The organism is Bradyrhizobium huanghuaihaiense, assembly GCF_007830635.1.
GTDB lineage: Bacteria > Pseudomonadota > Alphaproteobacteria > Rhizobiales > Xanthobacteraceae > Bradyrhizobium > Bradyrhizobium huanghuaihaiense.
The window spans coordinates 161,102-275,071 of record NZ_VLLA01000006.1 but is presented as its reverse complement, the minus strand read 5'-3'; the positions used below and the strand labels follow the sequence as shown (position 1 = coordinate 275,071).

104 protein-coding genes and 1 pseudogene (1 of these 105 running past the window's edge) are annotated in these 113,970 nt (G+C 64.7%); 51 read left to right on the top strand and 54 right to left on the bottom strand.

Going from position 1 to position 113,970, the window contains the following annotated elements; genetic code table 11:
- From IQ16_RS15840 to IQ16_RS15805, 8 genes are all read left to right on the top strand, one after another.
- Positions 1–377, top strand: the 3' portion of a protein-coding gene (locus tag IQ16_RS15840) for an ABC transporter ATP-binding protein (protein ID WP_018641169.1). Its footprint begins 730 nt before the window's first position; only the last 377 of its 1,107 coding nucleotides appear in the window; its start codon lies beyond the left edge, outside the window; the stop codon is at positions 375–377.
- Between the two features lie 19 nt (positions 378–396).
- Complete coding sequence (locus IQ16_RS15835) at positions 397–885, top strand: (2Fe-2S)-binding protein (protein ID WP_018641168.1); 489 nt, start codon at positions 397–399, stop codon at positions 883–885.
- Positions 886–887: 2 nt separating this feature from the next.
- The gene (locus IQ16_RS15830; RefSeq protein ID WP_026311722.1) at positions 888–3,275 is read left to right on the top strand and encodes a xanthine dehydrogenase family protein molybdopterin-binding subunit; all 2,388 of its coding nucleotides are present in this window, start codon (positions 888–890) and stop codon (positions 3,273–3,275) included.
- Between the two features lie 11 nt (positions 3,276–3,286).
- Positions 3,287–4,084, top strand: coding sequence for an FAD binding domain-containing protein (locus tag IQ16_RS15825; protein ID WP_018641166.1), 798 nt, complete (start codon positions 3,287–3,289; stop codon positions 4,082–4,084).
- 16 nt (positions 4,085–4,100) lie between these two features.
- Entirely contained in the window at positions 4,101–5,591 is a 1,491-nt protein-coding gene (locus IQ16_RS15820) for an amidase (RefSeq protein ID WP_026311721.1), read from the top strand.
- Positions 5,592–5,807: 216 nt separating this feature from the next.
- Positions 5,808–6,269, top strand: coding sequence for an Hsp20 family protein (locus IQ16_RS15815; protein WP_018641164.1), 462 nt, complete (start codon positions 5,808–5,810; stop codon positions 6,267–6,269).
- 76 nt (positions 6,270–6,345) lie between these two features.
- Complete coding sequence (locus tag IQ16_RS15810) at positions 6,346–6,837, top strand: Hsp20/alpha crystallin family protein (RefSeq protein WP_026311720.1); 492 nt, start codon at positions 6,346–6,348, stop codon at positions 6,835–6,837.
- An 85-nt stretch (positions 6,838–6,922) separates the two neighbouring features.
- On the top strand, positions 6,923–7,258 hold the full coding sequence (locus IQ16_RS15805) for a hypothetical protein (protein ID WP_018641162.1): 336 nt from the start codon (positions 6,923–6,925) through the stop codon (positions 7,256–7,258).
- 28 nt (positions 7,259–7,286) lie between these two features.
- On the opposite strand, the gene IQ16_RS47295 is transcribed toward IQ16_RS15805, so the two are convergent.
- From IQ16_RS47295 to IQ16_RS15790, 4 genes are all read right to left on the bottom strand, one after another.
- Positions 7,287–7,421 (bottom strand): hypothetical protein, encoded by a 135-nt coding sequence (locus IQ16_RS47295; protein ID WP_018641161.1) that lies wholly within the window; start codon positions 7,419–7,421, stop codon positions 7,287–7,289.
- 34 nt (positions 7,422–7,455) lie between these two features.
- Entirely contained in the window at positions 7,456–7,671 is a 216-nt protein-coding gene (locus IQ16_RS15800) for a DUF4349 domain-containing protein (protein WP_018641160.1), read from the bottom strand.
- A 217-nt stretch (positions 7,672–7,888) separates the two neighbouring features.
- Positions 7,889–8,221 (bottom strand): hypothetical protein, encoded by a 333-nt coding sequence (locus tag IQ16_RS15795; protein WP_018641159.1) that lies wholly within the window; start codon positions 8,219–8,221, stop codon positions 7,889–7,891.
- 153 nt (positions 8,222–8,374) lie between these two features.
- Positions 8,375–9,274 carry a LysR substrate-binding domain-containing protein gene (locus tag IQ16_RS15790; RefSeq protein WP_018641158.1) on the bottom strand — a complete coding sequence of 300 codons (900 nt, stop codon included), beginning with the start codon at positions 9,272–9,274 and terminating at the stop codon, positions 8,375–8,377.
- Between the two features lie 188 nt (positions 9,275–9,462).
- On the opposite strand from IQ16_RS15790, the gene IQ16_RS15785 reads away from it, so the two are divergent.
- Entirely contained in the window at positions 9,463–10,254 is a 792-nt protein-coding gene (locus IQ16_RS15785) for a fumarylacetoacetate hydrolase family protein (RefSeq protein ID WP_018641157.1), read from the top strand.
- A 337-nt stretch (positions 10,255–10,591) separates the two neighbouring features.
- Positions 10,592–11,029: a hypothetical protein gene (locus IQ16_RS15780; protein WP_018641156.1), complete on the top strand. Its 438-nt coding sequence runs from the start codon at positions 10,592–10,594 to the stop codon at positions 11,027–11,029.
- A 10-nt stretch (positions 11,030–11,039) separates the two neighbouring features.
- Here IQ16_RS15780 and IQ16_RS15775 read toward each other — a convergent pair whose 3' ends face one another.
- The 4 genes and pseudogenes from IQ16_RS15775 to IQ16_RS15760 form a co-directional block, all read right to left on the bottom strand.
- Entirely contained in the window at positions 11,040–11,783 is a 744-nt protein-coding gene (locus tag IQ16_RS15775) for an IclR family transcriptional regulator (protein WP_018641155.1), read from the bottom strand.
- Positions 11,784–11,803: 20 nt separating this feature from the next.
- Positions 11,804–12,655, bottom strand: a complete 852-nt coding sequence (locus IQ16_RS15770) for an HpcH/HpaI aldolase/citrate lyase family protein (RefSeq protein ID WP_026311718.1) — start codon at positions 12,653–12,655, stop codon at positions 11,804–11,806.
- Positions 12,655–13,122: pseudogene (locus IQ16_RS15765) on the bottom strand (MaoC family dehydratase); the annotation flags it as partial. The gene IQ16_RS15770 and the pseudogene IQ16_RS15765, both read right to left, overlap by 1 nt.
- 28 nt (positions 13,123–13,150) lie before the next feature.
- Entirely contained in the window at positions 13,151–14,353 is a 1,203-nt protein-coding gene (locus IQ16_RS15760; protein ID WP_018641152.1) for a CaiB/BaiF CoA transferase family protein, read from the bottom strand.
- A gap of 228 nt (positions 14,354–14,581) precedes the next feature.
- Here IQ16_RS15760 and IQ16_RS15755 point away from each other — a divergent pair, with 228 nt between their 5' ends.
- The 6 genes from IQ16_RS15755 to IQ16_RS15730 are packed head-to-tail and all read left to right on the top strand — an operon-like array spanning position 14,582 to position 21,536.
- A complete protein-coding gene (locus IQ16_RS15755) occupies positions 14,582–15,607 on the top strand; it encodes a TRAP transporter substrate-binding protein (RefSeq protein ID WP_018641151.1) in 1,026 nt (341 codons plus the stop codon).
- Positions 15,608–15,646: 39 nt separating this feature from the next.
- The gene (locus IQ16_RS15750) at positions 15,647–16,201 is read left to right on the top strand and encodes a TRAP transporter small permease (protein ID WP_018641150.1); all 555 of its coding nucleotides are present in this window, start codon (positions 15,647–15,649) and stop codon (positions 16,199–16,201) included.
- Between the two features lie 12 nt (positions 16,202–16,213).
- On the top strand, positions 16,214–17,503 hold the full coding sequence (locus IQ16_RS15745; protein ID WP_018641149.1) for a TRAP transporter large permease: 1,290 nt from the start codon (positions 16,214–16,216) through the stop codon (positions 17,501–17,503).
- Between the two features lie 36 nt (positions 17,504–17,539).
- Positions 17,540–18,706 carry an acyl-CoA dehydrogenase family protein gene (locus IQ16_RS15740; RefSeq protein ID WP_018641148.1) on the top strand — a complete coding sequence of 389 codons (1,167 nt, stop codon included), beginning with the start codon at positions 17,540–17,542 and terminating at the stop codon, positions 18,704–18,706.
- Positions 18,707–18,730: 24 nt separating this feature from the next.
- Positions 18,731–20,284, top strand: coding sequence for an AMP-binding protein (locus IQ16_RS15735; protein ID WP_018641147.1), 1,554 nt, complete (start codon positions 18,731–18,733; stop codon positions 20,282–20,284).
- Between the two features lie 7 nt (positions 20,285–20,291).
- Complete coding sequence (locus IQ16_RS15730; protein ID WP_018641146.1) at positions 20,292–21,536, top strand: acetyl-CoA hydrolase/transferase family protein; 1,245 nt, start codon at positions 20,292–20,294, stop codon at positions 21,534–21,536.
- A 1-nt stretch (position 21,537) separates the two neighbouring features.
- Here IQ16_RS15730 and IQ16_RS15725 read toward each other — a convergent pair whose 3' ends face one another.
- Genes IQ16_RS15725 through IQ16_RS15715 form a run of 3 tightly spaced genes read right to left on the bottom strand, consistent with a single transcriptional unit; the run spans position 21,538 to position 25,882 of the window.
- Entirely contained in the window at positions 21,538–22,074 is a 537-nt protein-coding gene (locus tag IQ16_RS15725; RefSeq protein ID WP_018641145.1) for a hypothetical protein, read from the bottom strand.
- A 13-nt stretch (positions 22,075–22,087) separates the two neighbouring features.
- Positions 22,088–23,407, bottom strand: a complete 1,320-nt coding sequence (locus IQ16_RS15720; protein ID WP_018641144.1) for a hypothetical protein — start codon at positions 23,405–23,407, stop codon at positions 22,088–22,090.
- A 60-nt stretch (positions 23,408–23,467) separates the two neighbouring features.
- On the bottom strand, positions 23,468–25,882 hold the full coding sequence (locus tag IQ16_RS15715) for a hypothetical protein (protein ID WP_145831587.1): 2,415 nt from the start codon (positions 25,880–25,882) through the stop codon (positions 23,468–23,470).
- 512 nt (positions 25,883–26,394) lie between these two features.
- Between IQ16_RS15715 and IQ16_RS15705 the strand changes: the two genes are divergently transcribed.
- From IQ16_RS15705 to IQ16_RS15655, 11 genes are all read left to right on the top strand, one after another.
- Positions 26,395–27,093, top strand: a complete 699-nt coding sequence (locus tag IQ16_RS15705; RefSeq protein WP_018641142.1) for an RNA polymerase sigma factor — start codon at positions 26,395–26,397, stop codon at positions 27,091–27,093.
- 143 nt (positions 27,094–27,236) lie between these two features.
- Positions 27,237–28,061 (top strand): flagellin, encoded by an 825-nt coding sequence (locus IQ16_RS15700; protein ID WP_018641141.1) that lies wholly within the window; start codon positions 27,237–27,239, stop codon positions 28,059–28,061.
- Between the two features lie 62 nt (positions 28,062–28,123).
- Positions 28,124–29,806: a flagellar filament capping protein FliD gene (gene fliD, locus IQ16_RS15695; RefSeq protein ID WP_018641140.1), complete on the top strand. Its 1,683-nt coding sequence runs from the start codon at positions 28,124–28,126 to the stop codon at positions 29,804–29,806.
- Entirely contained in the window at positions 29,806–30,234 is a 429-nt protein-coding gene (locus IQ16_RS15690) for a flagellar export chaperone FliS (RefSeq protein ID WP_026311717.1), read from the top strand. The genes fliD and IQ16_RS15690 overlap by 1 nt, the downstream gene beginning before the upstream one ends.
- Before the next feature lie 169 nt (positions 30,235–30,403).
- The gene (locus IQ16_RS15685; protein WP_018641138.1) at positions 30,404–30,676 is read left to right on the top strand and encodes a hypothetical protein; all 273 of its coding nucleotides are present in this window, start codon (positions 30,404–30,406) and stop codon (positions 30,674–30,676) included.
- Between the two features lie 458 nt (positions 30,677–31,134).
- Complete coding sequence (locus IQ16_RS15680) at positions 31,135–31,803, top strand: flagellar hook assembly protein FlgD (protein ID WP_018641137.1); 669 nt, start codon at positions 31,135–31,137, stop codon at positions 31,801–31,803.
- A gap of 31 nt (positions 31,804–31,834) precedes the next feature.
- Positions 31,835–33,100, top strand: a complete 1,266-nt coding sequence (flgE, locus tag IQ16_RS15675) for a flagellar hook protein FlgE (protein WP_018641136.1) — start codon at positions 31,835–31,837, stop codon at positions 33,098–33,100.
- Between the two features lie 3 nt (positions 33,101–33,103).
- The gene (locus tag IQ16_RS15670) at positions 33,104–33,364 is read left to right on the top strand and encodes a hypothetical protein (RefSeq protein WP_018641135.1); all 261 of its coding nucleotides are present in this window, start codon (positions 33,104–33,106) and stop codon (positions 33,362–33,364) included.
- Positions 33,365–33,376: 12 nt separating this feature from the next.
- Positions 33,377–33,835 carry a hypothetical protein gene (locus IQ16_RS15665; RefSeq protein ID WP_035665909.1) on the top strand — a complete coding sequence of 153 codons (459 nt, stop codon included), beginning with the start codon at positions 33,377–33,379 and terminating at the stop codon, positions 33,833–33,835.
- Between the two features lie 18 nt (positions 33,836–33,853).
- On the top strand, positions 33,854–35,629 hold the full coding sequence (flgK, locus tag IQ16_RS15660; protein WP_018641133.1) for a flagellar hook-associated protein FlgK: 1,776 nt from the start codon (positions 33,854–33,856) through the stop codon (positions 35,627–35,629).
- A gap of 12 nt (positions 35,630–35,641) precedes the next feature.
- Positions 35,642–36,553 carry a flagellin gene (locus IQ16_RS15655; protein ID WP_018641132.1) on the top strand — a complete coding sequence of 304 codons (912 nt, stop codon included), beginning with the start codon at positions 35,642–35,644 and terminating at the stop codon, positions 36,551–36,553.
- Between the two features lie 148 nt (positions 36,554–36,701).
- Here IQ16_RS15655 and IQ16_RS15650 read toward each other — a convergent pair whose 3' ends face one another.
- The 3 genes from IQ16_RS15650 to IQ16_RS15640 form a co-directional block, all read right to left on the bottom strand.
- On the bottom strand, positions 36,702–38,276 hold the full coding sequence (locus IQ16_RS15650) for an AMP-binding protein (RefSeq protein ID WP_018641131.1): 1,575 nt from the start codon (positions 38,274–38,276) through the stop codon (positions 36,702–36,704).
- 33 nt (positions 38,277–38,309) lie between these two features.
- Positions 38,310–38,945, bottom strand: coding sequence for a uracil phosphoribosyltransferase (gene upp, locus IQ16_RS15645; protein WP_018641130.1), 636 nt, complete (start codon positions 38,943–38,945; stop codon positions 38,310–38,312).
- Between the two features lie 84 nt (positions 38,946–39,029).
- Positions 39,030–39,770 carry a crotonase/enoyl-CoA hydratase family protein gene (locus IQ16_RS15640; protein WP_018641129.1) on the bottom strand — a complete coding sequence of 247 codons (741 nt, stop codon included), beginning with the start codon at positions 39,768–39,770 and terminating at the stop codon, positions 39,030–39,032.
- An 86-nt stretch (positions 39,771–39,856) separates the two neighbouring features.
- On the opposite strand from IQ16_RS15640, the gene IQ16_RS15635 reads away from it, so the two are divergent.
- Complete coding sequence (locus IQ16_RS15635) at positions 39,857–40,438, top strand: TetR/AcrR family transcriptional regulator (protein WP_018641128.1); 582 nt, start codon at positions 39,857–39,859, stop codon at positions 40,436–40,438.
- Here IQ16_RS15635 and IQ16_RS47290 read toward each other — a convergent pair.
- From IQ16_RS47290 to IQ16_RS15600, 8 genes are all read right to left on the bottom strand, one after another.
- Positions 40,435–40,563 (bottom strand): hypothetical protein, encoded by a 129-nt coding sequence (locus IQ16_RS47290; protein WP_018641127.1) that lies wholly within the window; start codon positions 40,561–40,563, stop codon positions 40,435–40,437. The genes IQ16_RS15635 and IQ16_RS47290 overlap by 4 nt on opposite strands.
- 90 nt (positions 40,564–40,653) lie before the next feature.
- Positions 40,654–41,040 carry a hypothetical protein gene (locus IQ16_RS15630; RefSeq protein WP_018641125.1) on the bottom strand — a complete coding sequence of 129 codons (387 nt, stop codon included), beginning with the start codon at positions 41,038–41,040 and terminating at the stop codon, positions 40,654–40,656.
- A gap of 17 nt (positions 41,041–41,057) precedes the next feature.
- The gene (locus tag IQ16_RS45640) at positions 41,058–41,246 is read right to left on the bottom strand and encodes a hypothetical protein (RefSeq protein ID WP_018641124.1); all 189 of its coding nucleotides are present in this window, start codon (positions 41,244–41,246) and stop codon (positions 41,058–41,060) included.
- Between the two features lie 110 nt (positions 41,247–41,356).
- Complete coding sequence (locus IQ16_RS15620; RefSeq protein ID WP_018641123.1) at positions 41,357–41,752, bottom strand: hypothetical protein; 396 nt, start codon at positions 41,750–41,752, stop codon at positions 41,357–41,359.
- Between the two features lie 27 nt (positions 41,753–41,779).
- Complete coding sequence (gene dapA, locus IQ16_RS15615; protein ID WP_018641122.1) at positions 41,780–42,697, bottom strand: 4-hydroxy-tetrahydrodipicolinate synthase; 918 nt, start codon at positions 42,695–42,697, stop codon at positions 41,780–41,782.
- Between the two features lie 24 nt (positions 42,698–42,721).
- Positions 42,722–42,976: a hypothetical protein gene (locus IQ16_RS15610; protein WP_018641121.1), complete on the bottom strand. Its 255-nt coding sequence runs from the start codon at positions 42,974–42,976 to the stop codon at positions 42,722–42,724.
- Positions 42,977–43,108: 132 nt separating this feature from the next.
- Entirely contained in the window at positions 43,109–43,387 is a 279-nt protein-coding gene (locus IQ16_RS15605) for a hypothetical protein (protein ID WP_018641120.1), read from the bottom strand.
- 22 nt (positions 43,388–43,409) lie between these two features.
- Positions 43,410–43,874 (bottom strand): hypothetical protein, encoded by a 465-nt coding sequence (locus tag IQ16_RS15600; RefSeq protein ID WP_018641119.1) that lies wholly within the window; start codon positions 43,872–43,874, stop codon positions 43,410–43,412.
- A 612-nt stretch (positions 43,875–44,486) separates the two neighbouring features.
- Here IQ16_RS15600 and IQ16_RS15590 point away from each other — a divergent pair.
- From IQ16_RS15590 to IQ16_RS15565, 6 genes are all read left to right on the top strand, one after another.
- Positions 44,487–44,576 (top strand): K(+)-transporting ATPase subunit F, encoded by a 90-nt coding sequence (locus IQ16_RS15590; protein WP_018641117.1) that lies wholly within the window; start codon positions 44,487–44,489, stop codon positions 44,574–44,576.
- 112 nt (positions 44,577–44,688) lie between these two features.
- Positions 44,689–46,392, top strand: a complete 1,704-nt coding sequence (kdpA, locus tag IQ16_RS15585; RefSeq protein ID WP_018641115.1) for a potassium-transporting ATPase subunit KdpA — start codon at positions 44,689–44,691, stop codon at positions 46,390–46,392.
- Positions 46,393–46,417: 25 nt separating this feature from the next.
- Positions 46,418–48,532, top strand: coding sequence for a potassium-transporting ATPase subunit KdpB (gene kdpB, locus IQ16_RS15580; RefSeq protein WP_026311716.1), 2,115 nt, complete (start codon positions 46,418–46,420; stop codon positions 48,530–48,532).
- A 107-nt stretch (positions 48,533–48,639) separates the two neighbouring features.
- Positions 48,640–49,245, top strand: coding sequence for a K(+)-transporting ATPase subunit C (locus IQ16_RS15575; protein WP_018641113.1), 606 nt, complete (start codon positions 48,640–48,642; stop codon positions 49,243–49,245).
- 40 nt (positions 49,246–49,285) lie between these two features.
- The gene (locus IQ16_RS15570) at positions 49,286–52,009 is read left to right on the top strand and encodes a sensor histidine kinase (protein ID WP_018641112.1); all 2,724 of its coding nucleotides are present in this window, start codon (positions 49,286–49,288) and stop codon (positions 52,007–52,009) included.
- Positions 52,006–52,695 carry a response regulator gene (locus IQ16_RS15565; protein ID WP_018641111.1) on the top strand — a complete coding sequence of 230 codons (690 nt, stop codon included), beginning with the start codon at positions 52,006–52,008 and terminating at the stop codon, positions 52,693–52,695. Before IQ16_RS15570 ends, IQ16_RS15565 begins: the two co-directional genes overlap by 4 nt.
- Before the next feature lie 234 nt (positions 52,696–52,929).
- Here IQ16_RS15565 and ku read toward each other — a convergent pair whose 3' ends face one another.
- On the bottom strand, positions 52,930–53,814 hold the full coding sequence (gene ku / locus IQ16_RS15560) for a non-homologous end joining protein Ku (RefSeq protein ID WP_018641110.1): 885 nt from the start codon (positions 53,812–53,814) through the stop codon (positions 52,930–52,932).
- Positions 53,815–53,931: 117 nt separating this feature from the next.
- Here ku and ligD point away from each other — a divergent pair, with 117 nt between their 5' ends.
- Positions 53,932–56,601 (top strand): DNA ligase D, encoded by a 2,670-nt coding sequence (ligD, locus tag IQ16_RS15555; RefSeq protein ID WP_018641109.1) that lies wholly within the window; start codon positions 53,932–53,934, stop codon positions 56,599–56,601.
- A gap of 132 nt (positions 56,602–56,733) precedes the next feature.
- Here ligD and IQ16_RS15550 read toward each other — a convergent pair whose 3' ends face one another.
- The gene (locus tag IQ16_RS15550; RefSeq protein ID WP_018318514.1) at positions 56,734–56,898 is read right to left on the bottom strand and encodes a DUF3309 family protein; all 165 of its coding nucleotides are present in this window, start codon (positions 56,896–56,898) and stop codon (positions 56,734–56,736) included.
- 179 nt (positions 56,899–57,077) lie between these two features.
- Between IQ16_RS15550 and IQ16_RS15545 the strand changes: the two genes are divergently transcribed.
- Entirely contained in the window at positions 57,078–57,395 is a 318-nt protein-coding gene (locus tag IQ16_RS15545; RefSeq protein ID WP_018641108.1) for a polyhydroxyalkanoic acid system family protein, read from the top strand.
- 3 nt (positions 57,396–57,398) lie between these two features.
- Here IQ16_RS15545 and treY read toward each other — a convergent pair whose 3' ends face one another.
- Genes treY through IQ16_RS15515 form a run of 6 tightly spaced genes read right to left on the bottom strand, consistent with a single transcriptional unit; the run spans position 57,399 to position 71,408 of the window.
- Positions 57,399–60,185, bottom strand: coding sequence for a malto-oligosyltrehalose synthase (treY, locus tag IQ16_RS15540; RefSeq protein ID WP_145831585.1), 2,787 nt, complete (start codon positions 60,183–60,185; stop codon positions 57,399–57,401).
- Between the two features lies 1 nt (position 60,186).
- The gene (gene treZ, locus IQ16_RS15535) at positions 60,187–61,938 is read right to left on the bottom strand and encodes a malto-oligosyltrehalose trehalohydrolase (protein ID WP_145831584.1); all 1,752 of its coding nucleotides are present in this window, start codon (positions 61,936–61,938) and stop codon (positions 60,187–60,189) included.
- Complete coding sequence (gene glgX / locus IQ16_RS15530) at positions 61,935–64,013, bottom strand: glycogen debranching protein GlgX (RefSeq protein ID WP_018641105.1); 2,079 nt, start codon at positions 64,011–64,013, stop codon at positions 61,935–61,937. Before glgX ends, treZ begins: the two co-directional genes overlap by 4 nt.
- Positions 64,014–64,016: 3 nt before the next feature.
- Positions 64,017–66,164 (bottom strand): 1,4-alpha-glucan branching protein GlgB, encoded by a 2,148-nt coding sequence (gene glgB, locus IQ16_RS15525; RefSeq protein WP_026311715.1) that lies wholly within the window; start codon positions 66,162–66,164, stop codon positions 64,017–64,019.
- Complete coding sequence (treS, locus tag IQ16_RS15520) at positions 66,157–69,450, bottom strand: maltose alpha-D-glucosyltransferase (RefSeq protein ID WP_018641103.1); 3,294 nt, start codon at positions 69,448–69,450, stop codon at positions 66,157–66,159. The genes glgB and treS overlap by 8 nt, the downstream gene beginning before the upstream one ends.
- Before the next feature lie 11 nt (positions 69,451–69,461).
- Positions 69,462–71,408, bottom strand: a complete 1,947-nt coding sequence (locus IQ16_RS15515) for a maltotransferase domain-containing protein (protein WP_018641102.1) — start codon at positions 71,406–71,408, stop codon at positions 69,462–69,464.
- Positions 71,409–71,612: 204 nt separating this feature from the next.
- Between IQ16_RS15515 and malQ the strand changes: the two genes are divergently transcribed.
- Positions 71,613–73,574 carry a 4-alpha-glucanotransferase gene (malQ, locus tag IQ16_RS15510; RefSeq protein ID WP_018641101.1) on the top strand — a complete coding sequence of 654 codons (1,962 nt, stop codon included), beginning with the start codon at positions 71,613–71,615 and terminating at the stop codon, positions 73,572–73,574.
- 30 nt (positions 73,575–73,604) lie between these two features.
- Entirely contained in the window at positions 73,605–75,404 is a 1,800-nt protein-coding gene (locus tag IQ16_RS15505; protein ID WP_018641100.1) for a glycoside hydrolase family 15 protein, read from the top strand.
- A gap of 182 nt (positions 75,405–75,586) precedes the next feature.
- On the opposite strand, the gene IQ16_RS15495 is transcribed toward IQ16_RS15505, so the two are convergent.
- The 6 genes from IQ16_RS15495 to IQ16_RS15470 are packed head-to-tail and all read right to left on the bottom strand — an operon-like array spanning position 75,587 to position 83,072.
- On the bottom strand, positions 75,587–76,399 hold the full coding sequence (locus tag IQ16_RS15495; RefSeq protein ID WP_018641099.1) for a Cof-type HAD-IIB family hydrolase: 813 nt from the start codon (positions 76,397–76,399) through the stop codon (positions 75,587–75,589).
- Positions 76,396–76,938, bottom strand: a complete 543-nt coding sequence (locus IQ16_RS15490; RefSeq protein WP_026311714.1) for a gluconokinase — start codon at positions 76,936–76,938, stop codon at positions 76,396–76,398. Before IQ16_RS15490 ends, IQ16_RS15495 begins: the two co-directional genes overlap by 4 nt.
- Positions 76,925–77,674 (bottom strand): 6-phosphogluconolactonase, encoded by a 750-nt coding sequence (gene pgl, locus IQ16_RS15485; RefSeq protein ID WP_026311713.1) that lies wholly within the window; start codon positions 77,672–77,674, stop codon positions 76,925–76,927. Before pgl ends, IQ16_RS15490 begins: the two co-directional genes overlap by 14 nt.
- Positions 77,671–79,182: a glucose-6-phosphate dehydrogenase gene (zwf, locus tag IQ16_RS15480; RefSeq protein WP_018641098.1), complete on the bottom strand. Its 1,512-nt coding sequence runs from the start codon at positions 79,180–79,182 to the stop codon at positions 77,671–77,673. The genes pgl and zwf overlap by 4 nt, the downstream gene beginning before the upstream one ends.
- Positions 79,183–79,210: 28 nt before the next feature.
- Positions 79,211–80,209, bottom strand: coding sequence for a phosphogluconate dehydrogenase (NAD(+)-dependent, decarboxylating) (gene gnd, locus IQ16_RS15475; protein WP_018641097.1), 999 nt, complete (start codon positions 80,207–80,209; stop codon positions 79,211–79,213).
- 13 nt (positions 80,210–80,222) lie between these two features.
- Positions 80,223–83,072, bottom strand: coding sequence for a bifunctional transaldolase/phosoglucose isomerase (locus tag IQ16_RS15470; protein WP_018641096.1), 2,850 nt, complete (start codon positions 83,070–83,072; stop codon positions 80,223–80,225).
- 290 nt (positions 83,073–83,362) lie between these two features.
- Between IQ16_RS15470 and IQ16_RS15465 the strand changes: the two genes are divergently transcribed.
- The 4 genes from IQ16_RS15465 to IQ16_RS15450 all read left to right on the top strand — a co-directional run bounded on the left by IQ16_RS15465 (position 83,363) and on the right by IQ16_RS15450 (position 89,129).
- Positions 83,363–84,055 (top strand): STM3941 family protein, encoded by a 693-nt coding sequence (locus tag IQ16_RS15465; RefSeq protein ID WP_018641095.1) that lies wholly within the window; start codon positions 83,363–83,365, stop codon positions 84,053–84,055.
- A 298-nt stretch (positions 84,056–84,353) separates the two neighbouring features.
- Entirely contained in the window at positions 84,354–86,297 is a 1,944-nt protein-coding gene (locus IQ16_RS15460) for a PrkA family serine protein kinase (protein ID WP_018641094.1), read from the top strand.
- A 19-nt stretch (positions 86,298–86,316) separates the two neighbouring features.
- The gene (locus tag IQ16_RS15455; RefSeq protein ID WP_026311712.1) at positions 86,317–87,594 is read left to right on the top strand and encodes a YeaH/YhbH family protein; all 1,278 of its coding nucleotides are present in this window, start codon (positions 86,317–86,319) and stop codon (positions 87,592–87,594) included.
- Complete coding sequence (locus tag IQ16_RS15450) at positions 87,591–89,129, top strand: SpoVR family protein (protein WP_018641092.1); 1,539 nt, start codon at positions 87,591–87,593, stop codon at positions 89,127–89,129. The genes IQ16_RS15455 and IQ16_RS15450 overlap by 4 nt, the downstream gene beginning before the upstream one ends.
- A 250-nt stretch (positions 89,130–89,379) precedes the next feature.
- Here IQ16_RS15450 and IQ16_RS15445 read toward each other — a convergent pair whose 3' ends face one another.
- The 6 genes from IQ16_RS15445 to IQ16_RS15420 all read right to left on the bottom strand — a co-directional run bounded on the left by IQ16_RS15445 (position 89,380) and on the right by IQ16_RS15420 (position 92,116).
- Positions 89,380–89,820: a DUF1801 domain-containing protein gene (locus IQ16_RS15445; RefSeq protein WP_026311711.1), complete on the bottom strand. Its 441-nt coding sequence runs from the start codon at positions 89,818–89,820 to the stop codon at positions 89,380–89,382.
- 2 nt (positions 89,821–89,822) lie between these two features.
- Complete coding sequence (locus IQ16_RS15440) at positions 89,823–90,041, bottom strand: hypothetical protein (RefSeq protein WP_018641090.1); 219 nt, start codon at positions 90,039–90,041, stop codon at positions 89,823–89,825.
- A gap of 42 nt (positions 90,042–90,083) precedes the next feature.
- A complete protein-coding gene (locus tag IQ16_RS15435) occupies positions 90,084–90,503 on the bottom strand; it encodes an SRPBCC family protein (RefSeq protein ID WP_018641089.1) in 420 nt (139 codons plus the stop codon).
- Positions 90,500–90,823 carry an ArsR/SmtB family transcription factor gene (locus IQ16_RS15430; protein ID WP_018641088.1) on the bottom strand — a complete coding sequence of 108 codons (324 nt, stop codon included), beginning with the start codon at positions 90,821–90,823 and terminating at the stop codon, positions 90,500–90,502. Before IQ16_RS15430 ends, IQ16_RS15435 begins: the two co-directional genes overlap by 4 nt.
- Before the next feature lie 185 nt (positions 90,824–91,008).
- Positions 91,009–91,458, bottom strand: coding sequence for a DsrE family protein (locus IQ16_RS15425; RefSeq protein ID WP_018641087.1), 450 nt, complete (start codon positions 91,456–91,458; stop codon positions 91,009–91,011).
- A gap of 37 nt (positions 91,459–91,495) precedes the next feature.
- Positions 91,496–92,116, bottom strand: a complete 621-nt coding sequence (locus tag IQ16_RS15420; RefSeq protein WP_018641086.1) for a hypothetical protein — start codon at positions 92,114–92,116, stop codon at positions 91,496–91,498.
- Between the two features lie 210 nt (positions 92,117–92,326).
- On the opposite strand from IQ16_RS15420, the gene IQ16_RS15415 reads away from it, so the two are divergent.
- From IQ16_RS15415 to IQ16_RS15405, 3 genes are all read left to right on the top strand, one after another.
- Positions 92,327–92,896 (top strand): STM3941 family protein, encoded by a 570-nt coding sequence (locus tag IQ16_RS15415; protein ID WP_018641085.1) that lies wholly within the window; start codon positions 92,327–92,329, stop codon positions 92,894–92,896.
- A 307-nt stretch (positions 92,897–93,203) separates the two neighbouring features.
- Positions 93,204–94,769 carry an SUMF1/EgtB/PvdO family nonheme iron enzyme gene (locus IQ16_RS15410; protein WP_018641084.1) on the top strand — a complete coding sequence of 522 codons (1,566 nt, stop codon included), beginning with the start codon at positions 93,204–93,206 and terminating at the stop codon, positions 94,767–94,769.
- 17 nt (positions 94,770–94,786) lie between these two features.
- On the top strand, positions 94,787–95,230 hold the full coding sequence (locus IQ16_RS15405; RefSeq protein ID WP_018641083.1) for a DUF4399 domain-containing protein: 444 nt from the start codon (positions 94,787–94,789) through the stop codon (positions 95,228–95,230).
- Here IQ16_RS15405 and IQ16_RS15400 read toward each other — a convergent pair whose 3' ends face one another.
- From IQ16_RS15400 to pqqA, 10 genes are all read right to left on the bottom strand, one after another.
- Complete coding sequence (locus tag IQ16_RS15400; protein WP_018641082.1) at positions 95,231–96,286, bottom strand: 2-oxoacid:ferredoxin oxidoreductase subunit beta; 1,056 nt, start codon at positions 96,284–96,286, stop codon at positions 95,231–95,233.
- Between the two features lie 172 nt (positions 96,287–96,458).
- On the bottom strand, positions 96,459–98,306 hold the full coding sequence (locus IQ16_RS15395) for a 2-oxoacid:acceptor oxidoreductase subunit alpha (protein WP_167526330.1): 1,848 nt from the start codon (positions 98,304–98,306) through the stop codon (positions 96,459–96,461).
- Entirely contained in the window at positions 98,276–100,075 is a 1,800-nt protein-coding gene (locus IQ16_RS15390; RefSeq protein WP_018641080.1) for an FAD-dependent oxidoreductase, read from the bottom strand. Before IQ16_RS15390 ends, IQ16_RS15395 begins: the two co-directional genes overlap by 31 nt.
- Before the next feature lie 360 nt (positions 100,076–100,435).
- A complete protein-coding gene (locus tag IQ16_RS15385) occupies positions 100,436–101,113 on the bottom strand; it encodes a DUF4286 family protein (RefSeq protein ID WP_018641079.1) in 678 nt (225 codons plus the stop codon).
- A 25-nt stretch (positions 101,114–101,138) separates the two neighbouring features.
- Entirely contained in the window at positions 101,139–102,125 is a 987-nt protein-coding gene (gene pip, locus IQ16_RS15380) for a prolyl aminopeptidase (RefSeq protein ID WP_018641078.1), read from the bottom strand.
- On the bottom strand, positions 102,115–103,308 hold the full coding sequence (gene pqqE, locus IQ16_RS15375; protein WP_018641077.1) for a pyrroloquinoline quinone biosynthesis protein PqqE: 1,194 nt from the start codon (positions 103,306–103,308) through the stop codon (positions 102,115–102,117). Before pqqE ends, pip begins: the two co-directional genes overlap by 11 nt.
- Complete coding sequence (pqqD, locus tag IQ16_RS15370; RefSeq protein WP_018641076.1) at positions 103,305–103,616, bottom strand: pyrroloquinoline quinone biosynthesis peptide chaperone PqqD; 312 nt, start codon at positions 103,614–103,616, stop codon at positions 103,305–103,307. The genes pqqE and pqqD overlap by 4 nt, the downstream gene beginning before the upstream one ends.
- Positions 103,617–103,627: 11 nt before the next feature.
- Positions 103,628–104,407, bottom strand: coding sequence for a pyrroloquinoline-quinone synthase PqqC (pqqC, locus tag IQ16_RS15365; RefSeq protein ID WP_018641075.1), 780 nt, complete (start codon positions 104,405–104,407; stop codon positions 103,628–103,630).
- The gene (gene pqqB, locus IQ16_RS15360) at positions 104,404–105,333 is read right to left on the bottom strand and encodes a pyrroloquinoline quinone biosynthesis protein PqqB (protein WP_018641073.1); all 930 of its coding nucleotides are present in this window, start codon (positions 105,331–105,333) and stop codon (positions 104,404–104,406) included. The genes pqqC and pqqB overlap by 4 nt, the downstream gene beginning before the upstream one ends.
- 130 nt (positions 105,334–105,463) lie before the next feature.
- Positions 105,464–105,544: a pyrroloquinoline quinone precursor peptide PqqA gene (gene pqqA / locus IQ16_RS15355; protein WP_007595659.1), complete on the bottom strand. Its 81-nt coding sequence runs from the start codon at positions 105,542–105,544 to the stop codon at positions 105,464–105,466.
- 260 nt (positions 105,545–105,804) lie between these two features.
- Here pqqA and IQ16_RS15350 point away from each other — a divergent pair, with 260 nt between their 5' ends.
- The 5 genes from IQ16_RS15350 to tarD all read left to right on the top strand — a co-directional run bounded on the left by IQ16_RS15350 (position 105,805) and on the right by tarD (position 109,718).
- Positions 105,805–106,062, top strand: a complete 258-nt coding sequence (locus IQ16_RS15350) for a DUF6894 family protein (RefSeq protein WP_018641072.1) — start codon at positions 105,805–105,807, stop codon at positions 106,060–106,062.
- A 214-nt stretch (positions 106,063–106,276) separates the two neighbouring features.
- Positions 106,277–107,677, top strand: a complete 1,401-nt coding sequence (locus IQ16_RS15345; RefSeq protein ID WP_018641071.1) for an amidase family protein — start codon at positions 106,277–106,279, stop codon at positions 107,675–107,677.
- Positions 107,678–107,679: 2 nt separating this feature from the next.
- A complete protein-coding gene (locus IQ16_RS15340) occupies positions 107,680–108,156 on the top strand; it encodes a glutathione peroxidase (RefSeq protein WP_018641070.1) in 477 nt (158 codons plus the stop codon).
- Between the two features lie 11 nt (positions 108,157–108,167).
- Positions 108,168–108,410, top strand: a complete 243-nt coding sequence (locus IQ16_RS15335; RefSeq protein ID WP_029674077.1) for a DUF3297 family protein — start codon at positions 108,168–108,170, stop codon at positions 108,408–108,410.
- A 138-nt stretch (positions 108,411–108,548) separates the two neighbouring features.
- Entirely contained in the window at positions 108,549–109,718 is a 1,170-nt protein-coding gene (gene tarD, locus IQ16_RS15330; protein WP_018641069.1) for a D(-)-tartrate dehydratase, read from the top strand.
- 244 nt (positions 109,719–109,962) lie between these two features.
- Here tarD and IQ16_RS15325 read toward each other — a convergent pair whose 3' ends face one another.
- Together IQ16_RS15325 and IQ16_RS15320 are read right to left on the bottom strand one after the other, a co-directional pair.
- On the bottom strand, positions 109,963–111,315 hold the full coding sequence (locus IQ16_RS15325) for a malonyl-CoA decarboxylase (protein ID WP_018641068.1): 1,353 nt from the start codon (positions 111,313–111,315) through the stop codon (positions 109,963–109,965).
- A gap of 294 nt (positions 111,316–111,609) precedes the next feature.
- Complete coding sequence (locus IQ16_RS15320; RefSeq protein ID WP_018641067.1) at positions 111,610–112,434, bottom strand: AraC family transcriptional regulator; 825 nt, start codon at positions 112,432–112,434, stop codon at positions 111,610–111,612.
- A gap of 51 nt (positions 112,435–112,485) precedes the next feature.
- Between IQ16_RS15320 and IQ16_RS15315 the strand changes: the two genes are divergently transcribed.
- Positions 112,486–113,658, top strand: coding sequence for an MFS transporter (locus IQ16_RS15315; protein WP_018641066.1), 1,173 nt, complete (start codon positions 112,486–112,488; stop codon positions 113,656–113,658).
- Positions 113,659–113,970 lie beyond the last annotated feature (312 nt).

Here is a 113,970-nt window from a genome sequence, read left to right as displayed (position 1 = left end):
TGCTGTCGGGGCGGGTCGAGAAGGTGAACGGCGCGAGCTTCACCCTCGCGCAGGCCGCGCCCTCGGGCATCGAGGTGCCGCTTCAGGCCCGCCCGACCGTCAGCATCGGCGACAAGGTCGATATCGCCGTGCGCCGCGACGACGTGGCGCTGGTGAGACCCGGCAAGGAGCTGCCGCTCGGCTGCACCACATCGCTGCCGAGCCGCGTGCTCGCGATCGAATACCAGGGCTATTTCGTCAAGGTCATGCTCGACACCGTGCCGGATGACGAGTTCGTGGCCTATGTGCCGGAAAAGACCTTCTTCGCAGATCCCTTCACCGTCGGCGATGTCGTGATGGCCACATGGGCCACCGGCAGCGCGCTTCCACTCGCCTAGACCCGTCGCGCACAGGAGTATGACCGTGCAGATATCCTTCACACTCAACGGACGGCCGACCACCGTCGATGTCGAGCCGGCAACGCTCGTCGCCGAGCTCTTGCGCGAGCAGCTCAACCTCACCGGCACCCATATCGGCTGCGACACCAGCCAGTGTGGTGCCTGCGTGGTGCACCTCGACGGTCTTCCCGTGAAGAGCTGCACCTTGCTTGCGCCCGCGCTCGATGGCGCGAGCCTGCTCACCATCGAGGGTCTGCAAGGCGTGCCGGGCTCGAACCGAATGCATCCGATGCAGGAGGCGTTTCGCGAGCATCACGGCCTGCAATGCGGCTTCTGCACGCCCGGCATGCTGATGACGGCCGTGGCGCTCGCCACCGAGAAGCCGGACCTGACGGAAGCCGACGTCCGTCACGGCCTCGAAGGCAATATCTGCCGCTGCACCGGCTACCAGAACATCGTCGTCTCGGTCATGGCCGGCGCGGCCGCCATGAACGCCAAGGGAGAGTGATCATGGGCAATGTGATCGGCATCGGCGCCGCACCGAAGCGGAAGGAGGACCAGCGCTTCCTCACCGGCCGCGGCAATTATGTCTCCGACATCAAGCGTCCGGGCATGACGGCCGGTGTGTTCGTGCGCTCGCCACATGGCCACGCGGTGCTCCGTGGCATCGACAAGAGCGCGGCGCTGGCCTCGCCCGGCGTCATCGCGGTGCTGACCGGCGACGATGTCGCCGACGACGGACTGGGCTCGCTGCCCTGCGGCTGGGGCATCACCGACGCCAAGGGTGTGCCGATGAAGGAGCCGCCATTCCCGATGCTGGCGCAGGACAAGGTGCGCTTCGTCGGCGACATGGTCGCCTTCGTCATCGCAGAAACGCCGGAGCAGGCGAATGCGGGTGCCGAGCTTCTGAAGATCGACTACGAGGTGCTGTCCTCCGTGGTCGGCGTGCTCGAAGCTGTCAGGCCCGATGCGCCGCAACTGTTCGACGACGTGCCGAACAACATCTGCTGCGACTGGGAGCTCGGCGACAAGGCCGCGGTCGAAACTGCCTTCAAGAAGGCGGCGCATGTTGCGAAGCTCAGCCTCGTCAACAACCGCCTGATCGGCAACCCCATGGAGCCGCGCGCGGCGATCGCCGAATACGAGCCGGGCACGGATCGCTTCACGCTGTGGACCACCAGCCAGTTCCCGCATGTCGTGCGCTTCCTGATGGGCGCGCTGGTGCTGAACATTCCCCAGCACAAGCTGCGCGTGGTCGCGCCCGATGTCGGCGGCGGGTTCGGCGTCAAGCAGTTCCATTACGGCGAGGAGGCCGTGATCACATGGGCCGCCAAGCGGGTGATGCGGCCGGTGAAATGGGTCGCGAGCCGCTCGGAGGGCTACGTTTCCGACCGCCACGGCCGCGACCACGTCACCGAGGCCGAGCTCGCGCTCGACGAGACCGGGAAATTCCTCGCCTTCCGCGTCAACACGCTCGCCAATATGGGCGGCTATCTCTCGACCTTCGGGCCGAACATCCCGACCAATCTCTATGGTCCCTTGCTCGGCGGCGTCTACACCACGCCCGCGATCTACTGCAATGTGAAGGTGGTCTTCACCAACACCGTGCCGGTCGATGCCTATCGCGGCGCGGGCCGGCCCGAGGCGACCTTCGTGCTGGAGCGCATCGTCGACGTCGCGGCCAGCGAGATGGGGATCGACCGCGTCGAGCTCCGCCGCCGCAACATGATCCCGAAGGAAGCCTATCCGTATCAGACGCCGGTGCTGGTGCAGTACGATTCCGGCGATCCCATGGGCTGTCTCGACGGCGCGCTGGTCGCCGCCGATGTCAAGAATTTCGGTGTGCGCAAGGCGGCATCCGCGAGCAAGGGCAAATTCCGCGGGCTCGGCTACTCCACCTATGTCGAGGCCTGCGGCCTTGCGCCGTCGCGCTTTGCGGGACGGTTAGGCGCGCGCGGCGGCCTCTACGAGAGCGCCACGGTGCGCGTGCATCCGACCGGCCAGGTCACGGTCATGATCGGCACGCACAATCACGGCCAGGGCCACGAGACCACCTTCGCGCAGATCGTCTCGGACAAGCTCGGCGTCGCCTTCGAGAATGTCGACATCGTCTTTGGTGACACCGACCGCGTGCAGTTCGGCATGGGCACCTACGGCTCGCGTTCGCTGGTCGTCGGCGGCGCCGCGCTGTCGAAGGCGACCGACAAGGTGATCGTCAAGGGCAAGAAGATCGCCGCGCATCTGCTCGAAGCGTCCGAAGCCGACATCCAGTTCGAGGCCGGAAAATTTTCCGTCGCGGGCACGGACCGCATCAAGACCTTCGAGGAGATCGCGGGCGCCGCCTACGTGCCGCACGATTATCCGCTCGAAGTGCTGGAGCCGGGGCTGGAGGAGCAGGCCTATTACGACCCCGTCAACTTCACCTATCCCGGTGGCTGCCATATCGCTGAGGTCGAGGTCGATCCCGAGACCGGAACGGTGACGCTGGTCAACTACACCGCGGTCGACGACGTCGGCACGGTCATCAACCCGATGATCGTCGAGGGCCAGCTGCATGGCGGCATCGTGCAGGGCGTCGGCCAGGCGCTGTTCGAGAACGCAGTCTATGACGAAGGCTCCGGCCAGCTGCTGTCGGGCTCGCTGATGGATTACTGCATGCCGCGCGCCGACCACCTGCCGATGATGAAAGTCGCGACGCATTCGACGCTGTGCACGCACACGCCGATGGGTGTGAAGGGGTGCGGCGAGGTCGGCACCATCGGTTCGCCCGCCGCCGTCATCAACGCGGTGGTCGATGCGCTCTCGCATCTCGGCGTCACCCATGTCGACATGCCGGCGACACCGAACCGGATCTGGCGCCTGTTGCAGAATGCGTCGCTGCCGGTCGCGGCGGAATAGGGAGGACAACAATGAAACCGTTTGCCTATCATCAGCCGGGCCAGATTCCCGATGCGGCCAAGCTCCTGACCTCGATCGAGGACAGCAAGCTCGTCGCCGGCGGCATGACGCTGATCCCGACGCTGAAGCAGCGGCTGGCGAGCCCCGTCGCGCTGGTCGATCTGTCGAAGCTCGGAAGCCTCAAGGGCATCGCAGATGAGGGCGCCACCATCACCATTGGCGCGATGACGCCGCATGCAGTGGTGGCGGCCTCAAAACTGGTGCAGACGAAGATCCCCGGACTGGCCGCACTGGCCTCGATGATCGGTGATCCCGCCGTGCGCAGCCGCGGCACCATCGGCGGCTCGGTTGCCAACAATGATCCGGCGGCCGACTATCCCGCCGGCGTGCTCGGTCTCGGCGCGACCATCATCACCAGCACACGCGAGATCGCGGCCGACAAGTTCTTCCTCGGCCTGTTCGAGACCGCGCTTGAGCCGAGCGAGATCATCACTGCGATCCGCTTTCCCGTGCCGCTCAAGGCAGGCTACGCAAAGTTCAAGGCGCCGGCCTCGCGCTATGCGCTGGTCGGCGTGTTCGTCGCGAAATTCGCCGATGGGGTTCGCGTCGCCGTCACCGGCGCGGGGCCGGGCGTGTTCCGCGTGCCGCCGATGGAGGCGGCGCTGTCGGGCAATTTCGATGCCTCCGCGATCGCGGCGATCAAGATCGATACCGACGGCCTCACCTCCGATATCCATGCCGAAGCCGATTACCGTGCGCATCTCGTCACGGTGATGGCCAAGCGCGCCGTCGACGCGGCGCTCAGCTAGCTCTTTAGGGTTGATGATGACTGATGGTTCCGGCCGAGCGGCCTTCCCGCCGGCGCCGACTGGCCTTGGCGCGCTCTCTGCAACCGAGATCATGGCCGGCTACCGGCGCAAGGCGTTCACTCCGCGCGATGTCGTCGACGACACCATCGCCGCGCTTCAGGCTTCGAACGAAGCCTGCAATACGGTCGTGACGCCGATGTACGAGCAGGCGAGGGCGGAGGCGGATCGTCTCACCAGGGAGATGCGTGCGGGCGAGGCCAAGGGTCGGCTTACCGGCGTGCCTGTCACGATCAAGGATCTCGTCTTCGTCGCGGGCGTGCCCGCTTATGCCGGCTCGCCGATGAACAAGGCGTTCGTGCCCGACGTCGATGCCGCCGTGGTCTCGGCCCTGAAGGCATCAGGCGCGATCATCACCTGCAAGACCACCACCTGCGAGTCCGGCTACAAGCTGACGGCGGACAGCCCGGTCACGGGAACGACGCGGAATCCCTGGAACCCTGATCGCACCAGCGGCGGCTCGAGCGGCGGCGCGGCAGCCGGCGTTGCCGCCGGCTGCGGGCCGATCGCGATCGGCACCGATGGCGTCGGCTCGATCCGCGTGCCCTCGTCCTTCTGCGGCGTGTTCGGTCTGAAGCCGACCTTCGGCCTCGTCCCGCGCTCGCCCGGCTTCTCGCCGCCGTCCTGGGCCTCGCTCGCCCATACCGGGCCGATCACGCGTACCGTCGCAGATGCGGCGCTGACGCTGGAGATCATCGCGGGTTACGATCTGCGCGATCCCGCCAGCCTGCCGGTGGCGCCGCGACGGTTTGACGTCAACGCCGCGTCATTGAACGGCATTCGTATCGGCGCCAGCGTGGACCTCGGCTATACCGCGGTCAGTCCCGACGTGCGCGCCGCGTTCAACAAGGCGCTAGCCATTCTCGACTCCTGCGGCGCGCAGGTCACCGTGGACGGTCCGGGCCTCGATCCCGGCATCCTGGAGCATACGCTGAAGCCGATCGCTTTCACCGAGCAGGCGGCGGCGGTGGCGAGCAAGACCACGGCCGATCTCGCAAGCTCTGAAGCCGATTATCGCGACGTCGTCAGCGCCGGCCGTCACTACAGCGGCACGGACTATGTCGAAGCCGGTTATCGCCGCGGCCAGGCGCGCAATGCGTTCCTGAAGTTGTTCGAGCGCGTCGATGCGCTGGTGACCCCGACGGTCGCTGTGACCGCGTTCGAGGCCGGGCAGATCGGCGTCGGCAAGATCGACGGCCGCGAGGTCGACCCGCATCTCGGCTGGTCGCCCTTCACCTGGCCAATCAACCTCGCCGGCCTTCCGGCGGCAACGCTGCCCTGCGGTTTCGATCGCGATGGAATGCCGATCGGCCTGCAGATCGTCGCGCCCTGGCTCGACGAGCCCACGATCTTCCGCATCGCCGCGGCGTTCGAAGCAGCGCAGCCCTGGGCGAAGTTCTGGCCGTCGATGGCGCTGAGCGAGCAAGGGCGAGTGCAGGCAAAAGCGTAGTGGGCCGGAACCGGACGGCCTCGTCCCCGCGGCTCGAAAATTTTTAGAGCCGCCCCCTTGAAATCGATATCGGTTTTTCTAAGTCATTTTTCGCCGCGAGAGCGGTGTGCCGGACGCCAGATCGGGTCCGGCGCGGGCGCCGGACTGGTCGTCGGACCTGTCTGATCCCTGTCCTGCGCTCCTTCGTATCCATCTTGCTCTCAGGAGGACTTGGTTATGAGGACCAGTTTCGACTTCGCGCCCCTGTGGCGCTCCACCATCGGCTTCGATCATCTGGCTGACCTCGTCGACAGCACGTTGCGCCAGGCGACCGAGGACAACTATCCCCCCTACAATATCGAGCGTTCCGGCGAGGACCACTACCGCATCAGCCTTGCGGTGGCGGGCTTTGGCGCCAGCGACATCTCGGTGACGGCCGAGCAGAACGCGCTCACCATCGAGGGCCGGAAGCCCGAGACGGCTGCGCACGAATATCTGTACCAAGGCATCGCCGCGCGTCCGTTCCGGCGCGTGTTCAATCTCGCCGACTATGTCCAGGTGAAGCAGGCCTCGTTCCAGGACGGGCTGCTGATCATCGACCTGGTCCGCGAGGTCCCGGAAGCCATGAAGCCGCGCCGGATCGCGATCACGAACGGCGCTCCTGCGGCATCGCAGATCGAGCAGAAGAAGGCGGCCTGAGCGCTCGATCGATCCAATGGCGGAACGCGGCGCGCGAATGCGCGGGCCGCGCTCCCGATGCATGAAGGAGGCAATCATGGGTTTTCGTGATCTCATTCCCTGGTCGAGAAACCAGGATCTCGTGCCCGCGCGCGAGAATTTCGATCCGTTCCTGACGCTTCACCGCGAGATGAACCGTCTGTTCGACGACGTCTTCCGCGGCTTCGGCGGGACCAGCCTGTCGCCGCTGATGGAGGGCCGTTTTGGTTGGCCGAAGGTCGAACTCAGCGAGACCGACAAGACGCTGACCGTTTCGGCGGAGCTTCCCGGCCTGACGGAGAAGGACGTCCAGGTCGAGGTCGCCAATGGCGTCCTGACCGTCCGCGGCGAGAAGAAGGCGGAGCGCAACGGCGAAGGCAGGTACTTCACCGAGTGCTATTACGGCGCCTTCGAGCGGCAGATCCCGCTGGAGGGAGTCGAGGAGGACAAGGCCGAGGCGTCGTTCACCAACGGCGTCCTGACCGTGTCGCTGCCGAAATCCGAGAAGGCGCGCGAAGGCGTCAAGCGCATCGCGATCAACACGCATTAGCGCCGAGCGGCGGCGGCGATTGTCGCCGCCGTCCCATCGTCAACAAACCCGTCCCTTGGAAAGGAGCATGAGGGGAGGTACCACCATGAGCAATGTGAATAGCAATGCCGGCACTCTCAATCCGCTGTTTCATCCCGCGGCCCACTACGACTCGCCTGCCGACGTCCTGAATGCGACAGAACTCTCTCCACCGGAGAAGCGGATCATTCTGTCGTCCTGGGCGTCCGACATGTACGCAGTCGAGTCCTGTCCAGCCTTGCGCGAGATCCCCGGCATGAGCCACACGGTTCGGCTCGCCGATATCCTGGCCGCCCTGCGCAAGCTCGACGGCGACAATGACAATGACGACCCGCCGCGCGGTGGCGGCGTCCCGATGCGGCTGCGGCGGCCCTGGGCCGCCGCGGAGGAGCGAGACGCATGACTGATCGTCAAGCCGCGAGGAATATGGCTCAAGCAGCGCGGTAGTCCAGCTCGCCTTGCAAGTCCTTGATCAGCCGCCGCTCGCGCTCGATGCGCTGGCGGTAGAGTTCGCGCTGGTGCTCGGTCTTGGCGCTTGCAAGGAGCAGTTCGTAGTGACCGATCACCTTTTCGCTGCCTCGAATGAGCAGCTCCCACCGTTCATTGCGTCGCCCTCATCTCGGCCGGCGTATTCGCGCCGCCGAAGGAAACCGGGAAGGTCGCCGCGGTCAGGCTTTCAAGCGCGCTGCGCTCTTCTGCGAGACGTCTTTCGATGAACTGACGCTCAAGCTCCGACAGCTTGGTCTTCAGAAGACGCCGGTAGCGGTGGATGTTGTTACGGTGTGCACGAATGCGGGCCAGTTTCTCATCGAACATCGTCGCCTCTCCAGACGGTCGCGTTGAGTCCTTTGATTTTTGAGGGCGAGAAAGAGCTTTCTCGGTGCAAAAAATATGCAGCCGGAATTCCGTGTCAAGAGGATTCCGGCGCGTCGTCGAATATCTGCTGTCGCAGGAGCTGCGACAGCTCGATCGGTGTGCCGCGGGTGAAATCGCGGCGCTTGCGCAGCTAGCTCACAAGGAACCATGCGAGTATCTACGCAGCAGATTCTATATTCACCAAAACTTCTCCGGCGATGATTTCGGGATCCCCAAGATCAAGGTCATGCAAGCTTGCTTGAATGAATCCCATCACCTTGGCGTTCGCCGCATTCGCGCTTTCGCGGTCCTCAAATATCGTCACGGCGACACCAACGCCTTCGCCCCCATCCAACACATAATATGACTTGAAGCCGGGCGACTCCCTCAGGATCTGACCGACGCCGCTTTTGGCGCGGCGGGCAGCATCCGCGACCGAACGAACCTTGGTGTACTTTCGAATGAGTATGAACATCAGGCCACCCTTGCGTCTCGGTTCCTGCTCACGCATCAAAGCATACCGGGCCGGTGCTGGACTAGGGCGTACTTATGAAATGGATCAAAAACGGAGGTCAAAGCAGACGCCGAGCAACGTCCGATCAGCCGCGTGATCGGCGGACGCTGTTGGGCTTCGGGGTATTTTTGACCACCTCTGCGATACGCTTCAGGAAAGCTCAATCGGCGCACCGCGGCCGCTGAGCTCTTCGTCGAGGCGCAGATAGTGCGCGAGGTAGTCGTGCAGCGCGGTTGCCGCCTTCGAGGTCGCGCCGCTTGACTTGTAAAGCAGCAGCTCGATCTTCGGCAGCGGCGGCAGGCCCTCGTTGGGGCCGATCTCACGCATCGCCGGCACCAACGCGCTGCGGCCGAGCACGGTGACCGCCATGCCGGCGAACGCCGCGGCCTGAAGGCCGCCGACGCTTTCGCTGACGCAGGCGATACGCCAGCGCAAATTCGCGCGCTCCAATGTGTCGATGGCGTAGTCGCGATAGATGTTGCCGGGCGGCAAGAGCGCCAGCGGGATCGGGCGCTCCTGGTGCGCGGCGGATTGCTCGCCGGTCATCCACACCAGTTGCTCGCGCCGAACCACTTGGCCGCCGGTGAAATCGTTCATGCGGGTGACGAGCGCGATGTCGACGTCGCCGCGCTTGACGAGGCCGACCAACGGTGTCGACAGCGCGCAGTTGAGCTCGACCTGCACCCGCGGAAATGACTTTCGAAACACACTGAGGATCTGCGGCAGCATGAACGCCGCATAGAGGTCGGGCGTGCCAAGCACGACCTGGCCCTCGATCTCCTGTGACGCCAGTTGCGAGATCAGCTCGTCATGCAACCTCAGGATGGATTTTGCGTAGGTCAGGACCGTGGTGCCGTCGTCGGTCAGCGTCAGCCTGCGGCCGCCATGCTCGAACAATTGCTTGCCGGTCAGCTCCTCCAGCCGCTGCAATTGCAGCGTGATCGCCGGCTGGGTGCGGCCAAGCCGTCGCGCGGTCTCGGTGATGCTGCCGGTCTCGACCACCGAGATCAGCGAGCGGAGCATGCGGATGTCGAGGCTGATGAGGTTCATGTGGCATCCATGTCGCCCAGAATTTATGCAAGTTCCATGCTAGCCGATTTCATTGATCGCCGGGGAGGGGCGCCCATAAGGCGATGCTAGATCGCGCAGCCCCGGCGTTGCTGGCATACTGAATATCGGTTATCAGCCGGATCGGCGCGCAAGAACGCCGCCCAACGAAGCCATGAGGGAGCAAAAACATGAAAAGGACCACGCGCCGGGACCTGCTCGCGACTGCCGCAGCCGTGACCGCAGCTTCAATCGCCGAAGCAACACCGGCCGCCGCGCAGGCCGCCCCCAAGCCGATCTTCCCGGTGCCGATGGTCGCGATTCCCGTTGTCGGCGAGACCCAGGTGTTTCAGGTCCGCCGCATCTACTGCATCGGGCGCAACTATGCTGCGCACGCGATCGAGCGCGGTTCGGACCCGAACCGCGAACCGCCGTTCTTCTTCCAGAAGCCGACGGACGCGATCCAGAACGTTGCGATCGGCGAGGTCGCCGACCATCCCTATCCCTCGCTGACCAAGAATTATCATCACGAGGTCGAGCTGGTCGCTGCGCTGAAATCCGGTGGCACCAACATCCCGGTCGATAAGGCGCTCGACCATGTCTATGGCTACGCGCTCGGCCTCGACATGACCCGGCGCGATCTCCAGAACGGCATGGCCGCGGAGAAGAAGCCCTGGGAGATCGGCAAAAGCTTCGACCACGCCGCGGTGATCGGTCCGATCCACCCGGCCGGCAAGACCGGCCATTTCGAGAAGGGCGCCATTTCGCTCGCGATCAACGGGACGGTGAAGCAGAGCTCGGATCTCAGCAAGATGATCTGGAGCGTCGCCGAGCAGATCGCAAAGCTGTCGGAAGCGTTCGAGCTCAAGGCCGGCGACATCATCTATTCCGGCACGCCCGAGAATGTCGGGCCGGTGGTGAAGGGCGACGTGCTGCTGTGCAAGCTGGAGGGCTTGCCCGACATGTCGATCAAGATTGTGTAGCTGCTGCCGCTTTCTTTACCTCTCCCCGCTTGCGGGGAGAGGTCGGATTGCCCCCGGCGATGCGAAGCATCGTCCGGCGCGATCCGGGTGAGGGGGTACAGGTCTATCGATGATCTCGCGTGTAGAGAGAGGCCCCTCACCCCAACCCTCTCCCCGTAAGAACGGGGCGAGGGAGCGCACCGTCGCGGTCGCGCCGTAGTTGCGCTGATCGGCCCCGCTTGGGTCTTGCCCTCGAATTGCCGGAGTTCCATCGGCGATTGCCCCGTGTTGGGCAACGGACAAACGTCCTGTGGCCATATTTGAGTAAGAGTGATCTCCCCTTGAGGGAGGCGCTCCGATGAAGAAAGCTCTGATCACTGCCGTCGTTCTGTTAGCTGGCGTGCCTGCGGGCGCTGCCGCACAGGAGCGTGCTGGTGCGGCAGCAATCGGAGCCGTGTCAGGCGCCGTGGTGCTGGGGCCGATCGGTGCCGTCGCCGGCGCGGTGGTCGGTTATACCGCCGGACCTGCGATCGCCCGGTCATGGGGCGCGAGAGATTCGCGCTCGGCACGACATCGCCAGCCGCCGCGTCGCGAGGCCAATCGCGCAGCCGGCGCTCCGCCGCGCACGCGCCAGGCGATGAACGCCAACGGTCAGATCAGAGCCGCCAGCAATCCGCCAGTTCAGGCCGCGCCGGTGGCGCAGCCCGTTCAAGCCGCGCCCGCAGAGCAGCCTGTTCAAGCAGCGCCTGCTGCGCCTGTGGAGACTACGTCGCCGCCCGTTCAGGGATTCGATTAGGGCCTCGGCCTCAGGCCGCAGAGGTCTTCGGCCGCAGCCGGTCGACCGTCCGCGCGATCAGCGCGGCCACCTCCGGCACCTTCGGACCGATGCGAAACTCCGGCCCGGCCACGACGACCGACAGTCTGCGGTCGCCGATCGGCAAGGGAATCGCGGCGCCGGCGAGATCGCGGCTGTAATCGGCAAAGCTCTGGCAATAGCCACGTGCGATCGAGTTGCGCAGCTCGATCTCCACGGCCTCGATGCTGATCGGCGTCGACGGGCCATACTGCTTGAACTCGATCTTTCGATAGACCGAATCGCGCTCTTCCTGCGAATATTGCAGCAGCAGCGCGCGGCCGCTCGCGGTGGCGTGGATCGGCACGCGATGGCCGATGGTCGCGAAATAGCGGATCGCCGCCTTGGACTCGACGACGTCGATGAACACCGCCATCACGCCGGCCGGCGCCACGATGGATGCGGTTTCGCCGGTTTCCGCCGAGAGATCGGAGATCAGCTGATGCGTCCAGGGCGGCAGCGGCTCGACCTCCGAGATCATCCGCGCCATCGCCAGCCACCGCGGCGTCGGATAGAATCCGGCGCGCGGCCGCGGCTCATAGAGATAGCCCTTCTCCGACAGCGTCGCGAGGAGGTTGAAGGTCGACGAGCGCGGCCAGCCGAAATGATCGGCGATCTCGGCAAGCGTCGCCGGCTTCTTCACTTGCGCGAAGAATTCCATGATCTCCAGGACATTTGCAGCTTGGCGAACGATCATGGCGAGGCTTGCGTTCCGGTCTAGGGCTGGCCGAGGATCTTCTTCGCGGCGCGAAGATGCGGCTTGTCGATCATCTGGCCGTCGAGCCGCAGCGTGCCGGAATTCGGATTGCTGGCGAACGCCGCGATGACCTTTTCTGCCCAGGCGCGCTCGGCGTCTGTCGGCGCGAACGCCGCATTGACGACATCGACATGCTTGGGATGGATCAGCGCCTTCGCCGAAAAACCATCGCGCCGCGCCGCGCGCGTCTCCTGCTCGAGGCCCGCGAGGTTGTCGATGTCGGTATAGACGGTGTCGATCGGAGCGACCTCGGCCGCCGCCGCGGCCATCAGGCAGAGATCGCGCGCGAGGCGGTAGGGGCTGTGGAACACGCCGCCGGAGGCTTTCTCGGTGGCGCCGAGCGAGGCGGAGAGATCTTCCGCGCCCCACATCAGGCCGGCGAGGCGAGGGGAGCAGCCCTTGTAGCTGCCGAGCCCGAAGATCGAGCCGGCCGTCTCGGTCGCGACGCAGACGATGCGGGTCGTGCCCACCTTGATGCCGGATGCTGCTTCCAGCGCTTCGAGCCAGGTCGCGACCTGGCGCACATCGTCGCCGCCTTGCGATTTCGGCAGTACGATGCCGTCGGGCCTGCCCGGCATCACTGCGGCGAGATCGGCGAGCGTCATGCCGGTGTCGAGTGCGTTGACGCGGACATAGAGCTGGTGCGGGCCGGGTCGGCTCTTCAGCATCACCAGCGTCAATCCGCGTGCTTCCGACTTCTTCTCGGTGACGACGGAATCCTCGAGGTCGATGATCAGCGCGTCGGCCTTGCCTTCGCTCGCCTTCTCGAATTTGCGCGGGGAATCGCCCGGCACGAACAGCATCGAACGCATCAGACCGGCCTCTTGTGCATCATCGCCATGCGGCGGCATTTGCCGACGATCTCGTCGTTCTGGTTCAAGGCGTGGTGCTCGAACTCGACGATGCCCGCTCTCGGGCGCGATTTGGATTCCCTCAACGAAAGCACCTTCGTCGTCGCCCGCAAGGTGTCGCCATGGAAGACCGGTTTCGGAAAAGTCACGTCGGTCATGCCGAGATTGGCGACGGTTGTCCCCAAGGTCGTATCATAGACCGTCATGCCGATCATGATGCCGAGGGTGTAAAGGCTGTTGAAAATGCGCTGGCCGAACTCGGTCTTTTCGGAGAAATGCGCGTCGATGTGCAGCGGCTGCGGGTTGAGCGTCAGCAAGCTGAACATGGTGTTGTCCATTTCCGTGACGGTCCGGGTCAGCGGATGCCTGAACTCCTGGCCCACGGAAAAGTCCTCGAAATAAAGTCCGGCCATCGCGGTTTCCTCCCTGTCGTTGCGACTTGGCCAGCGCCTGCGCTTAAGGCGGCGCTGCCAGGTGAACTGCCTTTTGCTCTGCGAGCTCTCTGATCTCCTCGGCCGAGAAGCCGGCCTCGTGCAAAATGTCGCGCCCGTGCTGGCCGAGCGTCGGTGCGGGGCCGGCGGCCTCCGGCTGGGTCACGCTCCAGGTCGAGGGCACGCGCATCTGGCGAATGCGGCCTTCCACGGGGTGATCCACGGTCCTGAAGAAACCGGTGGCCTTGAGGTGCGGGTCATCCAAAATCGTCTCCAGCGTATGCATCGGCATCACGGGAATGTCGGCGCGCTCCAGCAGTTCGCGCCACTCGGCGGTGGTGCGCGTCGCGAAGATGTGGCCGATCTCCTCGTAGATCTCGTCGATATGCTTGGTGCGCGCGGCGTGGTTGGCGAAACGCGGCTGATCGAGGAAATGCGGCTGCCCGATCGCCTCGAAGAAGCTACGCCAGTGCTTGTCGTTGTAGATCAGGACGCAGAGATAGCCGTCGCTGGTCTTGTGGGGGCGGCGGTAGCGCGACAGCAGGCGGGCGTAGCCGCCATGGTCGAGCGGCGGATCGTAGGTCAGTCCGCCCAGATGATCGACCAGCACAAACTCCGCCATGGATTCGAACATCGGCACGTCGATGCGCTGGCCCTCGCCGGTGCGCTGCTGGTGCATCAGCCCGCCCATGATGGCGTTCACCATCATCAGGCCGACGATGCGGTCGGCGATGGTGACGGGGACGTAGCGCGGCGTGCCGTCGCCGGCGGCAGCTAACAGCGTGGGGATCGTCGCGGCGCCCTGGATCAGATCGTCGTAAGCGGGCTTTGCGGCATAGGGGCCGGACTGGCCGTAGCCGAACGCGCCGACATAGACCAGCGACGGATTGATCGCGGCCAGTGTCTCATAATCGAGGCCGAGCCGCGCCATCGCCTGCGGGCGCACATTGTAGACGAGCGCGTTGGCGCCCCTGGCCAGCCGCAGCAGCGTGTCGCGGCCTTCCGTCTTCTTGAGGTCGAGCACGATGCTGCGCTTGCCGCGATTGGCATTGTGGAACATCCCGCCCATGCCGGGCGTGCGGCCGGGACCGATCTGGCGAACGATGTCGCCCTCGGGGCTTTCGACCTTGATGACGTCGGCGCCCATGTCCGCCAGCACCTGGGTGCCGTAGGGGCCCATCAGCACCGAGGTCAGGTCGAGAATGGTGAAGCCGGCGAGCGGTCCCATGGGCCCTCTTGGGATGAATTCATATCCGTGGAGTTAGAGTTCATAAAAGTTCGGTGTCAATTCGACGTCGTCGGCCAGACGCGCATAGGGCCATGCATAGTTCATATACTTGACATATAAATTCACATATATGTACATTTTCCTCAAGCAAGAATTGGAGCGAGGACCGGGCGGTGCTGCAGCGTTTCGCTGCCGCCTTCCGCATGGGGACGCGTCAGGGAGAACACGATGAAGACGAAACTGGTCTGGGCCGCCGCGGCGTTCGCACTCTCGCTGCCGGTCTCGACGCTTCAGGCGCAGGCACTGGAGCTGAAGGTCGCCGACAGCTTCCCCGCCGGCCACTATCTCGTCCGCCTGCTGCTCAAGCCCTGGATGGACGACGTCACCAAGCGCACCAATGGCGCGGTGACCTTCACCTATTATCCGAACCAGCAGATCGGCAAGGCGGCCGACATGTTGCGGCTGACGCAGTCGGGCGTGGTCGACATCGGCTACATCGGGCCGTCCTATGTCTCCGACAAGATGCCGCTGTCGGAAGTCGCGCAATTGCCGGGGGCCTTTGAGACGAGCTGCCAGGGCACGATGGCCTATTGGAAGGCCGCGCGCGAAGGCGTCCTGGCCAAGCAGGAATATGCGCCCAACAAGATCAAGCTGCTGTTCGAGGTTGTGTTGCCGCCCTATCAGGTGTGGACCGCGAAAGCCAAGGTCGACACGACCAAGGACATGCAGGGCCTGAAGCTGCGCACCACGGGCGGCGCGCAGGATCTGACATTGCGTGCGCTCGGCGCGGTGCCGGTGCGCATGGCTGCACCCGATGCCTATGAATCGCTGTCGCGCGGCACGATGGACGGCCTGCTGTTTCCGATGGAGAGCGTCGTGGCCTATGGCCTGGACAAGCTGGTCAAGCACGCCACCGAAGGCGTCAGCTTCGGCAGCTTCATCGTCGCCTATTCCATCAACCAGTCGGTCTGGGACAAGCTGCCCGACGACGTGAAGAAGGCGATGAACGAGGCGTCCGAGGCGATCGAGCCGACCGCTTGCGCGCAGGTCGACAAGGAAACGGAGACCACCAAGAAAAATCTCCAGGACGGGGGCGTCAGCTTCGATCCGCTGCCGGAGGCGACCCGAACCGAGATGAAGGACAAGCTGAAGGGCGTCGGCAAGGAGTGGGCGAGCGGGCTCGACAGCCGCGGCAAGCAGGCATCCGCCGCGCTGAAGGAGTTCGAAGACCTGCTCGCCGCCGGCGGCAAGTAAAGCGTCAGGTAAAACGACAGAGAGAAGGAGGCGCCAGAGGTGATCAAGCGGGCAGGAGATGTGCTCGGCGCGCTGGAGCGCGCGCTGACGGTGATCGCGGTGGTGTTCCTGTTCGTGATCATGCTGCTTGTCGTGACCGACGTGTTCATGCGCTATGTGCTGAACAGTCCGTTCGCCTTCACCTATGATCTGATCGGCCTCTACCTCCTGGCCGGCGTGTTCTTCTTTACGCTGTCGGACGGTCTGCGCGAGCACGCGCATGTCGGTGTCGATATTCTCCTGTCGAAGTTCTCGCCGGCGGGACGGCGGCTGTCCGAGATCGTCACCGCACTCGCTGGCCTGTTCGTGTTCGTCCTGATCTGCAAGGTCGGCTTCGAGCGTGCGCTGGAGAACTACGAGCAGCACGACGTGCTGGCCGGCGCGATCGCCTGGCCGACCTGGATCTCGGCGGCGCTGGTGCCGTTCGGCTGTGGCGTGCTGGTGCTGCGGCTGGCGCTTCAGCTCGTCGGCAATGTGCTGAGCCTCGTCAGCGGCCGTGATCTCTATCCGCTGCCGCCGGTGACCGGCGTCGGCGAAGCACGAAGCTTCGAGTAACGGCAGGCCTCCATGACACCTTTCATCGTTCTCGCCCTGCTGTTCGGCCTGCTCGCGCTCGGCACGCCCGTCGGCTTCGCCATGGCCTTTTCCGGCTCGGTCGGCCTCGTCATGGTCGGCGGATGGTCCACGCTGTTCGGCATATTGCAGACCGCGCCGCTCTCGACCGTCTCGTCCTACGAGCTGATCACCATCCCGATGTTCCTGTTGATGGCGGATCTCGTGCTGCTGTCGGGCGTCGCGGATGATCTGTTCAAGACCGCCTCGGCCTGGGTCGGCCGCATTCCCGGTGGCCTCGGCATGGCGACCGCGCTCGCCGGCGCCGGCTTCGGTGCGATCTGCGGCACCTCGACCGCCTCCGCCGCGACGCTGTCCTCGACCAGCCTGCCCGCGATGATCCGCCAGGGCTACGAGCCGAAGATGGCCGCGGGTGTCGTCGCGATCTCGGGCACGCTGTCGATGCTGCTGCCCACCAGCGTCGCGCTCGTCATCTTCGGCCTGCTGGCCGAAGTGAACATCGGCAAGCTGCTCATCAGCGGCATCATCCCCGCGATCCTCGTCACCATCACCATCATGGCCACGATCTACTTCCTGGTCTGGCAGGATCCCTCGCGCGCGCCAGCCGCGAAATCGGTGCCGTGGCGCGAGAAATTCGCGCTGCTGTGGCAGGTCTCGCCGATGGTGGTGCTGTTCTCGATCGTCACAGGCACGATCTATCTCGGCGTCGCCACGCCGACGGAAGCTTCCGCCTTCGGCGCGTTCGGCGCCTTCCTGCTCGCGATCGTCAAGGGCAAGATCACGCCGTCATCGCTCTACAGGACGCTGCTGCGCGCCTGCCACGGCACCTGCATGATCATCATGATCCTCGTCGGTGCCTCGATCTTCGGCTATTTCTTCACGCTCACCCATGTGACGCAGGACCTCGTCGCCTGGATCGGCTCGCTGCCGGCCTCGCGCTGGGTGATCATCACCCTGATCCTGTGCGGCTATATCGTGCTCGGCTCCTTCATGGACCAGATCGCGATCCTGGTTCTGACCGTGCCGATCGTGCTGCCGCTGATCAAGACGCTCGGCTTCGACCCGATCTGGTTCGGCGTGATCAAGATCGTCACCGCCGAGGTCGGCATGATCACGCCGCCAGTCGGGCTGAACTGCTTCATCGTCGCCCGCTACGCCAAGCGGCCGGTGGCCGAGGTCTTCCACGGCACCTTCCCGCATTTCATCGCGCACCTGATCGCGATCGCGATCCTGGTGGCGTTTCCGTCTATCATCCTCTGGCTGCCCTCGCAGATGGGGCGCTAGGATCGGAGCCCGGCTCCCAAGAAGGAGATCAAGACCATGGATTTCGCGCTCACCGATCAGCAGGAAGCCATTCGCGACGCCATCGCCAAGATCTGCGAAGGCTTTCCCGATGCCTACTGGCTGAAGAAAGACCACGACGGCGGCTTCCCGCATGACTTCCACAAGGCGCTGGCCGACGCCGGCTGGCTCGGCATCTGCGTGCCGGAGGAATATGGCGGCTCGGGGCTCGGCATCACCGAAGCCGCGATCATGATGCGCACCATCGCGGAATCCGGCGCCGGCATGTCCGGCGCCTCCGCAGTGCACATCAACGTGTTCGGGCTCAATCCCGTCGTCGTGTTCGGCACCGAGGAGCAGCGCAACCGCATGCTGCCGCCGATGGTCGAGGGCCGCGAGAAGGCGTGCTTCGCCGTCACCGAGCCCAACACCGGCCTCAATACCACGCAACTGAAGACCCGCGCGGTCGCCAAGAACGACCGCTACATCGTCAACGGCCAGAAGGTCTGGATCTCGACCGCGCAGGTCGCGCACAAGATCCTGCTGCTGGCGCGCACCACGCCGCTGGAGGAGGTGCGCTCGCCGACCCATGGCCTCAGCCTGTTCTACACCGATTTCGACCGCAACAGGATCAAGGTCCACGAGATCGAGAAGATGGGGCGCGAGATCGTCGATTCCAACGAGCTGTTCTTCGAGGATTTTGAGATCCCGATGGAGGACCGCATCGGCGAGGAGGGCAAAGGCTTTCAGTACATCCTTGAAGGGATGAATCCGGAGCGGATTCTCATCGCGGCCGAGGCGGTCGGTTTGGGAAAACTCGCGCTGGCGCGCGCGACCGAATATGCTAAGACGCGCGTCGTCTTCAACCGCCCGATCGGCAAGAACCAGGGCATCCAGCATCCGCTCGCGGTGAACTGGGTCGAGCTCGAGGCGGCCTGGCTGATGGTGATGCAGGCGGCCTGGCAGTATGACAAGGGCTTGCCCTGCGGGGCCGGCGCGAATGCCGCGAAATATTTCGCAGGCGAAGCCGGGTATCACGCCTGCGAGCAGGCGGTTATGACCCATGGCGGCTTTGGGTACGCCAAGGAATTCCACGTCGAGCGCTATTTGCGCGAAGTGCTGATCCCACGCATCGCGCCGGTCAGCCCGCAGCTCGCGCTCAGTTTCATTGCGGAAAAGGTGCTCGGGCTCGCGAAGTCGTACTAGGCTGGGGGCTCGGGGAGGATCGCCATGAACCTCGCTCACCATCTCCTGCGTGCTGCCAGGGCTGACGCGTCCGCGCCAGCCTTGCTCAAGGGACTTACGCCGGTCGCGGACTACGGCCGGCTCGCCGCGACCGTGGCCTCGCTGGCCGCATCACTGCAGCAGCGCTTTGGCCTCGGCAAGGGCGACCGCGTCGCGCTGCTGATGAAGAACGTGCCCGACTATGTCGCCTGCCTCTATGCCTGCTGGCACGCCGGTCTCGTCGCCGTTCCCATCAACGCAAAGCTTCATCCGCGCGAGGTCGCCTTCATTCTCGACAACTCCGGCGCTGCGGTCATGTTCGTGACCGAGGACATGGCGAGCGTCGTGTCGGAAGCGCTGGCACTCGGCCCGGCCAAGCCGCGCGTGATCGAGATCGGATCGGCCGAACATCGCGGTATGGAGAAGGCCGATGGCATCGCCATCGCCGATGTCGCCATCACCGATCCCGCCTGGATCTTCTACACCAGCGGCACCACCGGCCGGCCCAAGGGCGCGGTCCTGAGCCATCGCAACTTGCTTGCGATGTCGCTGAACTATCTGGCGGAGATCAATCCCGTTGTCCCAGGCGAGGCGCTCTTGCATGCCGCGCCGATGTCGCACGGCTCGGGCCTCTACATGGTGCCGCACGTGCTCGGCATGGGTGCGCAGATTGTTCCGGAGAGCGGCCGCTTCGAGTCGGACGAAATTCTCGAGCTGACGACGAAGCGCGAGAACATCTCCTTCTTCGCCGCGCCGACCATGGTGCGGCGCCTGACGGTCGCGGCGGGAGCTGCGGGTGCGACTGCGCCCGGATTGAAGACCATTATCTATGGCGGCGGCCCGATGTACGTGGCTGATTGCAAGGCCGCGCTTGCCGTGTTCGGACCGAAGCTCGCGCAGATCTACGGTCAAGGCGAGACGCCGATGACAATCACGTATTTGCCGAAGAGCATGCATGTCGACGCCGGCCATCCGCGCTACGAAGCGCGTCTCGCCTCGGTCGGCATCGCGCAAGGCGTGGTGCAGGTGCGTACCGTGGACGAAGCGGGGCAGGACGTTGCGCCTGACGAGATCGGCGAGATCATCGTGCGCGGCGATACCGTGATGTCCGGCTACTGGCAGAATCCGGACGCGACCGCGAGCACGCTGCGCGACGGCTGGCTCTATACAGGCGACATGGGCGCCTTCGATGCCGACGGCTTCCTGACGCTGAAGGACCGCTCCAAGGACGTCATCATCTCCGGCGGCACCAACATCTATCCGCGCGAGGTCGAGGAGGTCTTGCTGCGGCACGAAGCCGTCGCCGAAGTCTCGGTGATCGGTCGGCCGCATCCGGAATGGGGCGAGGAGGTCGTGGCGGTCGTTGTTCCCGCCGCGGGCAGGGCGGTAACGCGAGATGAACTCGACCGGATGTGCAATGCCTGGATCGCGCGCTTCAAGCGGCCGAAGCATTATTACCTCACCGCCGAGTTGCCGAAGAACAGCTATGGCAAGATCGTGAAGACGGAGCTGCGCACGCTGCTCGGCGATGCCTCCGCGCGCCTCACCCCGATGGGCTGAGGCGGCAATGTCCGGGCACGCCTCGCCGATCGATTTTTCCGGTTTGATCCGAAACGGCGATCTCGTGGTGTGCGGGCAGGCGACGGCGGAGCCGGTCACCCTGACCGAGGCGCTGATGACGCAGGCTGCGCAGCTTCCGCCGTTTCGCATGATGATCGGGCCGGTGTTCTCGGAGACGTTTTCGGCGGCATGCGCGAATGTGTCGTTCCAGAGCTATGGCGTGATCGGCAATGCGCGTCGGCTTGCCAGGTCCGGACGGCTCGATGTGATCCCGAGCAACTACAGCGCCTTCTGCGCCGACTTCGCCGCGCGTCGCCACAGGGCCGATGTCGTCCTGGTGCAGCTTGCGGAGGCAAAGGGAAGGCTCAGCGCCAGCCTCTCCAACGACTATGTCATCGATGCCGCGCGCGGCGCACGCCTCGTCATCGCCGAGATCAATCCGGATGCGCCCTTCACGTTCGGTGCGGAATGGCCGGAAGATGTGCCGATCCATATGCGCGTCGCCGCCCGCCGTCCGCCGGTCGAACTGGCTTCGACGCCGCTCGACGACGTCTCTCGGCAGATCGCATCCCATGCCGCGAGCCTGATCGGCGACGGCAGCACACTCCAGTTCGGCGTCGGCCGCATCCCAGACGCGATACTTTCCTCGCTCTCGCACGCACGCAATCTCGGCATCCATTCCGGCCTGATCAACGACGCGGTCGTCGATCTGATCGAGCGCGGCGCGGTGACGAATGCGGAGAAGGGCATCGATGCCGGGATCACCGTCACCAACCAGGTGATAGGGACTCAGCGGCTCTATCGCTTCGCGCATGAGAACAAGGCGGTGGCGGTGCGGCCGACGTCATACACGCACGGCCAGGGCGTGCCGGCGCGGATCAACCGGCTGGTCGCGATCAACTCGGCGCTTCAGGTCGGGCTCGACGGCAGCGTCAATTCCGAGACGCTGAATGGCGTTCACGTCGGCGCGATCGGCGGGCAGCTCGATTTCGTGCGCGGCGCCAATGCGTCACCCGGGGGCAGGGCGATCATCGCGCTGCCGGCCACGGCGTCGGACGGGTCCAGCCGGATCGTCGCCAATGTCGAGACCGTGACGACGCCCCGCGCCGATGTCGATGCCGTCGTCACCGAATGGGGCGTTGCGGAGCTGCGCGGCTGCGGCCTTGCCGAGCGGGCGCGCCGCATGATCGCGATTGCCGCGCCGGAGCACCGCGATGCTCTGTCGGCGCAACTTCGCCGGCCCTCCGGCTAGCTCAGTTCATCATCGCAAGCGTCGGGCGCTGGTTCTCGCCGGCCCCGATGATTGCAGGAATATCCGTCGTCTCGCCGGCGATCATGCCCGACATCTGCCAGAACAGGTGCGCAAGGCGGGAGAACACCAGCCGCTCGCGCTCGGCAGGGACGGTGCCGTCAGGGATCGTCACCGTCTCCAGGCCGACGACCTTCTTGAAGTCCGGCCAGATCGTCATCGACTGCGCGATCACCGAATAGCAGCGCGGATCCTCGTCGCTGTCGTCGGGCGCCGGCGGCAAACCCGGATATTGCGTCGGCGCGGCGTAGAACTTGTAGGCGCCATAGCCGAGCCGGAGCAGGAATTTCTCGGGGACAGCGACGTCGGCGGCAAAGGACACCAGCCTCGCCTCGCTCAGCACGTCCGGATCGACGGCGCTGAGGTCAGACGCGCGCAGCGCCGAGCAGAAAGCGAGATCGCGATTGTGCTCGCGCAGCAGATTGGCCAGCGGCTGCTGCTGTTGCACGGTATCGGTGAGCAGGATGATGGTCTTGAGCATCGTCTGATATCCCTCAGGGGAAGAGATGGCGGGCGGTCATGACCGCTTGGTCGGCAGCGTGGGCGGCGAAGAAATCGTTGGCGATGCGCTGTCCCGGCGCGATCTCCAGGATGCGGTAGCGCGCGAGGGCCGCGGCTTCGCGCGCGGCGCCGACATCGTCCTGCCAGGCGCAGAGCGACAGCTCCAGCCGGCCGTAGCCGCCGCAATCGGCGGCATAGGCACCGGTCACGGCTTCCACGGTTGCAGCCACCGCGCCCGCGTCGCTGGCCGAGACGTCGCGCAGGATCACGGCGATGCCGTTGCTGGTCTCGGCTTTCGACGTCATCACGATGAAGGCATCGCGGGGGCCGGTGCGGCCGGCACGACGGGCCGTGCGCGCGATGCCGGCAAAGCCGGGATCGGGACCGAGCTCCAGTGTCGTGGTCTGCTGGTCATGCAGGATCGTGGCGCGCATCGCGCCGAGGTCACCTTTCAGTGAATGATAGGAGCGGGGGAGCCACACCGTATCGAGCGGCAGCTGTGACGAGGTCAGGCTCCAGGCCTGGTCGAGCAGATAGCCCTCCCAGATCGCAGGATAGGACGCGGCGAGCTGCTGCCAGGCGCGCAGCAGCATTTCGGCGGCCTCGGTGCGGCCAAGATAGAGCGTGCGCGCCGACATCTCCCAGCGATTCCATTTGTGGAGCGCGACGTCGCAGCCGAGGAAGGACGGCAGCAGCGGCGCCTCGCGCAACACCGCGCCGGCCTCGACGAACAGCAGCGGCTCGCGATACTTGTTCCACATCCGCATCATGAACTCCGCCTTCTCGAAGCAGAGGATGCGGTCGCCGAGCTGGGTATCGATCGGCTCGATATGGCAGGTGAGATCAAAGCGCTCGAGCGAGTGCCGGAGCGCGAAGGCCGCAGTCGCATCGCCCCCGCGCCGATGGCAGGAGACGATCCGCGGGCGGACCGGGGACGCGTTGGCTGAGGTGAGGAATTTCGACCAGCCGATGCCGCCCCACCACATCTCGTGAGGGCCGTCCGCGCCGCACGGGCCGACGGTGCCGAATTCGGTCAGCTTGGACTTGAGGAAATCGAAGCCGGGATTCTCGCTTCTGGGAATGACGACGGCGCAGCCGGGGGTGAGCGAGCGGTAGAGCAACTCGGCGGCCGCCCCGCTCAGAGGCTCCTTGAGGATGATGACGCCGTTCCGCCGGCCCTCGCTGAAACCATCGAGCGTTGGCGCACCATATTGCCCGACCAGCCAGCCCAGGCGGTCGCGCTGGATCGGGCCGAGCCTGACACCGCCGGATTGCAGCAGCCGATCAAGGTTTTCAAGCGTCCCGTCCGTCAATTCCGTGCCCCCTCGCGCCAGCCTTGGACTTCAACGTCCGGGGCGGCGCGATCAGGCGCATTATTTGGGGCCGGCGCCGAGCGGGGTGATCGCGACGGAATAGATCGCGATCTCCTGCGTCATCGGCGCCACCGGGATCAGCAGGCAGCCGTTGTCGGTTTCAGCGCGATAATGGCTGCCGGTCCGCTGCAGACCGGCGAAGATCAGGCTGTCATCGGCAAGGCCGGTGACGTCCTGGCTCTCGGCGGCGTCGCGAACGTCATCGCCCTGCTGCACGGTCACGCCATGAATGAGACCCTCAGGGGCGAATTTCGCCAGCGGCAGGGCGATCGTGGCGACCGCCATGGTCCGCGACAGGGGAATACGCAGGCGCAGCTCGCCGAGGCCATTGCGATAAACGGTGATAGGCTCCAGCGTCGCATCGCCGCCGGCACGGAACAGTCCAACCTGAACGGGGCCGCAGGGCCGTTCCTCAAAGACGTCGGCGGGCAGACGGTTGGCGCCGAACAGCACATAGAGATAGCTGTGGGAGGGTGACAGGCCGGCAAAACTGCCGGCGAGCCACATCGGCGGCGCGGCGGCGGTGCAGGCAGCCGAGAGCCCACGGGCGGTGATCTGGTCGCGCACGAATCGTTCGTCGCGCAACGGCGCGAGCGCGTGGGTGCCGAGATTGACATCGTGCTTCAATGTGCCGAGCAGCGCCAGCTCGTCATGGTCAGGCAGCAGCAGAAGCCGCGCCAGCGTCGCCGCGCACCAGCGCGCGGCGACATCGGGCGCAGCATAGGGAGCAAGGCCATAGTCGCGCGCGACGTCGTCCGCGCTCGCCGCAAAGGCGAGCGCGCCGGCCTGGATCTCCGCGGCCAACGCCAGTTGCTCCGCAGGACGTGGATTGATCTCACGCAACACTGCGCCGCCGTCGTAGTCCCGCACCGAGCCGTCGGCGGAGCAGCAGGCCTGCTCCAGCAGCGCGACGTTGCGGATCAGCATGCGCTTGACATGGGGCGTGACCACCAGGTCGGAGACGAAGCCTGCCGCGCTGTCCTGCTCGGCTATGTCGTCGAAGGTGTCGTCCAGCGACATCAGATAGGCGCCGTGGAGGCGGATATCGATGCCTTCCAGGTCGAAGACGCGGCGCAGCGCCTTCTGCACGCTGCCGGAATAGCCGACATCGGCGAGGACGAGGTCGGTACAGTCGTCGAACCCGGGGATGGCATGGCGCAGATAAGCCAGCAGCCGGGCGCGCAAGCCTGCGGCGAGCTCGACGATTTCAGCCGGGTCCATCAGTTCGGGAAGCGCCTCGGCGAGCGCGTCGCCGGAGACGATGCCGCCAGGAAAGCCGGCAAAGAAGGTCGCGACCTTTGGCGGCATGATCTTCACCATGTCGCCAAAGGTCGGCGCGTCGATCTTGAACACCTTGCTGAGGAGATCGACCAGCGGCTGCATCGTATCGGCCGAGGCGATCAGGCTGACGCGGCGACTGATCTCGACATAGGCCGCCGTCTCGCCGTGCAGGTTCTGCCAGACCCGGTGCGACAGAAAACCGTCGCGGCCGAGAAAGCCGAGGGCAACCTTCCGGCCGGCGCCGGCTGCTTCTTCGCAGCGCCGCGTCACGAAGGCGTCGAACGCGGCCATCACCGGACCGAGCACGGTCAGCCCGAGGTTGAACGCCGCAGACTTCTCGGCGCTCCGCGCGGCGACCATGCGCCGCAACGTGCGCGCGCCGTGATCGAGTCGCGATGGCGAACCCGCGCACAGCAGCCCGAACAGTGCCGTCTCGCGCTGGAACGTCGAGGCCAGCTGCGCGCTCGCCTGCGGATAGTAGCGCGGGCGAATGCCGTGGCGCTTCGCGCCCTTGATATCGGCCTTTTCATTGTCGCCGACGTGAAAGGAGGAGCCGGCATCGATGCCCTGCTCGGAGAGATATGTGGCGAACAGCGCTTCGCTCTTGCCGCTGCCATGATCGCAGGAGGCGTAGAGAAAGTCCCACACCAGGTCGGGCCGGCAGGCCCGCAGCAGCCGTGCCAGCCGCTCGGAATCCCAATAGGTATCGGAGATGAATCCGACGCGATGGCCGGCGCGTTTCATGTCCGAATATTGCCGAAGCATGTCTGGATTGACGCGACAGAGCTCGATCTCGGCCGCGAACTCCGATTCGACGAGGTCGCTCAGATCGCGGCGCGTGAGACCGAACAGATTGAACGGAAAGAACGAATAGATGTCCTCGATGTGAACTTCGACCGCGCCGCGCTTGTCCTTCGCGGCCCTGCGTGCGCGCCCTTCGGCCTGGATGCGATGCTGAACGAAACTGACGGAAATATTCGGACAAGTTCTTGAAATGCCCGAGAGCTCGTAAGTCCTTTCAAATACACCATCTGGCGTCGTGCAGGCGCGAACCAGAAATGTATCGAAAACATCGAACGACCAAGCAGAAACAATTTCGGCGCGGCGCGCTGCGCCGGTCGTTGCGATCGTCATGCGGCAATTCCCCGTCCAACATGTCGATTAACGTGCGCATTTGACGAGTCAGGCGCTACACGCGCAAAAAAGTTCACGCGCGATTCAAAAACGCATTCGCCGCGACTGACAGATTCAAAAAAATCGCTAGGTTCGAAAAAGGTGATTCGGAAAAAATTGCCGAGTGCGGAAGTCGTCTCGCGTTCATTCACACTCGGAAACAATCGCATCTTCATGCGCTGTGCGCGTGTCGCGTTCGATCGCCTAGTGCCGCGTAATGTCTGCGTTTTCTCTCCACGACATCTGTTCAGGATGGATGATCCGCCATGGCGCGAGACGATGTGATGATTGCAGGTTTGATGCGCGAGATGATCGCGCAGTCGGCAATTATTGCCCGACACTCGGCAAAAACGACCAGCTAACATCTTGAAAAATAACAAAAATTCTTCGCCTGGATTGTTTTGGTGGCCCGTTCAACGCCTGGAAGCCGTGTGGCATGTGCGCCTCCGGCATTGCGGGTTGGAGGTTGCGGGATGAGTTACGCTGCTGATGTCTGGGCTCCCGCCGAGGCCGAGATCACGACGACGGCGCCGGTCGATGCGATCGTGCAGGTCGCGCCGTCGGTGCCGCTCGCGCCGGACAGCGTGCCCGCTGCCGACGATGTCGTCTTCGATGAAGACAGCGAACTGCTGGACAGGCTCGCTGCCGACGACGAGGCGGCGTTCCGCATGCTGGTCGAGCGTCACATCGATCGCGCCTATGCGATTGCCCTCCGCATCGTCGGCAACGCGGCGGATGCCGAAGACGTAGTGCAGGACACCATGCTCAAGGTCTGGAGCCATCGTGGTCGCTGGCAGCACGGCCGCGCCAAGTTCTCGACCTGGCTCTACCGCGTCATCTCCAATCGCTGCATCGACATCAAGCGCAAGCCGCGCAACGAGAATGTCGAGACGGTGCCGGAAGTCGCCGACGGTCAGCCCGACGCCGTCGAGATCATCGAGCGCAACGAGCTGAACGACATGCTGGAGCTCGCGATGCAGCGCCTGCCCGAGCAGCAGCGCATCGCGGTGATCTTCTCCTACCACGAGAACATGAGCAACGGCGAGATCGCCCAGGTGATGGACACCACGGTCGCCGCGGTGGAGTCGCTGCTCAAGCGTGGACGTCAGCAGCTCCGCCAACTGCTGCGCAAGCACGAACGCGACATCCGCACCGCGTTTACCGATTGCTAACCATAAAATTCGCCTCGCAGGAATTTTCGCGCCTGATCTCTCTGCGCTCCGCCGTTTGAGCGAACGGACGGGGCTGCGGTCCGCGTCGTCGTAAGTCGATTTCAACGATGCGGCACGCTTGCCCATCAGCACAGGAGCTTCCAATGCCCGCAATCAATACCAATACAGCCGCCAACGCCGCGGTCCGGTACCTCAACATCAACTCCTCGCAGGAAACCAGCTCGCTCTCGAAACTGTCGAGCGGCTCGCGCATCACCTCCGCGTCCGACGACGCTGCCGGCCTTGCGATCTCGACCCGCATCTCCTCGGACGTCACCACCCTGCAGCAGGCCGCGACCAACGCCTCGCAGGCGACCGCGATCCTGCAGACCGCGGACGGCGGCGCCTCGAACATCTCCGACATTCTGGCCCGCATGAAGTCGCTGGCCTCCGAGTCCGCGTCGGGCACCACGACCGATTCCAGCCGTGCCTACATCAACTCGGAATTCACGCAGCTCACGAGCGAAATCGATTCGATCGCCTCCGGCACGCGTTATTCCAGCCAGAGCCTGCTCGACGGCTCCAGCGTGTTCGCCTCGGGCGTCTCGGTGCTGGTCGGCTCGTCCGGCTCGGACACCATCACCATCACGCTCACCAGCCTCACCGCATCCTCGCTCGGCGTCTCCTCGCTGGACGTCAGCACGCTGTCGGATGCGACCTCGGCGCTGACCACGCTCGACACGGCGATCGACACGGTTTCCGCGGCCCGCGCCAGCATCGGCGCCCAGGAATCGCGCTTCAACTTCAGCGCCGACTCGATCTCGACCCAGACCCAGAACCTGCAGTCCGCGAATTCGGCGATCAAGGACGTCGACATCGCGGCCGAGCAGTCCAAGCTGTCTTCGGCGGAAGTGAAGACCCAGGCCGCCGTCTCCGCTCTCGCCGCGGCGAACCAGATGCCGCAGTACCTGCTCAAGCTGCTGGGCTGATGATGATCCGAGCGGGCCGGCGTGACGCCGGCCCGCTCCCTGCCAGGGGATAGTCAGGCAAAGTGACCAGCGTCAGCTCGACCAGCAGCAGCACAAGTTCCGGCGTCACCGTCACCACGAGCGGGACGACCAATTCGAGCAGCATCGACTGGTCCGCGCTGATCCAGTCCGCCGTCGACGCGAAGACCGCGCAGGCGGACACGATCTCGACCACGATCACGAGCAACGAGGCCAAGATCTCGGCCTATCAGACGCTGCAGACCGATCTGCAGACGCTGTATTCGGGCCTGTCGTCGCTTTCGACCGCGGTGGTCAACTCGCTCTCCACCAGCGCGTTCGCGACGCGCGCGGCGAGCATCAGCTCGACCGGCGATGTCAGCGCCTCTTCGGCGCTCTCCATGACGATCAAGAACGGGGCTGCGGTCGGCGACCACACGCTGACGATCAGTCAGCTCGCGACCGCGCACAAGGTGTCCGGCACCGCGCAATCGAGCCAGACCGACGAGCTCGGCTATTCCGGCACGTTTTCGATCGGCCTTTCGGGCGGTGCTACGTCCGACATCACCATCACCAGCACGATGTCGCTGCAGGACGTCGTCGACGCCATCAATGCCCAGACCTCGACGACCAACGTCCAGGCGTCCATCGTGCAGGTCTCCAGCACGTCGTACCAGATGGTGCTGACCGGCACCGAGGATGCCGCCGATATCACCTATTCCAGCGCGTCCGGCGACGACATCATGAACGAGCTCGGCGTAACCGACAGCTCAGGAACCTTCACCAACGTCATCCAGGAGGCGCAGTCGGCCGAATTCACGCTCGACGGCATCTCGATGACCCGCGACACCAACGACATCTCCGACGTCCTGAGCGGGGTCACCTTCAGCCTGCTCCAGGCGACGCCGGACGGAACTTCGCTGAACATCAGCATCGAGACCGACACCAGCCAGATCGAATCGGCGCTGCAGACGTTCGTCACCAACTACAATGCCTTTCGCGACGAGGTCATCGCCCAACAGGCGACCGCGACCGACGGCACGGCGGACTCGAGCGCGGTGCTGTTCGGCGACGGCACGATGCGCAACATCATGGATGCGCTCCAGAATGCCCTGAACAGCACCGTGGGCGACATGACCATGGCCGATCTCGGCCTGTCCTTCAACGAGAAGAACGAGCTCGAGCTCGACACCTCGACGCTGTCGGAGATCTTGAGCACCAATCTGAGCGGCGTGACCAAGCTGCTGTCGGCGCAGACCACGACGTCGTCGAGCCAGCTCAGCGTCGTCAACACCGGGACCTCGCCGCAATCCTTCACCCTGGATCTCACCGTCGATTCCGACGGCAATCTCACCTCGGCCTCGGTCGGGGGCGATTCCTCGCTGTTCACGGTGAGCGGCACCACGATCATCGGCGCCGCCGGCTCGATCTATGCCGGCATGGCCTTCACCTATAGCGGCTCGACCTCGCAGTCGATCACGGTGACCTCGACCACCGGGATCGCATCGCAGATCTATCAGGTCGCGAAGAACTATTCGTCGTCATCCGGCGCGCTGCAAACGCAGATCACCAGCCTGACGAACCGCGACGACGAGCTTCAGCAGAAGGTCGACGACATCAACAGCGCGGCCTCGACGCTGCAGTCGCAGCTTCAGACGCAATACGCGAAGTACCAGGCCGCGATCGAGAGTGCCAACAGCACGCTCGATTATCTCAAGGCCCTGCTCAATTCCAGCTCGAGTGATTGATGATGCATAATCCGATGGCGTACATGGCCAACCAGGCCTATCGGGGAACGGCAACGACCGTGCCGCCGCTCAAGGCGGTCGCGATGCTGCTTGGCGGCACGATCACGTTTCTGCAGAAATCGCTGGCCGCCCAGGAGGCTAAGCGCTTCGAGGAGGGACACGACTACCTGATGAGGGCGACCGCGATCCTGCGCGGGCTCAGCCACAACCTCGATTTCACGAGGGGCGGTGACGTGGCGGAGCGACTGTTCCAGACCTACAACGCGATGATCCTGGCGAGCCTCAAGGCCTATGGCCGTCCGCACGCCCGCCAAAATTTCGGCCGCATCATCGCCGGGCTGACCGAGCTGCGGGAGGCCTGGGAGTTCGTCGACGGGACCGTGCGGAACGGCAAGCCGGGCCCAGCCGATTCGGCTCGCAGGGGCTGAAGACGCCTGCTCCTCCGCGAGGTGGGGAGGCAGGTCGCGGACGGTCGGCCGTTTCCACCGCTTTCCGTAGTGCTGCGGCCGCTTTTGACGCCTGAAGCCGCCGAAATCCGGTTTCCGCCGCGCCTGCAATGCTTTATGACGGGCCTGACCGAGGCGGGACCGGCGGGCGATGGACGTCACCGAGTTTGAGGAACTGATCGATCGGCTGGGCGAGGATCTCTCCCTCTGGCCCGACGACCGGCGTTTGCCCGCCGAAGCACTGCTGGCGCAATCTCCCGCCGCGCAGGCCGTGCTGGACGAAGCGCGCGCGTTGCGCCAGGCGCTCGCAGCGCCCCCGGTCCGCGCGCCCAAGGGCCTCGCCGACCGCATCGTCGCCGCCGCCGCGAAAATGAAAGGCGACACCGCCGAGCCGCGCACGGAAGGCGAGACGGCGGAGAGCTGAGCGGCTTCTCTCGACCAGAACTCGTTTCTTGCTTCGCCTCTCTCCGCTTGCGGGGAGAGGTCGCTTCGCATCGAAGATGCGAAGCGGGTGAGGGGGACTCTGCGCGAGTCCTTGCGGTTGATACGCTCGACGCTCCATCCACACCGTCATTGCGAGCGCAGCGAAGCAATCCAGAATATTTCCACGGAGGGACGCTGGATTGCTTCGCTGCGCTCGCAATGACGAGGAGGAGGGAAGCGCGTATCTCTGACATGCGCCGCGTGGCTGCCGCAACAATCGATCCCAACCTCATTGCGCTTGTAATTCGCATGCGGCAGATTTTGCCGCATCGAAAACCATTTCCACACACGCGAATCCTCGCCTGAATCCGCGCGCCCACGCGTTTCATCAGCACACAGATTTCAAGCGCAGCCGGCCGGCATCCGGTCGCAAGCAGCGCAGGAAAGTCGGAGTTTCTGATGACCGTTTCCGCCGTAAGTTCTGCGACGACTTCGACCGCCACGACGTCGTCGTCATCGAGCACGTCGTCGAGTTCGTCGCTCACCTCCAGCGATTTCCTCAGCCTGCTGGTCAGCGAGCTCCAGAACCAGGATCCGCTGAACGCGACCTCGACCACCGATTTCATCAATCAGCTCACCTCCTACGCCAATTTCACCCAGCAGCAGTCGATCAACTCCAACATGTCCTCGCTCGCGAGCTCGTTCTCGAGCCTCGTGACGCTCAACTCGGTGAACTATATCGGCCACACCGTTGAGGCGAAGACCGATACGTCGATCCTCAGCAACGGCTCAGCGACGTTCGGCTATTCGCTGTCCTCGGCCGCTTCGAACGTCTCGATCAGCATCTCGGATTCGTCCGGCAACGTCGTCTACACCAGCACCGGCACGGGAAACTCGGGTTCGAACACCTTCACCTGGGACGGCAAGGACTCCAGCGGCAACCAGCTCTCGGACGGCGGCAAGTACACCATCTCGGTGACGGCGACTGACAGCGCCGGCAACTCGGTCCTCAATTACACGACCGTCACCGGCACGGTGACCGGCATCGACACTTCGACGTCCACGCCCTCGCTCACGGTGAACGGCGTCGCCGTCAGCGCCGCCAACATCCTCGGCGTCACGTCCTGATCTCACCGCCTGCTTTTCTCGGAGTTTCATCATGAGTCTCACCGGTGCATTGTCCTCGGCGATCTCGGCGCTCAGCGCGCAGAGCCAGTCCTTGTCGATGATCAGCGACAACATCGCCAACTCCGATACGACCGGTTACAAGACGACGTCGGCGATGTTTGACGCGCTGGTGACGGCTTCGAGCAACACCACCTCCTATGCCTCGGGCGGCGTCACCGTCTCGGGACGCTCCAACATCACCCAGCAGGGCCTGCTGGCCGCGACCTCAAACGCCACCGACGTCGCGATCCAGGGCTCGGGCTTCTTCGTGGTGACCAGCGCCACGTCCGGCGGCATCACGTCCTACACCCGCAACGGCGCCTTTACGATCAACAATGCCGGCTATCTCGAGAACAACGGCAGCTACCTCGAGGGTTGGCGCACCGACGCGGACGGCAATGTCGTCGGCAGCGAATCGGCGAGCAATCTCGAGGCCATCAACACCCAGGTCGCCTCGACCAGCGGCAGCGCGACCACCAAGACAACGATCGCGGCCAATCTGCCGTCGGATGCCGCCACCGGCGACACCTATACCAGCTCGATGACGGTGTATGACTCTCTCGGTGCCGCAAATACGATGCAGATCACCTGGACCAAGACCGGCACCAACGCCTGGAGCGCGAGCTTCGCCAATCCGACATCGTCGTCGGACACCACGACCGCGACGGGCACCGCCTCGGGCACGATCGACATCACCTTCAACAGCGATGGCTCGCTGGCCAGCACCAGTCCGGACCCGGCGACCGTCTCGATCACAGGTTGGACCGATGGCGCGACCGACAGCACCATCACCATGGACCTCGGCACGGTCGGCGGCACGGACGGCTTGACGCAATACGCGTCCGGCGAGACCACGCCCTCGGTCAACGTCACCAGCATCGATTCGGACGGTCTGTCCTATGGCAAGCTGTCGAGCATCTCGATCGGCAAGAACGGCGTGGTCGACGCCACCTATTCCAATGGCGAGACCATCGCGATCTACAAGATCGCGGTGGCGACGTTTGCCGATCCCAACGGGCTTGCCGCTTCCAGCGACGGGCTCTATTCGGCGACCGTGACGTCGGGCAACGCCTCGCTGCAGGCCTCCGGCGAGAACGGCGCGGGCACGATCTACGGCAGCGAGCTGGAATCCTCGACCACCGATACCTCCAGCCAGTTCTCGAGCATGATCTCGGCGCAGCAGGCCTATTCCGCCGCGTCCCAGGTCATCTCCACCGTCAACAAGATGTACGACACCCTGATCTCGGCGATGAGGTGAGCGATGCCCGGTGAAAAGGCAGACGCGGCCGGCGAAGCGCTGTTGCGCCGGATGCAGCGGCTCCTGGCGCGGGCCGCGACCCTCAAGGGGCGTGACCGCAAGCAGCTCCTTGCTCTGCTCGACGACGTCGAGACGACACGCCGCGGTCTCCTGCGGGAATGCGCGGAGATCGAGGGCGAGATGAGGCAGGCAACCGTCAGGGCGACTGCAATCGGCGCTTATCTGCGCAACTCGCAGGTCCAGCGCGGCAACCGGCATAACTAGAAGGCGATGACCATGAGTGTAGCTCAAGCCAAGACGACGAACGCCGCCAATGGCGACGTCAGGATCAAGTCGCTGATCACACTGATCGACACGCTGACCGCGCTTGTCGCCGAGGAGAATGCCGAGCTCGCAAAGGGGCTCCCGGCCTCGCGCCTGAAACAGGTCGACGAGAAGAACCGGCTGGCGGAGACGTTCGAGCGGATCGTTGCCGAATGCGCGGTGGGCACGACCAGCCTGCACGTGCGCGACCGCATCCTGCGCGAGCAGCTGATGGACAAGATCCTGAAGCTGCGTGTGGCGATGGACGAGAATCTGGTGCGGCTGCGCGCGGCGATCGAAGCCAGCAACCGCCGGATCGAGGCCGTCATGCAGGCGATCCGCGAGCAGATCGCGGCGGTGTCGCCCTATGGCGCGTCCGGCCGCGTCGCCGCAGCCCGGGCGGTCTCCAGCGGCACCAGCCGCAGCGCCTGACGGGTCGAGGGGGCCGCCGTGTCACTCGATATCGCACGATCGATCGCTTTCAGCGGGCTGTCGGCGACGTCCGTGCAGATCAGCGTGACGTCGTCGAATATCTCGAACGCCGACACCACGGGCTATACCAGGAAGTCCGCAAACCAGTCGAGCAGCGTCACCAACGGCGTCGGCACCGGCGTCACGGTGATCGGCATCACCTCGACGGTCGACAAGCTGCTGTTGAAGTCGCTGGTCGGCGCGGATTCCGCTCTCGGCTCGGCCGACACCACCAACACCTATCTGACGTCGCTCCAGAAACTCTACGGCTCGATCAGCAGCAGCGACGATTCCTCGTCCGGGACGTCGCTTGCCAACAGCATCGCCGCTTTGGAATCGGCGCTGTCGTCGCTGGCGAGCACGCCGAGCAGCGCCTCATTGCAGTCCAACGTCGTCAGCGCGCTCGACGACGTCGCAAGCCAGTTGCGGGAGACCTCGAGCGGCATCCAGAAGCTGCGCTCCGACGCCGACCAGGACATCGCGTCCTCGATCGACGACGTCAACACGGACCTGCAGCAGATCGCGGATCTGAATGCCCAGATCAAGCAGACCGCCGCGGCGGGTCAGTCGACGGCGGACCTGGAGGACCAGCGCAGCACCGCGCTGCAGGACCTCGCCTCCAAGATGAACATCAGCTATTTCACGGCGTCGAACGGCGATCTCCAGATCTATACGACGTCAGGCCAGGCGCTGGTCGACTCGTCCGCGCACACGATCAGCTATACGGCCGCCGCCAATGTGACGGCGGCGACGACCTACACGGCCGGCTCGTCGTCGAGCGGCTTCAGTGCGATCACGGTGAACGGCGTCGACATCACCTCCCAGATCACGGGCGGGGACATCGGCGCGCTGATCACGCTCCGCGACGACACGCTGCCGGATGCGCAGTCCCAGCTCGATCAGCTCGCGCAGCAGCTTGCCTCCGCGATGAACAGCGTCTCGAACAGCGCCTCTTCAGTACCGGCGCCGACGAGCCTGACCGGCACGACGTCCGTCACCAGCAGCACGGCGCTGTCGGCCACCGGCACGGTGCGCCTCGCCGTCACCGACCAGAGCGGCAATCTGGTCTCCTACAGCGATCTCGACCTGTCGTCCTATGCCACGGTCGGCGATCTCGTCACCGCCATCAACGGCATCTCCGGATTGTCGGCGTCGGTCGATGCGGACGGCCATCTCTCGATCACGGCGACCGGCTCAGGCAATGGCGTCGCCATCAACGAGATGACGAGCTCGGTCGGGAGCTCCGGCGAGGGATTTTCCGAGTATTTCGGTCTCAACGACCTTGTCACGGGAACGAGCGCGTCGGACATCGCGGTCAACAGCAAGATCCTGTCCGGGACCAACGAGCTGCAGCTCGCAACGCTGGATTCGTCGTCGACCCTGACCGTCGGCAGCAACGTGCTGTCATCGGGCTCCGCCACCGTGATCAACGCCTTCTATGATGCCCTGACGGACTCGCGGACCTTCGCGTCGACCGGCGGCCTTGCCGCCACCACGGGATCGCTTGCCGACTACGCTTCGGCCATCGTGTCCGATGTCGCGAGCAAGGCCTCGCAGGCGTCCACCGATTACACCGCCAAGGAGACGGCGCAGTCGACCTATGCGAATTCGCTGTCGTCGCAGTCCGGCGTCAATCTCGACGAAGAATCGGCCAATCTGAGCACGCTGCAGAACAAATATTCGGCGGCGTCGGCGCTGATCCAGGCCATCAACTCCATGTACTCGGCGCTGCTCACCGCCGTGCAGTCGACGTAAGAGGGCGCGCGCATGGTCGCGATGCGGGTGGCCACCTTCGCTCAGTCGAACCGGATGATCGCCGACGCGATGCGCGTGGAGTCGGTCATGGCCAACAAGCAGATCCAGGAATCCTCGGGCGTCGTCTCGACCGATTTCGGCGGCTACGGCTCCGATGCGCAGCACGTCGTCAATCTCCAGGTCTCGGTGACGCGCGCGCAATCCTATATCGACGCGGCGACGCTCGCCGACAGCAAGGTCCAGGTGATGTATTCGGCGGTCGGCTCGGTTACCGACATCCTCACCCAGCTCCGTTCCCAGCTCAGCGCGGCGTCGACGGGAAGCTCGACCGAGGTCAATTCAGTGATCAGCTCCGCCCAGCAGATGCTGCAGCAGATGGGCTCGCTGATGAATACGCAATATGACGGCCAGTACGTCTTCGCCGGCGGCAAGACGGAGACGGCGCCGGTCGATCTCACCAGCTTCTCGTCCGGCGCCGGCTCGACGACCACGGCGGATACCAGCTACTATAACGGCGACAGCGAGATTGCGTCGGTGCGGGTCGCGGCCGATGAGACCGTGTCCTACGGCGTCACCGCCGACAATTCGGCGTTCGAGGAGGTGATGCGCGTGCTGAAGTTCGTCGCCAACAGCACCACGCTGTCTTCTTCGGACATCACCAGCGCGCTCGACCTCGCCAGCACGGCGCTCGACGACACCGCCGCCGTGCAGGCAAAGCTGTCGAGTTCGGCATCCTCGATCGAGACCGCGAGCGCCCGCCAGGCCGACTACAAGAGCTATGCCGAGACGTTGTCGAATGACCTGACCAGCGTCGACGTTGCCGCCGTCACGGCGCAGCTGTCGACCTACCAGACCCAGCTCACGGCATCCTATTCGGCGCTCGGCAAGATCCTGAGTCTGAACCTCGCGAGCTACCTGAAATAGGCTCAACGTACCCAGTGTCATTCCCCGCGAAGGCGGGGAATCCAGTACGCCGCGGCCTGTCGGTCCTATCACCACCGTCTCTGGAATACTGGCTGCCCCGCTTTCGCGGGGCATGACAACGCGTTGTGTGGATGCTCCTCGCCGGACGCTATTCCGCGGCGATCCGTTCCATGGCCATGCTGCGAAGCCTGGCGCGCTGGATCTTGACGCCATTGGCGCTGTCGGTGACGGGGAAGGCGTCGACCACGTAGATCCGTGCGGGCACCTTATAGCTAGCAAGACGCTCCCGCAGTCGGGTTGTCAGCGCCTCTTGCTGCGGTGGCTCCTTCGCCGGGATCACGAAGGCGACGCAGCGCGCCTGGCCTTTCAGGTCGACCGCGACGACCTGGGCATCGGCAACACCCGGGCAGGACTTGAGCTCGTCCTCGATCTCGCCGGGCGCAACGAGAAAGCCGCCGAGCCGCATCGCGTCGCCGGCGCGGGTTTCGTAAACGAAGGCACCGTCGCCGCGCAGCCGGCCGATGTCGCCGGTGAGGAAGAAGCCGTCGGCGGTGATCGCTTCGCGCGTCGCGTCTGGATTATTGAAATAGCCGAGGAAGCACGAGGGCGCGCTGATCTCGATCGCGCCTGAGACGCCTTGGGCCGCGAGCTCGCCGGTCTCGGTGTCCCGAATGCGCACCTTCGCCTCCGCCGACATCGGCCAGCCGCCGCCCTCGATGCGATCGGCGAAGGCGTCGCTGGCAAGGGCTATCGAGAACAGCGCCTGCACCTCGCTCGAGCCGTAGAGGCCGAACAGCGGGAGGCCGCGCGTCTCGGCCTCCGCAGCAAGCTCGCGCCAGCCGGGCTGGAACGCAGCGAAGCCGCAGACTTCGAGATGCGGAAATGGCCGTGGCGCACCGGTGAGGGCGAGAATGCGGCGGAACATCTCGTCGGAGCCGAATGAGTGGGTGATCTTTTGCTCGGTGAGGATTTTGAGAGCCGGCGCGGCCTCGAAGGCGTCGAGTACATGGACGGTCGCGCCCGCCGCGATGAAGCCGAGCATACTCGTCATGCCGAATGTGCCACAGAACGGCAGCATCGCCAGTAGCGAATGACGCTCCGGATCGAGCTTGAGCGCCTTGGCGACGGAGGCGGCGTGGCTCGCCAGAGTTCGCTGCGAATGCGCAACGAGTTTTGGTCCCTTGGTCGTACCCGACGTCGTGTAGAGCAGTACGGGCAGGCCGATATTGTCCTTGGCGGGTGGTGCTGACGGATAGGGTTTGTCGAACGCATCGAACCGCACGCAGGGCCAGTGCGTCGGGATCGCATCCGCGCCAACCACTGCAAGCTTCTGCAGCGCGGGCACCTCGGCCTTGGCGACATCGGCGAGAATGGCGGCGAAATCGATCGACCGGAATGCGGCCTCGACCACCATCAGCCTGGCGCCGGACACCTTGAGCAGATGCGCGACTTCTGCGCTGCGGTAGCGCGTGTTGACGGCAGCGACGACGGCGCCGAGGCGGGCGGCGGCGGACAGCAGCGCGATCCATTCGATCCGGTTGACCAGCCAGACCGCGACGACGTCGCCCTTGCCGATGCCTTGGGCTGCAAGCCAGGCCGCCGTCTGCTCGATCTTCCCCTGGAATTCCGCGCGTGAGACCGGCACGCCATCGAACACGAAGGCGGAATCGGCGGCCGCCTCAGCCCGGACCAGCGATTGCAGCGAAAAGTCGTCGGTGCTCATGGCAACCGGAGTAACCCGATCGCGCAAACCTGTCTACTTGGTGCCGAACATCCGGTCGCCGGCATCGCCCAGGCCAGGCACGATATAGCCGTGGTCGTTCAGGCGCTCGTCGATCGCAGCCGTCCAGACCGGCACGTCGGGGTGTTCGCTCTGGAACCGGGCGATGCCCTCGGGCGCGGCCAAAAGGCAGACGAAGCGGATGTCGCGGGCGCCGCGATCCTTGAGAAGGGACGCGCCGGCGCAGGCCGAGTTGCCGGTCGCCAGCATCGGATCCATCAGGATCACGGTGCGGTCGGACAGGTCCTGCGGCGCCTTGAAGTAATATTCCACGGCCTGCAATGTTTCGGGATCGCGGTAGAGCCCGATATGGGCGATGCGCGCCGAGGGCATCAGCGCCAGCATGCCGTCGAGGAAGCCGACGCCGGCGCGCAGTATCGGCGCCAGCGTGAGCTTCTTGCCGGCGATCTTCGGCGCTTGCATCGCCGCGATCGGCGTCTCGATCTCGACCAGCTCCAGCGGCAGGTCGCGCGTCACCTCGTAGCCGAGCAGCATCCCGATCTCGTTCAGGATCTCCCGAAAGCTCTTGGTCGAGCGGTCCTTCTCCCGCATCAGGGAGAGCTTGTGCTGGACCAGGGGGTGGGCGACGACGTTGACGCTGCTTGTGCTCATGAAACCGCTCTACACGGTTCCGTGAAATTGCGCCAGATCGGCAAGTACTTTTAGGCCAAGCCTTTTTCCGCGGGATACGGGGCCTCAGGCCGGCATCGCGACCGCGCTGCGCGCCCGGTTGCTTGCCTCATAGGCAGCCATGGTCAATTCACGGTCGATCGCCGCCCGCATGGCATCCATGGCCCCCTGGCGCAGGCGCTTCTTTGCGGTCGCGTGCGACGGTTTGTGGATCGCGCGCAAGGCCGCGACGATTTCCCCGAGGGCGTCGTCGACGGCCTCCGGCGCAACCACGCGATCCAGGAAGCCTGCCGTGAGCGCATCGTCGGGCTCGTACATCTCGCCCAGCGTCGCAGTGCGGCTGAGCCAGGCCGGATGCAGGCGGCTCCGTGCGAGCTCGATGGCGAAGCTCGGCGGTGCGATGCCGATCGCGACCTCGTTCAGTCCCATGCGGTGCGGCCCCTGCGCGCCGAGCCTGACGTCGCAGGCGAGCAGCAGGAAGGTCCCCATCGGATAGGCATGGCCCTCCATCACGCCGATGGTCGGATGCGGAAATGCCATCAGCCGCAGCGCAAGCTCCGCGCCGGCGCGGACCATTTCGAGGCTCTTGGCGGCCTCGCCTGAGGCGAACACTTTCAGGTCGAAGCCCGCGGAAAAAATGCCCGGCCGGGCCGAGCGCAACACCACGATCTCGGCTTCCTCCTCGGCCCGGTCGAAGGCGGCGCCGATCTCACCCAGCATCGCGGCCGACATCACATTGACCTTGCCGTCGTCGAGCCCGATCCGCGCCACGCCGTCGTTCAGCTCGTAGGTCACTGTCTTTGGCATCTGCTTCTCCTGTCGTTGGTCATGTCTTGACTGTCGGAGGCTGATGTAGACCAATCAATATAATTTCTGACCGGAGGGAGAGCACCATGCCGGCCGTGCCAAAGCACCGCCAACCCGTCATCAATGCCGCGGTGACGCTATTCCGCCGCCAGGGATATTCCCGCACCGGCCTCAACGACATCGTCGACGTCAGCGGCGCGCCGAAGGGCTCGCTCTATCACTACTTTCCGGATGGAAAATCCTCGATCGCGGTGGCGGCGGTGGAGGAGGCAGGCCGCCGCGTGGCGGCGACCGTCGCAGGCCTCGCGGAGGAGTGCGGTTCGACCGCCGAGCTTTTGCGTGCCCATGCACGGCTGCTGGCGGGATGGATGCGGGGCTCCGGCTTCCGCAACGGCTGCCCGATCACGACCGTGCTGCTCGAGCTGGCGCCGCGCGAGCGTGCGGTCGCGGAGGCCGGCCGCAAGGCCTATGCGGCACGGATCGCACTGCTGCGCGACAGGCTGATTGCGGATGGGTTCGCAAGGCCGCGGGCGGAATCGCTTGCCGTGCTTTGCACGTCGGCGCTCCAGGGCGCGTTGATCCAGGCCCGCGTCGAGCGCAGCGGCCGGCCGATCGAGGTCACCGCGGCAGAACTGGCACGGCTGATCGAGACTGAGACGGGGCGCTAGACGCCGAGCCCACGGGCCACAAGCGTGATCACGATCGTCAGGACCGCGCCCCAGACCAGGCTCAGCGTCATGGTCAGGATGGTCGTGGTGACGGCGTGCTCGAGATTTCCCTTCAGGAGCTGCACGCTACTTGTCCGGGGCGAGCGTTGCACCGACGCGCATGCCGAGCAGCAATGCACCCATCAGCGTAACCAGGATGGCGATCTTGAGCTCGATCATGTCTTCAGCCTTGCGACCATGCGCGCGAGCAGTCGCTTGGCTGCCTCCGCCAGCACGATCAGCGGATTGCCGCGGTTCTCGATGTCGAGCTCGAAGGTCTCGACAGGGAATACCAGGGCGCAGCGCACCGGCGCGCTCTGCTGCTTGGCGAAATCCACCGCCGAGCTCTTGAACAGGAACAGGCCGCCGATTCGTCCATTCGCTTCGCGTGCCACCCAGAGGCCGGCGCGGTTGCGCCCAATGAAGAACGCGGGGATGGCGGCACTGACGACATCCGGATCGAGCGGCCTCAGCGCTGTCGCTAGCCTGGTGTCGGGGCGGCGACGCGAGGCCTGAAGGGCAATTGCGGCCATGGCGGCCTCTTCACACATCTGCAAGGTCATAGGGGCCTCCCTGCGGGTCAGCCGTGCATGTGCCAGACATAGATTGCGGTCCTCAGCGCGATCAGCGCGGTGAGCACGCTCCCCATCGAGAGCAGCGTCAGTGCGCCGAGGGCGAAACCTCTGAGCTGCGCCTTGCGCGTCTCGGAGATGCGCGCCGAACGTTCGGGTTCGAAGGGGCGGTCAAGGCCATGTGTCAGGATCGACATTTGTTCAGTCCTTATCCGGTGCGGCGAGACGGCCGCTCCGATCTGTCTCGTATGATGGCCACCGCTGCGTAGGATTGCGAGGTGACCGCCACAGCCGCCGTATAGGAAAGTCATAAAGGCGCCGGCGGCCGCGCCGGCAGTCCTCTGAAGAGGTTCGGGTCGCGTTTCGGTTGCGGCTTGGATCGTGCCGGCTTCGATCGCGCGAGGCCGACGGCGGCGGCGAAGGCAAGCTGCAGCCGCGGCTCGTCGATCTGCTTGCAGAAACGGTCCAGGGTTGCTTCCGCGTCCTGCCGCTGGCCGCAGATCGCCGCGCAGAGATGGGAGCTGGTGCGCCGGAAGAAGTGCAGCGAGTCCTCGCCGCTGCGCTGGCCGCCGAGACGGTCGAGCTCGGCCGCGAGCGCGGTAACATTGACCCGGTCGGACTCGCTTCGCGTCACGGCAAAGCGCAGCACTGCCAGCTGCCAGGCGCGGAGCAGCCTGTGATGGTCTTCGACTGATGGAGGCATGCGAGATCCGAACGACTGCGCGAGGTGTCAGGCGCCGACGCTGTCGATCAGCTCCTCGTCAGCGATCGCGGCGAAGGCGCGCACCACCTCCCTCTGTGCGGCCGCGTCCAGCGGCACGATCGGCAGCCTTGTCGCCGGCGACATCAGGCCCAGCACGCTCAGCGCGCTCTTGAGCGCCGCCGGGCTGTCCTTGGAGAGACAGGTGACGAGTGGCATGAGACGCTTGTGCAGGTAACGTGCCGACTGCAGGCGACCTTGCCTGACTTGCGAGAAGATCATGCGGCACAGATCGGGCGCGATGTTGGAGATTTCCGAGATCGCGCCGTCGCCGCCACTCGCGATAGTGCCGAAGGCGGTGACGTCGTCGCCGGAGAGCAGGCGAAAGCCGGCCGGCAGCAGCCGGTTCAGGCGCATCGGGCGGGTGATGTCGGCGCTTGCGTCGCACAGGCCGACGAACTGGCGGGACTCGACGAGCCGCAGCAGCGTTTCGTCGGCAAGCGGGCGCAGCGTGCGGGAGGGAACGTCGTGCAGGATCACGGGCAGGCCGATCGCGTCGGCAATGGCGCGGAAATGCGCGAGCATGCCCTCCTGCATCGGCTTGTTGTAGGCGGGCACCACCGCCATGACGGCGTCGACGCCGGCCGCCTCCGCACGCCGCGCAAGTGCGATGGCATGGCTGGTGGCATTCGACACCGCGCCGGCGATGACCCGCACGCGGCCGCGGGCGACGTCGACCGCGGTGCGGATGACGAGCTCCTGCTCGGCCGGGGAGAGCGTTGGCGCTTCTCCGGCCGTCTCGCAGACCACGATTGCGGGCACACCGGCTGCGACCTGGCGCTCGCAGAGCGCGGCGAACGCCTCGACATCGATCGCGTCAGCCGCGTCGAACGGTGTCGGCAGGTCCGGAATGAAGCCGGTGAACCAGGCTGAGGGCGGGATGAACATGGTATGTCGCCTGTTGGCGCCGGCTCAGGCGGCGCGCTGCGAGACGATGATGTCGGGGCGCTTGCCCATGTCGAGCTCGATCTCGCGCGGCAGCTCGACGATGGTCTCGGGATGCTGTCCGTTCTCGAACAGCGCGTATTTGACCGCCTGGGCGCGGCTGACGAACAGGCCGCCATAGAGGCCGTTCTGCTCCTGCGCGACCCATTGCCCCCTGCGGTTGCGGCCGATGAAGACGACGGTCGAGAGGGAGCTGCACGAGGGAGGTTCGACGAGCTTCATTGACATATTCCTTCCGATTGACAGCGGCGGCGGGCGCGGGCCCGCAACCGTTCGATCAATATCTGTTCAAGCGAATATGATTTCGAGTGAGGCGCTGCGGCGATCTCATAGGAAGCTCATAAAGCTTCCTGTTCAGCTTTGCGCGTTGACAAGATGAACCAGCGCGAACAGCGCGCCGAATGCTGCGCATTCGTCCCAATGATTGAGGACGGCGCCAAACAGCCGCTCGCGCCGCAGGATCGCGACGGCGGCGCAGAGGATGATCGACATCAAGAGCAGGGTGGCGAGGCTGCGGCCGAAGCCGATGCTGCCGAACGCTGCAAACGCTCCGAGGAGGACGACGCGGACGGCAAAGCGCGCGATCACCCGCGCCGGGCTTAGAGCCCGCGATGTGTTCGACGATTGCGGCAAGACGCGAACCTGTCCGGCCGGCTTAGCTGAAGTTCTCGCAGGCAACCGGTTCGTAGAGCAAATCGGGGGCAGGGCGCACAGTGGGAACGCTTGGCCGCGATACCTCTACGGCCAACGCCTGCACCTCGATGAACGCCGACAGCAAAGCGAGCGAGAGGTCGGCATGGTGTGCCTCGACCGCCGCGTCCAGCCAGTCCGGCAATTCGCGCTCGCGCGAGAGCGCGCAGTGCCATTCGCCCTCGTCATAGGCGATGCGCCGGATCTGCCACAGCGGCAGCTCAAGCTCCATCAGCGCCAGCGCCGCATCGGTCCAGGCCTCCGCATCGATCAGGCGCATGACGCGCGCGGTGCGTTCGCTCTGGCCGAGCGACGGGAAGCGCCGGCAGGCTAGGATGATGTCGAGCATCAACGGCCGGGTCATTGCCTGCGCGTGACGAAGGCGCGCACTGAGCGATGGTGGATCGTTGTGACGGAGAACGGCGGTCATGTCAGGCCTCCTGGAATTGGCGTCGGTCAGTCGGCCGGCCTCTCCAAGATGGCTGGAAGGGTGTTTGAAAACGAGATGGGGATCGGGCGAGAGATATAGGGATTTCATAAGTGCCCGGATTCTTCCCGATAGGACCGACAGATTCGCGGCGGCCGTCTCCGCCGAAGGTGGTGGCTTATGGAGGCAGGGCGTTTTGAAAAGACCTTGGCCGTCGCCTGCCGTACCAACGAGAAGCAAGAGCGTCGGTGGATTGCGTCGCTGCACGGCTTGCAAAGCGCGTGCTCCCGGAATGCGTTGTCGGTGTCACATGATGGATGGCACGACGTGCCGGCCTTTATGAGATTCCTATAACGTCGCCATAGGCCCCATCTCGAAAACCTATGTGCGCAATGGCACTTCAGCGCGGTGAAGTTCCCGGCCGGGAGAGACACGTGTTGCATTTGCTTGCAGCAAGCGGCCTGCCGAGAATCCGGAGACAGGCAACGCCGGATATCGTCTCGTATTGAGGAGTATCGCCATGATGGACATTCTGATGCTGGCGCTGGGCTTCGTCTTCTTCGCCCTCGCGATCGGCTACACCTATGCCTGCGAACGGCTGTGAGGGAGCACACCATGATCTTCGATTATGCGCTCGCCGGCGCCGTCTCGTTTGGCCTTCTGGTCTACCTCACCTACGCGCTGCTGCGGCCGGAACGGTTCTGACCCGTGCTGCTGCTTCTCGAATTGCTGCTGGCGGACGCCGCGCTCGTCGCCGGCCTGCTTGCGATGCTCCTGCCGCTTTTGCGCCGGACACAAGGTCTGAAGGGTTAATGCCATGACTATGATCGGTTGGATCCAGATCATTCTCTTCTGCGTCATCATCGTCTCGCTCACAAAACCGCTCGGCGGCTACATGACGCGCGTCTTCAACGGTGAGCGCACGTTCTTGTCGCCGGTGCTGCGCCCCATCGAGGCCGGCATCTACTGGATTTCCGGCGTCGACGAGAGACGCGAGCAGCACTGGCTGACCTATACGGTCGCCATGCTGCTGTTCCATGTCGGCGGCTTCCTCATCATCTACGGCGTGATGCGGCTCCAGGCCGTGCTGCCGTTCAATCCCGCCGGCCAGGGCGCGGTCGTCGAAGATCTGTCCTTCAACACCGCGATCTCCTTCATCACCAACACCAACTGGCAGAACTACGGCGGCGAGAGCACGATCTCCTATCTCGTGCAGATGCTGGGCCTGACGCACCAGAACTTCCTGTCGGCGGCCACCGGCATCGCGCTCGCAGTTGCCCTGATCCGCGGTTTCTCGCGCGCCTCGATGCGCACGGTTGGCAATTTCTGGGTCGACGTCACCCGCACCACGCTCTACGTGCTGCTGCCGATCTGCGTCGTCTACACGCTGTTCCTGGTCTGGCAGGGCATTCCGCAGACGCTCGGGCCATATGTCGAGGCGACGACGCTCGAAGGCGCCAAGCAGACCATCGCGGTCGGCCCGGTCGCCTCGCAGGTCGCGATCAAGATGCTCGGCACCAACGGCGGCGGCTTCTTCAACGCCAATGCTGCCCATCCCTTCGAGAACCCGACCGCGCTGTCGAACTTCGTGCAGATGCTGTCGATCTTCCTGATCGGCGCTGGCCTCACCAATGTGTTCGGCCGCATGGTCGGCAACCAGCGCCAGGGCTGGGCGATCCTCGCCGTGATGGGCGTGCTGTTCGTCGCCGGCGTCACTGTGACCTATTGGGCGGAAGCGAACGGCACCTCGACGCTCCACGCTCTGGGCCTTGCCGGCGGCAACATGGAGGGCAAGGAAGTCCGCTTTGGCATCGTCGCCTCCTCGCTGTTCGCCGTGATCACGACGGCTGCGTCCTGCGGCGCGGTCAATGCCATGCATGACAGCTTCACCGCGCTCGGCGGCATGATTCCGCTGATCAACATGCAGCTCGGGGAGATCATCATCGGCGGCGTCGGCGCCGGCCTCTACGGCATGCTGCTGTTCGTCGTGCTCGCGATCTTCGTCGCGGGCCTGATGGTCGGCCGCACGCCGGAATATGTCGGCAAGAAGATCGAGGCGCGCGAGGTCAAGATGGCGATGCTCGCGATCCTGGTGCTGCCGCTGATGTATCTCGGCTGGACCGCGGTCGGCGTGGTCTATCCGGCGGCGGTCGCCTCGATGGCGAATGCCGGCCCACACGGCTTCACCGAGGTGCTCTACGCCTTCACCTCGGCGACCGGCAACAACGGCTCGGCCTTCGCAGGCCTCACCGGCAACACCTTCTTCTACAACCTCACGCTCGCATCGGCGATGTTCGTCGGCCGCTTCTTCATGATCGTTCCGGCGATGGCGATCGCGGGCTCGCTCGCGGCCAAGAAGTCGGTTCCGCCGTCGGCCGGCACGTTCCCGACCACCGGCGGGCTGTTCGTTGGCCTCGTCGTCGGCGTGATCCTGATCATCGGTGGCCTCACCTTCTTCCCGGCGCTCGCGCTCGGCCCGATCGTCGAGCAGCTCGCGATGAACGCCGGCCAAGTGTTCTGACTTCTGACTGTTCGGAGTGACCTCCATGGATACGATGAAACTGCAAAAACGCGCTCCAACGTCGGCGATGCTCGATCCCAGGATCGTGGTCCCTGCGATCCGGGCGTCGTTCACCAAGCTCGACCCGCGGCTGATGGTGAAGAACCCCGTGATGTTCGTGGTCGAGATCGTGGCCGCGCTCACCACGGTGATCTTCCTGCGCGACATCGTCACGGGCGGAGCTGGTCTCGGCTTCACCTTCCAGATCATCCTCTGGCTCTGGTTCACGGTGCTGTTCGCCAATTTCGCCGAAGCGGTGGCCGAAGGCCGCGGCAAGGCGCAGGCCGAATCGCTGCGCAAGACCCGCACCGAGAGCCAGGCCAAGCTCCTGACCGGCACCGGCCAGGCCTTCAAGCTGGTTCCCGGCACGAGCCTCAAGGTCGGCGACATCGTGCTGGTCGAAGCGGGAGACACCATTCCCTCCGACGGCGAAGTGATCGAGGGCGTGGCTTCCGTCAACGAGGCCGCCATCACCGGCGAGTCCGCGCCCGTGATCCGCGAATCCGGCGGTGACCGCTCGGCGGTGACAGGCGGCACGCAGGTGCTGTCCGACTGGATCCGCGTGCGCATCACTGCTGCGCAAGGCTCGACCTTCATCGATCGCATGATCAAGCTGGTCGAAGGCGCCGAGCGGCAGAAGACGCCGAACGAGATCGCACTCAACATCCTGCTCGCCGGCCTCACCATCATCTTCGTGTTCGCCACCGTCACCATTCCGAGCTACGCCGCCTATGCCGGTGGCTCGATCTCGGTGATCGTGCTGGTCGCGCTGTTCGTGACGCTGATTCCGACCACGATCGGCGCGCTCTTGTCGGCGATCGGCATCGCCGGCATGGACCGCCTGGTGCGCTTCAACGTGCTGGCGATGTCGGGCCGCGCGGTCGAAGCCGCCGGCGACGTCGACACGCTGCTGCTCGACAAGACCGGCACCATCACGCTCGGCAATCGGCAGGCGACCGCGTTCCGCCCCGTGCGTGGAGTCACCGAGCAGGAGCTGGCGGACGCCGCCCAGCTCGCCTCGCTCGCCGACGAGACCCCGGAAGGCCGCTCCATCGTCGTGCTGGCGAAGGAGAAATACGGCATCCGCGGCCGCGATATGGCCGAGTTGGGTGCCACCTTCATCCCGTTCACGGCGCAGACCCGCATGAGCGGCGTCGATGCCGGCGGCTCGTCGGTGCGCAAGGGCGCTGTCGATGCCATGCTGAACTATGTCGGCGGCGGCGCGCCGATGGCGGTTGCCTCCGGCAATACCGCGCGCGCCATTCAGCCCAGCGGGCTCTCCGAGGTCGGCCGCGAGATCCAGACCATTGCCGACGAGATCTCGAAGGCCGGCGGCACGCCGCTTGCGGTTGCCAGGGACGGCAAGCTGCTCGGCGTCATCCAGCTCAAGGACATCGTCAAGGGCGGCATCCGCGAGCGCTTCGCCGAGCTGCGCCGCATGGGCATCCGCACCATCATGATCACCGGCGACAACCCGATGACGGCAGCCGCCATCGCGGCCGAAGCCGGCGTCGACGACTTCCTGGCGCAGGCAACCCCCGAGGACAAGCTGAGGCTGATCCGCGACGAGCAGGCCAAGGGCAAGCTGGTGGCGATGTGCGGCGACGGCACCAACGACGCGCCGGCGCTCGCCCAGGCCGACGTCGGCGTCGCCATGAACACCGGCACGCAGGCCGCCCGCGAGGCCGGCAACATGGTTGACCTCGACTCCAACCCGACCAAGCTGATCGAGGTGGTCGAGATCGGCAAGCAGCTGTTGATGACGCGCGGTGCGCTGACGACGTTCTCGATCGCCAACGACGTCGCCAAGTATTTTGCGATCATCCCGGCGATGTTTTTGGCGTTCTACCCGCAGCTCAACGTGCTCAACGTCATGAACCTGTCGAGCCCGCAGAGCGCCATCCTGTCGGCGATCATCTTCAACGCGCTGATCATCATTGCGCTGATCCCGCTCGCGCTGAAGGGCGTCGCCTACCGCGCCGTCGGCGCCGGCGCGCTGCTCCGCCGCAACCTCTTGATCTACGGGCTTGGCGGCATCGTCATTCCCTTCATCGGCATCAAGGCGATCGACCTCGTCGTTGTTGCCCTGCATCTGGCCTAACGCCGTCATTGCGAGCGAAGCAATCCAGAGATGCCTCCGCGGTCGAAAGCCCTGGATTGCTTCGTCGCTTCGCTCCTCGCAATGACGGAAGAAATCGGAGAAAACACATGCTCAGAGAAATCCGCCCCGCCATCGTCCTCTTGCTGGTGCTCACCGCCATCACGGGGCTGGCCTATCCGCTCGCAATGACCGCCATCGCCGGGGCGATCTTTCCGGCGCAGGCGCAAGGCAGCCTGATCGAGAAGGACGGCAAGGTGGTCGGCTCCGCCCTGATCGGGCAGGAGTTCAAGGACGACAAATACTTCCACGGCCGCCCCTCGGCGACGCTGGCGCCAGACCCGAATGATTCGACCAAGACGGTTTCGGCGCCCTACAATGCCGCCAATTCGGGCGGCTCCAATCTCGGACCGACCAGCAAGGCGCTGGCCGACCGGCTGAAGGAGGATGTGGACAAGCTCAGGGGCGAAAATCCGAATGCTTCCGTGCCGGTCGATCTGGTCACCACCTCGGCCAGCGGCCTCGATCCGGACATCTCGCCGGAGGCAGCGGAATTCCAGGTGCCGCGCGTCGCCAAGGCCCGGAATATGCCGCAGGACGCTGTGAAGCAGATCGTGGCTGCCAACGTCCAGGGCCGTCTGTTCGGCTTGCTCGGCGAACCCCGCGTTAACGTACTGGCGCTGAACCTCGCGCTGGATCGCACTGCCGCCAAGTAGCGGTCTAGGCTCGCGGTGCGCAGATGATTATATTGACAACATGGTCCGAGAGCGCCGCGATCCCGAACAACGTCCGTCTCCCGAGGCGCTGCTGGAAGCTGCGCGGCGGGAGGAAAGCGCGAGCGGCAAGCTGAAGATCTTCGTCGGCGCCGCGCCCGGCGTCGGCAAGACCTACGAGATGCTGCAGAGCGCCCATGCCAGGCGTAAGGCCGGCATCGACGTCGTGGTCGGCTTCGTCGAGACCCATGGCCGGGCCGAGACCGAGGCGCTGGTCCGCGGGCTCGAAGTCGTCCCTCGCAAGCGGCTCGATTACCGCGGCCAGATCGTCGAGGAGATGGACCTCGACGCCGTGATCGCGCGCCGGCCGCAAATCGCGCTGGTCGACGAGCTCGCCCACACCAATGCCGCCGGCAGCCGCCATCCCAAGCGTTATCTCGACGTCGAGGAGCTGCTGTCCCACGGCATCGACGTCTACACCGCCGTCAACATCCAGCACATCGAGAGCCTGAACGACGTCGTCGCCCAGATCACCCATGTCCGGGTGCGCGAGACCGTGCCGGATTCGGTCTTCGACCGTGCCGACGCCATCGAGCTGATCGATCTCACGCCTGACGATCTGATCCAGCGGTTGAGGGAGGGCAAGGTCTATGTCCCCAAACAGGCCGAGCGGGCGCTGGAGCATTATTTCTCGCCCGGCAATCTGACCGCGCTGCGCGAGCTCGCGCTGCGGCGGACGGCCGAACGGGTCGACGAGCAGCTGCTCACCCACATGCAGGCCAATGCGATCGCCGGCCCCTGGGCCGCGGGCGAGCGTATCCTCGTCTGCGTCAGCGAAGATCCACGCGCGGCTGGCCTCGTCCGCTACACCAAGCGGCTGGCCGATCGGTTGCATGCACCCTTCACCGCGATCTCGATCGAGACCCGGCGATCCCTGCAATTGTCCGACGAGGAGCGCGATCGCCTCGCCGATACGCTGCGGCTCGCGGAGGCGCTGGGCGGCGAGGCGCTGACCATTCCCGCCGTCGGCCGCCGCATTGCCGACGACGTCATCAACTTCGCCCATGGCAACAACGTCACCCAGATCGTGATCGGCAAGTCGACCCGCTCGCGCTGGTTCGAGATGACGCGCGGCTCTGTCGTGCATGATCTGGTGCGCCGCGCCGGCAATATCAGCGTTCACGTCATTCCGGGCGACGAGCTCGCCGAAGAGGCGGCGCCCAAGACGGCGGTGCAGACCGCGGCGCGGTCCGAGCCGTTCGATGCGCGTCCCTATCTGATGGCGCTTGGGATCACCGCGGCTGGCCTTGCTGCCGCCGTGGCCATCAAGCCGTATTTCGGCGTCGAGAACGTCGACCTGATGTTCCTGACCGCGGTGGTGGCCGTTGCCGTGCGCTACGGACTGTGGCCATCGCTGCTTGCGAGTGTTGCTGCGTCGCTGGCCTACAACTTCTTCTTCCTGCCGCCGGTCTATACGTTCACCATCACCGATCCAACCAATGTCGCGGCGTTCTTCTTCTTCATGCTGATTGCGTTCGTGGTGTCGAACGTTGCGGGACGCGTGCGCACGCAAGCCGACACTGCCATCGGCCGCATCAGGACCACCGAGCAGCTCTATGCCTTCAGCCGGAAGCTCGCCGGCACCGCTACCCTCGACGACGTATTGTGGGCGACGGCCTATCAGATCGCGCTGATGCTGAAGGTCCGTGTGGTGCTGCTGCTGCCGGAAGAGGGCCTGCTGACGGTCAAATCCGGCTATCCGCCGGAGGATGAACTCGACCAGGCCGATCTTGCCGCCGCCAACTGGGCCTGGAGCAACGATCGTACGGCGGGTCGCGGCTCGGACACCTTGCCGGGGGCAAAGCGGCTGTTCCTGCCGATGCGCACCGGGCGCGGCCCGATCGGCGTCATCGGCATCGACGACGACCGCACCGGCCCGCTGCTGACGCCGGATCAACGCCGGCTGCTGGACGCGCTGGTCGACCAGGGCGCGCTCGCGATCGAGCGCGTGCTGCTGGTCGAGGACATGGATCGCGTCAAGCGCACCGTCGAATCCGAGCGGCTGCGCTCGGCGCTCTTGACCTCGATCTCGCATGACCTGAAGACGCCGCTCGCCTCCGTGCTGGGCGCGGCCTCGACCATGCGCGATCTCGCCGGTGCCTTGTCCGACACTGAGAAGCGCGACCTGCTCGCCACCGTGATCGACGAGTCCGAGCGGCTCAACCGCTTCATCGCCAATCTGCTCGACATGACCAAGCTCGAGTCCGGCGCCATCGTGCCCAACACCGCATTGCACGATCTCGGCGAGATCATCGGCAGCGCGCTGCGCCGTGCCAGCAAGATCCTGACCGCGCACAAGGTCGAGCTGATGCTGGCCGCCGATCTGCCGATGCTCCAGCTGGACGCCGTGCTGTTCGAGCAGGTGCTGTTCAACCTGCTCGACAATGCAGCGAAATATTCGCCGCCCGACACCACCGTCTCGATCCGGAGCCGACGCGAGCGCGATCAGGTGGTGCTGGAGGTTGCCGACGAGGGCGACGGCATTGCGCCTGACGAGCTCGAGAGCGTGTTCGACAAGTTCTACCGGGCGCAGAAGGGCGATCATGTCCGTCCCGGCACGGGCCTCGGGCTCGCCATCTCCCGCGGCTTCGTCGAAGCCATGCGCGGCACGATTTCGGCCGCCAACCGCAATGACCGGCGCGGCGCGGTCCTCACCATCCGTCTGCCGGTTCCGGCCCAGACCAACGCATTGGATACCGCCGCATGAGCGCCGCCGCAATCAAGGTCCTGGTCATCGACGACGAGCCGCCGATCCGCAAACTGCTGCGGATGGGGCTGACCACGCAGGGCTATGAGATCCTGGAAGCACCGAACGGCAAGACCGCGCTCGAAAAGCTCGCTGAAGGGCCAGCACTGATCATCCTCGATCTCGGCCTGCCCGACATCCAGGGCCATGAGCTGCTGCGGACCATCCGGTCCCGCAACGAGGCCGTGCCGATCGTGGTGCTGTCGAGCCGGGGCGACGAGGCCGGCAAGGTGCAGGCGCTCGATCTCGGCGCCGACGATTACCTGACAAAACCGTTCGGCATGGACGAGCTGCTGGCGCGCCTGCGCGCCGCGCTGCGGCACCAACTCCAGGTCCAGGGCGAGCGCCCGGTGTTCCGCACCGGCGATCTCTCGGTCGATCTCGTCCGCCGCATCGTCAAGGTCGGCGAGCGCGAGGTCAAACTCTCGCCGAAGGAGTACGATTTGCTGCGCGTGCTGGTGCAGCACGCCGGCAAGGTGCTGACACATCGCTTCTTGTTGAAGGAGCTGTGGGACGAACTGACGGATGCGCAATATCTGCGCGTCTATGTCCGTCAGCTCCGGCAGAAGATCGAAGCCGATCCGGAGCGTCCGCAATATGTGCTGACCGAGACGGGGATCGGGTACCGGCTGAAGGCGGGGGATTGACTTTGGAAAATGCGTAGGATGGGTAGAGCGCAGCGAAACCCATCAAGCCGCTGCGCCCGCCGATGCATGATGGGTTTCGCTTCGCTCTACCCATCCTACGACAACTGTATCCACATCGTCATTGCGAGCCAACGGGTCCGCGCGAAGCGCGGCCCGATGACAGGCTCCGCGAAGCAATCCAGAGTCCCTCCGCGGAAAGAGTCTGGATTGCTTCGCTGCGCTCGCAATGACGGATCAGCCCGCCTTCCGATGCCTTGCCGTCGCCCGGTGCGTCTTCCGCGCGCTGCGTTGCCGCCCCGTCGCGCGCCGCGCATGCGACTTCGCCGCCGTCTTCTTCCCGCCGCGCCCCTTCAGGCTCTGCTTCAACGCATCCATCAGGCTGACGACGTTGCTCGGGCGCTCCTCGGGCTCGGGCAGTTCGATCTTCTTGCCGCTGGCCTTGCGCTTCACCAGCGCCTTCAGCGCGTTCTCGTACTCGTCCTTGAATTCGCCGGGATCGAAATGTGCGGCCTTGGTGTGCAGGATGTGGCCGGCGAGCTCGACCATGTCCTTGGTGATCTTGGGGCTTTTGATGTCGTCGAAGAACTGGTCCTCGTCGCGGAGCTCGTAAGGATAGCGCAGCGTGGTGCCGAGCAGGCCCTTGCCGAGCGGCTCGATCGCGATGATGTGCTCGCGGTTGGTGAGTACGATCTTGGCGAGCGCCACGCGATCCTGGTCCTTCATGGCATCGCGGATCACCGCGAAAGCGTCGGCCGCGGCCTTGCCGTCAGGCGCGATGTAGTAGGGATGGTTGAGATAGCGCTGGTCGATTTCCTCGCTCGGTACAAAGCTCTCGATGTCGATGGTGTGATTGCTCTCGATCTGCACCGCCTCGAGCTCCTCCGGCTCGATCTCGACATATTTGCCCTTGCGCAGCTCGTAACCGCGCCCCTTCTGGTCGCTCTCGACGACGTCGCCGGTCTCGGCATCGATCATCTGCTGCTTGAGACGGTTGCCGGTCTCGCGGTTGATCATGTGAAATCGGGTCTTCTCGGCCGCCGTCGTCGCGGGATAGAGCACGACGGGGCAACTGACCAGCGACAGCTTCAGCGTTCCCTTCCAATAGGCACGGGGGGCCATTCCATTCTCCAGTGTTTTCAAGACGATTTGGAACCCCAACCTCGCCATCGGGTTTTGGTTCCGGGTGGGACTTTTGCCGTGATAGGCTCGAAAGCCGAAAGAGAAGCGGGACCGGTCGTGCTGCGAAAACTCTCCACCTACCAACAGAAGCGTGATTTCGAGAAGACGCCCGAGCCATCCGGCAAGACCGCGGTGGCGCCGTCGGAGCAGCGCCGGTTCGTGATCCAGAAGCATGACGCCACCCGCCTGCACTACGATCTCCGGCTCGAATTCGACGGCGTATTCAAGTCCTGGGCCGTGACCAAAGGGCCCTCGCTCGATCCCCACGACAAGCGCCTGGCGGTCGAGGTCGAGGATCACCCGCTCGACTATGGCGATTTCGAAGGAACGATTCCGGAAGGCCAGTATGGCGGCGGCACGGTCATGCTGTGGGACCGCGGTACGTGGGAGGCGGAAGATCCGGAAGCCGGCTTCAGAAAGGGCGATCTCAAGTTCACGCTCCACGGCGACAAGCTGCAGGGCAGCTGGGTGCTGGTGCGCATGCGCAACCGCGGCGGCGAAAAGCGCACCAACTGGCTCCTGATCAAGCATCGCGACGACTATGCCCGCGAGGGCGCGGACAACGACATTCTCGACGAGGACACCTCGGTCGCCTCCGGCCGCGCGATGGAGCAGATTGCCGAAGGCAAGGGCCGCGCGCCAAAGCCGTTCATGCTGGCGAAGGGCGCAGGCAAGGCCAAGGCGGACGCGGTGTGGCAGTCCAATCGTGCGGAGGAGACGAGAGGCAGGACCTTGCAGCCGGCGCCGCGCACGGCGTTGAAGGTCGGAAAGAGGGGAAAGAAGACGACGACGGCGACGAACGCCAAGAAGGTCTCGGCGATACCGGACTTCGTCGCGCCGCAGCTCTGCACGCCGGTCGAGCGGCCGCCGGCCGGTGCGGGCTGGTGTCACGAGATCAAGTTCGATGGCTACCGCGTGCAGCTCCGGATCGAGGACGGCGAGGCCACGTTGAAGACGCGCAAGGGCCTGGACTGGACCGACAAGTTCGGCTCGATCGCGAAGGAGGCGACTTCGCTGCCGGACGCCATGATCGATGGCGAGATCGTCGCGCTCGACCATAACGGCGCGCCGAATTTCTCCTCACTCCAGGCCGCGCTGTCCGACGGCAAGACCGACGACCTCATCTTCTTCGCGTTCGATCTGCTTTTCGCGGAAAATCAGGACTTTCGCCGGCTGCCGCTCGGCGAGCGCAAGGAGCGGCTCAAGGCGCTGCTGGAGGCGCGCAAGCGGAAGTCGGCACAGATCCGCTATGTCGAGCATTTCGAGAGCGGCGGTGACGCCGTGCTGCAATCGGCTTGCAAGCTCGAGCTCGAAGGCGTGGTGTCGAAGAAGCTCGACGCACCCTACCGCTCCGGCCGCACCGAGAGTTGGATCAAGGCCAAATGCCGCGCCGGCCATGAGGTCGTGATCGGGGGCTACAAGACCACCAACGGCAAATTCCGCTCGCTGATGGCGGGCGTGCATCGCGGCGATCATCTCGCCTTTGTCGGCATGGTCGGGACCGGCTTTGGCGCCGACACGGTCAAGCGCATCATGCCGTCGCTGAAGGCGATGGAGAGCAAGGAGAGTCCCTTCGGCGGCAAGAATGCCCCGAAGAAGACGCGCGACGTGCATTGGCTGAAGCCGGAGCTCGTCGCCGAGATCGAGTTCGCCGGCTTCACCGCCGACGGCAATATCCGCCAGGCCGCGTTCAAGGGCTTGCGGCAGGACAAGCCGGCCGAGGAGGTCGAAGCCGAGACGCCGGTCGACACGGAGCTTGCCAAGCCCTCGGCAAGAAAGCGCGCTGCGAAGACCGCCAAGCGATCCAAGGACGCCGGCACCGCGGAAGTGATGGGCGTCGTCATCTCCAAGCCGGACAAGGAGCTCTGGCCCGAGGATGGTGATGGCAACCCGGTCACCAAGCTGGATCTCGCGCGCTATCTCGAAGCGGTCGGCGAATGGATGATCGTGCACCTCAAGGGGCGGCCATGCTCGCTGATCCGTGCCCCCGACGGCATCAAGGGCGAATGCTTCTTCCAGCGTCACGCCATGCAGGGAACGTCCAATCTTCTGGAGCTCGCAAAAGTCTCCGGCGATCGCAAGCCTTACTTGCAGATCGATCGGATCGAGGGGCTCGCCGCGGTGGCGCAGATCGGCGGCGTCGAGTTGCATCCCTGGAATTGCGCGCCCTATGCCTATGACACGCCGGGCCGGCTGGTGTTCGATCTCGATCCGGCGCCGGACGTGGATTTTGCCGACGTCGTGGAGGCCGCCAAGGAGATGCGGCAGCGGCTCGCCGACGTCGGCATGGAGAGCTTCTGCAAGACCACCGGCGGCAAGGGCCTGCACGTCGTGGTGCCGCTGCTGCACGGCGCGCGGGACAAGGTGAGCTGGAAGGAAGCCAAGGCCTTTGCGCAAGGGGTCTGCCAGTGGATGGCCGATGACGACCCCGAGCGCTATCTGCTCAACATGTCGAAGAAGCTGCGGAACGGAAAGATCTTCCTCGATTACCTGCGCAATGACCGCATGTCGACGGCGGTGGCCCCGCTGTCGCCGCGCGCGCGTGTCGGCGCCACCGTGTCGATGCCCGTAACCTGGGCGCAGGTGAAGAGCGATCTCGATCCGAAGAAATACACGGTGCGGACGGTGCCGGGCTTGTTGGGACGGTCCAAGGCCTGGGAGGGCTATGACGATGCGGCGGCGCCGATCAAGGCCGCGATGAAGAAGCTGGCGGGGAAGGTGAAGTAGGTCTCTGCCACAGGGAGAACTGCCGTAGGGTGGGCAAAGCGGAGCGTGCCCACGATCCTTTTTTTAACGGCGAGGAAGGTGGGCACGGCGCAAGAGCGCCTTTGCCCACCCTACGAGGTCTTCGCCGGGTCGCTAGATCCGTCCCATCAGCAGCAGGATCAGCAGGATGACGATGACAAGCCCAAGGCCGCCGCCGCCGTAATAGCCGGTGCCGTAGAACGGGCCGCCGCCAATGCCGCTGAAGCCGCCGAGCAGGGCGATGACCAGAATGATCAGAATGATCGTGCCGATTGACATGCGAGTCTCCTCCAGCCCTTGCAGAAAGGGTCGTTTGCACCTGTCCCGTGTGCGAGGGCAACTTGCCGCAGGTTTTAAAGTTCCGGTTTTGAAACGGGGCGACAGGTGCAAGTTGCATGGAACCTTTATCGCCGCGGCCGGCATGACTAAGTGAGGATCAATCAGCACGGGGCAGGACCATGTCAGCACCGCTTGTCGTTTCCATTCCGCATCGTCTCGGCCGCGAAGAGGCGGTGCGCCGGCTCAAGTCCGGGCTTGGCCGCGCGGCCGCCAGCATTCCCGTGATGCAGGTCGAGGAGGAGCGCTGGAGCGGCGACAGCATGAATTTCCGCATCCGCGCGCTCGGGCAGATCGCGACCGGCCAGGTCGACGTCGCCGACGATCACGTCAAGGTCCAGGTGGTCTTGCCGTGGCTGTTGCAGCGCTTTGCCGAGATGGCGCAGGCGACCATCAAGAAGCGCGGGCAACTGCTGCTGACCAAGGACGGCGGAAAGTGAGTTTCAGGCGCTTACGCGCTGCCGCGCAGGCCTGATGGCGCTCGCTGCGCGGGCCGGAATGACGGCTGCCGGAAGATCACGGAAAGCCTGTGCGATCGGCAGTGCGTTGCCCGCAAGTCCGGCCGCGGCATAGCCCGTGATATCGACGGTCGCGTCGAAGCCTCCAAGTGCGGGCCATTCCCGGCCCGCTTGCGTGAACGGCGCAAACTGGCGTCCGACCACGACGATCGCGGCGGCGCGGCCGCGGCGACGGGCGAACGCGATGACGTGCTCGGCGTGCGTGCCGCGCACCTCCAGCTTCTGGTAGTCGCCTTGCGCGAAGACGTCGGCGAGCTCGTTGCGCCGCCTGAGCAGTTGCCGCGTCCAGGCGAGCTTGAGCCGGCCATCCGGCCAGGACTTGATCAGTCCGCTCCAGTCCGGCGCTTCCAGCGCCGTCAGCGCCGCGTCGCGCGCGGCAAAATCCACGGGGCGGCGGTTGTCGGGATCGACCAGCGAGAGGTCCCAGAATTCGGTGCCTTGATAGACGTCGGGCACGCCCGGCAGCGTCGCCTTGAGCGTGAGTTGGCTCAGCGAGTTCAGCGCGCCGAGCAGCGCGAGACGGCGCGCCAGGGTCTGCAAAGCTTCCAGGAATTCACCTGACAGCGTGGGATCGAGGATCTTCGCGATGAAGCTCCTGACGCCGCTCTCATAGGCCTCGTGCGGGTTGAGCCAGCTCGTTTCCTCCTTGCCTTCGCGCGCGGCCTTGAGCGCATAGGCCTGGATGCGCTCGACGAAGCTTGCATCAAGCGGCCCCTGCAGCGGCCAGGCGCCGAGCAGGGTCTGGTAGAGCATGTATTCGAACGTCGCCGACGGCGCGCGCAGATGGCCGTGGAGCGCGAGATGCGGCGCGTTCAGGACCTTCCAGCGCGATACCGCGCTGGTCCATTCGCCGGGAACTTCGCTGAGTGCCGCAATCCGGGCGCGCGCGTCCTCGCCGCGCTTGGTGTCGTGGGTCGCGGTCGCCGTCATTCCTTGCGGCCACTCCCTGGCGCGCGCCCGCATCGCCTCGTGGAAGGCGGGAACGGTGAGGCCGGTGCTCGCGGGATCGCCGCCGACCTCGTTCAGCGCCAGCAGCCGATGGAACTGGTAGAACGCGGTGTCCTCCAGCGACTTCGCCATCACCGGCCCGGTGAACTGCTGCACCTTCAGCGCGAAGCGGCGTACGCGTGGCGTGCTGTGCGGGGGCCGGCCGGGCTTGAGCAGGTCCATGGTCAGCGCATCGCGCAGGAAGTCGAAGATGCCCTCGTCCGCGGCGAACCATTCGGCGCGGGCGCGCGCGATGGTGTCCTCGATCAGCTTGCGGTCGTGGGCGGTCGCCCCGGCCGTGGTCAGATAGGTGCGATAGACCGGGAAATGCAGCACATAGAGTTCGAGCGCCTGCCGCAGGCTGTCGGCTGAGAAGTCGCGCGTCGAATAATGCCCGTTGGCGATGCGCGCAAGCAGGCGCGTCAGCACGGTGAATTCGCTGGTCAGCAGTGTCTCCAGCACGCGCCGCTTGGCTTCCTTGACGTAAGGCGCAAGCCGCGGTGGCCGGTTGCTGATCTGGCGCCAGGTCTCGTCCAGCGCCTCCAGCCCCTTGGCGTCGACTAGCACCTGCGTGATGACGTTCATCCACTCGTAGCCGGTGGTGCCCTGGACGCCGGCGAAATGCGGCAGGTGCTCGTGCTCGCAGAGGATCTTTTCGATCACCGTATAGAACGGTTTTGTCTTGCCCTGCGCATCGCGCACCAGCCGGCGCAGCCGCTGGCAATATTGCGCGGGATCGCGCAGGCCGTCGATATGATCGAGGCGGATGCCCTGCAATCTGCCGTCGGCGACGAGCTGCTTCACCAGCCGGTGCGTGGCGGCAAACGTGCCGGGATCCTCGACGCGCAGGCCGGCGAGACCGTTGACGTCGAAGAAGCGGCGATAGTTGATGTCGCTGGAGGCAAGCCGCCAATGGCCGAGCTTGTAGTGCTGGCGCTCCAGCAGGTGATGCAGCGCCAGCGTCTGCGCGGGACGGTCCTTGGCGGCACGATAGGCGGCAAGACCGCGGCTGATGATGTCGGCGGCGCCTGCGATCTCCTTGAGCTCGGCCTTGAAGGCCGGCGCTTCCTTGCGGTTGGGCCGACGCAGCCCCGTATAGCGGGTTGCGAGCGCAAGCAGACGCTTGCCTGCCTCTGTCTCGGCGGCGTCCGCCTCCTTCACGATCACGCGCAGGATTTCGCCATAGCGCTCCGGCGCGATCGGCAGGCGGTGCTCAAAATACCAGGCGGAAAGACTGCCCTGTTCGGAATCGTATCGCAGCTCGATCTCGCCGCGCTCGAGTGCGTCGCCATAGGAGGAGCCGAGGATCGGCAGCAGCACGCCGCCGCGGGCGCGGTGGGGCAGGAGGTCCCAGTCGATGTCGAAGGCGGCCGCGTGCGGCGAGGCCTGGCCCCATTCCAGCACATCCAGCCACCAGGGATTGTCGGCAAAGTGCACGCCGACATGGTTGGGCACGAAATCGATGATGAGGCCGAGATCGTGCTTGCTGAGCGCCTCGCTCAGCCGCGCGAAGCCGGCTTCGCCGCCGAGCTCGGGACTGAGCTGGCCGTGATCGACGGTGTCGTAGCCATGCGTTGAGCCCTTGCGGGCCTTCATCACAGGGGAGGCGTAGAGATGTGTGATCCCAAGCGCCTTCAGATACGGCACTACGGCGGCAGCCTTGTCGAAGCCGAAATCTGCGGTGAGCTGAAGCCGGTAGGTCGCAAGCGGAATGGCCGGAGGCATGTCAACCTCCAAGACGCCAGACCACCGACCAGGGCGGAAGCAGATCGCCGATCACGCCGCCCCAGATCGACGTGCCCGTGCTGACGGTGGAGGTGATCTCGTGGTCCGACAGATTGGCGAGAAGGCGCAGCGTCGTGCCGTCGCCCATGCGCCAATGCGCGGTCAGCAGGCCATTGTCGGCCGCCTCGGCATCACCGAAGCTTGCGCCCTTGAGCCGCGGCATGATCTCCTTGCGGCGAAGCGCGAGCAGGTCACGCACCAAAGCCAGGCGCGCGTTCTGCTCCTGCGTGTGGCCGGTCCAGTCGAGCACCGCCGATTGCAGTGTTGCCGGATCGAGCGGGTCGGGCACTTCGTCGCCGTATTTCTCGTAGGCCCAGGCATATTCCTGCTTGCGGCCCTTGCGCACGGCATCGACAAGTCCGCCCTGGAAATCGCAGAAGAACGGGAAGGGGACCTTCGAGCCCCATTCCTCGCCCTGAAACAGCATCGGCACCATCGGCGCGAGCAGGGTCACGGCGAGCGCCGCTTCGATCTGCTGCGGCGATGCCAGGCTCTCGAGCCGCTCGCCGAGCGGGCGATTGCCGATCTGGTCGTGGTTCTGCAGGAAGTTGACGAAGGTTGCGGGCGGCAACTCGCCGCTTGGCTCGCCGCGCGGCTTCTTGCCCCAGAATTCCGAGATCTCGCCCTGGTAGACGAAGCCGGAAGCGAGCGCGCGCGCGAGGTCCATGCGCGGGGTCTGGTAGTCGCCGTAGTAGCCGGCGAGCTCGCCGGTCAGCATGACGTGCCAGACGTGGTGGTAATCGTCGTTCCACTGTCCCCGATACTTTCCGTTCGGCGGCTCCTGTGCGGCGTCGAGCAGGCTGGCGCGATTGTCGCCGTTCTCCAGCACGAGATGGATGTGCCGCCCCGTCGCCCTGGCAAGCTCGCCGGCGGTCACGCTGAGGTCCTGCAGCATCGATTGCTCGCCGGGGATCGCCATGATGTGGTTGGCGGCGTCCAACCTCAGTCCGTCGAAGCGGTAGTCGGTCAGCCAGGACAGCGCATTCTCGACCGCGAAGGCGCGCACCTGCGGCACGCGGTAGTCGATTGCGCTGCCCCACGGCGTATGCGCGTCGGTGAAAAAGGTCGGCGCATAGCGGCCGAGATAATTCCCCTCGGGACCGAAGTGATTGTAGACGACGTCGAGGAACACCATCAGCCCGCGCAGATGGGCCTCGTCGATCAGCGTCTTCAGATCGTCGGGACGGCCATAGGCGCCGTCGGGTGCATACCACAGCACGCCGTCATAACCCCAGCCGCGGCGTCCAGCGAAATCGGCTAGCGGCATCAACTCCAGCGCGGTGATGCCGGTCGCTGCGAGATGATCGAGCTTGTCGATCATCGCGCGGTAGGTGCCTCCGCTCGTGAAGGTGCCGACATGGGTCTCGATCAGCACCGTCTCTTCCCAGGGGCGGCCGCGCCAATCCTGCGCGCGCCAAGCGAACGCGTCGTGGTCGATCACCTCGCTTGGGCCGAAGACGTCGTCAGGCTGGAAGGCCGAGGCTGGATCGGGCACGTCGATCTCGTCGTCGATCCTGAATTTGTAGCGGCTGCCAGGGGTGAGGCCGACGATCTCGGTCACATACCAGCCGTCCTGCCGGCGCTGCATCGCGTGCCTGCGGTCGAGCAGAAGATCGACGCGGCGCGCGCCGGGCGCCCACAGCCGGAACGACACGCCGTCCTTGGTCGGCCGCGCCCCGAAGGATGGCCTCATGGCGCCCCCGCGAAGGCGAGCACGGAGCGCGGCGGCGCCTTGCTGTCGCTTCCGGACGGGAAGTCGATGGTGTTCAGCTTGGCATCGGTCGTGTTCAGGATCTGCTGCCAGCTCTTGTATTCGGACATTTTGGGCAATTTGAATGCGATCTCTTCGGGGGCGGCGTTCAGGACGATAAAGATCGCGGCGCTGCCGGGTTCCATCGGCCCCATCACATAGGAGAGAAACCGCCCGTCCGGGAATGTCCAGTCGCTCTCAGTCATCTCGTTACCTTCAGGCGTCAGCCACAGTGCGCCGTAGGAGACACCGTCCTTGGGACGGCCGTCGAGCCAGCGATGGCTGCGAAGCTGCGAGAAGCGGCGGCGGATGTCGGCAAGGTCGGCGACGAAGTCGACCATGTCCTCATCATCCTTGCCGAGATTGTCCCAGCCGACCCAGCCGACCTCGTTGTCCTGGCAATAGGCGTTGTTGTTGCCGGACTGCGAATTGCCGACCTCGTCGCCGGCGAGGATCAGCGGGACGCCCTGCGCCAGCATCAGACAGGCCAGCACGTTCCTGCGAAGCTGCCGGCGCAGGCCGAGGATCTTGGGATCGTCGGTCGGGCCCTCGACGCCACAATTGTTGCTGTGGTTGTCGTTGGAGCCGTCGCGATTGTCCTCGCCATTGGCCTCGTTGTGCTTCTCGTTGTAGCTGAAGAGGTCGGCGAGCGTGAAACCGTCATGCACCGTGATGTGGTTGATGCTGGCGCGCGGCCGCCTTCCGTCGTGATTGAACAGGTCGGAGGACGCCGTCATGCGGCTGGAGATGTCGCCGATCAGGCTGCCTTCGCCGCTCCAGTAGCGCCGCATGGCGCTGCGATAGCGGTCGTTCCACTCCGACCATTGCGAGGGGAAAGCGCCGACCTGGTAGCCGCCGAGGCCGAGGTCCCAGGGCTCGGCGACGAGCTTCACGGCGGCCAGCACCGGATCCTGCCGGATCGCGGTCAGAAACGAGCTGCCGCGATCAAAACCGTTCGGCCCGCGCGCGAGCGTGGTGGCGAGATCGAAGCGGAAGCCGTCGACATGGCAGACCTCGACCCAGTAGCGCAGGGAATCCATCACCATCTGCAGCACGCGCGGATGGGTGAGGTTCACCGACGAGCCGCAGCCGGTGAAGTCGTCGTAGTAGCGCGGGTTCTCGCGGTTGAGCCAGTAATAGGAGGCATTGTCGATGCCGCGGTAGCACAGCGTCGGGCCGAGGTGGTTGCCCTCGGCGGTGTGGTTGTAGACGACGTCGAGCATCACCTCGATGCCGGCATCGTGCAGGCGCGCGACCGTGGTGCGGAAGGAATCGAGCGCATTGTCCTGGGCGTAACGCGGCTCCGGCGCGAAGAAGGACAGCGAGTTGTAGCCCCAGTAATTGACGAGCTTCTTCTCGACCAGGATGCGGTCGTCGACGAAGCTGTGGATCGGCAGCAGCTCGATCGTGGTGACGCCGAGCTTCTTGAGGTGCTCGATCATCGCCGGCGAGGACAGGCCGCCATAGGTGCCGCGGAGGTTCGGCGGCACGTCGTCGCGCTTCTGCGTCAGGCCCTTGACGTGAGCTTCGTAGATGATCGTGTCTTCCCACGGAATGTTCGGCCGGATCTCGCGCCGGCCCCAGTTGAAGGTCTCGTCGACCACGACGGCCTTGGGCATGCCGCGCGCATTGTCGCGCCGGTCGAACGACAGGTCCTCGCGCGGTGAGCCGGTGCGGTAGGCGAAATGCGCATCGCTCCAGACCAGCCGGCCCGCGAGCCGCTTCGCATAGGGATCGAGCAGCAGCTTGTTGGCATTGAAGCGGTGGCCGTGCTCGGGCTCGTAGGGACCATGCACCCGGTAGCCGTAGAGCTGGCCGGGCGAGACGTCGTTGAGATAGCCGTGCCAGACGTCCTCGGTCCTTTCAGGCAGTTCGACGCGCTCGAGCTCGCGGCGGCCTTGGGCGTCGAACAGGCAGAGCTCGACCTTCTGCGCGTTGGCGGAGAACAGCGCAAAATTGGTGCCGCGTCCGTCCCAGCTTGCGCCGAGGCGTGCGGGCGATCCGGCGGTCAGGCGCATATGTCAGCTTTCCGGAACGAGGAAGATCGCGGCGAGCGGCGGAATGGTGAGGCGGAGCTCGGGCGTCTTGCCGTCAACGGTCTGGACCTCGCCGATGTTCCCGACATTGCTGCCGCCGTAATGGGCGGAGTCGGAATTGAACACCTCTTTCCACTTGCCGGCCAGGGGCACGCGAACGCGATAGCTGCGATAGACATTGGGGGAGAAGTTGACGATGACGAGGCATCGCGCGTGCTCGTCAAAGCCCTTACGCAGCCAGGCGAACACGTTGCGGTTGGCATCATCGGTGATCAGCCATTCGAAGCCGGCCTGGTCGCAGTCCATCTGATGCAGCGCCGGGACCGCGCGGTAGAGCCGGTTGAGGTCGCGGATCAGTGCCTGGATGCCGGAATGCACCTTGTATTCGAGCAGGTGCCAGTCGAGCGACTGGTCGTGATTCCATTCGCGGCTCTGCGCGATCTCGGCGCCCATGAACAGCAGCTTCTTGCCGGGGTGGCCGAACATGAAGCTGTAATAGGCCCGCAAATTCGCAAAGCGCTGCCATTCGTCGCCGGGCATGCGGCCGAGGATCGAGCGTTTGCCGTGCACGACCTCGTCATGCGACAGCGGCAGGATGAAGTTTTCCGAGAACGCGTAGTGCAGGCCGAACAGGATCTCGCCGTGATGATGCTTGCGGTGGATCGGATCCTTGCTGATGTAGTTCAGCGTGTCGTGCATCCAGCCCATGTTCCACTTGTAGCCGAAGCCGAGCCCGCCGAATTCGACCGGGCGCGAGACTTGCGGCCATGCGGTGGATTCTTCCGCGGCCGTGGTCGCCTGCGGGAAGCGGGCAAAGACCTCCGTGTTGAAGCGGCGCAGGAAGTTGATCGCCTCGATGTTTTCGCGGCCGCCATACTGGTTCGGAATCCACGCGCCAGGCGGCCGGCTGTAGTCGAGATAGAGCATCGACGCCACCGCGTCGACGCGCAAGCCGTCGATGCCGTAGCGCTCCATCCAGAACAGTGCGTTGGACACCAGGAAGTTCGTCACTTCGGTGCGGCCGTAATTGTAGATCAGCGTGCCCCAGTCGAGGTGGCGTCCCTGGAGCGGGTTGGCGTGTTCATAGAGTGCCGTGCCGTCGAAGCTGCCGAGCCCGTGCGGATCGTCGGGGAAATGGCCGGGCACCCAGTCAAGCAGCACGCCGATGCCTTCGCGGTGGCAGGCATCGATCAGCGCGGCGAAATCCTCAGGACTTCCGAACCGGCTGGTCGGCGCATAGAGCCCGGTCGGCTGATAGCCCCATGAGCCGTCGAACGGATGCTCGCTCACCGGCAGGAATTCGAGATGCGTGAACCCCATGTCGCGGGCATAGGCCGGCAGCTGCTCGGCGAGCTCGCGATAGGTCAGCCATTCATTGTCGTCCTTGCGCCGCCACGAGCCGAGATGGACCTCGTAGATCGACATCGGCGCCGACAGCGCGTTGATGCCGCCGGGCGCCGGGCGGGGCCGCGGCAGATGCGCCTCGTCGAGCACGATCGAAGCCGTCTTCGGCCGCACCTCGCTCGCAAACGCCATCGGATCGGATTTCAGCGGCAGCAGATGGCCGTGCGGGCCGACGATCTCGAACTTGTAGTGATCGCCGATCTTCGCATTGGGGATGAACAGCTCCCAGTACCCGCTGCCGCGCACCCGCATCGGATGACGCCGCCCGTCCCAGAAGTTGAAATCGCCGACCACGGATACGCGCCGCGCATTCGGCGCCAGCACCACGAAGCCGATGCCGTCGACGCCGTCGAGCCGCATCGGGTGCGCGCCGAGCTTGTCGTAGAGGCGCTGGTGGGTGCCTTCGCCCAGCAAATAGAGGTCGAAATCGGTGAGAATCGGCGGGAAGCGGTAGGCATCCTCGAATTCGACGACGTTGTTGCCGAATTTCGCGCGCAGCTGGTAGTGCTTCGAGCCGTTGGGCAGGGCTCCGATGAACAGGCCGGAGTCATGAACGCGGTCGAGCGGTGCGACCTCGCCATGCTCGCCGACCGCCTCGACATTGGAGGCCTCCGGCACGAAGGCGCGCACCACGCTCTTGCCGCCCTCGGGATGCAGCCCGAGATAGTGGAAGGGGTCGGAGTGGCGGCCCTCGATGATCGCGTAGGCTTCGGCTGGCAGTTTAGGCATGGGCTTCGCTCTCGGCACTGGACAGAATGCGAAGCAGTCCGGTCAGCGGCGCATGGAGCCCCTCGGGCCGGTGGGACAGTTCGTACTCTACGTCGTCGAACGCTTGATCAAGCAGGAAAAACCTTAACAGGCCTTGCGCGGTTTGCGGATTGTCCGGCCACAGCCGCCGGTCGGTCATGGCCTCGCGATAGGCGTGCAGGAACGTCGTGGTGGCGCGTTCGCGCCATTCGCCGAGCGCGGCTGCAAGCCGGTCCTGTTCGTCGGAGGCGCCCGTGAGCGCCCGGTTGAGGGCGACGTTAACCGAAAGATCAATCGAGCGGATCAGGCCTGCGACGTCGCGCGCGGCCGGCAGCTTGCGCCGCTTGTCGGCCAGCGGCCGGCGCGGATTGCCGTCGAAGTCGATGATGAAGATGTCGTCCTTCACGATCAAAGTCTGCCCGAGGCGGAAGTCGCCATGATGACGGATGTTCAACCCGCCGATGGCGGAAGGCAATAGTGCATTGAGGTGGCCGGGCAGGGCCGCGCGCGCTGCGCCGAGCTGGTCGATCAGCGGCCGGTCCGCCTCCCGCAGGCCGTCGCGGCTGTGGGCCAGGTGCTCGAATACGCGCTCGGCTCGCGCCTTGAGGTCGGACACCCAGCGCCTGGCGTGTTCGGAGCCGATCGGCTCCGGAGCGAGATTGTCCGGCTTTGCCGCGGCCAGGGCGACATGCAACTCGGCAAGCCGCCGGCCGATCTGCGCGATGAAGTGCAGGTAGGGCGCCTGCTCCTGGGTCTCGCGTGGTGCCTCGCCCGCGGGCAAGACCCGCTGCTCGTCGATATAGCGATCGAGATAACCGGTGGTCACGGTCCAGCCGTCGCCCTGGTTCTCGACAAAGGCGTGCAGCACGCCGAGCGTGCTGCGCCGAGCGTCCTCGACCAGCTCGACACTGCCGAGCAGCGCCGGCGTGTTGGCGAAGTGAGCCACCTCCGTGAGATAATGGCCGATCTCGATCTCGGGACTGGTGCCGCTTTCGAGCTGCCGATGGATCTTGACGACATACTGGTTGTCCACGAGCGCGGTGCTGTTGGACTGCTCGATCGCGCGGATGCGCTGGGGCTCCTTGATGGTGTAATCGGCGAACCGGCTGGTGGCTTTGAACTCCAGGCGTAGATTGTTCTCGTCCACCACCAGGTTTTGCGACAGACCCCGCAGGAAAAGCCCGATGAAGATCTGCTCAGTCGCAACGTCGAGCAGCGTGCCCTCGCGCGCACCCTGGCGCACGGCGGCGAGCGCCTTCGGGTTGAAGCGTTCGCGGTCGAAGCGTACCCATTCGATCTGCAGCGGCAGCACGTAGCGCGTCTTGACGTCGTCCCGCGTGGTCTCGAAGAACGCGATCCAGGGCCTGTTGTCGCCGATATCGCTGAAGGGTACCGCCGAGGTCAGCGCTGTCTGGATGTGCTTGGGATTGTGCTCCGGATACCAGCGTGTCCTTGCCAAAAATCCCGGCAGCACGTCGCGCTCGAACACGCCGCGCTCGCGCGCGAGCGACACCCAGTTCGAATTGACCGGCACGACCAGGGTCTCGAACTCCGGCACCGCGCGCGGCGTCACCGGCTCGGACTTGTCGCGCTCGGTGAGGTGGAACCAGTAGAAGCCGTAGGGCCCCAGCGTGATCATGTAGGGCAATTCGCCGATCGCCGGGAAACGCGTCCGTCCAAGCATCTCCTGCGGGATGCGGTCCTTCCACGGCGACAGATCGAGCTCGGTCGCCTGCGCGGCGCGCGAGAGATTGGCGACGCAGAGGATCACCTCGTCGCGATACTGCCGGACATAGGCCAGCACGGCGCGATTGGCCGGGCGGATGAAGGTCATGGTGCCGCGGCCGAAGGCGAGCGTCGACTTGCGGACCGAGATCAGCCGCTTGGTGGCGCTGAGCAGCGAGGACAGGCTGCGCGACTGCGCCTCGACATTCACGGACTCGTAGCCGTAGACGGGATCCATGATCAGCGGCGCGTAGAGCCGGGCGGGGTCGCAGCGTGAGAAGCCGCCGTTGCGATCCGGGCTCCACTGCATCGGCGTGCGCACGCCGTTGCGGTCGCCGAGATAGATGTTGTCGCCCATCCCGATCTCGTCGCCGTAATAGATGATCGGCGTGCCCGGGAAGGACAGCAGCAGCGAGTTCATCAGCTCGATCTTGCGGCGGTCGTTGTCCATCAGCGGCGCGAGGCGCCGCCGGATGCCGACATTGATGCGGGCGCGCGGATCGTTGGCGTAGGTGGTCCAGAGATAGTCGCGCTCGACGTCGGTGACCATCTCCAGCGTCAGTTCGTCATGGTTGCGCAGGAACAGCGCCCATTGGCAGCTTGCCGGGATGTCGGGCGTCTGGCGCAGGATGTCGGTGATCGGGAAGCGGTCCTCCTGCGCGATCGCCATGTAGATGCGCGGCATCAGCGGGAAGTGATAGGCCATGTGGCATTCGTCGCCACGGCCGAAATATTCCTGCACGTCCTCCGGCCATTGATTGGCCTCGGCCAGCAGCAGCTTGCCCTTGGAATAGGAATCCAGTTCCTGGCGCAGGCGCTTGATGATCGCATGCGTCTCGGGAAGGTTCTCGTTCGAGGTGCCCTCGCGCTCGCAGAGATAGGGAATCGCGTCGAGGCGGAAGCCGTCGACCCCGGCGTCCAGCCAGCGCTTCATCACCTGGATGAGCGCACTGACCACGCGCGGATTGTCGAAATTGAGATCCGGCTGGTGCGAGAAGAAGCGGTGCCAGTAGAACGCGCCGGCCTCCGGATCCCAGGTCCAGTTCGACTTTTCCGTGTCGGTGAAGATGATGCGTGTGCCCTGGTATTTCTGGTCGGTGTCGCTCCAGACATACCAGTTGCGGGCGCTCGAGCCGGGATGGCTGCGGCGCGCGCGCTTGAACCATTTGTGCTGGTCCGAGGTGTGGTTGACGACGAGCTCGGTGATGACGCGCAAGCCGCGCTTCTGCGCTTCCTGGATGAAGCGCTTGAAATCCTTCATCGTCCCGAAATCGGGATTGACCGAGCCGTAGTCGGCGATGTCGTAGCCGTCGTCGCGGCCGGGCGAGGGGTAGAACGGCAGCAGCCACAGCGCGGTGACGCCGAGCTCCTGCAGATAGGGCAGCTTCTCGGTCAGCCCGGCGAAATCGCCGATGCCGTCATGGTTGCTGTCGGCAAAGGCCTTGACGTGGAGCTGGTAGATGATCGCGTCCTTGTACCAGAGCTCATCCACGATCTCGGCAGCCTCAACTTTCTTGGTGTCGACGGAAGACAGAACATTCATGGCGTGACCCCTTACGCCAGGCAGCGGAACAGGAGCGCAGGATCGCGGTCGGGATCGATACGCAAGCTGATCCCGCCCCATTCGATGCGGCACTGTTCGCCGGTGAGGAGGTTTTCGAGTGCCGTCACATGGTGTCGCTGTCCACCGGCGTCAACAGTGACGTCGCCGAGCGGCAGCCAGAATTCGCGCGCATGGCGCGAGAGCGCAATCACGACGACCACCGTGTTGGCGGGATCGGCCGCCTCCTTGGCGAAGGCGATCGTCTCGCCGTCCTCGATGCCGAGGAAGCGCAAGGCCGCAGTCTGCTGAAGCGCCGCGTTGTCGTTGCGGATGCGGTTGAGCGCGGCGATGTAGGGCTTGATGTTGCCGGGCGCGTTCCAGTCGCGCGTTTTGATCTGGTACTTCTCGGAATCGAGATATTCCTCGTGGCCGGGAATCGCCTCGTGCTCCAGCAGCTCGAATCCGCCAAAGATCCCGTAATTGCCCGACAGCGTCGCGGCCAGCGCGAGGCGTGATTTGAATATCCAGGGCTCGCCACTCTGGAGATGATAGGGCAAGAGGTCGGCGGTGTTGACGAACAGGTTCGCCCGATAGAAGTCCCGCTCGGGATAGCCGGTCAGCTCGCCGAGATACTGCTCCAGCTCCCACTTCGCCGTGCGCCATGGGAAATAGCTGAAGGACTGCGCGAAGCCGAGCTTGGCGAGGCCCTTCATCAGCTTCGGCCGTGCAAAGGTCTTGGAGAACAGGATCACCTCGGGATGCCGGCGGCGGATGTCGCCGATGAGCCACTCCCAGAACGGAAGTGGCGCGGTGTCGTGATTGTCGATCGCGAAGATGGTGACACCATGGTCGATCCAGAACAGCATGGCGTCGCGGAACGCATTCCACAGCCCGGTGCGATCGACGCAGCCGAAATCGGGGATGACGATGTCCGAATAGGGCCCTTCCGCCGTCCGCACCGAGCGGTCCGGTCGCCATTTGAACCATTCCGGATGCTGGGTCAGCCAGGGATGGTCCGGCGAGCACTGCACGGCAAAGTCCAGCGCAAGCTCGAGCCCGTATTCGAGACATGTGGCGACCAGCGCGCGGAAGTCCTCGATCGTGCCGAGCTCGGGATGCAACGCATCGTGCCCGCCCTCGGCGGCGCCGATCGCATAGGGCGAGCCGGGATCGCCCTCGCTCGCGACCGGTGCGTCGTTGCGGCCCTTGCGGTGAGTGTGGCCGATCGGGTGGATCGGCGTGAAGTAGAGCACGTCAAAGCCCATGGCGGCGATATCAGGCACGCGCGCAATGCAGTCGCGCAAGGTCCCATGCTGGCCGGGGACCTCGCTCTGGCTGCGCGGCATCATCTGGTACCAGGCGCCGAAGCGCGCTCTGTCGCGGTCGACGATCAGCGGGAAGAGCGGCGAGCACGTCAGGTCGGGCCGCGACTGGCTCTCGGCCATCGCTTTGCCGAGCTCGTTTGCCAGCAGCGGAGCGACGTCGCCGGTCTGGAGATAATCCTCGCATTGCCTGGTGATGACCTGTGCTGCGTCCTGCCGCGCGCCATGTGCCTTGGTCAGCAGTCCGGCGCCCTCGATCGCATCGAGGCTGACATCGGCCCCGGTCCGCCGTTTTCGCGCGACGGCGTGCGACCAGGTCGCGAACTCGTCGGTCCAGGCTTCGATCGCGTAGACAAATTGGCCGGGCTCAGCGGGCGTGAACGCGCCGGACCAGCGGTCATTGCCGTGAGGGATCATCGGCTCGCTCCGCCATTCGCGGTCCTGCTCTCCTCGCCAGATCAGCGCGGCACTGATCACGGCGTCGCCATCGCGGTAGATGTCGGCCCAGACCTCGACGCGTTCGCCCGCGATCCGCTTCACGGCGAAGCGGCCGCCGTCGATCAAGGGATAGACGTCTTCGATGAGGAAAGCGCTGCCGGCTGCGGCACTCTCGACAGTTTGAATTGTCTTGTTCACGGTGATGCCATTGACAAGAAAGCAGGAGCCCGTTTCCCTTGTCGGGAACCCACGCTTGGTACCATTATAGAAAGCCGCTTGTGTGTCATTGGTTCCCTGGGGAACGGCAAGCGCAGTTTGCGAGTTACCCCTGACTAACCTCTTCCGCGACCTCGTTAAAATCCCTGCCCCCGGCCAAATAATGGCCTGCAAGCTGCGTGCCGAATGGATCTTTTAGCTCAAGCCCGGATCAAGGGCGTTCAGTCCGAATTCATTGACGCCCTCGGCAAGCTGCGGGTCACCGCGCCCGAGGCGCTCAAATCCATCCTCGATGCCCTGCCGGAGAAGCGGGTCTACCGCTTCGTCAGCGGGCCGGTCGTGGTGCGCGCCCTCGGACATCCGCGCACCGAACTCGCGGCAACCGGGACGCCGCCGCTGCAATGGAAGATCGTCGGCAACGGCAATGTGATCGCGGAAGGCGAGACACGCGAGCCGGTCATCGCCTGGCCTGCCGGCCTGCCGCTCGGCTACCACCGCCTGACCCTGACGGATGCCGGGGGCGCGACCGAAGAGGTGCCGATGATCGTGGCGCCCGAGCGCGCCTTCGGCGGCGATTTCGATCGCGGTTGGCTGCTCGCGGTGCAGCTCTATAGCGTCCGTTCGAACCGCAATTGGGGCATCGGCGATTTCACCGATCTCGCCGGTCTCGTCCGGCTCGCCAGGCAACTCGGCGCCGACGGCGTCGGCCTCAATCCGCTGCATGTGTTGTTCGACGACCAGCCGGCCGATTGCAGCCCCTATTCGCCGAACAGCCGGCTGTTCCTCAATCCGCTCTATATCGACGTCGAGGCGATCCCGGAATTTTCCGCTGATCTCGTCCCCGATGCGGCCGCGACCGCCGCGCGTCTGCGTGAAGGCGACCGTGTGCCCTATGCCGACATGGCGGCCCTGAAATGGCTGGCCTTGCGCGCGGCCTTCAACAGCTTCGTGATGAGCGCGAGCGCGGCACGCCGCAAGGAGTTCGATGCCTTCCGCGCCGCCCGCGCGCCGCTATTGTCCCGCTTTGCCTGCTTCGAGGTGCTGCGGCATCGCTTCAACCGGCCGTGGTGGGAATGGCCGTCCGAATGGCAACAGCCGGACGAAGCCAAATGCGCCGAATTGCGCAATGGCCCTGATAAGCGCGATGTCGAGTTCGTCGAATTCGTGCAATGGACGGCCGACAGCCAATTGCATGCCGCCAAGGAGCTGGCCGGCCAGCTCGGCATGCGCGTCGGGCTCTATCTCGACGTTGCCGTCGGCGTGCAGTCGAACGGCTTCGATGCCTGGAACGAGCAGACCGCGATTTCCCGCCACCTCGCCGTCGGCGCTCCGCCCGACGTGCTCAACACCATCGGCCAGGACTGGGGCCTCGCCGGCTTCAACGCCGGTGGCCTCGAGGCGCAATCCTTCGTGCCGTTCGCCCACATGCTGGCGGCCTCGATGCGCCACGCCGGCGCCATCCGGCTTGACCACGTGCTCGGCTTGAAGCGGCTTTATCTCGTGCCGCGCGGCTTCAAGCCGGACAACGGCGCCTATGTGCAGATGCCGTTCGAGGCGCTGCTCGCCGCGGTGGTGCGCGAGAGCGCGGCCCACAAATGCATCGTGATCGGCGAGGACCTCGGCACCGTGCCGGAAGGTTTTCGCGAGACCATGCAGGATTTCGGCATCTGGTCCTATCTCGTCATGATGTTCGAGCGCGACGATAGCGGCCATTTCCGCAATATCGATCACTACCGGCCCAACGCGCTGGTGACGCTGAACACGCATGATTTGTGCACCTATGCGGGCTGGCGTTCCTTCAGCGATCTCAAGATGAAGCGCTCGCTCGGGCTCGATCCCGGCGAGAACGACCAGGCCCGCTGGGACGCGCTCGGTGCGCTCGACGAGATTTTGCGGCAGAACGGCATCAATGCCAACGACCTCTATTCGGTGCTCGCCTTCCTGTCGCGCACGCCCTCGCGCCTGCTCGCGGTGTCCATGGAGGATCTGCTCGGCGTGATCGACCAGCCCAACATTCCCGGCACGATCGACGAACATCCGAACTGGCGCCAGCGCCTTCCAGTCGCACTCGACAAGATCGCCTCGAAGGTTGATCTCACGGCCTTGAGAGCGGCGACGCGGGAACGTTCCCTGACCGGCGGGAGTTGAACAGCCGGGGCTTCCCAGGCTCGTACGACATTGACGCAGAGGATCGAGGACTATGCGCTGATCGGCGACTGCGAGACCGCGGCGCTGGTCGGGCGCAACGGCTCGATCGACTGGCTGTGCTGGCCGGCCTTCGATTCCGACGCCTGCTTTGCCGCGATCCTCGGCAACCGCAAGAATGGCCGCTGGCTGGTCGCGCCAAGCGAGGACGTCACCGCGATCTCGCGCCGCTATCTCGGCAATACCCTCATCCTTGAAACGCGGTTTGAGACCGAAAGCGGCACGGTCGCGTTGATCGACTTCATGCCGCCGCGGGGCAAGGCGTCCGACATCGTGCGTCTGGTCCGCGGCGTCGGCGGCACCGTCAAGATGCGAATGGAGCTCGTCATCCGCTTCGGCTTCGGCGTCGACATTCCCTGGGTGCGGCGGATCGACCACGCCTTGCTTGCGGTCGCCGGCCAGGACATGACGGTGCTGCGCACGCCGGTCGAGACCCGCGGCGAGGATCTGACCACGGTGTCGGACTTCGAGGTGAGGGCAGGCGAGACCATTCCCTTCGTCCTGACCTACGGTCCCTCGCATATCGAGCCGCCCGGGCCGATTGATCCTGAGGTCGCGCTTAAGGAAACCGAGAATTTCTGGCAAGATTGGTGCAGCCATTGCACCCGCGACGGCGATTATCACGACCTGATCGTGCGCTCGCTGATCACGCTGAAGGCTCTGACCTTCGCCCCCACCGGCGGCATCGTCGCGGCGCCCACCACCTCCCTGCCGGAGAAGCTCGGCGGCGCCAGGAATTGGGACTACCGCTTCTGCTGGCTGCGCGATGCCACCTTCACGCTGCTGGCGCTGATGAACTCGGGCTACACCGAGGAAGCGTCGGCCTGGCACAATTGGCTGCTGCGCGCGGCCGCCGGCTCGCCGTCGAACATGCAGATCATGTACGGCATCTGGGGCCAGCGGCGGCTGCTGGAATGGGAAGCAGCCTGGCTCGCCGGCTATGAGGGCGCGCGGCCGGTGCGTGTTGGCAACGCCGCGCATGCGCAGCTCCAGCTCGACGTCTACGGCGAGCTGATCGACGCCTTCCACCAGTCGCGCATGGCCAAGCTGAAGCTCGACGAGGAGAGCTGGGCGCTGGAATGCAACGTGCTCAACCATCTCGCCGAAGTCTGGGACCGGCCCGACCACGGCATCTGGGAGCGCCGCGGGCAGCCCCGGCACTACGTCTTCTCGAAGGTCATGACCTGGGTCGCCTTCGACCGCGGCATCAAGAGCGCCGAGACTTTTGGCTTCAAGGCGCCGCTGCTGCATTGGCGCACCTTGCGCGAAGCCATTCATTGCGACGTCTGCAACAACGGATTCGATGCCGAGGAGAACGCTTTCGTCGAGTCCTACGGCTCAAAACTGCTCGATGCCAGCGTGCTGCTGCTGCCGGCGGTCGGCTTTCTGCCGGCCGAAGACCGGCGCATCCGGGGCACCATCGTAGCGGTCGAGACGTGCCTGATGCGCGACGGTTTCGTGCTGCGGCACGATCCGCGCGAAGTGCCCGCGGGCCAGCCGCCGCTCGAAGGCGCGTTCCTCGCCTGCAGCCTGTGGCTGGCTGACGCCTATGTGCTGTCGGGCCATCTCGACAGGGCACAGGTCTTGTTCGATCGCGTGGTTGGCGTTGCGAACGATGTCGGGCTACTCGCCGAAGAATACGACTCCGCGGCCCGCCGCCAGACCGGCAACTTCCCGCAGGCGCTGACCCACATCGCACTGATCAACACGGCGCATAATCTTTCGGCGGCGAGGCAGAGAAGCGAGAAGCCGGCGATGCAGCGTTCGAAGTAGTGAATTTGGATTAGCCTTGCGTGTATCCAGAGCGGAAGTGCGCTCCCTCTCCCGCTTGCGGGGGAGGGCTGGGGTGGGGGTGCTTCCGCAGGCGAGAACCCCCGAGAGGAGAAAACCCTCACCCGCCGCTACGCGGCGACCTCTCCCGCGAGCGGGAGAGGTTGAGCGAACCCGCGGCCCGCTCAGCCCACCCCGTTCCGCTTCAAGATCATCTCCATCGCCTCGGCAAAACCGTCCTGCTCGTTGCTCCCTGTGACGTGGGTCGCCTCGTCCTTGACGTTGTCGGCGGCGTTGCCCATGGCGATCGAGGTGCCGCTGACGCGGAACATCGGGAGGTCGTTCTGCATGTCGCCGATGGTCGCGACCGCGTCGGTCGAGATGTCGAGGCGCCTGGCCATGGCCTCGACGAAGGTGCCCTTGTTGAAGCCGGGCGGCGTGATGTCGAGATAATAGGTCTGCGAACGCACCGCGGTGGCCGCGCTGCCGAGCGCCTCCTGCATCGCCTTCTCGCAAGCCGCGAGCCCGGCCGCGTCGGCGCTGGCGCCGACGATCTTGCAGGCGCTCGCAACGTACGGCGAAAAATCCGTCACGATGGTCGGATCGGAGCGGATCGTGTGCCGCTCATGCGCGACGTATTTACCATCAGGATTGTCGATCAGCCATTTGTCGGTGGTGAACAGCCAGATGTCCGCGCCGTAGTCGCGGAGGATCTGCAAGGACCGCTCGGCAGCACCCGGCGGAATCAGGTGCTGCTCGACCGGCCGCATCTCGGGATCGACGATCGAGGAGCCGTTGAACGGGCCGACCGGCAACCACAGCGCCAGCGGCTCGATCAGGAAACGCATGCCGATTGCAGGGCGGCTGGAGGTGATGGTGAAGCCGATGCCGGCCTGGTGCAGCCGTTGCACCGCGCTCCGCGCACGCTCGGTCAGCGTCTTGTCTTTCGTCAGCAGCGTGCCGTCGACGTCGGAGACCACGAGTGAGATGGGGGTCATGGCAGAACCTTGGGTATTGCCCCGCCCAGTTTCAATTGCCGTACGATGCCGTCCACGATGGCCTCGACCGTCTCGTCGATCGAGACGGTGAGGACGTGCTCGCCTGCTTCCGGCGGCTCCAGCGTGTCGAACTGGCTCGTCAGCAGCCCGGGCGGCATGAAATGGCCCTTGCGCTGCGCGAGCCGCTCGGCGATCAGCTCTTTCGTGCCCTTCAGGAAGATGAAGCGGACGTCGTCTCGTCCGCGCAGCAGCACGTCGCGATAGGTATGCTTCAACGCCGAGCAGGCGATGATGACATGCCCGCCGCGTCCGCACACCTGCTCGATCTCGTCGGCGATGGCGTTGAGCCAGGGCCAGCGGTCCTCGTCGGTGAGGGGATGGCCGGCCCGCATCTTCTCGACATTGCTGGCGGGATGGAAGCTGTCGCCGTCCTCGAAGCGCCAGCCGAGCCGCTCGCCGAGCGCCCCTGCAACCGTGCTCTTGCCCGAACCCGACACGCCCATCACGATCAACGCACAAGGTGCTTCAACGCGGCCCACGAATTTCCTCCGGAAGCGCGGCCCTGTCGACCAGCCAGACGGTCTCACCATTCGAGCGCGCGCGTAAGGCCGGCAGATTCTCGCCATTGAGGAGGCGCGTCAAGATCGCCTGCTTGTCGTGCCCGGCAATCTCGAACAGCATTTCGTGGCAGGAGGCCAGAGCGGGCAGGGTGAGCGAGACGCGCGGCACGAAGGGCGCGACGTTCGCCTCGGGAACGCCGACGACCCAGCGCCGGGTCTCCTCGATCTCGGGAAAGCCGGGAAACAGCGAGGCGGTGTGGCCGTCCGGGCCTGCGCCCATCAGGACCAGGTCGAACAGCGGCCGCGCCGGATCGAGCTGGTCTGCGCCATAGAAGGCCTGCAGCTCGCGTGCATAGGCCTGGGCGCCGCCATCGGGATTCCCGGCCGTGGTCGGGATCGGGTGGATATGGCCGGCAGGCGCATTGCGATCGAGAAATGCCGCCCGCACCACCGCCATGTTGTTGAGAGGATCGCTTTCAGGCACGAACCGCTCGTCGCCGATGAACCAGTGCGCGCGGTCCCATGGGATTTTGTCGCGGCAGGCGTCGCTGCCGAGCAATTGATAGAGCTTTTTCGGGCTTGACCCGCCGGTGAGGCAGATCGCGATACGCGAGGGGTTGGCGCCGATCCGCGCCATCACCCGTTCGGCCGCGGTCTGCGCCAGCGCCTCGGCATCGGCTGCGACGATCAGCTTCGGCTGTCCGGCCGCAATCACGAAAATTTCCGCCAGCTTCGCCCGTCGCGCCGGAGCAGCTCGTCGGCGCAGGCGGGGCCGTCGCTGCCGGCTTCATAGGTCTCGATGCCGTTGGTGCCTTCGCTTTTCCAGGCATCCAGGAACGGCTGCACGGCCTGCCATCCGGCCTCGATGCCGTCGGCGCGCTGGAACAGGATGTTGTCGCCGATCATGCAGTCGTAGATCAGCGTCTCGTAGCCGGTCGAGGGATCGGCCCGGAAATAGTCGCCGTAGCGGAACTTCATCTCGACGCCGTCGATGGTGATGCTCGGTCCCGGAATCTTGGCGTTGAACTGCAGCTCGATGGTCTCGGTCGGCGCGATGCCGATGGTGAGAAAGTTCTGCGACAGGCGATCGACGTCCGTGCCCGAAAACATCGACAGCGGCGCCTGCTTGAACTTGATCGCGACTTCGGTGCGCTTGTGACCCAGCGCCTTGCCGGTGCGCAGGTAAAAGGGGACGCCGGCCCAGCGCCAATTGTCGATCATCAGCTTGAGCGCGACAAAGGTCTCGGTGGTGCTGTCGGGCTTGACGTCCTCGGTCTTGCGATAGTCCGTGATCGCGCCGTCGCCATTGCGGCCGGCGAGATACTGCGCGCGCACCGAATTCTTCAGCGCCTCTTCCCGGCTTGGCTGCTGGATCGATGTGAGGACGTCGGCCTTCTCGGAGCGCACGGAATGTGCGTCGAAACGTGCAGGGGGCTCCATCGCCACCAGCGACATCAGCTGGAACAGATGGTTCGGCACCATGTCGCGCAGCGCGCCGGTGGCGTCGTAGAAGCCGCCGCGATGGCCGACGCCGAGCTTCTCCTCCACGGTGATCTGGATGTGGTCGATGTGGTTGCGATTCCAGATCGGCTCGAACATGCCGTTGGCAAAGCGCAGCACCAGGATGTTCTGCACCGTCTCCTTGCCGAGGTAATGATCGATCCGGTAGATCTGGTGCTCGTCCATGATCTTGAGCAGTTCGCCGTTCAGCGCACGCGCCGAGGCGAGGTCGGTGCCGAACGGCTTTTCGATCACGAGCCGCCGCCAGGCGCCGTTCTCCTTCATCATGCCGGTGCGGCCGAGCTCGCGCGCGGTCGGCGCAAACGCCGCGGGCGGCGTTGCCAGGTAGAACAGCCGGTTGCCGCCGGTGTCCTGCGCGCATTCCAGCGAATCCAGATGCTCGCGCAAGCGGTCGAAGGATGGGGGATCCTTCGGATCAGCCTCGACGAAGGTCACGCATTCCAGCAGCTTCTTTGCGACGTCGTCGTCCACAGGACGGGTCGCGAACTGGTGCAGTCCCTTCAGCAGGCTGTCGCGCAGCTCGTCATCCGACTGGCCTCTGCGGGCCACGCCGACGACGCAGAATTTTTCCGGCAGCAGGTGCTCCGCTGCCAGATTGTAGAGCGACGGCATCACCAGGCGATGGGTGAGATCACCGGTGACGCCGAAGATGACGAAGGCGCAGTTTTCCGGCTTGCGCTTGGCTTGCGGGTCTTTTGTCACGAACGATCGGCCTTCGCTCTGTTACTTGTTACTCTGGTTTCGAAGCGCCCGGCTGCTTCGGCTCCTTGTGGCCGCCGAAACCCGCGCGCATGGCGGAGAGAATTTTTTCGGCGAAGGTGTGTTCCTTGCGGGAACGGAAACGTGTGTAGAGCGCCGCGGTCAGGACTTCGGCCGGCACGGCCTCGTCGATCGCGGCATTCACGGTCCAGCGTCCTTCGCCGGAATCCTCCACGAAGCCCGAATATTCCGACAGAAGCGGGCTGTCGGCGAGCGCGGTCGAGGTGAGGTCGAGCAACCAGGATGGAATCACGCTGCCGCGCCGCCACACTTCGGCGATGTCGGCGAGATCGAAATCATAGCGATGATCCGCCGGCAGGGCGTCGATATTGGCGTTCTTGAGAATGTCGAAACCTTCGGCATAGGCCTGCATCAGGCCGTATTCGACGCCGTTGTGGATCATCTTGACGAAGTGCCCGGCGCCGACGGGGCCGGCATGGATGTAGCCCTGCTCGATGCGGGGATCGCGCCCCTCGCGTCCTTCGGTGCGCGGAATGTCGCCGGCGCCGGGCGCAAGCGCAGCAAAGATCGGATCGAGCCGGTCCACCACCTGCTTCTCGCCGCCGATCATCATGCAATAGCCGCGGTCGAGGCCCCACACGCCGCCCGACGTGCCGACGTCGACATAGTGGATGCCGCGCGCCTTCAGCGCCTTGCCGCGGCGGACGTCGTCCTGCCAGAAGGTGTTGCCGCCGTCGATGATGACGTCGCCTTCCTGCATCACGCCCGCGATGGTGTCGATCGTCGCCTCGGTGATGCGCCCCGCCGGCAGCATCACCCAGGCCGTGCGCGGACGCTCGAGCTTGGAGATGAACTCTTCCAGAGTCGCCGAGCCGACTGCGCCGTCTGCGGCAAGGCCCGCGACGGCCTTGGCGTCCTTGTCGTAGACCACGGTCGAATGTCCCTGGCGCATCAAGCGGCGAACGATGTTGCCGCCCATCCGGCCGAGGCCGATCATGCCGAGTTGCATGTGAGAGGTTCCCTTAATTCAGTGCGTCGTTGAGCGCCGCATTGAGCGCCGCGAGACCCTTCTTGAGCCCGCCCTTCAGGTGGACACGCAGCGCGCGCCGCCCGCGTTCGGTGAGCACGTCGAAATCGCCGCGCGCCTGCGCCGCCTTGATCACGCCGAAGCTCGCCTTCTGGCCCGGCACCGCCAGGTCCTTGGCGTCGTCGGCGGTGATCTGGAGGAACACGCCGCTGTCGGGCCCGCCCTTATAGGCCTGGCCCGTGGAGTGCAGGAAGCGCGGGCCGAACTCGGCACAGGTCGCGACATGCCGCTTCTCGCGCACCTCGAGCCGCATCGCCTGGAGCGCATCGATCGTCGCCTTGTCGCGCGCGATGTAGCCGAGCAGGGCGACATAGTCGCCCTCGCCCGAGCGCGACAGATGCGCCTTCAGCCAGGACGTGAGGTCGCCATTGGCGCCGGCAGCGCGCAGCGCCGTGGCGTTGGCCTCGTCGGTGTAGAGATCGGCTTCCTTGGTGCTGACCACCGGTTCTTCTGCCGGCAGCTTGCCGGTCTTCTCGAACGACGCCGTGAGCTCGCGGGTCTTGATCTTGGCCGCTTCCACGTCGGGCTGGTCGAACGGGTTGATGCCGAGGATCGAGCCTGCCACGGCCGTGGCCAGCTCGAAGCGGAAGAACTCCTGGCCGAGATGCTCGATCGACTTCATGACGATGCGCACCAAGGGATGGCCGGCCGCTTCGATCGCGGCAAGCTGGGAGTCGTGTGCAGCGTCAGCTTCGCCGTCGATGCGGATGTCGATGAAGAAGCGGTCATTGCCATAGACCGAAGGATCGCCCAGCGGCTCGCCGTCGATCGGGATCAGGCCCTTGCCCTCCTTGCCGGTCGATTCCGCGATCAGCTGCTCGGCCCAGGCGCCGAAATCGGCGATCTTCTTCGATGACAGGATCGTCACCTTGTCGCGGCCATCGAGCGCGGCCAATCCCATGGCAAGGCCGAGCTGCACGCCCGGGTTTTCGGACGGCGGCACGTCCGGTCCGCACGAGCGCGCCATCGCAAGCGCATGCTTGACGAAGGTCTTGACGTCGATGCCGGCAGTTGCCGCCGGCACCAGGCCGAACGGCGAGAGCACCGAATAGCGTCCGCCGATCGAGGGCTCGCCATGGAAGATACGGGCATAGTTCAGCGTCTTCGCCGCCTTCTCCAGCGACGAGCCGGGATCGGTCACCGCGATGAAGCGATGGCCGGTCTTCACCTTGGGGCCGACCGCCTTGGCAACCTGATCATGGAAATAATCCTTCATCGCGTTCGGCTCGGTGGTGCCGCCGGACTTGCTGGAGACGATGAACACGGTGTTGGCGATGTCGATCTTGTCTTCCATCGCCCGCACCTGCGCCGGATCGGTGGAGTCAAGCACGTGCAGCTTGGGGAAGCCCGGCTTCTTGCCAAAGGTCTCGGCCAGCACCTCGGGTCCGAGGCTCGATCCGCCCATGCCGAGCACGACGGCGTCGGAGAATTTCTGGCCCTTCACGCGGCCCGCATAATCCTCGTAGTCGGCAACGTCTGCCTTGGCGGCGCTGTCGAGCCAGCCGAGCCATTTGTCCTCGTCGGTGCCGGTCCAGACCGACTTGTCGCGCTGCCAGAGCCTGCGGATTTTTGCCGAGGCACGCCATTCCTCGGTGCTCTTGGCGACAGCCTTGCCGAGGCCGTCGCCGAGCGAAAGCTGCTGGCGATCGAGCGCCGGCCCGAGCACGGTGGCGCGCTTGTGGGCGACCGCGCCGTAGAGCTTGTCGGCGGCATCCGCAAACAGCTTGACGCCGTCCCTGACCAGCTCCTCGGTGATCGCATCCAGTGAGATGCCGGAGCGCTCCAGCTCCTCCAGCACGCGCCTTGCGTCCTCGACATTCTCTTCCAGGCTGTCGCGCGGCTTGCCGTGGTCGCGGAACGCATCCAGCGTTGCCGGCGGCACGGTGTTGATGGTGTCGGGGCCGATCAGCTCCTCGACATAGAGGACGTCGCTGTAGTCCTTGTTCTTGGTGCCGGTTGACGCCCACAGCATGCGCTGCGGCTTGGCGCCCTTGGCGGCGAGCTTCTCCCAGCGCGGACCCGAGAACAGGCGCTTGTAATCCTGGTAGGCGACCTTGGCATTGGCGATTGCGACCTTGCCCTTCAGCGCGGCGAGCCGCTCCTTCTCGGACGGATCGTTGGCGCGCGCGATCTTCTCGTCGAGCTGCTTGTCGACCACCGAGTCGATGCGGCTGACGAAGAAGCTCGCCACGCTGGCGACGTGCGACGGATCGCCGCCGCCGGCGACGTATTTTTCGAGACCCGCCAGATAGGCCTCGGCCACCTCGAGATAGACCGCCTTGGAGAACAGCAGCGTGATGTTGATGCTGATGCCGTCGCCGATCAGCGTCTCGATCGCCGGCAGGCCCTCGGGCGTCGCCGGCACCTTCACCATCAGGTTCTTGCGGCCAACGTCCTTCCACAGCCGCCGTGCCTCAGCGACGGTGCCGGCGGTGTCCATCGCCAGATAGGGCGAGACTTCCAGGCTGACATAGCCGTCACCGCCCTTGAGGCGGTCATAGACCGGGCGCAGCACGTCGGCGGCATTCTGGATGTCCTCGACCGCGACGGCCTCGAACAGGTCGGCCACGGTCCGGTCGCCGCGCTTCAGCGCCTTGCCGATCGGGGCGTCGTATTCGTCCGAACTGCCGATCGCCTTCTCGAAGATCGACGGGTTCGAGGTGACGCCCTTGACGCCATCGGTATCGATCAGCCGCTTCAGGTCGCCCTTGGCGATGAAACCGCGGGCCAGGAAGTCCAGCCAGACGGCCTGTCCGTGCTTTTCCAGTTCTTTGACGGGATTCATGATGCTTATTTATCTCCAAGCCTGCGGGCGAGGGGTTTCCGCGCCGGTCCTGACGCGCTATCCTCTAGCTTACATGCACCCGGGAGGGAACCAATCAAGGGTCTGAGCGTCATACTCTCAGTGTAACTCCGTCGCGATCATGGCGATCCAGGCGGCAGTGGCTGTGTTGCGTAAAAAGTCGTTGGCCGGAAAGGTTCGGCCGAGGTCTGGTTGCGTAACGTCTGTCGGCCGCTGCACAGCGTGTCGTCAGCAGATTCCGGTCTGCCCGATCGTTGGTGAACCGGTCGCGAATGGCCGTGCTGGGGGAAAGCATGCAAGTACATCCTGACGGCCCTCCGCCCGCCGTCTCCGACAGCCCGCAATCGATCACGCCGACTGTGCGCATCGATGTGCCCTACGATCTCGAAATCAACCAATGCACCACGCGCTTGCGACTGCTGGTCGCGGCGGGGTTCGCGATGATCCTGTTCAGCGCCAGCCTCGCCTTCGACTGGTGGGACAGCCTCGGCGATTACGACACGACGGTCGGCTATGCCGGCGTTGCGGTGTTCGGCCTGATCACCGGCTGGCTGATCTGGCTGCTTCCCGGCGAACGTGGACCGGTGGTGATCGTCACCCCCTACGGCATCCGCGATCTCCGCATCGGCAATGAATTTCTGCTGTGGGAGTCGATTGCGGAGATTTCGGCCGAGGATCGCCGCGGGCACAGATTGATCGTGCTGACGCCGACGCCGGCGTTGCAGCGGCAGCTCTCCTCTATCCGCGGCAGGAGGCGGGCGACATCGCGCGGCGCGCGGGACGATCGGATCGCCATTTCCACCGAGGGACTGGCGACCGATTTTGATACATTGCTGCGCGCTTGCCGTGAGTGCCATGCCGCCAGCGATGCACGCACCGCATTGCGGCGAGACCGCGATCAAGGCACGCAAGGCTCGGGTGCACAAGGCTCCGGTGCACAAGGCTTGGCCGTACAAGCGTCATAAAGCTGCCGCCGGCCGACGGCTATGCTGCACCGCCGGATGAGCTGATCCCCGGTAATGCCCGGATGTGGCGGCCGAGTGACATTTTCTGGAAATGAGCGAAGATATACATAGATTCGCATAAATAACAGGCAGGTGCCTGTTCGTAACTCACCCGGTTGCCTACGTTGTGCGTTGCGTCGAGTCGGTCCCCGGGTGTCCAATGATCGTCATGTGCTCACGCTGATTCGAAACGGCCTGAGGAACGCTCCGGTAACTGCTTTCGTTTCAGCTTGTAGCGGAACTCACGCGGAGAGGGATCATGTACAACGATTCTCTATTCAACGCTTTCGCTCGGTCGTTCGAGGCGAGAAGCCAGCACGACATGTCGATGGCGGAATATCTGGAATCGTGTCGAAGCGATCCCATGAAATACGCAAACGCGGCCGAACGACTGCTAGCAGCGATCGGCGATCCGCAGACGATTGACACGGCCAAGGACCCACGCCTTGGCCGTATTTTTTTGAACCGCACCATCCGCACCTATCCGGCCTTCGCCGGCTTCTACGGCATGGAAGAAACCATCGAGCGTATCGTCGGTTTCTTCCGGCACGCAGCGCAGGGCTTGGAGGAGCGCAAGCAGATCCTCTATCTGCTCGGCCCCGTGGGCGGCGGCAAATCCTCGCTCGCCGAGCGGCTCAAGTCGCTGATGGAAGTGCAGCCGATCTACGTGCTCAAGGCCGGCGATGAACTCTCGCCCGTGTTCGAAAGCCCGCTCAGCCTGTTCGATCCCGATCATCTCGGGCCGATGCTGGAGGAGAAATACGGCATTCCGCGCCGGCGTCTCACCGGCCTGATGAGCCCGTGGTGCTACAAGCGACTGGAAGCCTTCGGCGGCGATATCTCGCAATTCCGCGTCGCCAAGATCCAGCCGTCGCGGCTGCGCCAGATCGCGGTCTCCAAGACCGAGCCGGGTGACGAGAACAACCAGGACATCTCGTCGCTGGTCGGCAAGGTCGACATCCGCAAGCTCGAGACCTACGCGCAGAACGATCCCGACGCCTACAGCTATTCGGGTGGCCTCAATCGCGCCAACCAGGGCATCCTTGAATTCGTCGAGATGTTCAAGGCGCCGATCAAGATGCTGCACCCGCTGCTCACCGCGACGCAGGAGGGCAATTACATCGGCACCGAGAATATCGGCGCGATCCCGTTCACCGGCGTGATCCTGGCGCACTCCAACGAGGCGGAGTGGGCGAGCTTCAAGGCCAACAAGAACAACGAGGCCTTCATCGACCGCATCTGCGTGATCAAGGTGCCGTACGTGCTGCGGGTCACCGAAGAGCAGAAGATCTACGAGAAGCTGATCCAGGGCTCGGAGCTGGCGTCTGCGCCGTGCGCGCCGTCGACACTGGAAACGATGGCGCGGTTCTCGGTGATGTCGCGTCTGCGCAAGCACGAGAATTCCACGCTGTTCGGCAAGATGCGGGTCTATGACGGCGAAAGCCTGAAGGAATCCGATCCGAAGGCGCGCAGCGTCCAGGAATATCGCGATGCCGCCGGCGTCGACGAGGGCATGGACGGCGTGTCCACGCGCTTTGCCTTCAAGATCCTGGCTGCGACCTTCAACCACGATCCGCAGGAGGTCGCCGCCGATGCCGTGCACCTGATGTATGCGCTGGAGCAGTCGATCCGCCGCGAGCAGCTGCCGGAGGAAACCGAGAAACGTTACCTGGAGTTCATCAAGGCGGAGCTGGCACCGCGCTATGCCGAGTTCATCGGCAACGAGATCCAGAAGGCTTATCTCGAATCCTACTCGGATTACGGCCAGAATCTGTTCGACCGCTACGTGGATTACGCCGATGCCTGGATCGAGGATCAGGATTTCAAGGATCCCGACACCGGCCAGTTGCTCGATCGCGAGCTTTTGAACCAGGAATTGACCAAGATCGAGAAGCCGGCCGGCATCGCCAATCCGAAGGATTTCCGGAACGAGGTGGTCAAGTTCTCGTTACGGGCCAGGGCTCAGAACAGTGGCAAGAATCCGACCTGGACCTCCTACGAGAAGATTCGCGACGTGATCGAAAAGCGGATATTCTCCCAGGTCGAGGACCTGCTTCCGGTCATCTCCTTCGGGTCGAAGAAGGACGGCGAGACGGAGAAGAAGCACGGCGAGTTCGTCGCACGCATGGTGGAGCGCGGCTACACCGAGCGTCAGGTTCGCCGGCTCGTCGAATGGTACATGCGCGTGAAGCAGGCCGGTTGAGGCGGATGGGAAAGTGGCCATTCACATTATTGACAGGCGCCTGAATCCAGGCGGCAAGAGTCTTGAGAACCGGCAGCGGTTCTTGCGTCGGGCCAAATCCCTGGTGCAGGGCGCCGTCAAGAAGACCTCGCAGGATCGCGACATCAAGGACGTCCTGGAGGGTGGTGAGGTCACGATTCCGCTCGACGGGATGCATGAGCCGCGTTTCCGCCGCGAAGGCGGAACGCGGGACATGGTGCTGCCCGGGAACAAGAAGTTCATCGAGGGCGACTATCTCCAGCGTTCCGGCCAGGGCAGCGCCAAGGACTCCGGTCCCGGCGAAGGCGACAGCGAGGACGCCTTCCGCTTCGTGCTTTCCCGCGACGAATTCGTCGATCTCTTCCTCGACGACCTCGAACTGCCCGATCTCGCCAAGCGCAAGATCGCGCAGACCGAGAGCGAAGGCATTCAGCGCGCCGGCTACACCACGTCGGGCTCACCCGCCAACATCTCGGTGAGCCGCACGGTGAAGCTCGCGTTGGCGCGCCGCATCGCGCTCAAGCGTCCCCGCAAGGAGGAGATCGAGGAGCTGGAGGCGGCGATCGCCGCGTGCACCGACGAGGACGAGCGTACCGAGCTCATCGCCCGGCTCGAGGCGCTGAAAGCGAAGTCCAAGCGCATTCCCTTCATCGATCCGCTCGACATCCGCTACCGCCGCTTCGAGATGGTGCCGAAGCCGGTCGCGCAGGCGGTGATGTTCTGCCTGATGGACGTCTCCGGCTCGATGTCCGAGCACATGAAGGATCTGGCAAAACGCTTCTACATGCTGCTCTACGTGTTCCTGAAGCGGCGCTACAAGCATGTCGAGATCGTCTTCATCCGTCACACCGACCGCGCCGAGGAGGTGGACGAGCAGACCTTCTTCTACGGCCCGGCCTCGGGCGGCACGCTGGTCTCCAGCGCGCTGCAGGCGATGCACGAGATCGTGCGCGAGCGTTTCAATCCCTCGGACTGGAACATCTACGCCGCGCAGGCCTCCGACGGCGACAATTCCTATTCCGACGGCGAGCTCACGGGCCTGCTGCTGACCGACAAGATCCTGCCGGTCTGCCAGTTCTTTGCCTATCTCGAGGTCGGGGAATCCGGCGGCAGCGCCTTCGATCTCTCCGACTCCTCGCTCTGGACCCTCTACGAGCGCCTGCGCAACAGCGGCGCACCGCTCTCGATGCGCAAGGTCTCCGAGCGCAGCGAGATATTCCCGGTGTTCCACGACCTGTTCCAGCGCCGCGACACTGCTCAGGAGAAAGCCGCTCCATGACGGAACGTTTGTTCGAAGGCGCGGATTGGGATTTTCGCACCTTGCAGCGTATCACCGATGCCTGCGAAGAGGTGGCGTTGAAGGATCTCGGGCTCGACGTCTATCCGAACCAGATCGAGGTCATCACCGCCGAGCAGATGCTGGATGCCTACTCGTCGGTCGGCATGCCCTTGTTCTACAAGCACTGGTCCTTCGGCAAGCATTTCGCCTTCCACGAGGCCTCCTACCGCAAGGGCCTGATGGGCCTCGCCTATGAGATCGTGATCAACTCCTCGCCCTGCATCTCCTACCTCATGGAGGAGAACACGGCGACGATGCAGACGCTGGTGATCGCGCACGCCGCCTTCGGGCACAATCACTTCTTCAAGAACAACTATCTGTTCAAGCAGTGGACCGATGCCGAGGGCATCCTGGACTATCTCGATTTCGCCAAGAACTACGTCATGCAATGCGAGGAGCGCTACGGCCGCACCGAGGTCGAGCGCACACTCGACGCCGCGCATGCGCTGATGTCGCACGGCATCGACCGCTATCCCGGCAAGAAGAAGCTGGATCTGCGCGCCGAGGAGAAGCGGGCAGGGCGCAGGCGCCAGCACGAGGAAGAGGTCTTCAACGATCTCTGGCGCACCGTGCCGGCCGGCAAGAGCAAGAGCCGTTCGGCGCTCAGCGTCGAGCGGCGCCGCAAGCTGCTCGGCCTGCCGCAGGAGAACCTGCTCTATTTCCTGGAGAAGAGCGCGCCGCGGCTGGCGCCCTGGCAGCGCGAGCTCTTGCGCATCGTCCGCCACATCGCGCAATATTTCTATCCGCAGAGCCAGACCAAGGTGATGAACGAGGGGACGGCGACTTACGTCCACTATCGCATCATGACCCAGCTGCACCAGCAGGGCCGCATCACCGACGGCAACTTCCTCGAATTCCTGGGATCGCACACCAACGTGGTGTTCCAGCCCGAATTCGACGATCAGCGCTTCTCGGGCTTCAACCCCTATGCGCTCGGCTTCGCAATGATGCAGGACATCGAGCGCATCGTCACGAGGCCCGAAGACGAAGACCGCGAATGGTTCCCCGACATCGCCGGCAAGAACGACGTGATGGGCGTGCTGCGCGACGTCTGGGCCAATTACCGCGACGAGAGCTTCATCGGTCAGTTCTTAAGCCCCAAATTGATGCGGCACTTCCGCATGTTCCATCTCCACGACGACCCCGAGGAGCGCGCCGGCATCCGCGTCGATGCCATCCACGACGAGCGCGGCTTCCGCCGCGTCCGGCGCGAATTGGCGCGACAGCACGACGTCGGCTACATCGACGCCAATATCGAGGTGGTCGACGTCGACCTCTCCGGCGACCGCCGGCTGATCCTGCATCACCACGTCATCAAGGGCTCGCAGCTCAACGAGACCGACGCCAAGCGCGTGCTCCAGCACCTCGCCGATCTCTGGACCTACGACGTCGCGCTGATCGAAGTCGACGCCAACGACAAGGTTTTGCGCGAATATGTCGTGAGCCCGCGTCCGATTCCTGCGGCGGTAGCCTGAGGGCATCGTCTAGCGTCTGACGCTGTGAGACTCCAATATCGCCCCCACGGAGGTGCGCTCCCTCCCCCGCTTGCGGGGGAGGGCCGGGGAGAGGGTATCTCCACAGTGGGACTCCCCCAGAGGAGAGAACCCTCACCCGGCGCGCGGGACGATGCTTCGCATCGCCCGGGACGCGCCGACCTCTCCCGCAAGCGGGAGAGGTTGGAGCCAGTCCGCGGCTGCTATTGCGATCAACGGAACTCGTGGCGCTCTACGCCGGCTGCTTCTTGGCCGGCTTCTTCTTGGACGCATTCAGCTCCACCGCCGCGCGGACCAGAGCCTTCAACGCCTTCTCGTTGATCTTCTCGCCCTCGCGAATATCGATCGCGCGGCGCACATTGCCGTCGAGGCTGGAGTTGAACAGGCCGGCGGGATCGTCCAGCGCCGCGCCCTTGGCAAAGGTCAGCTTCACCACTTCCTTGTAGGTCTCGCCGGTGCAGATGATGCCGTCGTGCTCCCACACGGGAACGCCGCGCCATTTCCATTCCTCGACGACGTCAGGGACGGCCTGCTGGATCAGGCCGCGGATCCGCGCCAGCATCTCGCCGCGCCAGTCGCCGAGCTCCCTGATCCTGCCGTCGATCATCCTGGACGGCGAAGCGCCATCCGTCTTCGTCGCGCTGCTCTTCTTTGCGGTGACGGCCTTCTTCATGATCACGCCTCTTGCCGCGCGCCGTCGCGGTGGCCGAGATAAGGCAGCGCGAACAGATACAGCCCGGTCGCGAGCAGCGGGATCAGCGGCACGAGCGCCAGGAAGCCGATCCAGGCGGCATCGAGCTGCATGGTCATGGCGACGATGTTGGCGATGACCGCGACCGTGAACGCCATCGACAGCCAGCGATGAATCCGCCGAATCCACATGTTCGTGCTCATTGGGACCTCCTTTGGAAAATGTATGGAAGAGACGCCGGCGAGCTACTCAGCCCGCGCCAGCAGTTCGTCCAGCTTGGCGAAGAACTGCTTCCAGCCGGCATGCGCCCCGCCATAGGCCTGCTTCTGCGTCGGGCTGAAGCCCGCCTGTTCGACGCGCAGATGCGTGCCCGCGCCCGTCGGCGTCAGCGTGAAGGTCACGACGCTCTTCAGATCGAACGCGGCGTCCTCGTGCGAGAAATTCCAGGTATAGGCGAGCGCCTTCTGCGGCTCGATGGTGAGCACCTCGCAGTCCAGCACGCCGCCCCATTCGCCGCGCAAATTGAAGCGATGACCGACCACGGGCTTGAAGTCGTTCTTCATCAGCCATTCCTCGATCAGATGCGGCTGCGTCAGCGCGCGCCACAGCCGCTCCACTGGTGCGGCAAATTCGCGCTCGACGACGACGGATCGTGTTTCGGTCATTGGTCCATCCTCTTCAGGAGATCATCGAGTGCGTCGAGCCGGTTCTGCCAGAAGCCGGTCATCTGGCTGGTCCAGTCAACCAGTGGATTGAGCGCGCCGGGCTCTGCGCTGTAGTGGGTCTGGCGTCCTTCATGGCGGTCGCGCACGAGGCCCGCCTGCTTCAGCGCGCCCAAATGTTTCGAGACCGCCGGCTGGGAAACGCCGGATCGCAGCGTCAGTGCCCCGACCGTCTGCTCGCCCTCGCGGCACAGCCGCTCGAAGATCGCCCGCCGGGTCGGATCGGCGAGCATCCTGAACAGGAGATCGTGGGCGGAGGACATGGCTAATCCATAACTCAGAGGTTATGGGTTAATTCATAACCATAGGGTTATGGGTAAGTCAAGCGCGCTCCGCCGTCATTGCGAGCGTAGCGAAGCAATCCAGAATCCCACCTCGGAGAAAGTCTGGATTGCTTCGTCGCAAGAGCTCCTCGCAATGACGGAGGATGTGGCGGCACCGTGCAACCTTACGGCCGCAGATACAGATACCCCTGCGACTGCAGCTCGGCCAACCTGACCACGCCGCCCTTCTCCGCGCTGACGAAACCCGGCAGCAGATCCGTCAGCGTCACGTTCTGCGCCTTCATGGTGTTGCCGCAGGCGGCGAGCTCGACGCCATCCTTGGAGAATTCGCCGACGCGCTTGCTGATGTCGGGGTTGGCCTGCGCCGTGTGAAACGGCTTCAGCGCCGGACCGTGGATCACCAGCGCGATCGTCACGTTCGCCGGACCACCAACGCCGTCGATGTGGTTCTGGATGTTGCCGAGCACGAAATTGACCTTCTCGGCGTCGCTGAGGTGATAGACGACCTTCAGCTTGTTCGACGGTGGAGCCTCGGGCGCGGCCTTCGCGCTGGAGGCGCCGAGCGTGGCACCCAAAGTCGAGACGGCGCTCCACAGGATGTTACGGCGGTTCATGGCAGTCTCCCTGGATTGCCTGATTTTGCCGGACATATCACTTGTGGCGCAGTGCCGCGAGTTCCTTGCGGTCGGTCACGAGCGAAGCGCATTCGCTTGTGTCGGTGCGATCGAGACGGAAGATCCCGTCGTCGGCGCCGGCGACCAGCGATCGCTCGGCATCGTCGTCCGGCTTGTTGTTCTGCCAGACCCTGACCCGCGCGAGGCGCACGATCGCCGACCTGTCGTCCTTGGAGAGCGCAACGCCGATGCCGCCGCCCTCGCAGTCGACGCCGCAGCCGAGGCGGGTTTCGGTGCCGTCCTTGGTGAACACGGCGTGGTTACAGGAGCCGCTGGAATCGAAATCGCCGCTGCGGTGGCGATACCTGAAGCCGAGGCGGAACGAGTTGTGGAGCTGCTTGTCCTCCTTGTCGACCTCCGCGGAGATCAGCAGCTTCATCGACGCGACCTTCTGCTTCGGGTGCCGCGCCAGATGCTCGGCGTCGTAACGGCGGACAAAGCAGGCATAGGCCTTGTCGCCGGGCCTGCCCGCATACATGCGCGCGTTGAAGGTGTCGGCCTCGGCCTTGGTGGCCTCACGGATGTCGTCGGCCTCCTCGGCCCGGGCGGCGCCGACGAAGCCGGCAAGGACAAGCGGAAGGATGAGGGCAAGCTTCATGATCGCACCAGGGCGTGTGAACCGTCGTCCATCCGCAGCGCGCGGGGTGGCTAGCCGACTGGCATTTAGTCGCGGGCGGAAAGTCCTGCGTTCAAGCGTTCCTGGCCGCCCGCCTTGCGGGCAGCCTCACGCAAGGTTCCCGCTTTAACAATTTGGAAGGAGGGGCGCTGGTAAACCCCGGGTTGTTGCAGATGACTGGTGGCGGTCAGAATGTCCGTAAGTCAGAGCTTGCCCAACCTTGCGATCGGCTATTCCCTTCCGCGGCTGTTCAAGTTGCTGGGAGCCGGCCTGTTGGCGACGCTGCTGTGCGGCGCGCTCGCATTCAGCTGGCACTATGGCAAGGACATCGCCACGATCCAGATCGCGCTCAGCTATTTCGGCGTCGTGTTTTTCGGCCTGGCCACCTGCAGGACGCTCTGGACGTTGATCTCCGCCAGGGAGCCGGTCCTCTTCATCACCCGTATCGGCATTCGCGACACCAGGATCGCCGATGACACCATCTCGTGGCGATCGGTGAGGGACATATCGATCTTTCGGTATCGCAGCCAGAGGATCGTCGTTCTTCAGGTCGATCCTCTTCTCGCCGAGCGGTTCGAAGGCGGCTTTCTGAAGCGCGTCTTGTCGCTGCTGAACAAGCCCATTGGTGCGGACGGCGTGCTCGTCACGGGCGGCCTGACCGTGGACGGCGAAACGCTGTTCGAGACCTGCAAGCAGTACTGGACGGCCGGACGGCTGGCATATACGGGTCGCGCCGCAGCCGAGCCCGAGCCTGTCGGCTAGTCGAGGCCGCAGCCGAGGCGGACCGCGTTGCTTTCACGAAACACTGCGTGCTGGCAGTCGCCGCATGCGTGACGCATTCAACTCGCATCCACGCGCAGAGCGGAGCGAGGCGGCCTGGTTCCATGTGCGGCCTTAGTCGAACCTCAAGCCAGGAAGGTTCAATCGGCGCGGGCCATCGTTTTTTGGGAACCCGATGCCGTCAGCCATTCGACATTGTCCCCATTCGTCGATGTGATAGCCTTCACAGGCGATTGCTCTTGGCAGTCGTAGAGTGGGGCCGCCTCTCGTCGCGTGTGGAGTCCCCGCAATGGGCGAAATTCGCAACTTCAGATCCGGAAATCAGGACGGGCAGCCCCCACACGGCCCCATGCCTCGTCGTCTTGCGGCGATCATTGTCGGCGACATCGCTTCCTACAGTCGCATCATGCAGGCCGACGAGGAGGGAACGCATGTCCGCGTCAAGCGGATCGAGCGGGATATCATCCAGCCCAGCATCGTCGAGCACCATGGCACGCTGGTGAAGACGACGGGCGACGGCTTCATCGCCATCTTCGATAGCCCGGTCGAGGCCGTTCGATGCAGCATCGTCATCCAGCAGAATCTCCTCGGCCGCAACGCCCCGCTTCCCAAGCATTCACGGCTCGAATACCGGATTGGCGTCAATCTCGGCGACGTCATCGTGGAGCCGGACGATATCTACGGCGACGGCGTCAACATCGCCACACGCATCGAAGGCATTGCGGAGCCCGGTCAGGTCTATATCTCGGGTGCGATCTACGAGCAGATCAAGCACAAGGTCGTATGCGGCTATGAATCGCTCGGGGACCGCAAGGTCAAGAACATCACCGATCCGGTGCGGGTCTATCGCGTGCTGCCGGACGCAGACGCAGTCGGCAGGACGCGCGGCCGGCGCGAGAGCATCCTGCTCTTTCTTCTGATCATGGCATTGCTGGTGATTGCCGGCTACGTGCTTTGGTACGTGCTGGTGCAGCACCGCAGCCAGGTGGGGCAACAGGCTGCCGCTCCTCCGATCGCGGCGCCGTCGGCTTCGCCGGTGCCGCAATCCGTTCCGTCGTTACCGAGCCCGGCGGTACCGGCGCCACAAGCCGCACCCGCGGCTTCGCCGTTGCCCACAACGACGCCATCGCCCGCCGCATCGCCTTCACCATCTCCGGCATCCGCTCCATCGGTGACGGCGGTCCGAGAACCCGAGATGATCGCCATTCGCGGCGGCAGCTTCGCCATGGGAAGCAATGACGATCCGACGGAACGCCCGGTCCACCAGGTCACGATCAAGCCGTTCTCGATCGGCAAATATCCGGTGACCGTGCAGGAGTGGAACGATTGCGCCGCTGCGAAGGCGTGCTCCTTCACGGCCACCGGCAAAGACGACGCGCCGGTCAGCAATGTGAGCTGGACCGACGCGCAGCAATATGTGGCGTATCTCTCCCAGGCGACGAAGAAGCCGTATCGGCTTCCGAGCGAAGCCGAATGGGAGTACGCGGCGCGTGGCGGAACGCAGAGCAAGTATTGGTGGGGCGACAAGCTCCAGCCGGGCATGGCCGGCTGCAAGGATTGCGGCAACCTCGCCAGCGAGCAGCCGGCGAAGGTCGGCAGCTTCAAGCCAAACCCGTTCGGCCTGTACGACATGGGCGGCGGGATCGACCAGTGGGTCGAGGATTGCTGGCACAAGAGCTATCAAGGCGCGCCCGGCGACGGCTCGGCATGGACCGGCGCCGACTGCTCCTCGCACGTTCTGCGCTCGGGCTCCTGGAAGAACGATTCGCGATATGTGCGGCCGTCCAACCGCGATGGTTACGACACCAATGTCCGTTATCCCACACATGGATTCCGCGTCGCGCTCAGTCCGTAGGTGCTGGAGTGGATTTGATGAAGATCATTTTTTGCGCCGCATTGGCGGCGGCGCTCGCATTGCCTCCCGGCGGAGCCTACGCGCAAGGCAAGACCGCGCCCAAGGACGCCAAGCTCTATTTCATCAGCCCGCGTGACGGGCAGAAGGTTCGCGGTGCATTCTGGGTCCGGTTCGGTTTGCGCAACATGGGCGTGACGCATGCCGGCGACGACTACCAGAACGCCGGCCATCACCATTTGCTCGTTGACGTCAACGATCCCATCGATCCCAAGGAGCCAATTCCGCAGGACAAGTCGCATCTGCACTTCGGCGCCGGGCAGACCGAAACCCAGCTCGAACTTGCACCCGGAACGCACACGCTGCAACTGGTGCTCGGCGACGCCAAGCACTATCCGTTCGAGCCGCCCATCGTGTCCGAGAAGATCACCATACGTGTCAGGCAACCAGTTGCCGGCAAGTGATCAGCGCAGGCTGGCGTTGATCTTGTCCAGCGCCGCCGAACCCGGGCAGAGCGTGTCCGCTTCCAGCGTGTTGAGCGGGGTCTCGACCGTATTGAGGTGCTCGTGCAGGTCCTCCGCGTCGGGGTCGACATAGAGCAGGCCGGTGACGATCTGGCCCTTGGCGGCGTGCTTCGCGAGGAAGGTCTGAGCGCCGAGACGATCATGCGGATCGTAGTCCGCGTCGATCTTGCGCAGTGCGATCTTGCTGCCGTCGTGCTGCTCGACCACCTGCACCGTGCCCGGCGCGTAGTCCACCGCGATCGGATCGCGGCCGACCAGCACGTCGAGCCGGTTCACGGCGTCATTGTGCTCGCGGACATAGTCGAAACTCTTGGTCGAGCCGGCGTGGTTGTTGAAGGCGATGCAGGGGCTGATGACGTCGATGAAGGACGCGCCCTTGTGGCCGATCGCGGCTGCGATCAGCGGCACCAGCTGGCCCTTGTCGCCGGAGAACGAGCGCGCCACGAAGGTTGCGCCCAGCTGCAGCGCGATCGCGACCAGGTCGATGGCATTGTCGGTGTTGGTGACGCCCTTCTTGCTCTTCGAGCCGCGGTCGGCGGTGGCCGAGAACTGGCCCTTGGTCAGGCCGTAGACGCCGTTGTTCTCGACGATATAGGTCATGTTGACGCCGCGCCGGATCGAATGCGCGAACTGGCCGAAGCCGATCGAGGCGGAATCGCCGTCGCCGGAGACGCCGAGATAGATCAAATCGCGGTTGGCGAGGTTGGCGCCGGTGAGCACGCTGGGCATGCGGCCGTGCACGGAGTTGAAGCCGTGCGAATTGCCGAGGAAATAGTCCGGCGTCTTCGACGAGCAGCCGATGCCGGAGATCTTCGCCACCCGATGCGGCTCGATCGAGAGCTCGTAGCAGGCCTCGATGATCGAGGCCGTGATCGAATCGTGGCCGCAGCCGGCGCACAGCGTCGAAATCTTGCCCTCGTAGTCGCGATGCGTGTAGCCGAGCTCGTTCTTCTTCAGGCCCGGATGATGGAATTTCGGCTTGGCAATATAGGTCATGACCGTTTCTCTCTGCTCCCTTGCCGCAATCCGACGTCTCTTTGCACACGGCCGGGCTGTCGCAACCGCACTCCGTCATTGCGAGCGCAGCGAAGCAATCCAGAGTCTTTCCACGGAGGCAGTCTGGATTGCTTCGCTGCGCTCGCAATGACGATGTGGATGCAGTTTGCCATCATGACACGGCCTTGCGGAGCGGGGTCACCTTGAGGTGATCCTGGTGGTCGCCAATGGCTTTTGCGATGTAGCGGGCGGTAATCGGTGAACCGTCGTAATGCACGATCGGAACGAGCCGGACCGGATCGATGCCGTTCTCGTTGACGATGAGCTGACGGAGCTGGCTGTCGCGGTTCTGCTCGACGACATAGACGAAGTCGTGCTCGGCGAGGAAGCTCGCCACGCTCGAATGGAACGGGAAGGCGCGGATGCGCAGGCGATCGAGCTGATGGCCGCGCGCCTCCAGCAGGCCGATCGCCTCGTCCATCGCCGGCGAGGTCGAGCCGAAATAGATCACGCCATATTTGGTCGGCCGTTCCGCATTGGCCTGCAGCGGCCGCGGCACCAGGTCCTGTGCGGTCTCGAACTTGCGCACCAGGCGCTGCATGTTGTCGGCATAGACGGTGCCTTCCTCCGAGTACCGCGCATAGCGGTCGCGCGAGGTGCCGCGAGTGAAATACGAGCCCTTGGTCGGATGTGTGCCGGGATAGGTGCGATAGGGAATGCCGTCGCCGTCGACGTCGAGATAGCGGCCGAAGTCGCGGCCTTCTTCCAGCATCTCCGCCGTCATGATCTTGCCGCGGTCATATTGCCGCGCGTCATCCCACTTCAGCGGACGGCAGAGCCGGTGGTTCATGCCGATGTCGAGGTCCAGCATCAGGAAGATCGTGGTCTGGAGACGCTCGGCGAGATCGAAGGCGGCAGCCGCGAACTCGAAGGCTTCGGCCGGATCTTCCGGGAACAGCAGCACATGCTTGGTGTCGCCGTGCGAGGCATAGGCGCAGGCGATGATGTCGCATTGCTGGGTGCGCGTCGGCATGCCCGTGGAGGGGCCGGCGCGCTGGATGTTCATGATCACCGCCGGAATCTCGGCGAAATAGGAGAGGCCGATGAACTCCGTCATCAGGGAGATGCCGGGGCCCGAGGTCGCGGTGAAGGCGCGGGCGCCGTTCCAGGACGCGCCGATGACGATACCGATCGAGGCCAGTTCGTCCTCGCCCTGCACGATCGCGTATTTCGCCTTGCCGGTCTCCGGGTCGTGGCGATACTTCTTGCAGTGGGCGGTGAAGGCCTCCGCCACCGACGATGACGGCGTGATCGGATACCACGCGCACACGGTGGCGCCGCCATAGACGGCGCCGAGCGCGGCGGCGCTGTTGCCCTCGATGAAGATGCGGTCGCCGACCTTGTCGGACTTCTTCACGCGAAGCCCGATCGGGCATTTCAAATTCTGCAGCGCCCAGTCGCGGCCGAGATGCAGCGCATGGACGTTGGAGGAAAGCAGCTTCTCCTTGCCCTTGTACTGCTCGCCGATCAGATGCTCGATCAGCTTCGGGTCCATGTCGAGCAATGCCGACAGCGCGCCCAGATAGATGATGTTCTTGAACAGCTGGCGCTGACGCGGATCGGTATAGGTCGAGTTGGCGATCGCGGTCAGCGGTACGCCGATCACGGAGATGTCGTCGCGGAATTTTGTCGACGGCATCGGCTTGGTGGAATCGTAGAACAGATAGCCGCCGGGCTCGATGCCGGCGACGTCCTTGTCCCAGGTCTGCGGGTTCATCGCCACCATCATGTCGACGCCGCCGCGGGCGCCGAGATGGCCGTCTTCCGTCACCCGCACCTCGTACCAGGTCGGCAGGCCCTGGATGTTGGATGGGAAGATGTTGCGCGGGGACACCGGCACGCCATGGCGCAGGATCGCACGCGCGAACATCTCGTTGGCGCTGGCCGAGCCCGAGCCGTTGACGTTGGCGAAACGGACGACGAAGTCGTTTACGCTGCTGATCGGCTTTTTGTCGGACATGTCGAACCTGCGTGGGTCATATCGATGAAATATTTCTGCATGTCCCAGGCACCGGTGGGACAGCGCTCGGCGCACAGCCCGCAATGCAGGCAGACATCTTCGTCCTTCACCATCACGCGCCCGGTCTTGAGGTCGCTGGAGACGTAGAGGTCCTGGTCCGGGCGCGGCGAGGGCGCCTTCAGGCGCTGGCGCAGATCGTCTTCCTCACCATTGTCGGTGAAGGTGATGCAGTCCATCGGGCAGATGTCGGCGCAGGCGTCGCACTCGATGCAGAGCGAGGTCGAGAACACCGTCTGGACGTCGCAGTTCAGGCAGCGCTCGGCTTCGCCCAGTGCGAGCTTGACGTCGTAGCCAAGCTCGACCTCGGCGCGGATGTCCTTTAGCGCGATCACCTTGTCGCGATGCGGCACCTTGAAGCGCTTGTCGTTGGAGATGTCGTTGTCATAGCTCCATTCGTGGATGCCCATCTTCTGCGAGGAGATTTGCACCTCCGGCAGCGGGCGCTCGGTGATGTCTTCGCCCGAGAGCATCTTGTGGATCGACAGCGCGGCGTCATGGCCATGCGCGACCGCCCAGATGATGTTCTTCGGCCCGAACGCGGCGTCGCCGCCGAAGAAGACTTTCGGGTTGGTCGAGACGAACGTCGTCGGATCGACCTTCGGCATGTGCCATTTGTCGAACTCGATGCCGCAATCCTGCTCGATCCAGGGGAAGGCGTTCTCTTGCCCGACCGCGACCAGCACGTCATCGCAGGGAATGGTCTGATCGGGGTCTCCCGAAGGCACCAGATTGCGGCGGCCTTTGGCGTCGTATTCGGGTTTGACGTGCTGGAAGGTGACGCCGATCAGCTTGCCGGCGACGTGCTTGAAAGCCACCGGGACCATGTAGTTGAGGATCGGGATGTCCTCGTGGAGCGCGTCTTCCTTCTCCCAGGGCGAGGCCTTCATCTCCTCGAAGCCGGAACGCACGACCACCGTGACTTTCTCGCCGCCGAGCCGGCGCGCGGTGCGGCAGCAATCCATCGCGGTGTTGCCGCCGCCGAGCACGATGACGCGTTTGCCGATCTTGTCGACATGGCCGAACGACACGTTGGCCAGCCATTCGATGCCGATATGGATATTGGCGGCGGCCTCTTTCCGGCCGGGAATGTCGAGCTCGCGGCCGCGCGGCGCGCCGGAGCCGACGAAGATCGCGTCAAACTTCTCCGCCAGAAGCGACTTCATGCTCTCGATGCGATGGCCGCCCTTGAAGTCGACGCCGAGACCCAGGATGTAGCCGGTCTCCTCGTCGATCACCGAATTGGGCAGGCGGAATTTCGGGATCTGCGAGCGCATCATGCCGCCGGCTTCGGGATCGGCGTCGAACACGGTGCAGTGATAACCGAGCGGCGCGAGATCGCGTGCAACGGACAACGACGCCGGACCGCCGCCGACAAGGGCAACGCGCTTGCCGTTCCTCGGCGAAGGCCGCGGCAGGCGCTGCCTGATGTCGTCCTTGAAATCAGCGGCGACGCGCTTGAGGCGGCAGATCGCGACCGGATTGTCCTCGACGCGTCCGCGGCGGCACGCCGGCTCGCACGGACGATCGCAGGTGCGTCCCAGGATTCCGGGAAACACGTTCGATTTCCAATTGATCATGTAGGCGTCGCTGTAGCGGCCTTGTGCGATCAGTCGGATGTATTCGGGAACCGGGGTGTGTGCAGGACAGGCCCACTGGCAATCGACCACTTTGTGAAAGTAGTCGGGGGCCGCGATATCGGTCGGTTTCATTCCTACCCTGTCCGCGCAGGCTCAAAGACCCCCGCGGCCTTTTCTTGAGCTTGGCGAGCGCTTTATCGCGCTTCGATCCGGTTTCTGAATGACGTCATTGGGTTAGCTTATTAGAACCATTCCGAAGCACAACGGCAAATTTGGGTGATCACCGCCTTTCATGGGAGCTGCGCGTGCACAGCATTAACGCGCCGCGCGCAGCAATGCGGCGGTGCAATATGTTGCGATGCGCTCCATCCTCGTCATTGCGAGGAGCCCTTGCGACGAAGCAATCCAGAGTGTCGCCGCGGCTGCAAGTCTGGATTGTTTCGCTGCGCTCGCAATGACGGCTTGGCGGGGCAGCGCAGCAATAGGCCCACGTTAGCTCCGCGCGATATCGCTCTTCGCGAGGTCCCACATCAGGCAGTAGGTGCCGACCGAGACCGGAAGCGGGAAGGGTGATGCGGCGGGACCGGTGAAGCGCTCGGCGATGACCGCCGAGACTGCGCCGACATGGGTGCCGTCGATCAGCACGAACCAGTCGCGCGCGCCCTCGTTGCGCACCGCTGGAATGTCCGCCGTTGCGCCCGACAATTCCGGCTCGCTCTCGAGCAGATGCATCGAGATGATGCCCTCGCGCTCCCCTGGCGTCAGTTTTTCTTGCAGTGCATCACGCCATGCCCCAGCATTATCAGGCGTCGGCCGCAGCCGTACCATGCCGAGCGCTGCGCCGCGGCCCGTGCCGTTGCTGATGGTGATGCGCGCGACGACGCGCAGCATGTCCTTGAAACGCGCCATGCTCTGCCGCGACCATTCGGTTTGGTTGGCGAGCCGCGCCCGGTAGGCCGGACTGTCGAGCACGTCGAGCGTCGCAGTCGAATACAGGGAGAGATATTTGGGATTGGCGGCGTGCGCGACATAGCGCCGCGCTTCCAGGAAACCCTCGATCGCGACGCGTTCTTCCAGATGCTCGCGATCGTACCAGCGATTGAACTCGGCCTCATCTGAAGCGTCGATGTTCATCGACGTCAGCAGCATGCCTTTCCCGGCGAGCGGCATTTTCTTGTGGTCCTGTTATTGCGCCTCAGCGCGCGGCCTTCGAAGCAAGGTCCGCGATCGACTTCATGACCGCGTCCCTCACGCCGCCATCATAGAGCGAATGCCCGGCTTCTTCCACGATGCGAATCTCGGAACCAGGCCAGGCTCCTGCAAGCGCATGCGATGTCTCGGGCGGGCACAAGAGGTCGTAGCGGCCCTGGACGATGATGCCGGGAATGCCCTTGAGCATCCCCGCATTCTGCAGCAGCTGGTCTTCGGTCATGAAGCTGTCGTTGACGAAATAATGCGCTTCCATGAACGGGGTCGCCGGCAATGTGCGCCAGACGTTCAGCGAGGCGAGGTCGAGCCGTGTCTTTGCAGGCTTGTGCTCGGACAAGATGCGCTCGGTGTCGTGCCAGGCCTTCGCCGCCGGGCCATGCACGGCCGGGTCGGCATCGAGGATGCGGCGCCAACAGGCGTCGACCGGCTGGTCCCGCTCCTCGGGTGGCAGCACGCTGAGGAAGTCCCCGTAAAGCGCGGGATAGAATTGCGACAGGCGCGTCGTGAAGGCCGTCACGACTTCGGCCCGCGTGCCGAGGAAGGTTGCACGGAGCGCGAGACCTAAGACGCGCTCGGGATGCGCCTCTGCATACGCCAGCGCCAGCGTCGCGCCCCAGGAGCCGCCGACCACCATCCAGCGGTCGAAGCCGAACTTCTCGCGGATCTTCTCCATGTCCGCGACCAGGTGCGCCGTGGTGTTGTGCTCGCGCGATCCCTTGGGACGGCTGCGGCCGCAGCCGCGCTGATCGAACAGCACGGCGCAGAAACGGTCGGGGTCGAACAGCCGGCGATGATCGGGCTGGCAGCCGCTGCCGGGCCCGCCATGCAGATAGACCGCAGGGATACCGTCGGCGCGGCCGACGCTCTCGACATAGAGCTCATGGCCGTCGCCGACATCGAGCATGTCGGAGGTCAGCGGCGCAAAGGGATCGGCACGCCTGACCGCTGTGCCTGCGTCGGCGTCAGGCGTCATTCTCGGATTCCAGGGTGCCGCCGGCGAAGTTGCGGTAGAGGAAGCGATTGGTCTCGCCCTCGGCCTCGCGCTCGGCCTGCTTGAAGATGGTCTCGTGCAGCGGCGACAGCGCGCAGGCCGGATCGGTGTTGGCGGCATCGCCCGTCAGCGCAAAGGCCTGGCAGCGGCAGCCGCCGAAATCGATCTCGCGGAATTCGCAAGACTTGCACGGCTCCTTCATCCAGCCGGTGCCGCGATAGCGGTTGAAGGCCTCGGAGTTCTGCCAGATCCAGGCAATCGAATGGTTGGAGCGCACCGATTCGAAATCGAGCCCCGTGATGCTCTCGGCGGCATGGCAGGGCAACACCTTGCCGGCGGGCGAGATGTTGAAGAACTGCCGGCCCCAGCCGCCCATGCACTTCTTCGGCCGCAACGCGTAATAGTCCGGCACGACGTAGTCGATGGTCAGTCGGCCCTTGAGCTGCTCGCGCGCCTCCTCGACGAGGCGGGTGCACTCATCGAGCTGCGCCACGGTGGGCATCAAGGCGGCGCGGTTCTTCAGCGCCCAGCCGTAATACTGAACATTGGCGACCTCGAGCCGGTCGGCATCGAGATCGATCGCCATCTGGATGATGTCGGGGAGCTGATGCAGGTTCTGCCGGTGCATCACCGCGTTCACGGTGAGCGGCAGGTCGAGCTCGCGCGTCCATTTCGCCACTTCGAGCTTCTTGCGATGGCCGTTTTTGTAGCCGGCGACGCGATCGGCGAGGCCTTCCTCGACGCCCTGGAAAGAGATCTGGACATGGCAGAGCCCGGCGTCGGCGAGCTCGCTGAGCCTCTCGCGCGTCAGCAGCACGGCCGAGGTGATGAGATTGGTGTAGAGACCGGCGTCGCTCGCATGCTTCACCAACTCGACGAGATCTTTCCGCGCCGTCGGCTCGCCGCCGGAGAAATGCACCTGCAGCACGCCGATCTCGGCGAGCTCACTCAGCACCTTCTTCCACTCATCGGTGGTCAGCTCCTTGCCAGAGCGATCGAGCTCGACCGGGTTGGAGCAGTAGGGGCATTGCAGCGGGCAGCGATGCGTGATCTCCAGCAGCACCGCGAGCGGAATCCCAAAAGTCTCCGCCGTCGAGCGCTGTTTCTCCAGCACCGCGAGGCTGTCGCTCATCCCGGGCTGGATGTTGCCGAGCACATCGCTCATGACGTCTTCTCCCGGGCCTCGGTGAGGAAGCCCTTGTCGGCGAGATCCTGCAGCATGGCGATGACGTCGGTCAGGATCGCCTCGCGCGGCGCGGCGTATTTCGCGGCCAATTGATCGGCGACGTCGCCGACATTGCGCTCGCCGTTGCAGAGCTGCAGAACCTCGACTGCGATCTCGTCCGGCGCCAGCACCCGCTCCGGCGCTAGGATCACCCAGACTTGTCGCGTCTCGTCATATTTCAGCTTGGCATGCCGCGGCAGCACGGGGCGGCTTGCCTCGCTGACGCTGATGTTCCGCGGCCCGGCCATCGCTCTAATCCTCAGCTCGCTTTGGGCACGAACGCGCCCGGCGGAATGTTGCCTTCGACATAGGCGTGCTGGAGCGCATCTAACTGCACCCACAGCACGTTGGTCTTGAAGATCAGCGCGTTGCACACAAGCGCGCGCTGCTCCGGCGTCGTGGCATGCGCCTTGACGTAGTCGAGCGCGAAATTGGCATCGCGCGGCGCCTGCGTCAGGCGGCGCTTGAAGTAGCTCATGATATCGGGATTGACGAAGTCGTAATGCTCCAGCATGCCGGAGATGCGCTCTTCATGCAGGTTCGGCGCGAACAGCTCGGTCAGCGAGGAGGCGATCGCCTCCAGCGGGCTTTTTTCGCGGCAGTAGTGCACGTAGGCTTCCACCGCGAAGCGCGTCGCCGGCAAGATGCCTTCGGTCGATTCCACGTACGCCGTGTCGAGCCCGAGCCCTTCGGTCAGCTTCAGCCAGCGCTCGATGCCGCCCTCGGAGCCGACATCGCCGTCATGGTCCTCGATGCGGTGGCGCCATTCCACGCGCGTGGCGCGGTCGCGGAAGCGCGAGATCACCACCGCGTCCTTGATCGGGATCGTGCTCTGGTAATAGTAGCGGTTGAGCGCCCAGGCCTGCACCTGGCCCTTGTTCAGCTTGCCGCCGTGCAGCAGCTTATGGAACGGATGCAGGCTGTGATAGCGCGTAGCTCCGATGTGGCGCAGCGTCGCCTCGAGCTCCTCGGCGCTGGTGAGCCTGATGTCCTTGCCGATCGAGAGCGCGGTCATTCCAGTCATTGACGCGGCATTCACAGCACGATCTCCGTTCCATCCCCAGGTATCTGCCAGCCCGCTTGTTCGACCGTTTTTCGCTCGCTTGAGCCTGGCAGCAGCGCCGGGTTCGAGTTATTGATATGCAGAAATATCTTCCTGTCGATATCGAGATCGGCGAGCCGCGCGATCGCGCCGTCGGCGCCGGACATCGCGACATGGCCCATGCTCTTGCCGGTCTTGTGGCCGAGCCCGGCCCTGATCATCTCGTCATCCTGCCAGACCGTGCCGTCGAAGAACACCAGCGCCGCGCCGTCGATCTCGGCCTTCAGCGCGTCGGTGACCTCGGCGCAGGCGGCGATGAAGTAGAAGCACTTGCCGGTGGCCTTGTCCGTGATCTTGAGGCCCAGCGTATCGCCGTCGCCGGTCTCGCCGCCCGGATGGGCCTTGCCTTCGAGGTACCAGGCCGACTTGCCGGGCACGGCAAAGGGCCGCACCTCCAGCCCCGAGCGGGCGCCGTCGGGCAGCCGCGGCTCGAACGGCTCACTGACACCGATCGGCTGGCGCTTGACGTTCTTCTCGTTCAGCACGTTGAAGATGCTGTTGCTGGCAAGGATCGCCAGCACCTTCTCATGAGCATAGACCGTGAAGGGCGAACCTTCGCGCATCGACAGCAGGCCGGCCACGGCATCGACTTCGCCGTTGGTCAGGATCACGCCCGCAACCGGCGTATGGCGCAACGCGCCCGCCTTGGGATGCAGCTGCGGCGTGGCGTTCAATTGCTGGCGAAGATCGGGCGAGGCGTTGATCAGGAACCAGTGCTCGCCATCGCCGCTGAAGGCAACCGAGGCCTGGGTTCGATGGAGCTCGTGTCCATAGCTGCGGGCCGCGCGGCAGCCCTCGCAACCGCAATTCCATTGCGGCACACCGCCGCCGGCCCCTGCGCCCAGGACGACGACGCGAAGCATGATCCGTCTCCTGGAGGGAACGTCGCGAGGTGGATCTCAGGCCGAGACAGTTTCGGACAAGGTTTCTGTCCCCAGGAAACGTATCGTGACCGCAAGAACCACCTGCGCAGAACGCGTACTCACCAACCGCTCACTTGCGGGTAGCGCTCACATACATGTTGATTTCCATGCCACAGGGCACTTCGACGATCTTCGGGGCTTTCCAGGCCATTTGGCTCTCCATTTTCGCGAAACCGGACGTATCCGCCCGCAGATAAAGTAATGCGGGCGGAAAAGTTCGCCAGTGAAATTTTCCCGACCTAGGTAGTAGACGGCAGGATTGTTGCACCGCAAAGAGAGCGTATTGCGGCCGTAAAGATGAGCGAATGACATCCGCAAAATTGCCGATAGGTCGTGATCCCTGTCGGGATAAACCAGTTGTGAGTATAGAACGGCTTCCAATCGGCCACAGGCGACCCCATTGGATCAGGCATGCCCAGATATTTCTTCAACACCCGTATCGGCGACGAATTGATCGTGGATCCTGACGGCGAGGATCTGCGCAATCCCGATCGCGCCTGGGAGGTCGCCCGCCAGATGATCCTGGAGGTCCTGAAATCGGAAGGAACCCAGCCGGCGCTGCTGGAGGCGGTCATCGAGGTCACCGATTCCGACGGGGACATCGTGCTGGAGTTTCCCTTCACCGAGGCGCTGCTGGACATGCCGGACCAGTCGGCGACCAGGCATTAGAGGCCCCCAGCTCTCTCCTCCGTCATTGCGAGCGTGGCGAAGCAATCCAGAATCCCTCCCCGGAGGCAGTCTGGATTGCTTCGTCGCAAGAGCTCCTCGCAATGACGGGGAATGAGGCACCACCCGGCACCAAACCCGCCCTTCGCCCCTGCGAAATCCGCATGGCTTTGCCGCGTTCCCGGCGCTAAAAGACGCCGGTCATACGGAGCAAGCCATGCAAGATCTCTGGCGCCTGTCGGCCGCCGACCTCGCCACCCTCGTCAGGTCCAAAAAGGTGTCCGCCAGGGAGGCCGCCAAGGCCGGCCTCGACCGCCTCGACGCGGTCAATCCCCAGCTCAACGCCGTGATCGACCACCGCCCGGAAGACGTGCTCAAGCAGGCCGACGCCGTCGATGCCGCCATTGGCCGGGGCGAGGACCCCGGCGTGCTCGCCGGCGTGCCCGTCACCATCAAGGCGAATGTCGATCAGGAGGGTTTTGCCACCACCAACGGCCTCAAGCTGCAGCGCGACCTGATCGCGCACGAGGACAATCCGGTTGTCGCCAATTTCCGCAAATCCGGCGCCATTCTCCTTGGTCGCACCAATTGCCCGGCCTTCTCCTATCGCTGGTTCACCACCAATCTGGTCCATGGCGACACCAAGAACCCGCGCGACGCCTCGTTGACGCCGGGCGGCTCCTCCGGCGGCGCCGGCTCGGCGGTCGCGGCCGGTATCGGCCATATCGCCCATGGCACCGACATCGCCGGCTCGATCCGCTATCCCGCCTATGCCTGCGGCGTGCACGGCCTGCGCCCGACGCTCGGCCGCATCCCGGCCTTCAACCCGGTGCTGCCGGAGCGCCCGATCGGGCCGCAGATCATGGCGGTCTCGGGCCCGCTCGCCCGCACCGTCAACGATTTGCGCATCTCACTCGAAGCGATGTCGGCCCGCGACATCCGCGATCCCTGGTTCGTGCCGGCCCCGCTCGAAGGCCCCGCGCGGCCGAAGCGCGCCGCGCTCTGCCTCAATCCGAACGGCCTTGCCACGACGCCGGAGGTGAAGGCCGCGGTGAGCGATGCCGGCAAGCGCCTGGAGCGCGCCGGCTGGACCGTTGACGTCATCGAGGATACCCCGCCGATGCGCGAGGCGGTCGAGTGGCAGATCAAGCTCTGGCTCGGCGACAGCTATGAGGCGCAGCTTGAAATGGCCGAGCGCGAGGGCGATCCCGGCGCGCTGGCCTGCCTGCGCGGCAACCGCGGCAGGGTCACGCCGATGGATCAGGCCAACTACGCCAAGGCGCTGACCCGAAGAGCCACGCTGACGCGCGACTGGATGCTGTTCTTCGAGAAATACGCCGTGCTGCTGACCCCGGTCTCCGGCGAATTGCCGTTCCCCGACCATCTCGACCGCAAGGACGACGCCTCCTTCAAGCGCGTCTGGGAAGCGCAGCTGCCGCAGATCGCGATTCCCTTCATGGGCCTGCCGGGCCTCGTGGTCTCCACCGGTCTCGTCGGCAAGGCGCCGGTCGGCGTGCACATCGTCTCCGGCCGTTATCGCGAGGACCTCTGTCTCCTCGCGGGCGAAGCGATCGAGGCGGGCGGCGTGCCGCCGTCGCCGATCGATCCCGTGGGTTAGCGATGTCGGTGATCTACGACTTCAAGGCCAACTCGCTCGCCGGCGAGGAGGTGCCCATGCGCCGGTTCGAGGGACAGGTGCTGCTGATCGTCAACACCGCGAGCAAATGCGGCTTCACGCCGCAATATCGCGGGCTCGAGGATCTCTATCGCGATCTGTCGCCGCGCGGCTTCGCCGTGCTCGGCTTTCCCTGCAACCAGTTCGGCGCGCAGGAGCCGGGGCAGGCGAGCGAGATCCAGGAATTCTGCTCGACCCATTACGACGTCACCTTTCCCCTGTTCGAGAAGATCGACGTCAACGGCGCCAATGCGCATCCTTTGTACGAGTACCTGAAACGTCAGCAATCCGGCCTGCTGGGGGCCTCCATCAAATGGAATTTCACCAAATTCCTGGTGGACCGTGCCGGCAAGGTGATCGCGCGCTACGCGCCGACGGCCCGGCCCGAAGGGTTGCGGAATCAAATCGAAACACTGTTGTGAGCGAGACAATCATGAGCGACGAATTTCCCGACCGCCTGTCGGTCGACCCGAACAGCCCGTACTACAACGCGGACATCCTGGCGCGCGACGTCGGCATCCGCTTCAAGGGCATCGAGAAGACCAATGTCGAGGAGTACTGCATCAGCGAAGGCTGGGTCCGCGTCACCGCCGGCAACGCCAAGGACCGCCATGGCAACCCGCTGACCATCAAGGTGCATGGTCCGGTCGAGCCGTATTTCAGGGATAAGAAATAGTTTGAGCTGAGCGCGCTGCTCTCTCCTCGTCATTGCGAGCGAAGCGAAGCAATCCAGAATCTTTCCGCGAGTGGCAGTCTGGATTGCTTCGTCGCTTCGCTCCTCGCAATGACGAAAACAACTACTGAGGCCACCCCCATGTCCGTCCGCATCGTCGACGTCCGCGAAATTACAAAACCGATCTCCTCGCCGATCCGCAACGCCTATATCGACTTCACCAAGATGACGACGAGCCTCGTCGCCGTCGTCACCGACGTGGTGCGCGACGGCAAGCGCGTCGTCGGCTACGGCTTCAACTCCAACGGCCGCTACGGCCAGGGCGGGCTGATCCGCGAGCGTTTTGCCTCGCGCATCCTGGAGGCCGATCCGAAGTCGCTGCTGGATAGCGCGAGCGACAATCTCGACCCCGACAAGGTCTGGGCCGCGATGATGACCAACGAGAAGCCGGGCGGCCATGGCGAGCGCTCGGTCGCGGTCGGCACCATCGACATGGCGGTGTGGGACGCGGTGGCGAAGATCGCGGGCAAACCGCTGTTCCGCCTGCTCGCCGAGCGCCACGGCGTCAAGGCCAATCCGCGCGTCTTCGTCTATGCCGCCGGCGGCTATTACTATCCCGGCAAGGATCTCTCGATGCTGCGGGCTGAGATGCGCGGCTATCTCGATCGCGGCTACAACGTCGTGAAGATGAAGATCGGCGGCGCGCCAATCGAAGAGGACCGCACGCGCATCGAGGCGGTGCTGAAGGAGATCGGCAAGGACGCGCAGCTCGCCGTCGACGCCAACGGCCGCTTCAACCTCGAGACCGGCATCGCCTACGCCAAGATGCTGCGCGATTATCCGCTGTTCTGGTACGAGGAGGTCGGCGATCCCCTCGACTACGCGCTGCAGGCAGCCCTCGCCGAATTCTATCCCGGCCCGATGGCGACGGGCGAGAATCTCTTCAGCCACCAGGACGCCCGCAATCTCATCCGCTACGGCGGCATGCGCCCCGACCGCGACTGGCTGCAATTCGACTGCGCGCTGTCCTATGGCCTCTGCGAATACCAGCGCACGCTCGAGGTGCTGAAAACCTACGGCTGGTCGCCAAGCCGCTGCATCCCCCACGGCGGCCACCAGATGTCGCTGAACATCGCAGCCGGCTTAGGCTTGGGCGGCAATGAAAGCTACCCCGACCTGTTCCAGCCCTACGGCGGCTTTCCGGACGGTGTGCGCGTCGAGAACGGCCACATCACGATGCCGGATCTTCCGGGCATCGGGTTTGAGGGCAAGTCCGATCTTTACAAGGAGATGAAGGCGCTGGCGGAGTAGGGGCGCTGGGGCGAGAGCGACGGCTGCGCCAAACACTCAGTGTCGTCCCGGACAAGCGCGCCCTAAGCGCGCGCCGATCCGGGACCCATAACCCCAGGGAGAAGTCGTGGTGCGACCAGGCAACTCCGAGTCCCCGTAACCACGTCTCCCTGTGGTTATGGGTCCCGGATCAGCGCTTCGCTCTAGACAACGCTACTCGTTGTCTAGAGCTACGCTTGTCCGGGACGACGACTGAGTATGTCCCCTACGACAGCCGCATATCCAGCAGCCGCCGCCCTTCGCCCTTGAGCAGCTTCTTCACCGCGCTGGACGCCACGACCTCGCCGTCATTGGCGTAGGCTTCGTGGTTCTTCTCGATGTCGTCGAGGCGGTAGAGGTAGTTGACCATCACGCCGGCGGACTCGCGCACGCCCTTCGGCGAGAGGTCGCCCAGCCAGTTGATGCGCTCGAGGCGGGCGCCGTTGCCGAGATGGAAGCGGGCGACGGAATCGATCAGCCGGCCCTTGGGCGTGCGCGCCTTCAGGAAATAATAGGCGGCGAGCGGCTCCAGCACGCCGCGGAGCAGCGTCATGGTCTCGGGGCTCTCGAACCATTTGGGATCGTCGAGGCGCTTCAGCACCTCGCGGTCCTCGTCGGGCAGCGGCAAATCCTTGTCCTGCTTCACCCATTGCATGAAGCCAGGCACCGGCGACAGCGTCACGAAGGTGTCGAGCTTCGGCGTCTCGCGGCGCAGCTCCTCCACCACCTGCTTGATCAGGAAGCTGCCGAAGGAAATGCCGCCAAGGCCGCGCTGGGTGTTCGAGATCGAATAGAACACGGCAGTGCGCGCCTTCTCGATGGGAAGGTGCTGGCGATCGACGGCAAGCAGTGGGGCGATCGCGCCGGGGATGGTCTCGGTCAGCGCCACCTCGACGAAGATCAAGGGCTCGTCCACCATCGCCGGATGGAAGAAGGCGTAGCAGCGGCGGTCGACCGGATCGATGCGGCGGCGCAGATCGTCCCAGTCGCTGATCTCGTGCACGGCTTCGTAACGGATGATCTTTTCGAGGATGTTGGCCGGGGTCGACCAGTCAATCCTGCGCAGCACGAGAAACCCCCTGTTGAACCACGAAGAGAGGAGATGCGAGACGTCGCGATCGAGCGCGGCGAGATCGGTGTGCCCGTTCATCATGCCGAGCAGGTCGGCGCGCATGGCGACGAGATCGCCGGTGCCGCCGGGTGCGCGGTTGAGGCGGCGGATCAACTCCTGCCGCCGCGGCTCCGAGGCGAAATGCAGCGAGCTGGCGTCTTCGTCGGTCGGCTTGGCGCGCCACTTCTCGATCGCCGCCGACAGGCGTTCCCGGTCCGGGCCGAAATCGCGCACCAGCGCCTCGAAGAAGGCGCGGCGTCCCGCCGCATCCAGATCCCGGTAGAGATCGAGCACCTCGCGTGCCATCGCCGTGCCGGAGGCTTCGCCCCGGCCCGACAGCAGCGCGCCGCAGAGCTCGATCAGCCCGTCGGCGTCCTGTCTGGTGTCCGCGCTGTCGCCGCGGCGAAGCAGCGTGCGGCCGCGCTCGGAGATGGTGGCGAGCAGGTCGGAGAAGAAGGCGTTGGCCATCTGGACTTTTCGAATCCGGTTTTGTGCGGTGCCGAAGCTTACACGGGATTTAGGCGGAAGCCGATCACAATCAAGCAGGGGGATTTTGTATCTTTAGTTGGGCCGTGCGTTTGGAGAATGCTGGCATGCCTGGCGGAGACGGGGCATCCGGTGACATTTGGAGAAGGGGGATGCTGCCTCAAACACCGTCATTGCGAGCGCAGCGAAGCAATCCAGACTGCCGCCGCGGAAGGATTCTGGATTGCTTCGTCGCAAGGGCTCCTCGCAATGACGGGTTGGGAGGGCACGGCCGCCTCACCCCTTCCCTGCAAACTCCGTCGGCGTCCGCCCCGTCACCTGCCGGAACGCGGCCGAGAACGCCGGCACGCTGGCGTAACCGAGCTGCGTTGCGAGCTGTTTCACGGACACAGTCGCGTCCGTGGACAGCCTCTGGATCGCCGCCGCAATCCTCGCGCGCTGGCACCAGCTCTTGAAGCTCAGTTGCGTCTCGCTCGAGAACAGCCGCGACAGCGTTCGCGCGGAGGTTCCGACCTCGCGCGCGAGCGTGTCGATGTCGTGCAGGCCGGTGGGATCGTCGAGCACGATCATCGCCGCACGGCGGCAGCGCGGCTCGCGCGGCAGCGGCACGAAGGTCGCGGAATCCTCGGCCTGGTGCAGTTCCAGCATCACCAGCCGCACCAGCAGCTCGGTGCGCTCCTCGGTATTCCGCGCGTCGAACAGCGCGAGGATCGCCTGATTGAGCAGCGGCGACACCCGCACCACGAACTCCCTGGTCAGTCCCTCATAGCGTTTTTCACGCTTGAGCCAGGACAGGTCGAAATACAGCGTGCGCATTTCGATGTCGGCGAGCAGGTCGAGGGCATGCTCGAGCCCGGCCGGCACCCAGACCGCGCGGTCCGGCGGCACCAGCCAGCGTCCCCCGGGCGTCGTCACCTGCATGGTGCCGCGTGCCGCATAGATCAGCTGCGCCTCGCGGTGCATGTGCAGGTCGATCCGCATGCCCCTGGGATAGTCGCGCGCGACCAGATGCACGCCCGCGGGCGAGCGATGGTTGCTCCGGACCTCCCGCAGGATTGGCGTTTCCAAGATTGGCGTTTCCAAGACAGTCATTGGCAGCATCCCGTCATGGGTCCGACATATAACTCATTTCGGAGCAGAAGAGGATTCGTAATGAACAGCCCCAGCCGGGTCATCAGTTTCGTCAACGCAGGCCATTTCATCGACCATTATTCGATGCTGATCTTTGCTGCCGCCGTGATCATCATGGGGCCGGCGCTCGGCATGGCCTATTCGGAGCTGCTGCCTTACGCGACGCCGGGCTTCATCGCCTTCGGCGCCGGCTCGCTGCTCACCGGCTGGCTCGGGGACCGCTGGAGCCGCCGTCACATGATGCTGATCTTCTTCGTCGGCATCGGCCTCTCCATGATCTCGGTCGGCTTCGTGCAGACGCCCCTGCAGCTCGGCGCCGCGCTGCTCGCGATCGGCATCTTCGCCTCGATCTACCATCCCGTCGGCACCGCCATGATCGTGTCCTATGCCGACCGGCTCGGCCGCGAGATGGGCATCAACGGCGTCTGGGGCAATCTCGGCGTCGCTTCGTCCGCGCTGGTGACCGGCGTGATCGGCCAATATCTCGGCTGGCGCTTTGCCTTCATCGTTCCCGGCGTGGTCACGATCCTGATCGGCGTCGCCTTCGCGATGATGGTCGTGCACGAGGACCGCAAGGGCTCGAAGCAGGCGGCAGCGCAGGCGCGGGTGGCAAAACAGGACATGTGGCGCGTGATCCTTGCGCTGCTGATCGTCGTCATCGCGATCTCCACGACCTTCAATGCCGTCACCGTCGCGCTGCCGAAGCTCTTTGCCGAACGCCTCGCGGATCTCACCAAAAGCCCGGCGCTGCTGGGCGTCATCGCGGCCTGCGTCTACGTGTTCGGTGCGATGACGCAGTACACGATCGGCCGGCTGCTCGACCGCTATTCGCTGAAGACGGTGGCGCTGCCGCTGTCCTTCATGCTGGCGCCGTTCCTGTATCTCGCAGCCAGCCTGGACAATCTGCCGCTGATCCTGGTCTCGATCGGCATCGTCATGGGCGCGTTCGGGCAGGTCACGGTGAACGATGCCATGGTCGGCAAGTACACCACGGAAGAGTGGCGCTCGCGCGCCTATGCCGTGCGCTATTTCGTCGGCTTCACCGCGGCCGGCGCGTCCGTCGGCCTCGTCGCCTGGCTCTACGAGCAGGGCGGCTTCGTCACCATGCTGCACGCCTTTGCCGCGCTCTGTCTGCTCGCGATCGTCGCCGCGCTGATCCTGCCGCGGGAGATCCGGACGCCGCAGCCGGCGTGAGGGCGCATCGCTCCCGTGTCCCGGACAAGCTGCAACGCGTGAGCGTTGCGGCGCAGAGCCGGGACCCAGACGCCGCGAACTCCCGTCTCGCATGGGCACCGGCTCTGCAGCGTACCGCCGAAGTGGCGCTGCGCTGCGTCCGGGGCACGAGCGCGGCGCAAGGCCGAGACTCTCACCACGTCGTCATTGCGAGCGAAGCGAAGCAATCCAGAATCCCTCCGCGGAGGGACTCTGGATTGCTTCGCTGCGCTCGCAATGACGGGGATGTGGCGGCCCCTTCCGCAACTCTCTCCACTCGTCATTGCGAGGAGC

Bases quoted from the DNA above. Each gene is read 5' to 3' on its own strand.
- IQ16_RS15430 (WP_018641088.1), bottom strand. From the start codon at position 90,823: ATGTCCTCCGCCCACGATCTCCTGTTCAGGATGCTCGCCGATCCGACC.
- IQ16_RS15545 (WP_018641108.1), top strand. From the start codon at position 57,078: ATGTCAGCACCGCTTGTCGTTTCCATTCCGCATCGTCTCGGCCGCGAA.
- dapA (WP_018641122.1), bottom strand. From the start codon at position 42,697: ATGTTCATCCCGCCCTCAGCCTGGTTCACCGGCTTCATTCCGGACCTG.
- IQ16_RS15760 (WP_018641152.1), bottom strand. From the start codon at position 14,353: ATGGGACCGCTCGCCGGCTTCACCATTCTCGACCTGACCTCGGTGCTG.
- upp (WP_018641130.1), bottom strand. From the start codon at position 38,945: ATGAGCACAAGCAGCGTCAACGTCGTCGCCCACCCCCTGGTCCAGCAC.
- pqqB (WP_018641073.1), bottom strand. From the start codon at position 105,333: ATGCTTCGCGTCGTCGTCCTGGGCGCAGGGGCCGGCGGCGGTGTGCCG.
- IQ16_RS15825 (WP_018641166.1), top strand. From the start codon at position 3,287: ATGAAACCGTTTGCCTATCATCAGCCGGGCCAGATTCCCGATGCGGCC.
- IQ16_RS15590 (WP_018641117.1), top strand. From the start codon at position 44,487: ATGATCTTCGATTATGCGCTCGCCGGCGCCGTCTCGTTTGGCCTTCTG.
- IQ16_RS15425 (WP_018641087.1), bottom strand. From the start codon at position 91,458: ATGAACCGCCGTAACATCCTGTGGAGCGCCGTCTCGACTTTGGGTGCC.
- IQ16_RS15600 (WP_018641119.1), bottom strand. From the start codon at position 43,874: ATGACCGCCGTTCTCCGTCACAACGATCCACCATCGCTCAGTGCGCGC.
- treY (WP_145831585.1), bottom strand. From the start codon at position 60,185: ATGCCTCCGGCCATTCCGCTTGCGACCTACCGGCTTCAGCTCACCGCA.
- IQ16_RS15400 (WP_018641082.1), bottom strand. From the start codon at position 96,286: ATGACCTATATTGCCAAGCCGAAATTCCATCATCCGGGCCTGAAGAAG.
- ku (WP_018641110.1), bottom strand. From the start codon at position 53,814: ATGGCCCCCCGTGCCTATTGGAAGGGAACGCTGAAGCTGTCGCTGGTC.
- IQ16_RS15745 (WP_018641149.1), top strand. From the start codon at position 16,214: ATGACACCTTTCATCGTTCTCGCCCTGCTGTTCGGCCTGCTCGCGCTC.
- IQ16_RS15795 (WP_018641159.1), bottom strand. From the start codon at position 8,221: ATGCGTGAGCAGGAACCGAGACGCAAGGGTGGCCTGATGTTCATACTC.
- IQ16_RS15770 (WP_026311718.1), bottom strand. From the start codon at position 12,655: ATGCGTTCGATGCTGTTCGTGCCGGGCGATTCCCCGCGCAAATTCGAG.
- IQ16_RS15635 (WP_018641128.1), top strand. From the start codon at position 39,857: ATGCCGGCCGTGCCAAAGCACCGCCAACCCGTCATCAATGCCGCGGTG.
- IQ16_RS15345 (WP_018641071.1), top strand. From the start codon at position 106,277: ATGCAAGATCTCTGGCGCCTGTCGGCCGCCGACCTCGCCACCCTCGTC.
- IQ16_RS15805 (WP_018641162.1), top strand. From the start codon at position 6,923: ATGAGCAATGTGAATAGCAATGCCGGCACTCTCAATCCGCTGTTTCAT.
- IQ16_RS15465 (WP_018641095.1), top strand. From the start codon at position 83,363: ATGGCCGTGCTGGGGGAAAGCATGCAAGTACATCCTGACGGCCCTCCG.
- IQ16_RS15690 (WP_026311717.1), top strand. From the start codon at position 29,806: ATGATGCATAATCCGATGGCGTACATGGCCAACCAGGCCTATCGGGGA.
- IQ16_RS15755 (WP_018641151.1), top strand. From the start codon at position 14,582: ATGAAGACGAAACTGGTCTGGGCCGCCGCGGCGTTCGCACTCTCGCTG.
- glgB (WP_026311715.1), bottom strand. From the start codon at position 66,164: ATGCCTAAACTGCCAGCCGAAGCCTACGCGATCATCGAGGGCCGCCAC.
- IQ16_RS15315 (WP_018641066.1), top strand. From the start codon at position 112,486: ATGAACAGCCCCAGCCGGGTCATCAGTTTCGTCAACGCAGGCCATTTC.
- IQ16_RS15420 (WP_018641086.1), bottom strand. From the start codon at position 92,116: ATGAAGCTTGCCCTCATCCTTCCGCTTGTCCTTGCCGGCTTCGTCGGC.
- IQ16_RS15665 (WP_035665909.1), top strand. From the start codon at position 33,377: ATGAGTGTAGCTCAAGCCAAGACGACGAACGCCGCCAATGGCGACGTC.
- IQ16_RS15410 (WP_018641084.1), top strand. From the start codon at position 93,204: ATGGGCGAAATTCGCAACTTCAGATCCGGAAATCAGGACGGGCAGCCC.
- kdpA (WP_018641115.1), top strand. From the start codon at position 44,689: ATGACTATGATCGGTTGGATCCAGATCATTCTCTTCTGCGTCATCATC.
- IQ16_RS15715 (WP_145831587.1), bottom strand. From the start codon at position 25,882: ATGACGATCGCAACGACCGGCGCAGCGCGCCGCGCCGAAATTGTTTCT.
- IQ16_RS15385 (WP_018641079.1), bottom strand. From the start codon at position 101,113: ATGCCGCTCGCCGGGAAAGGCATGCTGCTGACGTCGATGAACATCGAC.
- IQ16_RS15440 (WP_018641090.1), bottom strand. From the start codon at position 90,041: ATGAGCACGAACATGTGGATTCGGCGGATTCATCGCTGGCTGTCGATG.
- IQ16_RS15775 (WP_018641155.1), bottom strand. From the start codon at position 11,783: ATGATCGTTCGCCAAGCTGCAAATGTCCTGGAGATCATGGAATTCTTC.
- IQ16_RS15460 (WP_018641094.1), top strand. From the start codon at position 84,354: ATGTACAACGATTCTCTATTCAACGCTTTCGCTCGGTCGTTCGAGGCG.
- IQ16_RS15810 (WP_026311720.1), top strand. From the start codon at position 6,346: ATGGGTTTTCGTGATCTCATTCCCTGGTCGAGAAACCAGGATCTCGTG.
- IQ16_RS15835 (WP_018641168.1), top strand. From the start codon at position 397: ATGACCGTGCAGATATCCTTCACACTCAACGGACGGCCGACCACCGTC.
- IQ16_RS15390 (WP_018641080.1), bottom strand. From the start codon at position 100,075: ATGAAACCGACCGATATCGCGGCCCCCGACTACTTTCACAAAGTGGTC.
- IQ16_RS15395 (WP_167526330.1), bottom strand. From the start codon at position 98,306: ATGTCCGACAAAAAGCCGATCAGCAGCGTAAACGACTTCGTCGTCCGT.
- pqqE (WP_018641077.1), bottom strand. From the start codon at position 103,308: ATGAGCGATGTGCTCGGCAACATCCAGCCCGGGATGAGCGACAGCCTC.
- treS (WP_018641103.1), bottom strand. From the start codon at position 69,450: ATGAATGTTCTGTCTTCCGTCGACACCAAGAAAGTTGAGGCTGCCGAG.
- pip (WP_018641078.1), bottom strand. From the start codon at position 102,125: ATGACGCCTGACGCCGACGCAGGCACAGCGGTCAGGCGTGCCGATCCC.
- IQ16_RS15350 (WP_018641072.1), top strand. From the start codon at position 105,805: ATGCCCAGATATTTCTTCAACACCCGTATCGGCGACGAATTGATCGTG.
- IQ16_RS15470 (WP_018641096.1), bottom strand. From the start codon at position 83,072: ATGAATCCCGTCAAAGAACTGGAAAAGCACGGACAGGCCGTCTGGCTG.
- IQ16_RS15685 (WP_018641138.1), top strand. From the start codon at position 30,404: ATGGACGTCACCGAGTTTGAGGAACTGATCGATCGGCTGGGCGAGGAT.
- IQ16_RS15800 (WP_018641160.1), bottom strand. From the start codon at position 7,671: ATGTTCGATGAGAAACTGGCCCGCATTCGTGCACACCGTAACAACATC.
- IQ16_RS15335 (WP_029674077.1), top strand. From the start codon at position 108,168: ATGAGCGACGAATTTCCCGACCGCCTGTCGGTCGACCCGAACAGCCCG.
- IQ16_RS15435 (WP_018641089.1), bottom strand. From the start codon at position 90,503: ATGACCGAAACACGATCCGTCGTCGTCGAGCGCGAATTTGCCGCACCA.
- IQ16_RS15320 (WP_018641067.1), bottom strand. From the start codon at position 112,434: ATGCTGCCAATGACTGTCTTGGAAACGCCAATCTTGGAAACGCCAATC.
- IQ16_RS15780 (WP_018641156.1), top strand. From the start codon at position 10,592: ATGAAGAAAGCTCTGATCACTGCCGTCGTTCTGTTAGCTGGCGTGCCT.
- pqqD (WP_018641076.1), bottom strand. From the start codon at position 103,616: ATGGCCGGGCCGCGGAACATCAGCGTCAGCGAGGCAAGCCGCCCCGTG.
- IQ16_RS15730 (WP_018641146.1), top strand. From the start codon at position 20,292: ATGTCCGGGCACGCCTCGCCGATCGATTTTTCCGGTTTGATCCGAAAC.
- IQ16_RS45640 (WP_018641124.1), bottom strand. From the start codon at position 41,246: ATGTCGATCCTGACACATGGCCTTGACCGCCCCTTCGAACCCGAACGT.
- IQ16_RS15620 (WP_018641123.1), bottom strand. From the start codon at position 41,752: ATGCCTCCATCAGTCGAAGACCATCACAGGCTGCTCCGCGCCTGGCAG.
- flgE (WP_018641136.1), top strand. From the start codon at position 31,835: ATGAGTCTCACCGGTGCATTGTCCTCGGCGATCTCGGCGCTCAGCGCG.
- IQ16_RS15640 (WP_018641129.1), bottom strand. From the start codon at position 39,770: ATGCCAAAGACAGTGACCTACGAGCTGAACGACGGCGTGGCGCGGATC.
- IQ16_RS15735 (WP_018641147.1), top strand. From the start codon at position 18,731: ATGAACCTCGCTCACCATCTCCTGCGTGCTGCCAGGGCTGACGCGTCC.
- IQ16_RS15610 (WP_018641121.1), bottom strand. From the start codon at position 42,976: ATGAAGCTCGTCGAACCTCCCTCGTGCAGCTCCCTCTCGACCGTCGTC.
- glgX (WP_018641105.1), bottom strand. From the start codon at position 64,013: ATGCGCCTGACCGCCGGATCGCCCGCACGCCTCGGCGCAAGCTGGGAC.
- gnd (WP_018641097.1), bottom strand. From the start codon at position 80,209: ATGCAACTCGGCATGATCGGCCTCGGCCGGATGGGCGGCAACATCGTT.
- IQ16_RS15570 (WP_018641112.1), top strand. From the start codon at position 49,286: ATGGTCCGAGAGCGCCGCGATCCCGAACAACGTCCGTCTCCCGAGGCG.
- IQ16_RS15450 (WP_018641092.1), top strand. From the start codon at position 87,591: ATGACGGAACGTTTGTTCGAAGGCGCGGATTGGGATTTTCGCACCTTG.
- IQ16_RS15565 (WP_018641111.1), top strand. From the start codon at position 52,006: ATGAGCGCCGCCGCAATCAAGGTCCTGGTCATCGACGACGAGCCGCCG.
- IQ16_RS15415 (WP_018641085.1), top strand. From the start codon at position 92,327: ATGTCCGTAAGTCAGAGCTTGCCCAACCTTGCGATCGGCTATTCCCTT.
- IQ16_RS15655 (WP_018641132.1), top strand. From the start codon at position 35,642: ATGGTCGCGATGCGGGTGGCCACCTTCGCTCAGTCGAACCGGATGATC.
- IQ16_RS15815 (WP_018641164.1), top strand. From the start codon at position 5,808: ATGAGGACCAGTTTCGACTTCGCGCCCCTGTGGCGCTCCACCATCGGC.
- IQ16_RS15830 (WP_026311722.1), top strand. From the start codon at position 888: ATGGGCAATGTGATCGGCATCGGCGCCGCACCGAAGCGGAAGGAGGAC.
- IQ16_RS15575 (WP_018641113.1), top strand. From the start codon at position 48,640: ATGCTCAGAGAAATCCGCCCCGCCATCGTCCTCTTGCTGGTGCTCACC.
- treZ (WP_145831584.1), bottom strand. From the start codon at position 61,938: ATGAGGCCATCCTTCGGGGCGCGGCCGACCAAGGACGGCGTGTCGTTC.
- IQ16_RS15550 (WP_018318514.1), bottom strand. From the start codon at position 56,898: ATGTCAATCGGCACGATCATTCTGATCATTCTGGTCATCGCCCTGCTC.
- IQ16_RS15790 (WP_018641158.1), bottom strand. From the start codon at position 9,274: ATGAACCTCATCAGCCTCGACATCCGCATGCTCCGCTCGCTGATCTCG.
- IQ16_RS15820 (WP_026311721.1), top strand. From the start codon at position 4,101: ATGACTGATGGTTCCGGCCGAGCGGCCTTCCCGCCGGCGCCGACTGGC.
- IQ16_RS15705 (WP_018641142.1), top strand. From the start codon at position 26,395: ATGAGTTACGCTGCTGATGTCTGGGCTCCCGCCGAGGCCGAGATCACG.
- IQ16_RS15740 (WP_018641148.1), top strand. From the start codon at position 17,540: ATGGATTTCGCGCTCACCGATCAGCAGGAAGCCATTCGCGACGCCATC.
- malQ (WP_018641101.1), top strand. From the start codon at position 71,613: ATGGATCTTTTAGCTCAAGCCCGGATCAAGGGCGTTCAGTCCGAATTC.
- IQ16_RS15405 (WP_018641083.1), top strand. From the start codon at position 94,787: ATGAAGATCATTTTTTGCGCCGCATTGGCGGCGGCGCTCGCATTGCCT.
- IQ16_RS15700 (WP_018641141.1), top strand. From the start codon at position 27,237: ATGCCCGCAATCAATACCAATACAGCCGCCAACGCCGCGGTCCGGTAC.
- IQ16_RS15725 (WP_018641145.1), bottom strand. From the start codon at position 22,074: ATGCTCAAGACCATCATCCTGCTCACCGATACCGTGCAACAGCAGCAG.
- IQ16_RS15630 (WP_018641125.1), bottom strand. From the start codon at position 41,040: ATGACCTTGCAGATGTGTGAAGAGGCCGCCATGGCCGCAATTGCCCTT.
- IQ16_RS15495 (WP_018641099.1), bottom strand. From the start codon at position 76,399: ATGACCCCCATCTCACTCGTGGTCTCCGACGTCGACGGCACGCTGCTG.
- IQ16_RS15670 (WP_018641135.1), top strand. From the start codon at position 33,104: ATGCCCGGTGAAAAGGCAGACGCGGCCGGCGAAGCGCTGTTGCGCCGG.
- IQ16_RS15680 (WP_018641137.1), top strand. From the start codon at position 31,135: ATGACCGTTTCCGCCGTAAGTTCTGCGACGACTTCGACCGCCACGACG.
- tarD (WP_018641069.1), top strand. From the start codon at position 108,549: ATGTCCGTCCGCATCGTCGACGTCCGCGAAATTACAAAACCGATCTCC.
- IQ16_RS15325 (WP_018641068.1), bottom strand. From the start codon at position 111,315: ATGGCCAACGCCTTCTTCTCCGACCTGCTCGCCACCATCTCCGAGCGC.
- IQ16_RS15785 (WP_018641157.1), top strand. From the start codon at position 9,463: ATGAAAAGGACCACGCGCCGGGACCTGCTCGCGACTGCCGCAGCCGTG.
- IQ16_RS15650 (WP_018641131.1), bottom strand. From the start codon at position 38,276: ATGAGCACCGACGACTTTTCGCTGCAATCGCTGGTCCGGGCTGAGGCG.
- IQ16_RS15445 (WP_026311711.1), bottom strand. From the start codon at position 89,820: ATGAAGAAGGCCGTCACCGCAAAGAAGAGCAGCGCGACGAAGACGGAT.
- IQ16_RS15340 (WP_018641070.1), top strand. From the start codon at position 107,680: ATGTCGGTGATCTACGACTTCAAGGCCAACTCGCTCGCCGGCGAGGAG.
- kdpB (WP_026311716.1), top strand. From the start codon at position 46,418: ATGGATACGATGAAACTGCAAAAACGCGCTCCAACGTCGGCGATGCTC.
- pqqA (WP_007595659.1), bottom strand. From the start codon at position 105,544: ATGGCCTGGAAAGCCCCGAAGATCGTCGAAGTGCCCTGTGGCATGGAA.